Raw genomic sequence first — 104,021 nt, 5'->3', positions numbered from 1 at the left:
TCCTCCCTCCCCCCCCCCCCCCCCCCCCCCCCCCCCCCCCCCCCCCCCCCCCCCCCCCCCCCCCCCCACCCCGGGGGTGGACGGTCCCCCGACCGTCCGGTCTGCTACTCCTCGACGAGCTGCCCGAGGAGCGTGATCGCGTCGTCCCACGACTTCGCGCCGTCGGACTTGCCGGCGTCGAGCGCCTGGATGGAGGGTCCGAAGACCTGCTCCTGGATCACCGAGTCGTCCGGTCCCTTGTACTGGGCCTCGACGCCCTCGGCGCGGGCGCTGAGCATGGTGCCGAGCGGCGCGTCGTTGAAGAACGTCGTGAGCGCGCTGCTGCCGGTGACGCCCTCGGATCCCTGCGCCTCGACGGTGCTGGGGAAGGTGCCCGCGGCCTGGAACGCCACGGCCTGCTGCTCGGGCTCGGTGAGCCACGCGGCGAGCTCCGCGGCCTCGGCCGGGTGCTTCGAGGTGGTGGGCACGGTCAGGAACGAGCCGCCCCAGTTGGCGGATCCGCCGGGGAAGACGTCCGCGAAGTCCCAGCCGGTGGAGGCGTCGCCGCCTGCGGACTCGGTGCCGCCCTGGACGTTGCCGAGCATCCACGCGGGGCAGACGAACGTGGCGAAGGAGCCGTCGGTGAAGGCCTTGCCGCCGCCCCAGTCCCACGCGGTCTGCGCGTCGGAGAGGCCGGCCTCGGCGCCGTCGGCGACCTTGCCCCAGAGTGCCTCGAGGTCGGCGTTGCCCTCGACGTTGAGCTTCCCGTCCTTCGTGTAGTAGCCCTCGGGCTGCTGGTTGACCATGGCGTTCCAGATGAAGCCGGACTGGTCGTACCAGGACTTGCCCGTCGCCGCCTTGTACTGCTTCCCCACCTCGAAGTAGCGGTCCCAGGTCGCGTCCTCGCCGCCGAACAGCGTCGCGACCTCGGTGCGCTCGGTGGGCAGGCCCGCCTCGGCGAACAGCTTCGAGTTGTAGCAGAGGCCCTCGGGGCCGATGTCGGTGCCGTAGCCGATGACGCGGCCCTCGGGGTCGGTGGCCTGGTCGTACTTCCAGGGGACCCAGCGGTCCTTCACGTCCTCGATGCCGTGGTCGCGGAGGTCGGTGAACGAGTCGGAGACCTGCATCACCTTGCTGAGCCAGCCCTCCTCGACCGCCTGCACGTCGGGGAGCCCCGCCCCGGAGGCCTGCTTGGTCTGCCAGTCGATGAGGGCGTTGCCGCCCGTGTCGATGTTGGTGGCCCTGATGGTGACGCCCGGGTGCGACTCCTCGTACTGGGCGTAGAGCTCGTCGAAGCCCATCTTGTTGAAGGTGGTGACGGTGAGGGTGATGTCGCCGCCGTCCGTGCCGCCTGCGCCGCCGGAGGTGCATCCGGTAGCGAGGAGGGCGATCACCGCGGCTCCGGCGATGCCGGTGGCCACGCGCGTCCGTGCTGTGTTCGTCAAAGGTCACTCCCTTGTGCCTGTCGAGCGTCGGTGCTCTCGCTGTAAGAGCGCTCTCATGCCGTGCCGCCGACCCTAGATGGCGCTTCTCGGGACTGTCAAGGGCGGGGCGCCGATGGGTGGAAGCGCTCTCACGCCTCGGCGGCGAGCGCGTAGGCTCGGAGCATGTCGACGACGATGCCGCCCGTGCCCGCACCCGCGTCCGGATCGGAGGTCGACCGGCCCGTCCGCTGGGGCGTCGTCGGGGCCGCCGGCATCGCGACCTCCGTCGTCCCCGACATGCTGCTCGTGCCGGGCGTCGAGGTGGTCGCCGTGCACTCCCGCACGCGCGCGAGCTCCGAGGCGCTGGCCGCCGCCCAGGGCATCGCGCGCATCCACGACACCCTCGAGGAGCTCCTCGCCGACGACGGGGTCGACGCCGTCTACGTCGCCACCCCGCACACGCTGCACCGCGCGCAGGCCGAGGCCGCGCTCCGCGCCGGCAAGCACGTGCTCTGCGAGAAGCCCGCCACCACCACGGCCGCCGACACCCGCGCCCTCGTGGACCTCGCCCGCGCCGAGGGCCTGCTCTTCCTCGAGGCCGTCTGGATGGCGTTCTCGCCCGGGTACCTCGCGGTGCGCGACGCGATCGCGGAGGGCCGCATCGGGGATCCGCGCGCGGTCTCCGCGTCGTTCGGCTTCGTCACGGAGACGGGCGCGGGCCGCCTCTGGGACCCCGCGGTCGGCGGCGGCACGCTGCTCGACATGGGCGTCTACCCGCTCGCCTTCGCGCACGGCCTGTTCGGCGCGCCCTCGACGGTCGCCGCGGTCGGCACCGTGATCGACGGCGGCGTCGACACCGAGGTCGCGATCCTCCTCGGCTGGCCCGACGGCCGCCAGGCGACGCTCGCCTGCTCGCTCGTCGCCGCGCTCCCCACGGGCGCCACCGTCAGCGGCACCGCCGGCCGGATCGAGGTGGACCCGCTGTTCCTCGCCTCGATCGGGCTCGCGATCGTGCCCGCCGACGGGGAGCCCGAGCGGCGGGAGCACGAGATCGAGGGCCGCGGCTACGTGCCCATGGTCCGGGCGGCGCGCGACGCCATCCGGGCCGGGCGGGTCGAGTGCGCGGAGATGCCGCACGCCGCGTCCGTCGACCTCGCCGAGCTCATGGACCGGGTGCTCACGGATATCGGCGCCCGCTGACGGGCGACCGCGGCCCCCGCGGCACCCGGCTCGGGCCGGAGCAGGGGCACGGCACCACGCCGGGCACGACGACGGCCGCGCCCCGAGGGGACGCGGCCGGTCGATGGAGCCAGGAGGCTACGGCTTCAGCACCACCTTGATGCAGCCGTCCTCCTTCTCCTGGAAGATCCCGTACATGCGGGCGGCGTCCGCGAGCGGCGCCGTGTGGGTGACGAGGTCCATGACGCCGAGCGGGTCGGCCGGGTCCTCGACGAGGGGCAGCAGGTCGTCGATCCAGTGCTGCACGTTGCACTGGCCCATGCGGATCGCCACCTGCTTGTCGAAGAGGGACTTCATGGGCATGGGGTCGGCCTCGCCGCCGTAGACCCCGCTGATGGAGACGGTGCCGCCGCGGCGGACCGCGTCGAACGCCGTGTGCAGGGCCGCGAGGCGGTCGACGCTCGCCGTGTCCATGACCTTCTTCGCGATGCCGTCGGGCAGGATGCCCGCCGCCTTCTGCGCGAAGGAGGCGACGGGGCTGCCGTGGGCCTCCATGCCGACCGCGTCCACGACCGAGTCCGGCCCGCGCCCGTCGGTCAGCTCGCGCAGGCGGTCGACGACGTCGTCGGTGAGGTCGAGCGTCTCGATGCCGTGGCGCTCGGCCATGGCGCGGCGCTCGGGGACGGGATCCACCGCGATCACGCGGTAGCCGAGGTGCTTCCCGATGCGCGCCGCGAACTGCCCGACGGGGCCGAGGCCCATCACGCCGAGCGTTCCGCCCTCGGGGACGGCCGCGTACTGGACGCCCTGCCAGGCGGTGGGGAGGATGTCGCTGAGGAACAGGTAGCGCTCGTCCGGCAGCTCGGTGCCGACGACGATCGCGTTGGCGTCCGCGAGCGGCATGCGCAGGCGCTCCGCCTGGCCGCCGGGGATTGAGCCGTACAGCTCGCTGAACCCGTACAGGGACGCGCCGCTGCCCTGGGCCCGCACCTGCGTGGTCTCGCACTGGGTGAACAGGCCCCGGTCGCACATGAAGCAGTCGCGGCAGGCGATGACGAACGGGACGACGACGCGGTCGCCGACCTTCACGCGCGTGACGCCCGCGCCGACCTCCTCGACGACGCCCATGTTCTCGTGGCCGAGCACGTCGCCCTTGTCGAGGAACGGGCCGAAGACCTCGTAGAGGTGCAGGTCGGACCCGCAGATGGCGGTGGAGGTGATGCGGATGACCGCGTCCGTGTCGTGCTCGATGCGGGGGTCCTCGACGTCCTGGACCTCGACGTCGTGGATGCCCTGCCAGGTGAGTGCCTTCATGGTGCTCCTTCTCTCGAGCGCCGGATCCTCGTGGGACGGGCGCACGTCCCACACAACGCCTGCGGCGGCGGGACGCCAAGCGACCGGCAGGCGGCGTCCAGGCAGGGAGGCCGGCCGGGCGCGGCGGATGGCGTGCCGCGGAGGGCGATGCGCGAGGGCCGTGCGCGGGCGGCGCGGTCGCGGCGCAAGCGATCCGCCCCGGGTCTCGGTCGTCCACGACACGACCGATCCGGGGCGGATCTGGAGGGCCACGTTCGGCGGTCCGGACTGCATAGGAGGACTCTCGACAATCCTCAAGCGCCCGAGCCCGCTGCGGCCTCGTGGTCAGAGTGTGCTCTGCAGGTGGGGAAACGCACAGGGGCTTGACGTCGCTCCCGGCGGATGCACGGCGACGGGGTCAGACGTCCCAGCCGTGCGCGCGCTGGACGGTGCGCAGCGCGGCGGCCGCCTCGTCCTCGCCGAAGGGCAGCCGGTCCCAGCGGATGCCGCACGGGGAGATCCAGCCGAGCTCGGCGAGCGCGGCGGCGAGGTCCTCGATGAACAGCGCCACGGCCCCGCCGTCGACGCCCGTGCCGCGGATCGCGTCGCCCGTGATCGACCAGCCGAAGTAGCCGGCGACGAACCTGGCCTGCTCCGTGGGACTGCGGACGGGACCGAGGGGACGTGCGGGGAGCGCCTCGCTCGCGGACGACTGGACGAGGTCGCCCATGCCGTCGGCTTCCGTGTCCCGCATCGCGTACCCCATCCCCGTGGCCCGCATCCGCGGACCCGGAGCCCACGATGCCAGCCGTGACGGATCCGTCCGAATGGGAACAGGAGGGGTTGACAGCACCGCGGGAACGGGAGTAGTCGACGGCCGTGCCGACCTAGCGCGCGTCGTCCCGGGACTCGTCCTCCGGGGGCTCCCGCAGGATCAGCAGGCCGCCCGGGCTGTTGGCCGTCGTCATGAGGGCGTCCACCCACTTGCGGTTGATGGGCGGCACGCGGCTGCCGTGGTACTTGAACACCAGGGGCAGCGAGTTGTGCATCCAGATGGTGGTGCGCCCGTCGCCGACCTCCACGTCGTCGCGCCAGGAGAAGTAGAACGCCTCCCCGCGGCGCAGCTTCGCGCCGATGACGAGCTGCAGGTGCGCGAGCAGGCGGTCGTCGAACTCCGCCGTCAGCGTCGAGTCGTACTTGAACGTGCCCATGATCGATCCCGTGTCCCCCTCGTGAGCTCTCGGGCCCCGCGCCGACGGAGAGGGGGCCAGAGAGCGGCGCTGAGCTTCGGCCGTGCCCACCCACTATGCCAGCCATGCCGTCGGGATCCGGCTCGTGCGGCGGACGGATCGGCATGTGGTAGTGCAGAGGGGGCGCCGAGGGCGCGCATCGGGGGCGCGAGCGGCCGTGGGGACGCGCCCGGGGCGACGCCGGGGGACCTGTCAAGGGGGTAGGCATCGCGTCGGGGGGCGGCGAACGGTGGAGGGAGAGCGCGGTCGCTCCGGACCGCGACGCCGACGACGAGGAGAGACCCCTCCATGTTCTTCCACAAGCAGGAGCTGCAGCACAGCGCGTCCCCCGACAAGCCCGACCCCATCTACGCCCGCCACCTGCAGGAGGTGCTCGGCGGCCAGTACGGCGAGATCAGCGTCGCCATGCAGTACGGCTTCCAGTCCTGGAACTCGAAGCTCCCCGGCAAGTACCGCGACATGCTCTACGGCATCGGCGCGGAGGAGTTCGGGCACGTCGAGATGCTCGCGATCATGATCGCGAAGCTGCTCGAGACCGCGCCGGTCGAGGAGACCGAGGACGCGATGAAGGACCCGACGCTCGCCGCGGTCATCGGCGGCAGCGACATCCAGCACGCCATCGTCGCGGGCGCCGGCGCGCGCCCCGTCGACAGCAACGGCAACCCCTGGCAGGGCTCCTACGTCACCTGCAGCGGCAACCTGCTGGCCGACTTCACGGCCAACGCCAACGCCGAGATGCAGGGGCGGATCCAGGTCGCCCGGCTCTACCACATGACCGACGACCACGGCGTGAAGGACCTCCTCTCCTTCCTCCTCGCGCGCGACACCATGCACCAGAACCAGTGGACCGCCGCGATCGCCGAGCTCCGCGCCGAGGGCACCGAGGACCTGCCCGTGCCGAGCGACTTCCCCCTCGACCTCGAGGACCGCGAGGTGTCGTACCAGTACCTCAACTTCTCGAACGGCCCCGCCGCGGCGGAGGGCTCCTGGGCGTCCGGCCCCACCCCGGACGGCAAGGGCACGTTCACGTACCACGACGGCCCGACCACCACGGTCCCGATGCCCGCGCCGCCCGTCGGGAACCCGCTCCTCCACGGCACCATCCCGCCGAAGGACCCGGGCCTGCTGAAGAAGGCGGCCGGCGCCGTGAAGGACGCCGTGACGCCCGAGTGACCCGCGGCTGACCGCCGCTCGACCCGCGGCGCACGACCGGCGGCCGGCCCTCACGGGGGCCGGCCGCCCGCCCGCGTCCGCGGACCCACCTCCGAGAGGACCTCATGATCCGCACCGGCACCCCGCCCCGCCCCTCGTCCCCCGTGCTCACCCGGGACGTCGCCCCGGGGATCCACCTGCTCGCGCACGCCTACGTGAACGCTTACCTGATCGAGGACGACGACGGCGTCACCCTCGTCGACACGGCGTTCCCCGACACCTGGCCGCACCTGCTGCGCTCCCTCGCCGCGATCGGCCGGACGCCCGACGACGTGCGCGCCGTCGTGCTCACCCACGGGCACTTCGACCACGTCGGATCCGCCGCACGGGCCGCCCGCGAGCTCGGCGTGCCCGTGCACGTGCACCCGGACGACGCCGGGATCGCCCGCCACCCGTACTCCTACCGCCGCGAGCGCACGCCGTTCGCGTACCCGCTCCGCCACGGCCGCGCGATCCCCGTGATCGCGGCGATGGCCGCCGCGGGCGCCCTGCGCGTCGAGGGCGTGGACGGCACGGCCGACATCGCCGCCGGGCCGCTCGAGGTCCCCGGACGCCCGATCGCGATCCCCACCCCCGGCCACACCGACGGCCACGTCGCGCTCCACCTCCCGGACCGCGACGCGCTCCTCACCGGCGACGCCCTCGTGACGCTCGACCCGTACACCGGGCGCACCGGCTGCCGCATCGTCGCGGGCGCCGCCACCGCGGACAGCGGCCGGGCGCTCCGCTCCCTCGCGGCCCTGGAGGGCACCGACGCCCGACTCGTGCTGCCGGGGCACGGCGCGCCCTGGCGCAACGGGATCCGCTCCGCCGTCTCCGCCGCGCGCTCGGCCGGCCCGGCGTGACCGGCCTCACCGAGCTGTGGCTGGTGCGGCACGGCGAGAGCACGGCCAACGTCGCCGCGAGCCGCGCCGACCGCGACGGCGCCGAGGCGATCCAGGTCGACCACCGCGATCCGGACGTGCCGCTCTCCGACACCGGCGACGCGCAGGCGCGCGCCCTCGGGCGCTGGTTCGCGAGCCGCGCGGACGTGCCGACCGCCGTCTGGTCCTCCACCTACCTGCGGGCGCGCAGCACGGCGGCGGTCGCGCTGGCCGAGGCGGGCATCGCCGCGGAGATCCGGCCGGACGAGCGCCTGCGGGACCGCGAGCTGGGGATCCTCGACCTCCTCACCGCCCGGGGCGTCGCCGCCCGCCACCCGGAGGAGGACACGCGCCGCCGCTGGCTGGGCAAGGTCTCCTACCGGCCGCCGGGCGGGGAGTCGTGGGCCGACGTGGCGCTGCGCGTGCGGTCGTTCCTGCAGGATCCCGAGGTCGCCGCCGCCGACGGCCGCGCCCTCCTCACCACGCACGACGCCGTGGTCATGCTCTTCCTCTTCGTGTGCCTCGGGCTCACCGAGGCCGAGCTCCTGGCCTTCCAGGCGCAGCACACCGTGGCGAACGCGTCCGTCACGATCCTCGAGCGGCCGGTCCCGCACGGGCCCTGGACCCTCCGGGTCTTCTCGGCCACGGAGCACCTCGACGGGCAGGGCGCCCCCGTCACCGAGCACGGAGGGGAACCCGATGAGCCACGACGATGAGGGCCGCGCGGAGGCGCCCGCGGAGGTCGTGACCCCGGCCGGGCTGCGTGCCTGGGCGCTGCCGGAGCCCGGCGGATCCAAGTACGGACGCGGCCAGGTCGTGGTCGTCGGCGGGGCGCTCCGGTCGCCCGGCGCCGCCATGATCGCGGGGCTCGCCGCCCTGCGCGTCGGCGCCGGCCGCCTGACCCTCGCGGTCGGGGCGTCGGTCGCCACCGAGGTCGCCGTCGCCGTCCCCGAGAGCGGCGTCGTGCCGCTCGAGGAGACCGCGGCCGGGCACGTGCGGGGCGCCGGCATCCGCGCGGCGGAGGCGGACATCGCCTCCGCCGACGCGGTCCTGGCGGGTCCCGGCCTCGACGACGCCGACGAGGCCGAGCGGATGGTCCGGCTCCTCGCGACGCTCGTGCCCGACGACGCCGTCGTGGTGCTCGACGCCTACGCGCTGGGCGTCCTCCCCGCCTGCCGCGAGTCCGCGGCGCACCTCGCCGGGAGGCTCGTGCTCACGCCGAACTCGTCCGAGGCCGAGCGCCTGCTCGGGCGGGAGGCGGGCGACGACGCGGTGGCGGACGCGCGGGAGATCGCCCGCGGCTACGCCGCCGTGGTCACGATGGGCGGCGTGGTCGCCGCGCCCGACGGGCGCGCGTGGAGCATCGGCGCGGGCGGCAGCGGGCTCGGCACGTCCGGATCCGGCGACGTCCTCGGCGGCGCGGTGGCGGGCCTGTGCGCCCGCGGCGCCGATCCCGCGCAGGCCGCCGTGTGGGCGACGCACGCCCACGCGGCCGCGGGCGACCGCCTCGCGGTGGGGGTCGGACCGCTCGGCTACCTCGCGAGCGAGCTGCTCGTGGAGCTGCCGCGCGTGCTCGTGGAGCTGGAGGCCTGAGCCGGCGGGCCCGTCCCGGACACGCTCGGCCCCGGGTGCGCCGGCCTGCGGAGCCGCTGTGCGGATCCGGTCCCGCCGGTCATCGCGCGCGCACCGTCGTAGGGTCGGAGCATGACTGATCCCACGTACACCGCACAGCTGGTCGGACCGGACGGCACCGAGGAGGCCGAGGTCGAGCTCATCAACGGCGAGCCCGTGAAGAGCTTCACGCGCGCCACGTCGCTCACCGAGGAGGAGATCGTCTGGGAGCTCGACGCGGACGCCGACGGCTACGTCTACCGTCCCGCGGGCATCCCGGGCGCCGACTACTCCTGATCCGCGTCGGGCCCGCCGTCAGACGAGCAGGATCGGCAGCAGGCAGAGCACGCTGACCGCTCCCGCGCCCATCGCGGCCAGGGTCCACGGCAGGGCCGGCGGCGACAGCAGCCGTGCGTTCCCCATCCCCCGCTCGCGGGAGCTCCGCAGGGCGCCGACGCCCAGGAGGACCCCGCTGACGAGGATCGCCGCGGCGGCGACGAGCAGGAGGGCGAGCGTGGTGTCGATCATCGTGCTCACGCTAGCGGCGTCGGATCCCACGGGCGGGGTCCCGCGCGACCCCGCCCGTAGGATCGAGGTCCCGCACGACGTGAGGAATCCCGCATGAGCACCAGCCCGTCCACGCCCGCGACCGACACCGCCGCGATCGCCCGCATCATCGACCACACGCTCCTGAAGCCCGAGGCCACGCGCGACGAGGTCGCCGCGCTGGTCGCCGAGGCCGTCGAGCTCGGCACGTACTCGGTGTGCGTCTCGCCGTCGATGCTGCCGCTCGAGGTCCCCGCGGGCGCCGACCTCCGGGTCGCGGTCGTCTGCGGCTTCCCCAGCGGCAAGCACCACAGCGAGGTCAAGGCCGCCGAGGCCGCGCTCTCCGTCCGCCAGGGCGCGGACGAGGTCGACATGGTCATCGACGTGGGCGCCGCCCGCGAGGGGCGCTTCGACGAGGTGGAGGCCGACATCCGCGCCGTCCGCGCCGCCGTGCCCGCGCCCGCGGTGCTGAAGGTCATCATCGAGTCCGCCGCGCTCGACGACGACCAGATCGTCGCCGTCTGCCAGGCGGCCGTCGCCGCCGGGGCCGACTTCGTCAAGACGTCCACCGGGTTCCACCCGACCGGCGGCGCCACCGTGCACGCGGTCGAGCTCATGAGCCGCACGGTCGCGGGTCGCGCGGGCGTGAAGGCCTCCGGCGGCATCCGCACGTACGAGACCGCCGTGCAGATGATCGAGGCGGGCGCCACGCGACTCGGCGTCTCCGGCAGCGCGGTCGTGCTCGCCGGCCCCGTGCAGACGCCGGAGAACGGCGCGCTCGGATCGAGCGGGTACTGATGCCCGCGGACCGCCGCGCGCACCTCGCCGACCTCGGCCGCTACATCCAAGCCTCGCCCTCGTCGTTCCACGCGGTCGCCGAGGCCGCGCGCCGGCTCGACGCGGCGGGGTTCACGGGCCTCGACGAGCGCGACGCGTGGCCCACCGGCCCGGACCGGCGCTACGTCGTGCGCGACGGCGCGCTCCTCGCGTGGATCCAGCCCGCCGGCGCCCACGCCACCACCCCCTTCCGCGTGCTGGGCGCCCACACCGACTCCCCCGGGTTCAAGCTCAAGCCGAAGCCCACCATCGGCTCCGACGGCTGGGTGCAGGCGGGCGTCGAGGTCTACGGCGGCCCGCTCCTCAACTCCTGGCTCGACCGCGACCTGGAGCTCGCCGGCCGCCTGGTCACCCGCGACGGCCGACGCCACCTCGTGCGCACCGGTCCGCTCCTCCGATTCCCGCAGCTGGCCGTCCACCTCGACCGGGGTGTGAACACGGAGGGTCTCCGGCTGGACCCGCAGCGGCACATGTCGCCCGTCCTCGCCGTCGGCTCCCCCGCCGCCCACGACGTGCTCGGCCACCTGGCCGGTCTCGCGGGCGTCGCGGCGGACGACGTGCTCGGCTACGACGTCGGCGTCGCCGACACGCAGGCGCCCGGCCCGCTCGGGCTCGACGGCGCGCTCTTCGCCGCCGGCCGCATGGACAACCTCAGCTCCGTGCACGCGGGGCTGACCGCCCTCCTCGAGCTGGCCGCCGCCGAGGAGGACGCGGACGCGCCCATCGCCGTGCTCGCCGCCTTCGACCACGAGGAGGTCGGATCCGCGACCTCGTCGGGAGCCGCCGGCCCCGTGCTCGAGGACGTGCTCGGTCGCGTGTCCGCCGGTCTCGGCGCGGGATCGGAGGAGCGCCGCCGCGCGTTCGCCGGCTCCTGGTGCCTGTCGGCCGACGCCGGGCACGCGGTGCACCCGAACCACCCCGACCGCCACGACCCTGCCAACCGGCCCGTGCCGAACGGCGGCCCGCTGCTGAAGATCAACGCGAACCAGCGCTACGCGACCGACGGCGTCGGCGCCCGGGAGTGGGCGCTGGCCTGCGAGCGCGCCGGGGTCCCGTACCAGGAGTTCGTGTCCAGCAACGCGGTTCCGTGCGGCTCGACCATCGGCCCCATCACGGCGACGCGCCTCGGGATCCGCACGGTCGACGTCGGCATCCCGCTGCTGTCGATGCACTCGGCGCGCGAGCTGTGCGGCGCCGACGACCCCGGCCATCTGGCCGCCGCGGCCGCCGCGTTCCTCCGCCCGGCGGCCTGAGGGCCCGGCCCGACGCGACGCGCGCCGGGCCCGGCCTCACGGCAGGACGACGCCGCCGATCGACCCGAGCAGCGCCTGCATCCTGGTGAGCTGCTCGCCCTGCGCCGACGACATCGTCGCGGCCAGCTCGAGCGCCTCGGTCGAGGTGCCGAGCTGCGACTCCCCGTCGGCCAGCTCGATGGCGGCCTGGTGCCGGGCGATCATGCCCTGCAGGAACAGCCGCGCCGCGTCCACGCCGCTCGCCGCCCGCAGCGCCTCCAGCTCGGAGTCGAAGGCGGTGTCGCTCATCTCCTCGGTCTCGGCCGCGGATCCGGAGCCCTCCGTCGCGCCGCCCTCGGTCCCGCCCTCGGCGGAGACGCCGCCGGCCTCCTCGCGGTCCTCGGTGCCGTTCGCGCCCGATCCGCCCTCCTCGTCGCCCCACTCCTCCGCGAGCTGCGCGAGGGTCCGCGCCTGCGGGCCCTGCTCGTCGCGGATCTGCACGGCCAGCTCCTGCGCCTCCGGCGGCAGGTCGGTGACCTCGAGCGCCGCCTCGGCCAGCTCGACGGATCCGGCGGCGTGGTCGCCCATCTCCTCGGCGAACGAGAGGTCGGCGCGGTTCCAGCCCTGGGACTCCGTCTCCGTGGGGGCGGCCGCGTCGGCGCTCGCGCTGGCGGCGTCCTCGGGGGTGCGCGGCGGGGTCGAGCAGCCGGCGAGCCCGGCGGCGAGGACGATGGCGGTCGTGACGGCGGTGAGCCGGTAGCGGTATCCCATGCCTCGATCCTCCTCCACGGCGCGCCGGGTGACAGCCCGCCGGTAGGTTCTCCCCATGCCCGAGATCGTCGAACTGCCGCATCCCGGCGTCACCCTCGAGTTCGGCGAGCCGGGCCGCCCGGTGGTGGTCCTCGTCCACGACGACCACGGCCGCCTCCCCTGGCTCGACCAGTACGCGCTGGCGCTCGCCCGCGCGGGCTTCCACGTGCTCGTGCCCGACCTCTACGACGGCCGTGGGACCCTCGACGACGGCCTCGCCGCGGGGCTCGCCGCGCAGCTGGACGTGGGGTTCGCCCTCGGCACCATCCGCGACGGCATCGACTCGGCGCGGGCGCGCGGATCCGAGCGCGTCGGCCTCGTCGGCTTCGCGCCCGGCGGCTGGCTGGCGCTCCTCGAAGCGCAGGACGGCGGCGCGGACGCCGTGGTCGCCTACTGCGCGAGCCTCGGCCCGGAGGAGCACGGCGTGATCCCCTGCGCGGTGCTGCTGCACCTCGCCGAGCACGACGAGTGGGTGGACGACCAGCGGCCCGAGGCGTTCATGGGCCGGCTGCGCGAGCACGGCACGCCCATCACCTCGCACACCTACCCGGGCACGCTCCCCGTGTTCCCGAACGCGAGCCTCCGCGACCGGCTGGATCCCGACGCCGCGGCCCTCGCCTACCGCCGTACCGAGGCGTTCCTCGCGGAGCACCTGGGAAACGCGTGACGATCCGGTAGCTCGACCGCACCAAACCCCGCACGTAAGCGGTACGAATGTACGGAGCCTGGGAAAGCCCCGGCTCTTCCCTACCAATGGAGGCACCATCATGAGCTCGTCCCCGAACCGCCTGCTCGGCACCGTCTTCGGCGCCGTCTACGTCCTCGTCGGCCTTCTCGGCTTCCTGTTCCCGCCGCAGAGCGGAGGGTTCTTCTCCTCCGACGGCGGACTGCTGCTCGGGATCTTCATGGTGAACCCGTTCCACAACGTGGCCCACCTCCTCATCGGCGCGGCCCTGCTCATCGGCGGCCTCTCCAGCGTCGCGTCGGCCAAGGCCGTGAACTCCACCGTGGGCTTCGCGTACCTGGCGCTCGGCATCGTCGGCTTCTTCCTCGTGAACACCGACTTCAACATCCTCGCGCTCAACACCGCGGACCACTTCCTCCACCTCGGCAGCGCCGTCGTGCTGCTGATCGTGGGCCTCGGCGCCGAGAAGGGCGTCCGCAACCGCGCCACCCGCGCGGCCTAGCCGGACCGCCGCCGCGCCGCCGCACCCGGCGCGTCACGCATCACCGCACGACAGATCGACAGATCGACAGATCGACAGATCGACAGCACGCAGCACCGCACCACCGCGGCGCCCGGGACGACGAAGGGACCAGCACGTGTCACTGCTCATCCGCCACTGGCTGGCCCTCGCCGCCCTGGGCGCCGCGCTCATCCACCTGGCCGTCGGAGCGGGATCCCCGCCCGCGGCCATGGTGGCCCTCCTCGTCATCGGCGTCGCCGAGCTGGCCTGGGCCGTCGCGGTCCTCCGCTCGGACCGCCTCCCCGCGGCCGGATGGGCCGTGGTCGGCGCGCTCGTGCCGGTGGCCGGCTGGGCGCTGCTCGTGACCGCCGCAGTCGTCATGCAGGCGCCCGGCATCACGAGCGACCTCCCCGCGATCCCCATGCTCGCCGCGACCCTGCTCGACCTCCTGGTCGCCGCCGTCGTCGGCCGCCACCTCCGCTCGCGCGCCGAGACCGACGCCCAGGCGGCCTGCACCGCCGTCGAGGCGGAGTTCCCCGCCGACGCCGCGCTCATCGGATCCGGCGCCCCGCACCCCGCCGCCGCCCGCGCCGCCACGCCGTCGGCTGCCCCCGCGACCAGCGCCGCCGCCGCGACGAGCGGCACCGCCGCGGACCCCGAGCGCACCGGCGGCCGCTACCTCGTGGGCGTGCTCGTCGGCGCGTTCGTCGTCGCCGGCCTCGTCACGCCGGCCCTCTCGCTCACCCGCGCCGGCGAGTTCGCCGTGCCCCACGGCCAGCACAGCACCGTCGACCTCGACGGCATCCAGGACGAGCACTCCGACCACTGACGCGTCGTCGTCCCCCGGGACCCGACCGCCGGCTCGCCGCGTCAGCTCGCGGGCGCGACCTGCGGCGTCACGCGGATCCGCGTCGCCTCGCTCATGAAGCGCCGCACGTTCTCGTCCACGATGATGTCGCCCGGCCGCAGCGGCCGGGTGAGGAACAGGCCGTCGATGTCGGTGATCCGGCTGAGCGCCACGTAGGTCTGCCCCGGGCTGAAGACGCGCGACCCCAGGTCGACGATGGCCCGCTCGTACGTCTTGCCCTGCGACTTGTGGATGGTTACCGCCCACGCGAGCCGCAGCGGGAACTGCGTGAAGTCCGCCACGACGTCGCGCCGCAGCTGCTTCGTGGTGGGCGAGTACGAGTACTTGTGCTTCTCCCACGTGACCGGCTCGACCTCGTGCACGACCCCGTCGAGCTCGACGTACACGTTGGTGTCGATGCGCGTGACGACCCCGACGGATCCGTTCACCCACCGCTGGTCGGCGTCGTTGCGGAGGAACATGACCTGCGCGCCGATCTTCAGGTCGAGCTTCTCGTCGGCCGGGTAGGTGCGGCCGCCGAAGTCGCCCGTCACGTCCGCGGTCGCGGTGAGGGAGCGACCGGGCAGCCGCTTCAGGGCCTCGGCGTTGATGCGGTTCACGGTGTCGTTGCGCGTCGCCAGCGTGATGGCGCCGTCGGTCGGCGCCGGGCGCGCACCGGCCGCGTTGAGCACGCCGGCGATCTCGGCGGTCACCCGCCCGTGGCGCACGGCGTTCAGCATCTCCTTGAACGCCTCCTCGTGCTGGCGGTGGATCTCGGTGAGCTCGTAGATCCGCAGCTGCGCCTCCTCCCACACCTTCGCGTCGAAGAACCACATGGAGCGGTAGCGGTCGGCGAAGTACGCGCGCTCGTCGCCGTCGCCCGGAACCGGGGCCAGCTGGTACGGGTCGCCGAACAGCACCACCTGCACGCCGCCGAAGGGCACGTCCTTCTTGTGCCGGGCCTGGCGGAGGCTCCGGTCGATGGCGTCCACGAGGTCGGCGTTCACCATGGAGACCTCGTCGATGACGAGCGTGTCGATGGTGTTGAGGAGCTTCCGCAGCTCGCCCGTCTGCTCGATCTCCTCGTCGGCGATGACGCCGATGGGCAGCTTGAACAGGGAGTGGATGGTCTGCCCGCCCACGTTGAGCGCCGCGACGCCCGTGGGCGCGCAGATCACGATCTGCTTCTCGGTGTTCCAGGACAGGTGCGTGAGGAGCGTCGACTTGCCCGTGCCGGCGCGGCCCGTGACGAAGATGTGGTCGCGCGTGCCCTCGATGGCCTGGAAGACGGCGGCCTGCTCCGGGGAGAGGGGGACCGTGCTCACGCGGGGCTCCTGGCGGGTCGGGGACGGGAGGTGCGCGGATCCACGGCTGCGGGCAGCGCGCGGATGCGCACTCGAATCTACCCCGGCGTCCGCCCGGGGAGGCGTCGATCCCCCGCCCGTAGGATGATCCGCATGCCGAGCCCCGCCGTCGACGCGCGCGGGGAGCTGCGCCGGGCCGTCGTCGTGTGGTCCCTGCTCACGGCGCTCCTGGTGGGGGCGTTCCTCGGCACGGTGGCCTCGCTCAACCAGGGCACCTTCAGCGCCCACGGCTTCGTGCGCTCCTACCTCGACGCGCTCGCCCGTGGGGACAGCCGCGACGCGCTGGCGACGCCGGGCGTCGTCCTCCCGGACACGGGCAGCCGCGCGCTGCTCGACGCCCGGGCGCTGCCCGGCCTCGACGACGTCGAGCTCGTCGCGGACGAGCCCGTGGACGGCGGCGAGCGCACGGTCACGTACGCGTACACGCTGCCGTCCGGGCCCGGATCCACGACGTTCCGCGTGCGCGAGCTTCCCGCCGCCCTCGGGCTCTTCGCGCGGTGGGAGTTCGCGACGAGCCCCGTGGCCGCGATCGACCTCGAGCTCCGCCACGCGTCGACGTTCACGGCCAACGGCCTGCCCGTCCAGGCGGAGGCCGGCGGGGAGGCGGCCGCGGGCGCGGGATCCACGTACCTCGTGCTCGCCCCCGGCGCGCTCGCCCTCGACCACGCGTCCCGCTACCTCGAGGCGGAGGAGGTCGACGTCGCCGTCACGGAGCCCGGCGGCGTCGTGCCCGCGCGCGTGGACGCGGAGCCCACGGACGAGCTCGTGGAGTCGGTGCGCACCGAGGTCGAGGCGTACCTCACCGAGTGCACGACGCAGTCCGTCCTGTACCCGTCGGGCTGCCCGTTCGGGAAGTCCATCCGCGACCGGATCACCGCGCCGCCCGTGTGGAGCATGACGGCGATGCCCGAGATCGCCCTGCAGCCCGCGAGCGACGACCCGGCCGACCTCGACTGGGTCGTGCCGCCCACCGTCGGCACCGCGCACATCGACGTGCCCGTCCGCTCCCTCTACGACGGGAGCGTGGAGGACCTCGACGAGGACGTCCCGTTCAGCGTCAGCTGGCGGGTGAGCGTCGACGACGACGCGGGGATCCGGATCCAGGGCCTCTAGGCGCGGCCGCCGCACCCGCGACCCGCGGACCGTCGGCGGCACCCTCACGTCGCGTCACGGTGCGGTGCGGGGCCGGCCGGGCCAGGATCGGGTCCCACCAGGGTCCGCGCGACCGCGCGGATCCGTCACCCGAGGAGCGTCGCCATGTCCGCGATCATGAACCCCTACCTGTCCTTCCGCGACCAGGCCGCCGAGGCGCTCGGCTTCTACCAGGGGATCTTCGGGGGCGACGTGGAGACGACGACGTTCGGCGACGGCGGCATGAGCACGGACCCCGCCGAGGTCGACAAGGTCATGCACGGCCAGCTGACCTCGGGCACGGGCTTCGTGCTCATGGCGTCGGACACCCCCGCGACGATGGGCGTGCCGAGCGGATCCGCGATCACGCTCTCCCTCTCCGGCGACGACGAGCCGGTGCTGCGCGGCTGGTGGGACGCCCTGACGGCCGACGGCACGGTCGTCCTCCCGCTCGAGGTGGCGCCGTGGGGCGACCAGTTCGGAATGTGCACCGACCGCTACGGCATCGACTGGATGGTGTCGATCGCGCAGCAGGCGCCCGCGGCGGCCTGACCCCCGCGGCCATCTGCTTGCCCTGCCTCTCCGACACCCGCCAATCGAGGCCCTGATCGATGGGCCGCGGGAATCAGCGGCCGCGGCGTCTCCGCCGCTTCACCGCAGCGATGACGGCCACCGCCACCGCCGCGATGATCAGGGCGGTGACGACGAGATGCACGGGGTACATCGATTCGACCATCCACCGTGCCGCTCGGATCCGCAGCATGGGCCACTCCGATTCCACTCCCACCGATGAGTCCGTGCACACGAACGTGCTCCGTGGCCGTGATGCTCGTCACAGCTGCTGAACCAGACGCCCTCCATCGCGCCGACCGATGCCCCGTGATATCGAACGGATCGTCCGAATGGTCCATGGTCCGGGAACCGCCCACCGTGCCCGGACCACCAGCACTGGAGTCGGACCGGTGGAAGGCATTCGGGGAGGCCGGAGTCGCGATCGGCGTTCTCGCCGAGGTCGCGGCATGGGAATGATGAACGTCGGCGACATCCTGCGCCGTGTGAGCCGGCGTTGTCGAGGAGATGGGATCCGCGTACATGCGGATGAACTCCGCGTCAGAGCTCGACAGGCGCTCACCCACGCCGTACTCCGAGTCGATGACCGCTTGGCGGGACAGCACTTGCGCCTGCGAAGGCGAAGCATCTTCCGTGAACGTCGCCTGCTCAGGAGCCAGGTCGACGATCGCACGGACGTCTGTTCGCAACGGTGCGGAGGCCGCCGTGGCATCTACAGCACTTCCCGTCGGCTGCAGGGAGGAGCAGCCGGTCAGTGTCGATGCTCCGACGATCGAGGTGGCCACGATGAGAGAGGTCCTCTGCACTGCTGCACTCCTTGCACGGATGACGATGCAGACGGTCTGCTCTGACCAGAGCCCGCATCACGAAGGAAGCCAGTGCTCCTGGGCGATCCGGGGGCAGAAGGTGAACAGGAGGCCTCGGCGCCACCTCTTCTCATCCACCGTCCGGGAGCCCCCCGAAGCCGGGCTGCACTCGTCGGGGGTCAGGCCCAGCGGCCGCCGCGCGGGACGATGAGCGGCGTGTGCGAGACCGGGTCGTCGATCACGAGGCAGGGCAGCCCGAAGACCTCCTCGACCAGCTCGGCGGTCACGATGTCGCGCGGCGCCCCGGCGGCGATGACGCGGCCGTCCTTCATCACGATGAGGTGGTCGGCGTAGCGGGCGGCGTGGTTGAGGTCGTGCAGCACGGCGACGATGGTGCTGCCGTCGCGGTGCAGGTCGGCGAGGAGGTCGAGCAGCTCGATCTGGTGCGCGATGTCGAGGAACGTCGTCGGCTCGTCGAGCAGCAGCACGGGCGTCTGCTGGGCGAGCGCCATCGCGACCCAGACCCGCTGGCGCTGGCCGCCGGAGAGCTCGTCGACGTGGCGGGCCGCGAGGTCGTCGACGCCGGTGGCGGCCATCGCCTGCTGCACGGCGTCCTCGTCGGTCGCCGTCCACTGGCGGATGAGGTTCTGGTGCGGGAAGCGGCCGCGCGCCACGAGGTCGGCCACCGTGATCCCGTCCGGCGCGATGGCGCTCTGCGGGAGGAGGCCGACGATCCGCGCCGCCTCCTTTGCCCGGTACGAGGAGAGCGGCCGGTCGTCGAGGAGCACGGTGCCCGCGGTCGGCGCGAGGAGCCGCGACAGGGCGCGCAGCAGGGTCGACTTGCCGCACGCGTTCGGGCCGACGATGACGGTGAACGAGCGGTCGGGCACCGACACGTCGAGGTGCTCCGAGATCACCCGCCGGTCGTAGGAGAGCGTGACGCCGTCGGCGCGGAGGCGCGGGGCGGACGCGGTGTCGGCATCGGGTTCGGCGGTGTCCACGGCGGGACCTCCCATCGGGTCGTGCGGGGCGGAGTGCGGCAGGGGCTCAGGCACGGCGCGACGCCTCGCGGATCAGCAGCGCGATCAGGTAGACACCGCCCACGACGACCGTGACGATGCCCACGGGCACCGTCCCGGGCAGCGCGTGCTGGGCCGCGTGGTCGGCGGCGAGCAGCAGCAGCCCGCCCGTGAGCGCGGCCGGCACGAGCGGCAGGCCCGCGCTGCGGGTCAGGCGGCGGGCGATCTGCGGGGCCGCGAGCGCCACGAACGCGATGGGTCCCGCGGCCGCGGTGACCACCGCCGTGAGGGCGACGCCGAGCACCAGCAGGGCGAGGCGCGTCGGCTCGGCCCGCACCCCGTGGGCGCGCGCGGCGTCGTCACCCAGCTCGAGCTGCCGCAGCGGCGCGGACAGCAGCAGGATCGCGGGCGCGAGCACCAGGAGGGCGACGAACGCGGGGAGCGCGCGGTCCCAGCCGACGAGCGCGAGGGAGCCGGCGCCCCAGATGGACGCGGCCATCGCCACCTCGGTGCCCGCCTTCAGGAGCAGGAACGTGTTCAGGCCGTGCAGGGCCGCCGTGACCGCGATGCCCGTGATGATCAGCCGGAAGCCCTGCACGCCGCCGCGGTACGCGAGGAGGTACACGACCAGCGCGGTGCCGAGGCCGCCCGCGAGCGCCCCGATCGCCGTGGGCACGAACGCGGCGCCGGCGAGCGTCGTGACGAGGAGGGCGCCCGTGTAGGAGCCCGTCGAGAAGCCGATGACGTCGGGCGATCCGAGGGGGTTCCGCGTGAGCGACTGGAAGACGGCGCCCGCGACCCCGAGCGCCGCGCCGAACGCCACGGCCGCGAGCACGCGCGGCAGGCGCCACTCCGTCACGATCGTCGTGGCGAAGGAGCGGTCGGGGAGCACGAGGGCGCGGACGACCTCGGGCACGGTCAGGGGGAAGTCGCCGGTGCCGAGTGCCACCAGCGCGACCGCGAGGATCGCGGCGGCGAGCGCGGCACCCACCAGGGCCTCGCGCCGCCGGAGGCGCGTGCCGACCACGGGGAGGCGGAAGGTGCCCGGGATCCTCGCGGCGGGACGGCGGCCGGCGGGTGCGGGCGCGCTCACAGCCCCGACGCCCTCTGCCGGCGCACGAGCAGGATCAGCACGGGCGCCCCGAGCACCGCGGTCACGATGCCCGCGGGCAGCTCGGCCGGGCGGAGCACGATGCGGCCCACGATGTCGGCTGCCAGCAGCAGTACGGGCGCCAGGACGATCGTGTACGCGAGGATCCAGCGCTGGTCGGGCCCGACGATCCAGCGGGCGATGTGCGGGATCATCAGCCCGACGAACGCGATCGGCCCGGCCATCGCGGTCGCCCCGCCGGCGAGCAGCGTCACGGCGACCACCGCGACGGTCCGCACGACGACGACGTTCGCCCCGAGGGAGCGCGCGAGGTCGTCCCCGAGCGCGACCGCGTCGAGGCTCCGGGCGATGAGGGCGGCGAGCAGCACGCCCGCGGCGAGGAACGGCGCGACCGGCACCAGGGCATCCCAGCCCCGGTCCTGAAGGGAGCCGGACTCCCACGCCCGCATGGCGCTGAAGCCCTGCGGGTCGGCCAGCAGCATCCCGGAGGTGATGCCCGCGAGCACCGCGCCGAGGGCGACGCCGGCGAGCGTGAGGCGCACCGGGTCGCCGCCGCCCCGCCCCGCGGATCCGACCACGTAGACGACGACGGCCGCCGCGAGCGCCCCGCCGAAGGCGAACCAGAGGTAACCGCTCACGGCGGTCACGCCCAGCACGCCCGTGGCGATGGCGACCGCGAAGGCCGAGCCGGCGGTGACGCCGAGGATCCCGGGATCCGCCAGCGGGTTGCGCGTGACCGCCTGGATGAGCGCGCCCGCGACGCCGAGCGCGAGCCCCGCGGCGAGGCCGACGAGGGTGCGCGGGACGCGGAGGTCGAGGATCACGACGAGCTCGGCGGCATCGCGCGGGCGGCCGGCGAGCGCGTCGACGACGGCGCCGAGCGGGATGTCGCGCGACCCGACGGCGACGCTCGCGAGGCACGCGAGCACCAGCGCGCCGAGCGCGAGCAGGAGGCCCGCCGAGCGCGGCAGGCCGCTCCGTGCCCGGCCCTCGGGGGCGTCGGTGACGGAGGCGCGCGCAGGGACCCGGAGCGACATGGCCCGGACAGCGTACCGCGCCGTTAGGTTAGGCTGCCCTTGCCTGACGCGATCCACACCGGACCGTCACCCGGCACTGCCCGCACCCGCACGCACCCCGCACCCCCGCACCCCGCACCCCGCACCCGAGAGGCCCCGCACCATGAGGTTCCCCACCACCGGCTCCGCCGTCGCCGCGATCGCCGTCGCGACGCTCGCCCTGACCGGATGCAGCGCCTCCTCCGACCCGGCGGCGTCCGCGCCCCCCGCGTCCGGCTCCGCGACCGGCGCCTTCCCCGCCACGGTCGACACGAAGTTCGGCGAGGTCACCGTCCCGAGCGAGCCGAAGCGCGTCGTCGCCCTCGGCTGGGGCGACGCCGAGACCGCGCTCGCCCTCGGCGTCCAGCCGGTCGGCGCGTCCGACTGGCTCGGCTTCGGCGCCGACGCGGACGGCGTCGGCCCGTGGGCGCAGGACCTCTACACGGAGTCGCCCGAGCTCATCGAGACCCTCGAGCCGTCGTACGAGGCCATCGCGGCGCTCGAGCCCGACCTGATCCTCGACACCAAGGGATCCGGCGACCAGGCCCGCTACGACCGCCTGTCGCAGATCGCCCCCACCATCGGCATCCCCGAGGGCGCCGACAGCTACCTCACCGACATGGACGACCAGGTCGACATGGTCGCCGAAGCGCTCGGCCGCGAGGACCAGGGCGACGCCCTCCTGGAGGCCGTCGACGCGCGCTTCGACGAGGTCGAGGCCGCGCACCCCGAGTGGAAGGGCAGGACGGTCACCGCGGCCACGAAGACCAGCGAGGGCTGGGGCGCCTACATCGAGGGCAGCGAGCGGGTCTCGTTCCTCGAGGAGCTGGGCTTCGCGCAGAGCCCGACCATCGCGGGGCTGCCGAAGAGCGCGAGCGGCTTCACGGCCGACATCTCCTCGGAGCAGCTCGACCTGCTCGACTCCGACGTGATCGTGGCGTTCCCGATCTTCATCGACAAGTCCGTCATCACCGACGACCCGCTGTGGCAGGCGATCCCCGCGGTCGCGGCGGGCCACGCGGTCGTCATCGACGGCGACCTGTCGTCGGCGTACTCGATCGGCACCACGCTCTCCACCGGCTACGCGCTCGACCAGCTCGTGCCGCTGCTGGAGACCGCCACGTCCTGACCGCCGTCCGCCCGAGGGCCCGCCGCGCATCCCGCGCGGCGGGCCCTCGGGCGTCACGGGGAGGCCGCACGACGCCTACGCGTCGAGCATCGGCGTGTCGATGTGCGTCCCGCGGGTGATGCGAGGCATCCGGTCTCGAGGATGATCGACGCATGCCCGACTCCCGCCCGAGGAATCCGATCCGCGCACGACCGCTGATCCCCACAGCCGCCGGCGTCGCCTGGATCGCCGCCGCCGTCGTCTATGTCTCCGCGGAGGCCGTCGCCGCTTCCGTCTTCCCCGGTTACCGCTACTCCGCGAACTACATCAGCGACCTCGGCATCCCGGAGGTCACCGAGTACCAGGGCCGCGCCATCGACTCCCCGCTCGCCGCGGTGATGAACACCGGCTTCGTGCTGCAGGGCGTCCTGTACCTGCTGGCCGCCGCGCTCGCGGTCCGGGCCCTCCGCGCGGGTCCCCGCCGCACGCTCCTGGTGCTCGCCGCCGCCCACGCGGTCGGGATCACCGTGGTCGGCCTCGTCCACGGCAGCGCCTCGAGCGCGGCGAGCGGCATCGGCTGGATGCACGTCGCCGGCGCGGGCGTCGCCATCGTCGCGGGCAACGCGGCGTCCATCGTGGCCGGCGTCGGCTCCGCCCGCATCGGCGCACCCCGCGCCTTCCGCGTCGCGAGCGTCGCGCTCGGCGTCGGCGGCCTCGTCGCCCTCGCCCTCCTGGAGACCATCGGGGGCGCGGGCATCGACGGGATCTGGGAGCGCGGGTCGGTCTACGCCGTCACCGCGTGGGAGCTCCTCGCCGGCGTCGCCGTGCTCGTGGCCGCCCGCCGCCGCGCCCACGCGCCGGTCTGAGCCGGACCCGGGCGGATCAGCGCCGCTCGGCCGCCTGCAGCGCCTCGAGGTTGCGGTTGTACGCCTCGAGCTCCGCGTCGCCGTCGCGGTCGGCCTTGCGGTCGTAGCGGATCGAGTCGCGCTTGTCGCTCCGGCTCCACATGATGGCCGTCACGACCGCCAGGATCACCGTCGGGATCTCCCCGATGCTCCAGGCGATGCCGCCGCCGGCCTGCTGGTCCGCGAGCGCCGAGTCGCCCCACGGCCGGCCCATGGCGCCGAACCAGTCAGCGAGGAGCAGCCCGGTGCCGGTCATGAGCGACAGGCCGAAGAACGCGTGGAACGCCATCGTCGCGAGCAGGAGCAGCAGGCGCATCGGGTAGGCGAGGCGCACCGGCATCGGGTCGACCCCGATGAGGTTCTGCGTGAACAGGTACCCGACGATGAGGAAGTGGACGATCATCCACTGGTGCCCGATGTGGTCGGTGGTCGCCCAGCTGAACAGCGGCGAGTAGTAGAAGACGAGGAGCGAGCCCGCGAACAGCACGGCCGCCACGATGGGGTGGCCGACGAACCCGGCGAACCTCGAGTGCACGGCCAGCAGGATCCACTCACGACCGCCGCGGCTGCCGTCCTGGCGCTTCCGGATGGCGCGCATCGCGAGCGTGACCGGGGCGCCCGGCACGAGCAGCAGCGGGATGACCATGGCGAGCACCATGTGCGCCAGCATGTGCGAGCTGAAGAGGTACTTCTGGTAGACGTTCACGCCGCCGTTGGTGATGTAGAACAGGCCCACCATGCCCGCGACCCACAGGATCGAGCGGTGCACGGGCCACGCGTCGCCGCGCGTGCGGAGGCGGTGCACGCCGGCCAGGTAGAAGAAGATCCCGAAGGCGCACAGCAGCACCCAGAGCAGGTCGAAGCGCCACTCGGTGAGGTACCGCATGGGCGTCAGCTCGGGCGGCAGCGGCTCGCCCGTGAGGATCTGCGCGGGCGTCGGGTCCGGCAGCTGCGTGGCGACGACCTGGCTCACCGGCGGCGCCGTGCGAGCGAGCGCCGCGGCCACGCCCGAGGCGACGCCCATGAAGGCGAGCTCGGCGGTCACGAGCCACCAGAACGGGCCCCGTGCGGTGGATCCGCGCGCCTCGAGCCGCCCGATGAGCACCTTCCGGTACGCGGCGCCGATGAGGCCGAGCGCGAGGAGGGCGGCCACCTTCACCAGCACCAGCAGGCCGTAGGGGGTCAGCAGCCGGTCGAGGGAGCCGACGCGGATCTCGGCGCTCACGTAGCCGGACGCCGCCACCACCACGAAGCAGACGAGCGCGACCGCGGAGTAGCGCCGGAGGACGGGGACCAGCCGGTCGCCGTCGAGCTTCGAGCGCAGCAGCACCAGGGTGAGGAGCCCGCCGAGCCACACGGCGGCGAAGACCAGGTGCAGCCCGAGCGCGTTGACCGCGGCGTCGTGCCCCTCCGTGCCGCCCGCGTGCCCCTGCTGGGCCATGGGCACGAGGCCGCCGACGGCCAGCACGAGGACGAACCCGATGGCCGTGTGGTTGCGCACCGCGAAGCACAGGACCGTGACGGTCGCGGCGATCAGCGTGGTCGCGAGCCACGCCTGCCCCACGGAGATCTGCGTGAGCACGAGCCCGAGGCTGGTGCCGAACTCGGAGCTGAAGGAGAACGGCGTGCCCGAGACGCTGAGGAAGGTGAAGAACGCGGTGATGGCCGAGGCGACCGTCCAGACGGCGGCGCCCGCCGCCGCGATGTCGAGCGCGCGGCCGTACTCGTCGCGCGCGCGCGCCAGGGCGAACGCCGCCAGCAGCAGCGCGCCGATCGCGGTGGCCGCCGAGAGGTTGACCATCATCTTCGCGGCGGGGAGTCCGTAGCGGACCACGGGTCCGGCGTCCTCGAGCAGCTGCGGGGCGGCGCCTCCGCCGATGGCGAGGGCGGCCAGCAGGGAGAGGAACGCGACGATGACGAGGGCGGCGGGCCCCGCGACGCGGAGGAGTCTGGGCATCAGGGATCCAGCGTATCCCGCGTCCGCTGACGGCCGGCTGGCCGTCGACGCCCGGCCGCGGCGGTGGGGAACGCGACAGCGGGGGCGCCGACCGGAGTCGGCGCCCCCGCTGGGCGTGTGGTGAGGAGGACTACTTGACGGCGGCCTTGAGCTTGCTGCCCGCGGAGACCTTGACGCCCTTGGACGCCTTGATCTCGAGCGGCTCGCCCGTCTGCGGGTTGCGGCCGGTGCGCGCGGCGCGAGCCGTCTGCTCGAACGCGACCCAGCCCGGGATCGTGACCTTCACGCCGTCGGCGACGTTGGTCGCGACGGTGGAGAAGAGCGCGTCCAGCACGCCGTTGACGGCGGCCTGGCTCTGGCCCGACTCCGCGGCGACGGCGGCAACGAGCTCGGTGCGGTTGAGTGACTTGTCAGCCATGGGTGTCCTCCTCGGACCTGGTGCCGTTCTTCTCGAGCGGCCGTGTGGTGGATGGTGTCTGTCTACGTCAGCGGACCGTGCAGCCCGACGGGGCCATCAGCGGTCCGTTCGGCCGTACGGCCGCTTGGAACCTACCAGCTGGACTTCGTGATGCCCGGAAGCTCGCCGCGGTGGGCCATGTCCCGGAAGCGCACGCGGGAGATGCCGAACTTCGACAGGTTTCCGCGGGGGCGGCCGTCGATGCCGTCGCGCTGGCGGACGCGGACGGGCGAGGCGTCGCGCGGGAGGCGCTGGATGCCGGCGCGGGCCGCCTCGCGGCTCTCATCGGTGCCGTTCGGGTCCACGAGGGCCTTCTTCAGCTCGAGGCGCTTCGCGGCGTACCGCTCGACGATGACCTTGCGCTGCTCGTTGCGGGCGATCTTGCTCTTCTTGGCCATGGTTAGCGCTCCTCGCGGAAGTCGACGTGCTTGCGGACGACCGGGTCGTACTTCTTCAGCACGAGGCGGTCGGGGTTGTTGCGGCGGTTCTTGCGGGTCACGTACGTGTACCCGGTGCCGGCCGTCGAGCGGAGCTTGATGATCGGACGGACGTCCTGCTGCTTGGCCATTAGATCTTCACCCCACGACCGAGGAGGTCCTTGACGACGGACTCGATGCCGCGGGCGTCGATGACCTTGATGCCCTTCGCGGAGAGCGTGAGCTTGACGTTCCGACGCAGCGAGGGGACGTAGTACGTCTTCTTCTGCACGTTCGGGTCGAAGCGGCGCTTGGTGCGCCGGTGCGAGTGCGAGATGTTGTGTCCGAAGCCGGGGACGGCGCCGGTCACCTGGCAGGTTGCTGCCATGGTTTCCTCCGTAGGTACCGTAGGGCGAGACCGCCCTACCCAAGATTTCTTGTCGGCACGCCCGTCCCCGGATCTCGAGAGAGGGGATCCGCCCCTCGAGAGGGACAGCGGGCGCACGTGCGAGCGGATGAGCCGCTCGGCCAAGGATCGAGGCTACGCGACGACACGCCCGGACGCAAGCTGGAGGCCCGGGATCATGCGGATGCGGGGCTGCCCGACGCCTCAGCGGCGGCCTCGGCGGCGGCCTCCGCGGCCCGGCGCGTGCACTCCGCGCAGAGGCCGAAGACGTCGACCACGTGGCTCGGCGCCGTGAACCCGTTGCGCGCCGCGACGTCGTGGGCCCAGGACTCGACCTCGTCGGCCGCGATCTCCACGGTGCGCCCGCAGACCCGGCAGATCAGGTGGTGGTGGTGGCCGCCGGTCGCGCACGTGCGGTAGAGCGCCTCGCCGTCGGGCGACTGCAGCGAGTCGGCGTCGCCCTCCGCGGCGAGATCGCCGAGCGCACGGTAGACGGTGGCCAGGCCGATGGGGGATCCGGCGTCGTGCAGCCGGGCGTGGAGGCGCTGCGCGCTCACGAACTCGGTCGAGGCGTCCAGCGCCTGCCGGACGGCCTCGCGCTGCCACGTGTTCCGCTTCATGCCCGTGCCCTCCCGGCGGGGGTCCCTCCCCGCCCCGCCAGGGTACGCGCCCCGCCCGACGACCCGGTGCGCGTCCGGACGGCGTCGACGAGCCGGCACACCAGGTAGATCGAGAACGAGATGGTGGTGACGTAGGGGCTGATGGGGATGCTGCTCCCGAGGGCCAGGAGGATCCCCCCGACGATGCTGGTCAGCGCGAACAGGACGCTCAGCGACACGACCACCCGGGGCGTCGACGTCACGCGCATCGCGGCGGCCGCGGGCGTGACCAGCAGCGAGAGCACGAGCAGCGCGCCGACGATCTGGATGGAGACCGCCGTGGCGAGGCCCAGCAGCACCATGAACACGATGGACAGCAGCCGCACCGGGATGCCGCGGGCCGCGGCCACGTCGGGGTCGACGCTCGCGAACATGAGCGGGCGCCACACGATGGCGAGGCCCACGATCACCACGGCGCCGATCGACACGAGGTAGCCGAGCTGCGGGTTGTCGACCGACACGATCTGCCCGGTCAGAAGGCCGAACTTGTTGCTCGCGCGACCGTCGTAGAGCGCCAGGAAGAGGATCCCGAGGCCGAGGCCGAACGGCATGAGGACGGCGATGATGGAGTTGCGGTCCTTCGCGCGCGTGCCGAGCACGCCGATGGCCACGGCCGCGATGAGCGAGCCGACCAGGGATCCGCCGACGACGTTGACCCCGAGGAGCAGCGCCGCGGCCGCCCCGGCGAACGAGAGCTCGCTCACGCCGTGGACGGCGAACGCGAGGTCGCGGGTCATGACGAGCACGCCGATGAGGCCGCCCACGACGCCGAGCACGGCGCCCGCGATGATGCTGTTCCGCAGCAGCGCGACGAGCGCGCCGTAGTCGGAGAAGTCGAACAGGCGGGACCAGACCTCGCCCGCGTCGAGGAGCAGGTGGATCACGCGGCCTTCCCGTCGGACGCGACGGCGCGGTCGTGCACCCCGTGCGGCCCGTGGTCGTCGTGCTCGCCGTGCTCGCCCTCGTCGTGCGCGTGGTGCCCGTGCGGGTCGTCGGTGGCGCCGACGACCACGATGCGGCCGCGCACGCGCACCACGTCGACGGGCGTGCCGTACAGCGAGCTCAGCACCTCGGAGTCGAGGACCTCGTCGGGGGTGCCGATGCGGAACCGGCCGCCCACGAGGTAGAGGACCCGGTCGACCATCTCGAGCACCGGGTTGATGTCGTGCGTCACGAACACGACCGCGGCGTCCGTCTCGCGGCGGTGGCGGTCGATCAGCTCGCTGACCACGCGCTGGTGCCCGAGGTCGAGGCTGAGGAGCGGCTCGTCGCAGAGGAGGAGCCGCGGATCCGATGCGAGGGCCTGCGCGACGCGCAGCCGCTGCTGCTCGCCGCCCGAGAGCGTCGCGACGGGGGCGTCCGCGTAGCCCGCGGCCCCCACGGCGTCGAGCAGCTCGTCGACCCGCGCGCGCTCGGCGCGGCGGCCGATCGGGAGCCCCCACCGGTGCCCGGTGACGCCGAAGCCCACCAGGTCGCGCGCGCGGACGGGGGTGGACGCGGTGATGAGCTTCTGCTGCGGGACGTACCCGATGCGCCGCGCACCGCGCCGCACCGGCTCGTCGAGGAAGCGCATCTCCCCCGACGTGAGGCGCTGGGCGCCGAGGACGGACTTCAGGAAGCTGGTCTTGCCGGACCCGTTCGGGCCGAGCACCGCGACGAACTCGCCGGGCGCCACGTCGAGGTCGAGTCCGCTCCAGAGGGTGCGCGCGCCGAACGACAGCGTCGCGTCCCGGAGGCTCAGGACGGGTGCGCCGGTCACGATCCCCGGATCGCGGATGCCACGGCGTCGACGTTCTCGGTCATCCACTCAATGTATCCGCTGCCCGCGGGCAGGTCGGCGGGCAGCGTCTCCGTGACGGGCACGACCGGCACCCCGGCGGCCTCCGCGGCGGCGACGACCTGGTCGGTCGTGGCGCCCGTGGTCTGCGCGTTGTAGACGAGCGCGGCGACCCGCTTCTCGGAGAAGAGCGCGAGCGTCTCCCGGAGCACGTCGGCGGGGACGTCGGTGCCCTCCTCGATGGCCTCGCTGAACTCGTCCGGGGTCCGGTTCTCGAGGCCCATCGCCTCCGTGAGGTACAGGGGCACGGGCTCCGTGATGGCGACGCCCTGGCCGCTGCCGGCCGCCTTCACGTCGGCCTCGGCGGCGGCGATGCCGTCGAGCCTCTCGGCGAAGGCCCGCTCGTTGGCCGCGAAGGCGTCGGAGCCGGCGGAGTCGGCCTTCGAGAGCGCCGCGGCGATCTCGCCCGCCAGCTTCCTCATCGTGGGCACGTCGTACCACATGTGCTCGTTGAACTCGCCCTCGGCGGGGTCCTGGTCGTAGCCCGAGATGTCGGACGCGTCGAGGACGACGTGGCTGCCGGCGTCCGGCAGCGCGTCCACCATCGTGCCGATGAAGTCGTCGTAGCCGCCGCCGTTGCGGATCACGACGTCGGCGGTGGAGAGCGCCAGCTGGTCGCGCGCGGTGGCCTGGTACTCGTGCGGGTCCTTGTCCGGGCTGTCGATGATCGACGTCACCGTCACGTCGTCGCCGCCGATCTGCTGGGCGATGTCGCCGTAGACGTCGGTCGAGGCGACGACCTCGAGCGTGCCGTCGGCAGCCGAGGCGCCGTCGGACGGGGAGGCGGATCCGGAGGCGCAGCCCGCGAGCGGGACGGCGAGGAGCGAGACGGCGAGGAGCGCGGTGAGGGGTCGACGGTTCATGGCTCCGACGATACGGTATTGATAACCGTTGTCATGACCACCGGGCGTCCCGTGGGGACGGGGGACGGCTCCCTCACTCCAGGAGCAGGGCGGGCTCCTCGATGATGCTCGCCACGTCCGCCAGGAACCGGCTCGCGACGTCGCCGTCGACCACGCGGTGGTCGAAGCTCGCGCCGATGGTCGTCACGAACCGCGGGCGGACCTCGCCGTCGACGACCCACGGCTTCTGCTTGATCGTGCCGAGCGCCACGATGGCGACCTCGCCCGGGTTGAGGATCGGGGTGCCCGTGTCCATGCCGAAGACGCCGATGTTGGTCAGCGTGATGGTGCCCTGGCTCATGTCGGCCGGGCTCGTCCTGCCGTCGCGTGCCGTGAGCGTCAGCTGCTCGAGCGCGCGGGCGAGCTCGAGGAGCGACATGGCCTGCGCCTCCTTGACGTTCGGCACCACGAGACCCCGCGGCGTGGCCGCGGCCACGCCGAGGTTCACGTAGTGCCGGACGATGATCTCCTGGTCCGTCCACGACGAATTCACCGTGGGGTTGCGGCGCACGGCCCAGATCATCGCCTTCGCCATGATCAGCAGCGGCGACACCTTGACGCCCGCGAAGTCGGTGGACGCCTTCAGCCGCTTGACGAACTCCATCGTGCGGGTGGCGTCGACGTCCACGAAGAGGCTGACGTGCGGCGCCTGGAACGCGCTCTGCACCATGGCCGCGGCGATGACCTTGCGGACGCCCTTGACCGGGATGCGGTCCTCGCGCGCGTCCGGCCACTCGGGCGTCTCGATGTTCTTGAAGACGCTCGCCTGCTGCGCGGTGCGGATGACGTCCTCGCGCGTGATCTCGCCGACGAGACCCGTGGCCTCGACCTCCGCGAGGTCGACCTCGAGGTCCTTCGCGAGCTTGCGGATGGGGGGCTTCGCGATGATGGGCGACGCCGACGCGGCCGGGACCGACGCGGGACGCGGGGCGCGGGCCGCCGGAGCGCCCGTCGAGGCGCCGGTGCGCGCGGGCGTGCGGGCGGCCGGGGCCGCGGCGCCGGGCTCCGGGCGCCGCCGCCGGCTCGCGACCTTGCCGGCGGTGCCGTAGCCGACCAGGACGGCGCCCGAGGTCTCCTCGGCGGCGGGGGCGGGCCGCTCGACGGGCTCGCGGCTCTCGATGGCGGTGTCGTCCTCCACTACCGTCTCGCCGGGCAGCGCCATCTGCGCGGGCGTCTCGGCCGGCCCGGACAGCCCCGGCGAGCCCTGCGCGATCGCGATGATGGGGGTGCCGACCTCGACCGTCTGGCCCTCCTGGACGAGCAGCCCCGAGACCGTGCCCTCGAACGGGCTGGGGAGCTCGACGAGCGACTTGGCCGTCTCGATCTCCACGATCACCTGGTTGAGCGCGACCCGGTCGCCCGGCTGGACGCGCCACGAGACGATCTCGGCGTCGATGAGGCCCTCGCCGACGTCGGGCAGGGTGAACTCGGAATCAGCCATCGTGCGGTCCTCTTGTTCGTGCCGCGCGGGCGGCGGGAGTCGTGACGCGGTCGGCGTCTAGTAGGCGAGCGAGCGGTCGACGGCCTCGAGGATGCGGTCGGCATCCGGGAGGTAGAGCGTCTCGAGCTTCGCGGGCGGGAACGGGGCGTCGAATCCGGAGACGCGGATCACGGGCGCCTCGAGCGAGTAGAACGCGCGCTCCATGACGGTCGCGGCGATCTCGGAGCCGACGGACACGTGGCCCGGCGCCTCCTGCGCGACGACCAGGCGGCCGGTGCGCTGGACCGACTCGAGGATCGGGCCGTAGTCGACGGGCGACAGCGAGCGCAGGTCGACGACCTCGACGCTCGTGCCCTCCTCGGCCGCGAGCTCCGCGGCCTGGAGCAGCATCGACACCATGGCGCCGTGGCCCACGAGGGTCACGTCCGTGCCGGAGCGCACCACGCGGCTCTCGTGCAGGCCCACGCCGGGGGCGGAGAAGTCCACCTCGCCCTTCGGCCGGTAGCGCGACTTCGGCTCGAAGAACATGACCGGGTCGTCGGACCGGATGGCCTCCTGGATCATCCAGTAGGCGTCGTGCGGGGTGCTCGGGCTGACCACGCGGAGGCCGGGGGTGTGCGCGAAGTACGCCTCCGGGCTCTCCTGGTGGTGCTCGATGGCGCCGATGTGGCCGCCGTAGGGCACGCGGATGACGACGGGCATGCGGACCGCGCCCTCGTGCCGGTTCGTGATCTTCGCGAGCTGGCTCGTGATCTGGTCGAAGGCCGGGTAGATGAACCCGTCGAACTGGATCTCGCACACCGGCCGGTAGCCGCGCATCGCGAGCCCGATCGCCGTGCCGACGATGCCGGACTCGGCGAGCGGGGTGTCGATGACCCGACGCGCGCCGAAGTCGCGCTGCAGGTGCTCGGTGATGCGGAACACGCCGCCGAGCGGGCCGATGTCCTCGCCCATGAGGAGGACCTTGTCGTCCTCCTCCAGCGCGCGGCGGAGGCCGGCGTTCAGGGCCTTCGCCATGGGCATGCTCTCGATGCCGACGGGCGCTCCGTCGGCGGTCGTCGCGGCGGCGGTGTCGGATGCTGCCGCGGCGGCGGACGCGCGGTCGATGGTGTCGGTCATCGGTTCCCTCCCAGGGAGGCCTCGTAGCGCTCCAGCCACTCGCGCTGCTCCGTCGTGACGGGGTGCGGATCGGAGTAGACGTGGTCGAAGATGCCCGGCAGCGCGGGGCTCGTGAGCTCGATGGTGCGGCGGCGGACGTCGGCGGCGAGGTCCCGCGCCTCCTCGTCGATGCCGTCGAAGAGCGACTGCGGCGCGCCCTGGTTCCGCAGGAAGGCCTCGAGGCGCGCGATCGGGTCCTTCGCGACCCAGCCCTGCAGCTCCTCGTCGGTGCGGTACTTCGTGGGGTCGTCGCTCGACGTGTGGGCGCCGACGCGGTAGGTGAGCGCCTCGATGAAGGAGGGCCCGCCGCCGTTCCGCGCGTCGTCGAGGTGCTTCGCGGTCACCGCGTAGCTGGCGAAGACGTCGTTGCCGTCGACCTGCGTGCTCGGCACGCCGAAGCCGCGGGAGCGCAGGTACAGGGGCGTCCGCGACTGCGTGGCGACGGGGACCGAGATCGCCCAGTGGTTGTTCTGGAGGAAGAAGACCTGCGGGGTCTGGAAGCTCGCCGCGAAGACGAACGCCTCGCTGACGTCGCCCTGGCTGGTGGCCCCGTCGCCGTAGTAGGCGATGACGGCGGTGTCGCGGTCGGGGTCCCCGGTGGCGACGTCGCCGTCGAAGGCGACGCCCATGGCGTAGCCCGTGGCGTGCAGCGCCTGCGAGCCGATGACCAGCGTGTAGAGGTGGAAGTTGCCGACCGCCGGGTCCCAGCCGCCGTGCGTCACGCCGCGCATGAGGCGCACGATGTCGACCGGGTCGATCCCGCGGATGAGCGCCACGCCGTGCTCGCGGTACGCGGGGAACACGTGGTCCTGCGGGCGCGTGGCCCGACCCGAGCCGACCTGGGCCGCCTCCTGCCCCGTGCTCGGCGCCCAGAGTCCCAGGTGGCCCTGCCGCTGGAGGTTCGTGGCCTCGAGGTCGAACGCCCGCGTGAGGCGCATGTCGCGGAGGAAGCCGCGATGGTCGTCCTCCGTGAGTCGCTCGAAGTACGGGAGGAACTCCTCGGCGGAGTCGCTCGGCGCGAGCTCGCCCGAGGGGGTCAGGAGCTGGACCGTCACATCGCTTTCCGGCATCGTCCCAACCTACCGGCGCGCCGGGTGGCCCTCCGGCAGGCCCCGGACAATTCCCGCCGACGCGTTCAGTAGCTTCCGGACAGAGGCCGGCTCGCCGATGGTGACGCGGATCCCCTCGGACCCGAACGCGCGCACCACGAGCCCGGCCGCGGCCAGCTGCGCCTCGACGCGCGCCGTCTCGGCGCCCGTGGCCAGCCACACGAAGTTGCCGTGCGGCCGCGGGACGTCCCAGCCCTGCTCCGTGAGCGCGCGCCATGCCTCGTCGCGGTCCCGGGCGAGGATCCGGACGCGCTCCAGCAGCTCGTCCTCGTGCTCGAGGGAGGCGAGCGCGGCGTGCTGCGCGTGGCCCGTGACCGACAGCGGGATGGCCGCGGACCGCGCGGCGTCGAGGATCCGCGGGTGGCCGACGGCGTAGCCGATGCGGAGGCCCGCGAGCCCGTACGCCTTCGAGAACGTGCGCAGCACCACCAGGTTCGGGTGGTCGCCGACCAGGCGCATGCCGTCGAGGGCATGCTCCGGGTCGACGAACTCGCCGTACGCCTCGTCGAGGAGCACGAGCACGTCGCGCGGAACCGCCGCGAGGAGGCGCTCGAGGTCCTGCTCGGTCACGAGCGTGCCCGTGGGGTTGTTCGGCGTGCAGACGATCACGACGCGCGTGCGGTCCGTGATCGCGGCGATCATGCCGTCGATGTCGTGGGAGTGGTCCGGCAGGTTGGGGACGGGGACGCCCGTGGCGCCCGCGACCGTGATGAGCGTGGGATACGCCTCGAAGGAGCGCCACGCGTGCACCACCTCGTCGCCGGCCCCCGCGGCGGCGGTGATGAGCTGGGACAGGATGGCGACGGAGCCGGCGCCCGCGTGCACGTGGTCGACCGTGACGCCGAAGCGCTCGGCGAGCGCCGCGCGCAGCAGGGTCGCCCCCGCGTCCGGGTAGCGGTTGACGTCCCGCACCTGGTCGATGCGCGCGAGCACCGAGGGCAGCGGGTCGAAGGGGTTCTCGTTGCTCGACAGCTTGAAGTCGTCCTCGCCGGCGGGCTTGCCCTGCCGGTACGCGACCATGGCCGCGATGGCGGGCCGCAGGCGGACGGGAGCCGGGGCGTCGACGGGGGCCGGGGCGTCGAGGGGGGCGTCGCCCGAGGGGGACGCGTCCGCCGACGTCGCGGACGCCTCGCGGGAGGGGGACGGGGCCGTCTGCGCGGGTTCGGGGATCACCGGGCGATTCTACGGGCGGGCCGAGGCGGCGCCCATGGCCCGTCCGGCCCGGGTCTGGGAGGATCGGGGCATGTCCCGATTCCTCGTCCGCGTGGTCGTCAACGCCGTCGCGCTGTGGCTCACCACCCTCATCGTCTCCGGCACCGTCGTGACCGCCTACGAACCGGGCGACACGACGGCGACCGTCCTCACCTACCTGCTGCTCGGCGCCATCTTCGGCGTCGTGAACGGGGTGATCGGCACGGCGATCCGCATCGTGGCGTTCCCCCTCTACGTCCTGACGCTGGGGCTCATCTCGCTCGTGGTCAACGGGCTGCTCTTCCTCCTGGTCGGGGCGATCTCGGACGCGCTGGGCTTCGGCCTCACGGTCGAGGGGTTCTGGTGGGGCGTGCTCGGCGCCCTGCTGATGGCGCTCTTCAGCTGGCTCGTGGGCCTCGTCATCCGGCCGGTGACCTCCCGGGTCTGACGCGCGGGTCACATGCCGGCGCCCGACCCGGGCGCCGGCGCCCCGGACACGCGCTCGGCACGGTAGAGGTGGGAGGCCACCGGGGTCGCGCCGTCGAGGAAGCCGCGGAGCGCGTCGCGTGCCTCCGCCAGCAGCGGCGACCGCGAGGCGTCCATCTCCGCGGCGGTCGCCCGGTAGGTGTCGAGCTGATGCGCGTCGAGCACCCCGGCGTCCGCAGTAGGTCCGAAGGCACGGGACCGGACCACGACGTCGTCGCCCGCCGCGCCGTCGGAGGTGCGCGAGCCCCCGAGCGGCGGGACCGGGTCGTCCGTGTGCTCGACCGCCACGCCGTCGATCCCCGACCGCAGCGGCAGCTGTCCGACGGGGGAGCCGAAGGTGAGCTCGTGCGCCACGTGGAAGCGCGGGTCGTCGCCGACCGCGCGGGCGACGATGCCGCCCATGGAGTACCCCACGACGTAGACCTCGTCCTCGGCGGTGGCGCCCGCCTGCCGCAACGCCGCCTCGGCGGCGCGCACCGCGGATCCGCCCTCCGTCCCGAGGGCCGCGGCCGCCGACGCGGGTCCGAAGTCCTCGCGTCCGGTGCGGGGATCGAGGGTCTGCATCCCGCCGACGTAGGCGACGAGACGGCGACGGCCCCCGGGAGCCCGGTACTCCTCGACGCGCATCTGCGCGGCGCCGGCCACCGGATCCGGGATGCGGCCGGCGAGGTCGGCGAAGGTCGTCGGAGCGGCGCGGAGGGCGTCGGGCCGGGCGCGGAGGGCGGCCGGGGCATCGCGCAGGACGCCGACGACGCCCAGCGCGGCGAGCAGCCCCGCGGCCGTCTCCCGGACCCCGTCGTCGCCGGGGGGACGCGCCGGAAGGAACCGCGTCGCGGCGGCGGCCGCATCCGAGACCGCGTCGCGGAGGGCCGCCGGGAGCATCGTCCGCGCGGGCCCGTCCGGATGCGACGCGATCAGCACGCCGAGGCCCAGGAGCCGCAGCCCGTGGACCCAGGACCCGCCGACGTCGCGGACGAGGGCCATCGGGCCGGAGGCGGCACCCTCGGCCATGTGCCCGGCCCCGGGCCCCGCGGCGGCGCGGACGCACCGGTCGACGTCCCGCTCGCCGTCCGCGTACTCCGCGGCCGCCCGACGCAGGTCGACGGCGAGCGCCCGGGCGTCGTGCGCCGCGGAGGCCAGGAGGCCGCGCGGCGGGTCGAGCGCCGTGTCGTGCCGGCCCGTGACGGTGTCCACGAGCGGCGGCAGGGCGAGCGCGCGGGCGTGGGTGTCCAGGCGCTCCCCCGCGTCGTCGAGCCGCGCGGCGATCCGGACCAGGTCGTCGGTGACGACGGCGGTGCCGCCGCCCTGCGTGACGGTGAGGCCGGGCACATCGCCGCCCGTCACGCGTGCGCTCCTCGACAGGCCGGTGACGATTCCGATGCCTGCGCGTCGTGCAGGAGGGCTGCCGCACGCGCGACGCGGCCGGCGAGGTCGTCGAGGGAGCGCGTGAAGGCGTCGTGCGCGCTGCCGGACCACGACGGGTCGTCCCGGCAGCACGCGATGGCACGACGCGTCTCGGCCACCGCGTCCGCCAGGGCCGCGAGGGCGTGCGCGCGCGACCGTGCCTCGGCGACCATCTGCCCCGGGGTGGCCCCCGATCCCCGCGGATCCGCCGGGCCGCTCGCACCGCCGGCCATCGCACCCCATCCGTCTGCTCGTTCCCGCACCGCGTCGCCTCCCCGTGCCCGTCCCAGTCCCCGTCCCCACGCATCGTGCGGCCCCTCGGCTTCGAGGAGGCACGGGCGGCGCGTCCGGGGGACGGCATCGCACGCGGGGGGTGTGGGGAGGGACCGCAGCCGACAGAATGAGCGCATGGGAGCCCCCGACCCCCCGGCCCCGACGGCACCACCACCCGTCTTCCGGATCGCCTTCGTCTGCACCGGCAACATCTGCCGCTCCCCCATGGCGGAGATCGTCTTCCGGGACATGGTGCAGCGCGCGGGGCACGCGGATCGGGTATCGGTGACGAGCGCGGGGACGGGCGACTGGCACGTGGGCGAGCAGGCGGACGCGCGCACGCTCGCGGCGCTGGAGCGACGCGGCCTCTCGGGCACCGCGCATCGCGCCAAGCAGTTCGACGCGGACACGCTGCCGGACCTCGACCTGGTGGTCGTGTTCGATCGCGGGCAAGAGCGGACGCTGCGCCAGTGGGCCCGGACGGAGGCCGACCGCGCGAAGATCCACCTGCTGCTGTCGTTCGACCCTCCCCAGGCGCACCTGCGGGACGTGCCCGACCCGTACTACACGGACGCGGCGATGTTCGATCGGGTTCTTGGGATGATAGAGCGTGCCGCCCGGGCCCTCCTCACGCAGGTGGAGCCCGGGATCCGTCCCCCCAGCTAGGAGATCACCCGCATGAGCCCGTTGCCCCCGCAGGTGCTGAGCCCCCTCGACGGCCGCTACGCCCCCGTCGTCACCGAGCTCGGCGAGCACCTCTCGGAGGCGGGCCTCAACCGGGCGCGCATCCACGTCGAGATCGAGTGGCTCATCCACCTGACCGACCGCTCGCTCCTCTCCTCCACGCCTTTCACGGATGCGCAGAAGGCCGCCCTCCGCGAGGTCGTCACGGGCTTCGGGCAGGAGCAGATCGACGCGCTCGCCCGTGTGGAGGCCGTCACCCGGCACGACGTGAAGGCCGTGGAGTACTTCGTGCGCGACCGCCTCGAGGAGCTGGGGCTCGGGCACGTGGCCGAGCTCACGCACTTCGCCTGCACGAGCGAGGACATCAACAACCTCTCGTACGCGCTCGTCATCGACCGCGCGGTGCGGGAGGTCTGGCTGCCGAAGCTCGTCGCGGTCATCGGCGCCATCCGCGAGCGCGCGCTGCTCTTCCGCGACGACGCGATGCTGTCGCGCACGCACGGGCAGCCCGCGACCCCCACCACCCTCGGCAAGGAGCTCGCGGTCTTCGTGCACCGGCTGGAGCGCCTCCGCGCCGACGTGGAGGACGTGGAGGTGCTGGGCAAGTTCAGCGGCGCGACGGGCACCTTCGCGGCCCACCTCGCCGCCGACGGCTCCGTCGACTGGCCCGCCGAGTCACGCGCGTTCGTCACCGGCCTGGGGCTCGTGTGGAACCCCCTCACCACGCAGATCGAGTCGCACGACTGGCAGGCGGAGCTCTACACGCGCATCGCGCACGTGAACCGCGTCGTGCATAACCTGTGCACCGACGTGTGGACCTACATCTCGCTGGGCTACTTCCGGCAGATCCCGCAGGCGGGCGCGACCGGGTCCTCGACCATGCCCCACAAGATCAACCCCATCCGCTTCGAGAACGCGGAGGCGAACCTCGAGCTCTCCGACGCGCTCCTCGACTCGCTGGCGGCGACGCTCGTGACCTCGCGCTTGCAGCGCGACCTCACCGACTCCACGACGCAGCGCAACGTCGGCGTCGCGCTCGGTCACTCGCTGCTCGCGCTGGACAACATCGGACGAGGGCTCCAGGAGATCGACGTCGATCGCGCGCTGCTCGCCGCCGACCTCGACGCCAACTGGGAGATCCTCGGAGAGGCGATCCAGACGGTCATCCGCACGGAGATCGTGGCGGGGCGCAGCTCCATCAGCGATCCCTACGCCGTGCTCAAGGAGCTCACGCGCGGCAAGCGCGTCGGGCGCGACGAGATGCGCGCGTTCGTCTCCGGCCTGGACATCGGCGACGCGGCGAAGGCCCGACTGCTCGAGCTGACGCCGGCCGGATACGCGGGCCTGGCGTCGCAGCTGGTCGACCACATCCTCTGACCCGTCGCGATCCGGTCGTGGGCGAGGCCGCCGCGTGCGCCTCGCTCGGGCCGGATCGCATCGGGATCACGGCCCGCCCGGGCCTCGGCGCTCACGGCCCTCGGTGGGCGGGTAGGCGAAGGGGCGGGCGATGGATGCGGGCCGACCGGCGACCCGCGACCCTGCGACCTGCGCGCGCGGCTAGTGCCGGGTCGGCCGGTCGGGGTGGTCCTGCTCGTCCATGTCCTGCAGCTCGTCGCGGTTCGGCTTGAACGACAGGGCGAGCATGGCCAGCATCACGAGGGCGCCGATGAACGCGACACCCGTGAACACGACCACGACCGTCCACCCCTGACCATCGGCGGGACGGGTACTGAGCGCCACGATGACGCCCACGAACACGGCGAGCGCGGCGGCGATGCCGAGGAGCTCGGCGGGGCGCATGCGGTCCTTGCGGATGTTGGAAGTCACGGTCAGCTCGCGCTCTCGGTGGTCCGGGGGGCGTCCGCCGCGGAGGTCGCGGTGGGCGTGGAGGTGCCCCATTTCATGCTCAGGGCGGCGATGACCAGGAAGACCCCGACGATCGCCGCGTAGGCGCCCAGGAGGCCCACGGCCACCACGGGCGCGGTGAGCTGGCCCTCGCGCTGCTCGACTCCGCCGTACTGCACAACGAGATCCGGCGGCACCAGGAGGAAGGCGACGGCGAGCACGACCGTGAGCGCGCCGGTGGTGATCGCGTCGCTCGCACCGGGCACGCGGCCGCGTGAACGCAGACCGGCGACGAGCTCGAGGAAGCCGGTGATCGCGGCCCAGACGCTCACGACGTAGAGGAGCACCAGCACGCCCCCGTCCCGTGCGAGGAGCGCGGCGACCCCGGCGACCACGGTGAGCGCGCCCTGCGAGATGGCGCTGGTGCGGAGGCGGGCGGCGGGCCCGCGGAGGGCGCGCGCGCCGAGGCCCGCGGTGATGGCGCCCGAGAGGATCGCGAAGACGCCGAACGCCGTCAGGCCCAGGGCCGGCGAGTGGTCGCTGGAGAAGGTGATGAACGCGGCGAGAGCGAGGGCCGGCAGTGCGCGCAGGAGGAGCACGGGCCAGTACGCCGCCCGGAACGTCAGCTCGTCCTCGGACACGGCAGCCTCTCTCTCCATCCGGGCCAGCCTACTCGGTGGGTTCCTGGGCGGATGCTCGGGCGGACGCCCGCGGTGACGCCCGCGCGCGGCTGGCCTAGGCTCGGGACGTGACGAGTCCCCTCCCCCGTCTGGCCGCCGCGACGGCCGGTGCGGTCGCCGGGCTCGTCATCGTCTGCGCCGTGGGCGTGGCGTGCGGGATCGTCTACGCGAACCGGGCGTTCTGACGGCACGGCGGAGTCGCCGTCGCCGGACGGATGCGCGGTGCGGGTCGGCCGGTCGCGCGGATCGCGCGGGAGACGGCAGGAGAGCGCGGCACCCGCGGATCGGACCATCGCGACCGCCGCCCGCACCGGTGCCGCACCAGCACCCGCACCCGCACGACCCGTGCCCGCCGGCTCCGCCCCGGATCCGCCCGCACCGCCCCGCCCCGTAGAACCACCCCGTCCCCCGCAACCGAGAGGCCCCGCCGTGTCCCAGCCCGAGATCGCGTCGCGAACCGGAACCGCCAGCGGCCACGCGGCCAGCGGCCACGCGACCGGCGGCCGTGCGACCGGCGGCTTCATCCCGGTCGACCGCGCCGTCGTCGCCGCGCCCGAGGGGGCTGCGGCGGCCCTGGCCCGGCGCGACCGGCTCGCCCTCGGCATCGACATCGGCGGCACGACCCTCAAGGCCGGGATCGTCGACGTCACCACGGGGATCCGGCTCACGGAGCGGATGACGGTCGGGAAGCCCGTCGGCGGCGAGCCCGAGGACATCGCGGACGTGATCGCCGAGATCGTCCTCGAGCTCACCCCCGACGAGGACCTGCCCGTGGGCGTGGGGGTCCCGGGGATCGTGCGCGACGGGATCGTGCGCTCCTCCGCCCACATCTCCGACCGCTGGCTCGGCATGGACGCGCGCTCGGCCATCCGCGAGCGGAGCGGGATCGACGTGCTCACCGTCAACGACGCCGACGCCGCCGGCGTGGCCGAGCTCGAGTACGGCGTGCTGCAGGGTCGCGGCGGGCTCGTGATCCTCACCACGCTGGGCACGGGCATCGGCACGGCCCTGCTCCACGACGGCACCCTCATCCCGAACAGCGAGCTGGGGCACATCCACCTCGACGGCGGCGACTACGAGATGCAGGCGGCGTTCTCCGCCGTCCGACGCGAGGGCATCACGTTCGAGGAGTGGGCGGCGCGGCTCCAGCGCTACTACCGGCACCTCGAGTCGATCATGTCGCCCGACCTGATCGTCGTGGGCGGCGCCGCGGCCCACGAGTTCGGGCGCTTCTCCGCGTTCCTCGACCTCGACACCGAGATCATCGCGGCGAGCCGCGGGAACGACGCCGGACTCGTCGGCGCGGCGCTCCTCGCGCACCGGGCGGGCGTCGCCCCCGACTGACGGCGGGCGTCACGCCGACTGACCGGGCGGGCCTCCTGCGGCTCGGATCAGCGGCCGGCTCGGCGGAACGGCCCCGCGGCCCTGCGGCGCGGCGGCGCGGCGGCCAGCGGATCGGTGGATCAGCCCCGGCCCAGCTCCCCCGGATCAGGCCCCCGGCTCCGCGCCCCCGCGGGCGGCAGCACCCACGCCGGGACGCCGGCGCCCGCCCGCTCGCGGTCCCCGGCCGTGCCGCTCGCGCAGCAGGCGGTACTCCTCGGCGACGTCGGCCGCGGCGACGTCCCACGTGTGCCGCGCCGCATGCTCCCGGGCCGAGGCGGACAGCCGGGCGAGGGCGGCCGGGTCGGCCAGCAGCCCGCGGATCGCGCGGGCCCAGTCGTCGGGCTCGCGCGTCGGCACGAAGACGCCGCTGACCCCCTCCCGCACCGAGTCGACGAGGCCCTCGGTGCGCGACGCGACCACGGGCGTGCCGCACGCTGCGGCCTCGAGCGCCACCAGGCCGTAGGTCTCCGCCGCGGAGGGCATGAGCGCGAGGTGCGCGGCCGCGAGGGCGCTCGCGGTCGCCGCCCGGTCGAGCGCGCCGGTGAACACCACGTCGTCCTGGAGCCCGAGGGAGCGCACGAGCGCGTGCAGATCCGCCGCGTAGGCGTCCCGGCCGGGCGACACCCCGCCCGCGATCACGAGCAGGGGCCGGGTCGCGGGATCCAGCAGCGCGAGCGCCCGCACCGCGACGTCCTGCCCCTTGAGCGGCTGGATCCGGCCGAGCAGCACGATGCGCACCCTGCCGCCGCCGTCCCGGCCCGACGGCTCCTGCAGGAAGGCCGACTCCACGCCCGGCGCGACCACGTGCACGGCGGCCGGGTCGGCGTCGTACGCCTCCACGAGCAGCCGCCTCTCGGACTCGGCCGACGCGATGACGAGGTCCGACGCGCGCACGAGCCGCCCCTCGTCGGCGAGCCGCGACGCGGGCTCGGGGGTGTCGCCGGCGACGAGTCGGCGGTTCTTGCCCGCCGACACCGAGTGCAGGGTCAGGACGTGCGGGACGCCCCAGGCCCGCGCCACCGGGAGCGACGCGACCGCCGACAGCCAGTAGTGGCCGTGCACGACGTCGGCCGGCGGCAGCGCGGCGAGCGCCGCGGAGAACGCATCCGTGATCGCGGGCAGCTCCTCCTTGGCGAGCGGCCCGGCCGGACCGGCGTGCAGGGAGACCAGCTCCACGCCGGGGGCGACCGGGAGCACCGCCGGGTCGGCCGGATCGGTGGCCCGGGTGATCAGCCGCACCTCGTGCCCCTGCCGCCCGAGGCTCCGCGCGAGCTCCAGAAGGTAGACGTTGAGCCCGCCGGCGTCGCCGGTGCTGGGCTTCTGGATCGGCGACGTGTGCAGCGAGACGAACGCGATCCTCATGCGCCCGATCCTACGAGCGGCCGGCCCGCCCGCCGCGGCCGGGCTCAGCCCTCGCCGCCCAGCCGTCCCGCGAGCCGTCCGTGCATGCGGAGGCTCGCGTCGTTCATCCCGGCGATGTCGACGGTCGTGCCGCGGCGCTCGTACTTCGTGGTGATCGCGTCGAGCGCGGCGACCGTCGAGGCGTCCCAGACGTGGGAGCCGCTCATGTCGATGCGCACGCGCGCGGGGTCCTCCGCGTACCGGAACTGCGTGGTGAGGTCGTTGCTCGACGCGAAGAACAGCTCCCCGACGACGCGGTACTCGGCCGTCGGCTCGCCGTCCGCGTCCTCGACCACCGTGCGCTCCACCGTCGCGAAGCGCGCCACGCGCCGGGCGAAGACGACCATCGCCGCGATCACGCCGACGACCACGCCGATCGCGAGGTTGTGCGTCGCGACGACGACGGCGACCGTCAGCACCATGACGAGCGTCTCGCCGACCGGCATGCGCCGGAGCGTCGACGGCCGGATGCTGTGCCAGTCGAACGTGCCCACCGACACCATCACCATCACGGCGACGAGCGCGGCCATCGGGATGACGGCCACGAGGTCGCCGAGCACCACCACGAGCAGCAGCAGGAAGACGCCGGCGAGGAACGTGGAGATGCGCGTGCGCGCCCCCGAGGCCTTCACGTTGATCATCGTCTGGCCGATCATCGCGCAGCCGCCCATGCCCCCGAACAGGCCCGACAGCATGTTCGCGGCTCCCTGGCCCCAGGTCTCGCGCGTCTTGTGGGAGGGAGTGTCGGTGATGTCGTCGACGAGCTTCGCCGTCATCAGCGACTCGAGGATCCCGACGAGCGCCATCGCGAGCGCGTACGGCCCGATGATCCCCAGGGTCTCGAGCGTGAGCGGGACCTGCGGCAGGAACAGCTCCGGGAGGCTGCGCGGCAGCTCGCCCTGGTCGCCGACGGTCGGCACGGCGAGCGCGCCGAGCACGGTCGCCCCGGTGAGGAGGGCGATGGCGACCAGCGGCGCCGGCACCGCCCGGGTGACGCGCGGCAGCAGGACGAGGATCGCGATGCCCGCCGCGACCAGCGGGTAGACGAGCCACGGCACGTCGACGAGGTTCGGGATCTGCGCCGTGAAGATCAGGATCGCGAGCGCGTTGACGAAGCCCACCATCACCGAGCGGGGGATGAACCGCATGAGCCGTGCGACGCCGAGCACCGCGAGGACGACCTGCAGGACGCCCGCGAGGATCACCGTGGCGAGGAAGTAGTCCATGCCGTGCTCGCGCGCGACGGGCGCGATGACGAGGGCGACGGCCCCCGTGGCCGCGGAGATCATCGCCGGGCGGCCGCCGAGGAACGCGATCGTGACGGCCATGACGAACGACGAGAACAGGCCCACCCGCGGATCCACGCCCGCGATGATCGAGAACGAGATCGCCTCGGGGATGAGCGCCAGCGCCACCACCAGGCCGGCCAGGACCTCCCGGGTGAGGATGCGCGGCGTCCGCAGGGCCTCGAGGACGGTCGGCGACGGTGCGGGCGCCGCGGACGGGCGGCGGCCGGGACCCGGTGCGGCCGGGTCGACGGCGGAGGGGGGCGTGACGGACACGGTGCTCCGATCGGGAGGAGGACGAGGAGGACAGGGGTGCGGACCGGGCCCGGGCCGGTGACGGCGGGGCGCGCATCCCACGGCGCCACCCGGGTGCCCGCGCGGAGCGGACGCCCCCGGACGGGGCGGTGATGCGTCTCCCGGATTCGGGGAGAATGGTCGGACGTGGCCATCCGGCCGCGACCCACCCCACCCTACCCTGCCCTCACGTGAGGGGAGGGTCTGTCTGGAGGCCCGCATGACGCGCCCTGCCGGCTCCGCGACCATGCAGATCGGCGAGCTCGCCGAGCGCACCGGCCTGTCGCACCGCACGCTCCGCCACTACGACGAGACGGGCCTGCTCCGGCCGTCGGGCCGCTCCGACGGCGGGTTCCGCCTGTACACGGACGAGGACCTGGAGCGGCTCCTGCTCATCCGCCGGATGAAGCCGCTCGGCTTCTCGCTCGAGGAGATGATGCGCCTGCTCGAGGTGACCGACGCGCTCGACGCCGCCGGCCCCGACCAGGACACCGCGTCGCTCCGCGCCGACCTCGCCGCCTTCATCACCGACGCGGAGGAGCGCCGACGCCGCCTCGCGGAGCACCTCGGCATGGCCGACGAGTTCCTCGACCGCCTCCGCGCCCGCTGACGCACGGGTCCTCCCCCGCGGATGCGCGGGTCCGCGCACGTCCCGCGGACGTCCCTCCCGGAACCGCCTCGTACCATGGAGGGGTGTCGACCATCACCCCTCCCCGCGCCGCCGCCTCGGCCTCCGCCGGTCCCGTGCTGCGCGAGGCGTCCCGCCGTCGCACCTTCGCCGTCATCTCCCACCCCGACGCGGGCAAGTCCACGCTCACCGAGGCGCTGCTGCTGCACGCGCACGCCATCGGCTCCGCGGGCGCCGTGCACGGCAAGCAGGGCCGGAAGTCCACGGTGTCCGACTGGATGGACATGGAGAAGGAGCGCGGGATCTCGGTGAGCTCCGCCGCGATCCAGTTCACCCACCGCGACACCGTCATGAACGTCGTCGACACCCCCGGTCACGCCGACTTCTCCGAGGACACGTACCGCGTGCTCTCCGCGGTCGACGCCGCGATCATGCTGGTCGACGCGTCCCGCGGGCTCGAGACCCAGACCATGAAGCTGTTCGAGGTGTGCCGCCAGCGCCGCATCCCGATCATCACCGTCATCAACAAGTGGGACCGGCCCGGCCGCGAGCCGCTCGACCTCATGGACGAGATCAAGGAGCGCACGGGCCTCCTCCCCACCCCGCTCACGTGGCCGGTCGGCGAGTCCGGCGCGTTCTTCGGCGTGGTGGACCGCTCCACCGGCGAGTGCGTCCACTTCACCCGCACCGCGGGCGGCGCGAGCATCGCCCCCGAGACGCGCATGTCGCCCGAGGAGGCCCTTGCCGCCGCCGGATCCGCGTGGACCGACGCGGTCGAGGAGAGCGAGCTCCTGCACGAGGAGGGCCAGGACCACGACGAGGAGTCGTTCCTCTCCCGTCGCACCACGCCCGTGCTCTTCGCGGCGGCCGTGCTCAACTTCGGCGTGACCCACATCCTCGACGCGCTCGACTCCATCGCGCCCGCAGCGCAGCCGCGCCCCGACGAGCAGGACCGCACGCGTCCCGTCGAGGACGACTTCTCGGGCTTCGTGTTCAAGGTCCAGTCGGGCATGAACACCGCCCACCGCGACCGCCTCGCCTTCATGCGCATCTGCTCGGGCGTCTTCCACCGCGGCATGACGGTGACGCACGCCCAGACGGGCCGCCCCTTCGTCACCAAGTACGCCCAGCAGCTGTTCGGCCGCGAGCGCTCCACGGTGGAGGACGCCTACCCGGGCGACGTCGTCGGCCTCGTCAACGCGTCCAACATCCGCGTCGGCGACACCCTCTTCGACGGCGCTCCCGTCACCTTCCCGCGGCTCCCGCAGTTCGCGCCCGAGCTCTTCCGCGTCGTGCGCTCGAAGGACACGAGCACCCACAAGCAGTTCCGGAAGGGCATCGAGCAGCTGGACCACGAGGGCGTCATCCAGGTGATGCGCTCCGACCTCCGCGGCGACCAGGCGCCCGTGCTCGGTGCCGTCGGGCCGATGCAGTTCGAGGTCGTGGTCGAGCGCATGACGAACGAGTTCCGCGCGCCGCTCCGGATGGAGCCGCTCGAGTACCAGGTGGCCCGGATCACCGACGCCGCCTCCGCTCCCGCCCTCGCGAAGACCATCGGCGTGGAGGTGCTCGTGCGCTCGGACGGCACGCACATCGCCCTCATCACCACCCCGTGGCGCCTCAAGGCGATCGAGCGCGACAGCCCCGAGCTCACCCTCGTCGACGCGGCGACGGCCCTACCGGACGCGTGATCACGGGCATCCGCGCGTGACCCCCTCAGCCGGTCACGTCCCGGCCAGCCGCGTCCCCGCCGTCCTCGGGCTCACGATCGACGCCGAGACGCGCTGCGAGCACTACGGCTCGCGGCTCGACGTCGTCGCCCTGCGCGCACCCTGCTGCGATGCCTGGTACCCGTGCCACCTGTGCCACGCGGCCGTCGCCGACCATCCCCTCGAGGTGATCCCCCGGGCGGAGCACGACCTGCCCGCCGCCCTGTGCGGCGTCTGCCGCGCCACGATGACGGTTCCGCAGTACCTCGCGGCCGAGGCCTGCCCGCGGTGCGCTGCGCCGTTCAACCCCGGATGCGCGGCGCACGCCCACCTCTACTTCGCCCCGTGAACGGCGTCGTGGGCAGGCCTGGAAGGCCCGCACCCTGAGCACGGGACGCCGGTGCACCGGCTCCGGGCCCGGCGCCCCAGGCCCGCCCGCAGCAGCGGGAGCGCCCGCAGCGCCGCAGGACCGTCCGCGGCGCCCCCGGGCCCACCTGCAACGCCGCAGGACCGCCCGCAGCGCCGCCCTCGGCTAGCCGCCCGCGGGCATGTCCGCGAAGCGGGAGAAGTGCCCGTGGAAGCCCACCGTGATGGTGCCGGTCGGTCCGTTGCGGTGCTTGGCGACGATGAAGTCGGCCTCGCCCGCGCGCGGGTTGTCCTTCTCGTAGGCGCTCTCGCGGTGCAGCAGGATGACCATGTCGGCGTCCTGCTCGAGCGAGCCGGACTCGCGGAGGTCGGAGATGGCCGGCATCTTGTCCGCGCGCTGCTCCGGCCCGCGGTTCAGCTGCGACAGCGCGATGACCGGCACCTGCAGCTCCTTCGCCATGAGCTTGAGCGCACGCGAGAACTCGGAGACCTCCTGCTGACGCGACTCGACCTTCTTGCCGCTCGTCATGAGCTGCAGGTAGTCGATGACGACGAGCTTGAGGCCCACCTTCTGCTTGAGCCGTCGGCACTTCGCGCGGATCTCGACCAGCGTCATGTTGGGGCTGTCGTCGATGTAGAGCGGCGCGTCGTTGATGCGGCCGCGGGTCTGCGCGATGGTGGTCCAGTCGCGCGCGTCCACGGTGCCCTTGCGCATGCTCTGCAGCGGCACCGACGCCTCGGCGGACAGCAGGCGCATCGCGATCTCGCTGCGCCCCATCTCCAAGCTGAAGAAGATGGACGGCATGTCGAACTTGATGCTCGCGGCGCGCGCGAAGTCGAGCGCCAGGGTCGACTTCCCGAGCGCGGGGCGGGCCGCGACGATGATGAGCTGGCCCGGGTGGAGGCCGTTCGTGAGCGCGTCGAGGTCGGCGAAGCCCGTGGGCACGCCGGTCATCTGGCCGTCCTTGCCCTTGGCCGCCTCGATCTCGTCGATGGCCACCGTGACCGCGTCGGTGAGGGGCACGTAGTCCTCGGCCTCCACGCCGCCCGTGACGCCGTAGATCTCCGCCTGCGCGTTGTTGACGAGGTCGACGACCTCGCCCTCGCTCGCGTACCCCATCTGCACGATGCGGGTGCCCGCCTCGACCAGGCGGCGCAGCACCGCCTTCTCGGCGACGATGGACGCGTAGAAGCCGGCGTTGGCCGCCGTGGGCACGACGCTCGTGAGCGTGTGGAGGTAGTCGGCGCCGCCGGCGCGGCTCAGCTCGCCGAGCTTGGTGAGCTCGTCGGTGACCGCGATGACGTCCGTCGGCTCCCCATGCGAGTACAGCGACAGGATCGCGTCGAAGATGATCTCGTGCTTCGGGATGTAGAAGTCGATCGCCCGCACCTGCTCGACCGCGTCCGCCACGGCGTCCTTGCTGAGGAGCATGCCGCCGATGGCGCTCTGCTCGGCGAGGAGGTCGTGCGGCGGCGTGCGCTCGTGACCGGCGCGCTTGTCGCGCTCGTCCCGTTCGCCGGCGAGACCCAGATGGGCGATGGACACGTGCGGCTCCCCTCGGTCGGCTGGGCGGATGCGCCCGCACGACCGTTCTAGCTCGGACCTCCGACACCGCTCGGACGGCGTCGGCCGGACCCCTCTCGGGTCCTCCGGCGACCCGTTCGACGGGTGCTGCCCCACGATATGGATCGACCCCCCGCGACACCAAATGCACCTGTGGACGGGGCTGTGGAGAAAGTGGGCGAAACGCCGGGGATCGTGTGGACTACCTGGGGATGAGCCTGTGCACTACTCGCGGATCCGACCAAGGAATAACCCGCTGACCAGCACCGCGGAGTTCCACACCCAATGTGGGGAAACTAGTCTGGACCAGCGCTTGAGGGTTCTTCTGCTAGGGCCTCGCCTGTGGATGGAGCTGGGGATCGGGGCCCTCTGACCGGCTCCTTAACCGCCGATGGCGGTGGGCATCATGCCCACCGCCATCGTGCTCGTGCTGCGTTACTTCGCGGCGACGACCTGCAGGCTGATCGTGGCGACGATGTCGTCACGGAGCCGGATCGTGGCCTCGTGGTTGCCCGTGGCCTTGATGGCCGTGGGGATCTCGATCTTGCGCTTGTCGACCTGGCCGATGCCGGACTCCTCGACCGCCTTGGCGATGTCGGACGTCTTGACGGAGCCGAAGAGGCGCCCGCCCTGGCCGGCCTTGACGGTCAGCTTGACGATCTTGGCCTCGAGGCGGCTCTTGAGGTCCTGCGCCTCCTCGATGGTCGCGTGCTCGCGAGCGGCACGCGCGGCCTTGATCTGCTCGATCTGCTTCTCGCCGCCGCGGCTCCAGATGACCGCGAAGCCCTGGGGCACGAGGTAGTTGCGGGAGAACCCGTTCTTGACCTCGACGACGTCTCCGGGGGAACCGAGGCCGGAGACCTCGGTCGTCAGGATTACTTTCGACATTCCATTACCCCTTAACGTCCGGAGCCGGCGTAGGGGAGAAGTGCCATCTCGCGCGCGTTCTTGACTGCGCGCGCGATGAGGCGCTGCTCCTGCACCGAGACACCGGTGATGCGACGAGCGCGGATCTTTCCCCGCTCGGAGATGAACTTGCGGAGGGTGGCGACATCCTTGTAGTCGATGACGCCGACGCGGATGGACTTCGCCGGGGCGGCGTTCTTGCCGCCCTTGGCTCCGCGGAGAGGCTTGCGGCGGTCGCCGCTGCTCTTTCCAGCCATGATTGTTCCTGTCTTTCGTACGTAGTGCGACGAGCCCTAGAAGGGCGTCTCGTCGTTGAAGTTGCCGGGGTTGGACCAGCCGCCGTCGCCGCCGCCGGAGTTGCCTCCGGAGCTCGCGGGGGTGCCCCACGGCTCCTCGGCCACCTGCTGCTGCTGGGGCTGTCCGCCGCCGAACTGGCCACGGCCGCCGCCGCCGGAGTTGCCTCCGCCGCCGTTGCCGCCACCGCCGGCCGCGCGCGTGACCTGTGCGGTCGCGTAGCGGAGCGAGGGGCCGATCTCGTCGACCTCGAGCTCGATGGAGGTGCGCTTCTCGCCCTCCTTCGTCTCGTACGACCGCTGCTTGAGGCGGCCGGTCGCGACGACACGCGAGCCCTTGGTGAGCGAGGACGCCACGTGCTCGGCGAACTCGCGCCACACGCTCGCACGGAGGAAGAGGGCGTCGCCGTCCTTCCAGTCGTTGCTCGCGCGGTCGAAGGACCTCGGCGTGGAGGCGATGGTGAAGTTGGCTACCGCCAGCCCGTTCTGCGTGTACCGCAGCTCCGGATCACTGGTGAGGTTGCCCACGACCGTGATGATGGTTTCGCCGGCCATCGACTACTCCCCGGTCTTCTCGCTGGAAGCAGCCTGGGCTGCCGGCTTGCCGGGCGTCGCCGGAGCGGCATCCGTGGCGGGCGCCTGGGGCGCGGCGTCTGCGGCCTTGGACGTGGCGGCTGCCTTGCGGGCGGCCTTCTCGTCGGCGAGCTTCGCAGCGGAGGCGACCATGGCCATGGCCTCCTCGGCACGCAGCACCTTGGTGCGCATGACGGCCTCGGACAGACCCAGCTGGCGGTCGAGCTCCTGCGTGGCCTCGCTCGTGGCGGTGAGCTGGACGACGGCGTAGATGCCCTCGTTCTTCTTGTTGATCTCGTACGCCAGTCGACGACGGCCCCAGACGTCGACGTTGTCGACGGTGCCACCGCTGGTGCGGATGACGTTGAGGAACTTGTCGAGACTGGGAGCGACGGTGCGCTCATCGATCTCGGGATCCAGGATCACCATGAGTTCGTACTGATGCGTCACTAACCCACCTCCTTCGGACTTGAACGGTCGCAGACGATCTGCGACAGGAGGGTATGTGCATCTGTCCGCGCGGGGCAGGGGAGTCCCGTTGCCGGGCGGACAACCTCAGAAGACTACCGGATGGGGAGGGACGGCACCAGACCGCGGGGCGCGGACGTGCGGATCCGCGCCGGTCAGCCCTGCTCGGCCGCCCACCAGGCGACGAGGCGGCGCGTGGCCTCGTCCTCGGGAAGCGGCCCCTCGTCCAGCCGCAGCTCCAGGAGGAAGCGGTAGGCGCGGCCGACGACCGGGCCCGGCGGCACGTCGAGGATGCGCATGATCGCCTCGCCGTCGAGGTCGGGACGCACCGCGGCCAACTCCTCCTGCTCCGCCAGCTCGGCGATGCGCGCCTCGAGGTCGTCGTACGCGAAGCCGAGGCGGTCCGCCTTCCGGCGGTTCTGCGTCGTGACGTCCGCGCGGGTGAGCATGTGCAGCCGCTCGAGCTCGGGACCCGCGTCGCGGACGTACCGGCGCACGGCGGAGTCGGTCCAGCCGCCCTCGGTGTACCCGAAGAAGCGCAGGTGCAGCTCGATGAGCCGGGCCACCGAGGCGACCGTGTCGTTGTCGAACCGCAGCGCGCGGAGCCGCCGCTTGGCCATCTTCGCGCCGACCACGTCGTGGTGGTGGAAGGTGACGACCCCGCCCGACTCGAGCCGGCGGGTGGAGGGCTTGCCGATGTCGTGGAGGAGGGCGGCCAGGCGGAGGACGAGATCCGGCGCGGCACCCGGGTGGCGGGAGCGCTCGTGGTCGATGGCCTGGTCGAGGACCTGGAGCGAGTGCTGGTACACGTCCTTGTGCCGGTGGTGCTCGTCGGCCTCGAGCTTCATGGCCGGGAGCTCCGGCAGCACGTGCTCGGCGAGGCCCCCCTCCACCAGCAGGTCGAGCCCCGCGCGCGGCTCGGGAGTGCGGAGCAGCTTGGACAACTCGTCGCTCACGCGCTCCACGGAGATGTCGAGGATCCGCGGGGACATGCCCCGGATCGCGGCGAGCGCGGCGTCGTCGAGGTGGAAGCCCAGCTGGGAGGCGAACCGCACGGCGCGCATCATGCGCAGCGGGTCGTCGCCGAAGGAGACCTCCGGGGCGACGGGGGTGCGGAGCAACTGGGAGAGGAGGTCGTCGATGCCGCCCGAGGGGTCGACCAGCACGACCTGCGGGAGACGCACGGCGAGCGCGTTGACGGTGAAGTCGCGGCGCACGAGGTCCTCCTCCAGGGAGGAGCCGAACTCGACCTCCGGCTTCCGGGAGACGCCGTCGTACTGGTCCGTGCGGTAGGTCGTGATCTCGACCTGCTCGCCTCGCACCCGGGCGCCGATGGTGCCGAAGGCGCGCCCGATGTCCCAATGCGCGTCGGCGACCGGCTTCACGATCTCGAGGATGCGGTCGGGGCGGGCATCCGTCGTGAGGTCGAGGTCCGTGGCGTCGCGGCCGAGGAACGCGTCGCGTACCGGGCCGCCGACGAGGGCCAGCTCATGCCCGGCCTCGTGGAAGGCGCGTGCCAGCACGGCGACGGGGGGCGATGCGGCCAGCTCGCGGAGACGCTCGAGGGCCTGTGCGACGCTGTGCATGGTCGGACAGTCTACGGCGGTGCCGGGTCGCGCATCCGGCCTCCACGGCGAGCGCGCACGGGCCGCGCGGGACCCGCGCTTTAGAATCGCCAGATGCACGCCGCGCCTCGACACGACGCCGGCCCCACCCGCACGGACAGAGCCCTCCGGCTGATCCGGCGAACCGCGCGACGCACGATCTCCACCCTCGTGTGCGCCACGGTCGCCGCCGGGACGCTCGCCGCCGGGACGGTCGCGGCTCCCGCGACCCCGGCGCAGGCGGCCACCGAGGGGGTGACGCTCACCGTCACCCCGTCCTCGGAGGGGATCCTCGCGCCCGGCGAGGACCTCACGGTGACGGTCTCCGTCGTCAACGGCACGGACTCCGCGGTTCCGGCCGGACGCATCGACCTCGACCTCAACCGCACCGTGCTGGACACGCGCACGGAGCTCGACGGCTGGCTCGACACCGCGGCGACCGACGCGAACTCCCGCACCGGACCCCGCATCGGGCGGACCGACAGCCCGGAGGTGCCCGCCGGCGGCACCGTCGACGTGCCCCTCACCATCCCGTCGGGCACCGTGGCCCTGCAGGGCAGCCGCGGCGGCTTCGGCCCGCGCGGGCTCACCGCGGAGCTCGCGGCAGGCGGGGTCGACGTGGCGACCGGGCGCGGCGCACTCGTCTGGAGCCCGGGCGAGGATCCCGCACCCGTGCCCGTCGCGGCGGTCATGCCGCTGACGGTGCCGCCCAGCGCGTCCGACTTCATCGACGCCGAGGCCCTCGCGACCTACACCTCCCCCGGCGGCACCCTCGCGCGCCAGCTCGACGCCGTGTACGGCCGCCCCGTCGCGGTCGGCATCGATCCGCGCCTCCTCGCGTCCATCCGGATCCTCGGGGTCGACGCCCCGGAATCCGCCGTGGACTGGCTGCAGCGCCTCCGCGAGATGCCCAACGAGACCTTCGCCCTGGCGTGGGCGGACGCCGACGTGGCCGTCCAGTCGCAGGCCGGCGCCGCGACCCTCCTCGGGCCCACCGACGCCTCCTACGCCGTGCAGGCGCCCCGGTTCGCCGAGCCGGGGTCGACGCCCGCCCCCACGCCCACGGAGACGCCGGCGCCGGACGCGACGAGCGGATCGGCGTCCGCCGCCGTCTCGACCGAACCCGCCGAGGAGCCCACGGAGGAGCCGGAGCCGAGCCCCAGCCCCACCGCGCCCGTCCTCTCGCCCGTCCCGAGCCTCGAGGACCTCACGGCCTGGGACCACACGATCCCGGGTGTCGCCTGGCCGGCCGCCGGCACCATGACCTCCGACGACCTCGGCGTCCTCGCCGCCAGCGGCGTCACCACCGCGGTCCTCGCGAGCGGCGACGTGCAGGCGGCCGGCACCGCGGCCGTCCCCGCGCCCGTCGGCGCGACCGGCACCGTGGGCGACATGAGGATCCTCGTCACGGACAGCCGGGTCTCGGCGCTCGTCGACCAGGCGCTCTCCGCGGCGACGGACGAGTCCTTCGGGATCGCGCTCGCGCAGCTCTCGGCCACCCTCGCGGCCGACGCGCGGGAGGACGACGGCCACGTCGTCGTCGCGGGCCTCGAGCGCGGCTGGGCGGCCTCCGGAGCGCGCCTGGGCCAGCTGCTCGACGCGATCCAGGCCCTCCCCTTCAGCGACACCGCCACGGCGACCACCGCGCTCGGCAGCCCCTCGGTGCCGCTGCAGGTCGTGGACCAGCCCGAGGACGCCGGCCGCGTCCAGCGCGTCGCCGACGCGATGTCGCTCGAGGCGCAGGTGGACGCGTTCGCGAGGGCGGTGGAGCGGCCGGAGCTCATCACCGGCCAGCAGCGCATGCTCCTGCTCGTGACGCTCTCCAACCGCTGGCGGGACGACCCGGATGGGCTCGTGACCGTCCAGGACGGTTACACCGCCCAGGCGAACGGGGTGCTGGGTTCCGTGGCCATCACCACCCGCCAGAACACCGTGATCAGCGACACGACGAGCCTCCTCATCAACGTCAGCAACGAGCTCGACCAGCCCGTCACCGTGCGGCTGTCGATCATCGCCGGCAGCGGCCGGATCCGCGTCGACGACTCCGCGGTCGTCACCGTGCCCGCGCACGGCAGCGCCTCCGCCCGACCGCCGATCACCTCCATCTCCAACGGCGACGTCGTGGTCACCGCACGCCTGACCACCGAGGACGGCACGGTCCAGATCGGGGACAGCGCGCCCGTCGAGCTCTTCATCCGCGCCGGGTTCGAGGCCGTCGTCACCACGCTGTTCGTCGCGGCCGTGGCCCTCCTGTTCGGCTTCGGCCTGTTCCGCAGCATCCGCAAGCGCCGCCGCGCCCGAGCCCGGCAGCTCGCCGGCCTGCCCGAGGAGATCGATGACTGACCGGACCGCGTCGCGCACCTCCGCATCGGACCGGGCATGACCGCGGCCCCCGCCCCCCGCGGCGGCGGCATCGGCCGCGCGTCCGCACTCCTGGCGTCGGGGACGTTCGTCTCGCGCATCCTCGGCTTCGTCAAGGCCATCGTGCTGCTGCAGACCATCGGCGCGACCCTCGGCAGCTCCAACGCCTTCTCGAACGCGAACCAGCTGCCCAACAACATCTACGTGATCATCGCCGGCGGCGTCCTGAACGCCGTCCTCGTGCCGCAGGTCGTGCGGGCCGCGAAGCACGCGGACGGCGGCGCCGGCTACATCAACAAGCTCGTCACCATCGCGATCGTCGTGCTCGGCGGCGTCACGGTCCTCGCGACCGTGGGCGCTCCCGTGGTGTCCCGCCTGTACGCCGCCACCCTGCCGCCGGACGTGTTCGCGCTGGTCGTCGCGTTCGCGTACTGGTGCCTGCCGCAGATCCTCTTCTACGGCCTCTACGCGGTGCTCGGCGAGGTCCTCAACGCGCGGGGCTCGTTCGGGCCGTTCACCTGGGCGCCGGTCCTCAACAACGTCGTCGCGATCGCCGGCCTCCTCCTATTCCAGGCCATGTTCGGATCCGGGAGCCGCCCCGTCGACGACTGGAGCCTCGACAAGATCGTCGTGCTCGCGGGATCCGCGACCCTCGGCGTGGTCGCGCAGGCGCTCATCCTGTTCGTCTTCTGGCGCCGCGTCGGTCTCCGCTTCCGCTTCGACTTCGCCTGGCGGGGCGTCGGCCTCGGCACCGCGGGCCGCCTCGCGGGCTGGACCTTCGGGATGCTCGTCGTCACGCAACTCGCCGGCATCGCCCAGTCGAACGTCGCCAACATCGCGGCCACCTCGGACAGCCCGTCGAGCACCATCCTGCTGAACGCGTGGCTGTTCTTCATGCTCCCGCACTCGATCTTCGCCGTCTCCATCGCCACCGCGTACTTCACGCGCATGAGCACCCACGCGGGCGAGGGCGACCACGACAGCATGCGGGTCGACCTCTCCTCCGCGATCCGCACCGTCGCGCTCATGACGGTCCTCTCGACCGCGCTCATCGCCGTCCTCGCCGGTCCCGTCGCCCGGGTGATGGTGTCGGGCGACTCGGGCGAGGTGCGCGGGTACGGCGTGGTGCTCATCGCGTTCATCCTCGGCCTGCCGGCGTTCAGCACCCTCTTCGTCCTGCAGCGCGCCTTCTACGCGCTCTCGGACACGCGCACGCCCTTCTTCATCCAGTGCGCCCAGGTCGTGGTGTTCATCGCCGGCGCGCTGGTCATCGCGCAGCAGCCCGTCGAGCTGATCGGCGTGGGGCTCGCCGTCCTGCAGACCGTCACCGTCACCGGGCAGGCCGTGCTCGCGGCGGTCCTGCTCCGCCGCCGGATCGGGCGCATCGACGGGCACCGGATCCTCCGCAGCTCCGTCCGCTTCGCCGTCGCGGCCGTGCCGACGACCCTGGTCGGCCTGGCACTGCTCCAGCTGGTCTCGGGGGGCGCCTTCACCGGCATCGGCGTGGACTCGAAGGGCTCGGCCCTCCTGGTCGGGATCCCGATCGCCGCCGTCATGACGGCCGTCTACCTGGCCTCCCTGGCCGCGATGCGATCCTCCGAGCTGCAGCAGCTCGCCGGTCCCGTGCTGCGCCGCATCCGCCGCCGCTGACCCCTCCGACGGACGCCGGACGGGCTCCCGCGCGACGCCGCCCGCATGCGCGCCGTCGCCCGGTGGAGGCCAAGGAATAGCCGCTACCGTGGGTCTGTTGCAGAGGTGAGCGGGCGCCGGGACGGTGCCCCGCCGAGCAGTGGAGGAGAAGCCGTCGTGCGTCAGATCATCATCATCGGTTCGGGTCCCGCGGGATACACGGCCGCCATCTACGCCGCCCGCGCCAACCTCACCCCCCTCCTCATCGCGAGCTCGGTCGAGGCCGGCGGCGAGCTCATGAACACCACCGAGGTCGAGAACTACCCGGGCTTCCCCGAGGGCATCCAGGGCCCCGACCTCATGATGGCGATGCAGGCGCAGGCCGAGAGGTTCGGCACGGAGGTCGTCCTCGACGACGTGACCTCGGTCGAGCTCCAGGGCGACGTCAAGCGCGTCACGCTCGGCAACGGCGACGTGCACGAGGGCCTCGCGGTCATCGCCGCGACCGGATCCGCGTACCGCAAGCTCGGCCTCCCCTCGGAGGACCGCCTGAGCGGCCACGGCGTCTCGTGGTGCGCCACCTGCGACGGCTTCTTCTTCCGCCAGAAGACCATCGCGGTCGTCGGCGGTGGCGACAGCGCCATGGAGGAGGCCACCTTCCTCACCCGCTTCGCGGAGAAGGTCTACGTGATCCACCGCAAGGACAGCCTGCGCGCGTCGAAGATCATGCAGGACCGCGCGTTCGAGAACCCGAAGATCGAGTTCGTCTGGAACGCGCAGGTGGTCGACATCACGGGTGGCGAGAAGGTCGACGGCGTCGTGCTCGAGGACACGGTCACGGGCGAGCAGCGACCGCTGGCGCTCGACGGCCTCTTCATCGCCATCGGAAACGACCCCCGCACGCACCTGTTCCACCAGCAGCTGGAGCTGACGAGCGAGGGCACCATCGCCGTCGAGGGCCGCTCCTCCCGCACGAACCTGCCGGGCGTGTTCGCGGCCGGCGACGTGATCGACCCCACCTACCGCCAGGCCATCACGGCCGCGGCGTCGGGCACCATCGCGGCGCTGGACGCCGAGCACTTCCTCGCGTCGCTGCCCGACACCCTGCTCGACGCGGCGTCGGACGGCCCGGAGGGCCCTGCCGGCCACGGCGCCCCCGCCGCTGGCAGCGCGGTCGACCCCGACGGCGAGCTCGTCGGCGCCGATCGCCTGTAGTCCTCGCGGCGCCTCACGACGCCCGACAGCACCGAAGGACCCGGGAACCGCCCGGTTCCCCCCGAATCCCACGAAGGAGCACCCATGTCCCACTCCCGCGACGTCACCGACGCCAGCTTCCAGGCCGACGTCCTCGACGCCGAGAAGACCGTCATCGTCGACTTCTGGGCGCCCTGGTGCGGCCCGTGCAAGGCCGTCTCCCCCGTCCTCGACCAGATCGCCGCCGAGAACCCCGGCATCGAGCTCGTCAAGATCGACGTGGACGACAACCCCGAGGTCGCCATGAAGTACAAGATCACGTCCATCCCGGCGATGAAGGTCTTCCGCGGCGGCGAGGTCGTCAAGACCGTCATCGGCGCCAAGCCGAAGCCCGCGCTCGAGCAGGAGTTCGCCGAGTTCCTCAAGTAGCACTCCCCCGCGCATCACCGCGGGACGCACCATCCGGAGGGCCCGGCACCACCAGGTGCCGGGCCCTCCGTCATCCCCCGGCGCCGGGTACGGCCCTCGGTGCCGGCCGCCGCCCTCCCGCCCCGCACCGCGCCACGGACCGCGAGGGGCCGCCCATTAGGCTGGACGGCAATCGGACAGTGAGAGACGTGACGTGACACCTGCAGGCACCCCCCGCGATCCCGCGGGCACCAACCTCGACCCCTGGTTCCCCCACTACGCGGAGAGGACCTCAGGCCTCAGCGCCTCCGAGGTCCGCGCCCTCTTCGCCGTGGCCTCCCGTCCCAAGGTCGTCTCGCTGGCCGGCGGCATGCCGTTCGTCTCCGCCCTCCCGCAGGAGCTCATCGTCACGGCCATGGAGAAGGTCATGCGCGAGCGCGGACCGGTCGCCCTCCAGTACGGCGGTGGGCAGGGCACACCCGAGCTCCGCGAGGACATCCTGGAGATCATGGCGCTCGAGGGCATCCGCGGCAGCGTCGACGACATCGTCACCACCACGGGCTCCCAGCAGGCGCTCGACCTCGTCACGAAGCTGTTCATCGACCCGGGCGACGTGATCCTGGCCGAGGCGCCCAGCTACGTCGGGGCGATCGGCGTCTTCCGCAGCTACCAGGCCGTCGTGGAGCACGTGGTCATGGATGACGAGGGCCTCGTCCCCGAGGCTCTGCGTGAGGCGATCGCCCGCATCCGCGGCGAGGGGCGCACCATCAAGTTCCTCTACACGGTCCCGAACTTCCACAACCCGGCCGGGGTCACCATGTCGGCCGCGCGTCGTCCCGAGATCCTGGAGATCTGCCGGTCGAACGACATCCTCGTCCTCGAGGACAACCCCTACGGCCTCCTGTGGTTCGACCGCCCGGCACCCGACGCCCTGCGGAGCCTGGACGACGAGGGCGTCATCTACCTCGGGTCGTTCTCCAAGACGCTCGCTCCCGGGTTCCGGGTCGGCTGGGCGTTGGCGCCGCACGCCATCCGCGAGAAGCTGATCCTGGCCCAGGAGTCCGCCGTCCTCTCCCCCAGCTCCTTCAGCCAGCTGATCATCTCGGAGTACCTGCACGCCTCGGATTGGAAGGGCCAGATCGACACCTTCCGCGGCGTGTACCGCGAACGCCGCGACGCGACGCTCTCCGCGCTCCAGGAGCACCTCCCGAGCCTCAGCTGGACCGTGCCGAACGGCGGCTTCTACGTGTGGCTGAAGCTGCCCGAGCAGCTCGACTCGAAGCAGATGCTGCCCCGCGCCGTCACCGCCCTCGTGGCCTACACGCCCGGTACCGCGTTCTACGCGGACGGACGGGGGCGCGACGCCATCCGCCTGTCGTTCTGCTACCCCACCCCGGAGCGCATCCGCGAGGGGGTCCGACGCATGTCGACCGTCATCGACGACGAGCTGGACCTCCTCAGCACGTTCTCGGGCACGGGAGCGCTCGCGTCCCGCCCCACCACGTCCGTGGCCGCCCCGCCCCCGGACCTGGACTGACCCCACCACCGCACGCCCTCGGACACCGCACACGACTGGATCGAGCATCATGACCGCACACGACCCCCTCTCCGTCGTCGTCCTGGCCGGCGGCATCTCCCACGAGCGCGACGTGTCGCTCCGCAGCGGACGCCGGGTCGCCGATGCGCTGCGCAGCGCCGGGGTCGACGCCACCCTCCGCGACCCGGACGCGACCCTGCTCGACTTCCTCCGGGAGACCCCTCCCGCCGTCGTGTGGCCGGTCCTGCACGGCGCGAGCGGCGAGGACGGCGCCCTCCTCGGTCTGCTCGAGCTGGCGGGCGTCCCCTACGTCGGATCCTCCGCGCGCTCCGCCCGGCTCGCCTGGGACAAGCCGACCGCGAAGGCGCTCGCGGAGGCGGCGGGACTGCGCACCCCGCGCTCGATCACCCTGCCGAAGGACACCTTCCGCGAGCTGGGCGCCGCCGCCGTGCTGCGCCTGGTCACGGAGACCGTCCCGGCTCCGTATGCGGTCAAGCCCGCCCGTGGGGGCTCGGCCCAGGGAGTCACCATCGTCCGCGATGCCGAGGCCCTCCCCCGGGCCATGGTCGATGCCTACACCTACGGTGACGTCGCGCTCATCGAGCAGCTCGTCGAAGGCACCGAGATCGCCATCGGCGTGCTCGACACGGGCGACGGCCCGGAGGCCCTGCCCGCCACGGAGATCGTGCCCACGTCCGGCGTGTACGGGTACGAGGCGCGCTACAACGCCGGCCTGACGCGCTTCTACACCCCGGCGCGAGTCTCGCCCGAGGCAGCCGCCGCAGTGGCGGACGCCGCGGTGCGGATCCACGTCGCGCTCGGCATCGGACAGGTCTCGCGGGTCGACATCATCGTCGACGCGGACGGGGCACCCTGGTTCCTGGAGGTGAACGTCATCCCCGGCATGACGGAGACGTCCCTCCTCCCCCAGGGTCTCGCTGCCGCTGGTGTCGAGGTCGGTGAGCTGTACCGCCGCCTGGCCGAGGCGGCCCTCGGCGCCCGCTCGTCCGACTGACCCCGCCCGTCCTACTGATCCCCCTGTACGCGCCGACGCCGGTTCGTCACGCTGACGGATGCGTGGGTCCCTGACGGGTGCGTGGGTCCCTGACGGGTGCGTGGGTCCCTGACGGGTGCGTGGGTCCCTGACGGGTGCGTGGGTCCCTCACGGGCAGGTTCGTGCAAAGCCGGCGGCTGTCCGACGGTCGAGTTCCCGTGGGCCAGGGCCGACCCCAGGTGCAGATGGGCTCCGTGCTCACGCGCACATGACGCGCGGCGTCCCCGTGCGCGAGTGCGTGACATCCATCAGCCGAGAGGGCATTTCCGTGCCCCGCGTCGTCGCAGAACCCGATCAGGGACACTCCGGCAGTCGGGGTACCGGAGAGCCATGGGCCTCAGACCGGATCGCCGCCGGGGACGCCCATCTCCTGCACGATGCGCGTGAGGTCACCGAGCGTCGCGAAGTCGATGATGATCTGCCCCTTCTGCGCCGACATCGTCACGCGCGCTCTGGTGTTGAAGTGGTCGCCGATGCGCTGCGCTGCCTCGTCGAGATGCTCGGTCCGGGACGATGCGGCGCTCTTTCGCGGCGTGGTCGTGCGCTGGCCGCGCTGAGCCGCGGCCTCCGCCGCCCTCACGGAGAGGTCTTCATTGACGATCTTGTCGGCGAGGTGGCGCATGGCCTCCTCGTCCCCCGACGAGAGGATCGCCCGAGCGTGACCGGCAGAGAGCACGCCGGCAGCGACGCGGTGCTGGACCTCCTGCGGAAGGCGGAGCAGACGGATCGTGTTGGTGATCTGAGGCCGCGAGCGTCCCAGCCGCTGGGCCAGCTCGTCCTGCGTAATGGCGAAGTCCGCGAGCAGCTGCTGGTAGGCGCTGGCCTCCTCCAGAGGGTTCAGCTCCGACCGGTGGAGGTTCTCGAGGAGCGCATCTCGCAGCATCGACTCATCGGCGGTGTCCTTGATGACCGCGGGGATCGCGGCGAGCCCGAGCTCCTTGGTTGCGCGCAACCTGCGCTCGCCCATGACGAGCTCGTACTTCTCCTTGCCCTCGGCGTCCGCGCCCAGGGGCCGGACCACGATGGGCTGGAGCACTCCGTACTCCCGGATCGACACGACGAGCTCCTGGAGCTCATCCGGTCGGAAGTCCGTCCGCGGCTGCTGTGCGTTGGGCGTGATGTCCGCGGGAGCGAGGTTCGCCAGACGGGCGCCAGGCACCTCGACGAGCTCCGGATCACCGGACTTCGCTGGCGATCCCGCGGGCCCTCCGCCCTGGACGCCGCTCGGCGCGCCCGCGCCGACGCTGTCCGGGAAGAAGACATCGACGGGCCGGCTGCGCTCATCGGAAGTCGGGATGAGCGCTCCGATGCCGCGTCCCAGGCCGGTTCTCTTGGTTGCCATTACTTGTGCGCTCCTCGGTGTGCGATCTCCGCTGCCGCTTCCAGATAGGACAGGGCGCCAGGAGAGTTGGGGTCGTAGCTGATGACGCTCTGGCCGTAGCTGGGTGCCTCACTGATGCGCACCGATCGTGGGATGAGCGTCGTGAGCGTCTGCTGCGGGAAGTGCTCCCGGACTTCCGCGGCCACCTGCTGAGCGAGGTTCGTGCGGCCGTCGTACATGGTGAGGAGGATGGTGCTCATCTGCAGCTCCGGGTTCAGGTGCTGGGCGATGAGCTCGATGTTGGACAGCAGCTGACTCAGCCCCTCCAACGCGTAGTACTCGCACTGGATGGGGATGAGCACCTCCTTCGCAGCACTGAAGGCGTTGATGGTCAGGAGGCCGAGCGAGGGCGGGCAATCGATCAGGACGTAGTCGATGTCACGACCGGCCTCAGAGCCGAGGAACACGTCCAATGCCCCTCGGAGACGACGTTCGCGCTGGTCCAACGTGACCAGCTCGATCTCCGCGCCGGCGAGATGGATGGTCGCAGGAACGCAGAAGAGCGTGTCGAACTCGGGACTGCGTTGTACGGCTTCCGAGATCGGGACGTCGTTCACGAGGACGTCGTAGACGCTGGGGAGTTCCGTCGACCGATCGGCACCGAGGGCCGTGGACGCATTGCCTTGTGGATCGAGGTCGATCACCATGGTTCGCGAACCGGATTTGGCCAGCGCCGCAGCCAGGTTGACGGTGGACGTGGTCTTGCCCACACCACCCTTCTGATTGGCGATCGTCAGCACCCGAGTTGCGGGAGGTCGCGGGAGGATCAGACCGGCGAGTGCCTTGCGGCGTCGGCTGGTCTCCGAGATCTCCCGTGCGATCGGGCTGAGTTCGTCATCCACGAGGATCCCCCATTCGTTTGGACACGACCGTTCGTCGTCTTTCGCATCCGAGATGTTTCACGTGGAACATGGCCGTTCGTGGTGCAGGCAGGACAGTAAATAGCGCGCTGGTCAGGCTTTTCCATTGCCGGGCATGCTGGCGGGTCACGCGACGCGGGCCCTGATCACGCGGGTGACCTCCGAGACCTGACCCTCGCCCAACATGAGTACTTCCACGTCCTCCAAGTGGAACTTCCGGATGGCCTTGCTCGCCGCCTCGACCTCTCGCTCCGCATTGGCGCCCTTCATCAGCACGAGCTCCCCGTCAGTTCGAACCAGCGGCACGGTCAAGGGAATCAGCTTGGAGAACGCGCTGACCGCCCGCGCTGTCACCTGATCGAGTGTGTAGGCGCGCGCCACGTCCTCGGCCCTAGCGCGTCGGACGGCGACATTGGACAGGCCCAGGTGCTGCACCTGCTCCTCGAGCCACGCTACGCGGCGCTCCATGGGTTCGATGAGCACGAACTCGACGTCTGGGCGAGCGATGGCGAGAACCAGGCCCGGAAGTCCGGCACCGGAGCCGATGTCGCCGACGAGGCCGGGTCGCAGCAGCGGAGCGAGGAGGACCGAATTCAGGACATGGCGTGTCCACAAGCGAGGTGGCTCCAGCGGACCGATCAAGCCGAGCTCCTCACCCCGCTCCCCTAGCTGGCGAGTGAACTCGCGCGCCACGTCGATGCGATCTCCGAACAGCTCAGCGGAGACTGCGGGTTCCGCCTCGATCAGGACCTCATCGGGCATTCTTGATCCATCCTGTGGTCGTGCTTCGTCAATGCCCTGGGTCGAGCGTCATCCGGCCTGCCATCAGCTCGATCACGACGAGCAGAACCACGATCGTCCGAGTTTAGCGTCGATCGGTTGGGCCCCACGCACCTAGTAATGACCGATGGCCCCCACGAGCCCCTCCGATCCGATGGCGCCGGGCACCGAATGTTTCACGTGAAACCGAGCAGTCTTGCAGGCGGATAGGCGCCCCACTGCGACGCAGGGGCCTCGTGCTCAGACGACGGAAACCGCCTGCGCCTTGCGCCGCACTCCAGAGAGCTATGGAGACGACGATGCGGTGATCGCAGTGAGCTCTGGAGATTCCGCATCCGCCGTGGGCACAAGCGTGATGCCTGAGGTCTCGTCATGTTTCACGTGAAACATGACAGGTAAGTTCGTCAGTCCGCCTCCACCCAGCATCTCGGGCGGTCACGCACATGTATGGAAGCAGAACATCTCCCCTGATCCCACTCGAACGGATTCGTGTCCACACAGTACGTCGGTAGGTCAATGACTACACCTACCCGCGGAATGTGACGTGGAACGATCCTGACGCTTACCATCCGCGCGGCCACATCGACACAACGGCGGTCGGCCACGCGACGATGTCGCGAGTTTCACGTGAAACAGGACATCAGGATACGGATCCGAATCCGACGAGATCACCTGCGACTCGGCGAGGCTCTCGCACCCACCAGCGTGCGGATTTCACGGATTGAGCACGCACCGACGACCATAGTCACCGAAGCCGGCCGCCGACGGCATCCGGGCAAAGACGACCATCCAGACCGAGCGACGACCTTGGAGGTGCCAGCAGCACCGAGGGGGAGTGGAACGCATACGGCATGAAGATGTCGCATTGCGGTCGACGTCGGGCTACGCGTGGCCTGAGAACTTTGGTAATACGACCGTGCTATTCAATCACCCTGCATGAACGAAGGAGGCCCGTTCCATCAGGAACGGGCCTCTTCGAATTCTGCCGGGGGATCAGGCCTTGCTGATCACCGTGTGCCGGTCGCGGCCTTCGCCTTCGGACTCCGACGTGTAGCCCTTCTCCGCGACGATGTCATGCACCAGCTTACGCTCGTACGACGACATGGGCGGCAGCGACGCGCTTGCGGAGCCCGCCGAGATGCGCTCCACGGCCCGGTCGACGAGCTGCGCGAGCTCCACCTGGCGGGCATCACGCGAACCTCCCACGTCGAGGATCAGACGGCTGAACGCACCCGTCTTGTTCTGCACGGCGAGGCGCGTCAGCTCCTGCAACGCCGTCACTGTCTCCGGGTTGGACAGGAGACGGAGATCCTCGGAGTCGGCCGCGTCCACGGAGACGTACGCCCTGCCACCGCGCTGATCGATGTCGATGTCGCCGTCGAGGTCGCAGATGTCGAGGAGCTCCTCGATGTAGTCCGCAGCGATGTCACCCTCGTCCACCGCCCCTGCGCCGCCGCCTTCAGGAGCAGCCACGAGCTCTTCTGCAGACTGCGTGGGGGAGGCGTCGTCGGCGACGACGTCGGGGGTCGAGGCGTCGGTCGTGTCGCTCATCGGCTCTTGGATCCTGCCTGCTTCTTGGCACGGTTCTTTCCCACCGGCTGCTGACGCTGCGCCGGCTTGCGCTCCTCGACGACGATCGTCGACGGCTCCGCGGAGCCCTCCGGAGCCACGAGCTTGCCCTTCTTGGCCAGACGCGCCTCACGCGCACGTGCGGCCTCGCTGCCGGGCGTCGGCATGTTGCGGATGACGAGGAACTGCTGGCCCATGGTCCAGAAGTTCGAGACGAGCCAGTAGAACATGACGCCGAGGGGGAACGCGATGCCGGAGACGGCGAAGACCAGGGGGAGGATGTAGAGCAGGATGCGCTGCTGCTTGAACATCGGGCTGGCCTTGGTCTCCTCGGACATGTTCTTGGCCATGATCTGCAGCTGCGTGATGAACTGCGACGCGCTCATGAGGATGACCATGGTCGTCGCGATCACGATGACGGTGATGTTGCCGTTCGCCGTCGAGATCGCGGACTGGAGCGGCGCCCCGAGGAACACCGACTCGCCGAACGAACGCGAGAGCTGGGCGTTCAGCAGTCCGATGCCGGGGAGCTCCTCGACCGCCGCCCGGTGGAGCACCGAGTAGAGGGAGAAGAAGATCGGCATCTGCAGCAGCAGGGGAAGGCAGCTGCTGAGGGGATTGGTGCCCGTGTCCTTGTAGAGGGCCATGGTCTCGCGGGACATGGCTTCGCGGGAGAACTGGTCCCGCTTGCCCTTGTACTTGTCCTGGATCTTCTTCAGCTGCGGCGCGACCTCCATCATGCGGCGCTGGTTCTTGATCTGGCGGACGAAGATGGGGATGAGCGCCGCCCGCACCACGAGCACGAGGCCCACGATGGAGAGCACCCAGGTGGCGCCGTTGTCGGGGTCCAGCCCGAGGCTGGTCCAGAGCGTGTGGAAGCCGACCAGGATGAGTTCGATGACCCACTTGATCGGCCACAGGATCGTTCCGAGGAAGTCCATGAGGTGGTCGTTAGCCCTTTCCGTGGCTGGGTGCGACGACGAATCCGAGCCTCGTGCGTCGATACTGCGGGACCCGACGAGCGGGGACGTCGTCGATGCCGCCCTCCGCCCAGGGGTGGCATCGGCACACGCGCCATGCGGCCAGGAAGCCGCCGCGGAGGACGCCGTGCTCCTGCACGGCCTCGAGGCCGTATGCGGAGCAGGAGGGGTAGTACCTGCAGACATCCCCGTAGAGAGGGGAGATCGCACGCCGGTAGAGGGTGATCAGCGCGATCACCGCGTTCCGGGGCGCCAGGACGATGGAGGTCAGTACCCTCTTCATATCGTCCTCACGGCCCGCGTCACGGCTGACGCCATCTCCTCCTGCAGGGTAACCCACGGTGTCTGCTCCATGCCTGGCAGTACGCGGATCACGATGGACGTCCCCGGCGGGACGGTGGGCAGGAGTCCGGCGGAGACCGCCTTCAGGCGTCGCCGGACGAGGTTCCGCGTGACGGCGTTGCCGACCTTCTTCGAGACGATGAACCCGAACCGGGCAGGCGATCCCGCGGGTCCGGCCAGGGCCGAGACCACCGCGGTCGCCGTCGTCGAGCGGCGGCCCCGCCTGACGATGGTGCGGTAGTCCGCACCGCTCGTCACGCGGTTCCGCCGAGCGAGCACGTGCTACGCGGAGAGCTCGGTGCGTCCCTTGCCACGGCGGGCGGCGAGGATGGCACGGCCGGCACGGGTGCGCATGCGGAGGCGGAAGCCGTGCTTCTTGGCCTTCTTGCGGTTGTTCGGCTGGAAGGTGCGCTTGCTCACGGTGAGTCTCCACTCAGGTTGGTCCACGGGGCCGACGAGTGCGGCTGGGAAGATGGGGCAGCCTCGACAGGCTGGGTCAACTGCCTAAATCTACGGGGCGAGGGCCCTCCGGTCAAACCCGCGGACGGGATCGTGATTATCCACACGGGGAGCCGATCGGCCGGTATTGACATGCCGTCGTGGATAGGGTCGATTTGTCCTGATCCCCGACAGTGGCTACCGTGTGGCGTGGCCGCGACGCGTCGGGGATCGCCCGCGCGGTGCTGACGGCCCGTTCGCACACAGGGTGGATAACCCTGTGAGTAACTATGCTGTCCGCGGTCGCGGTACCCGGATGGTCCGCACCCTCGGAGCCTCCGGGGGCGGACGCCGCACGCTCGACCGCGACGCCCTTCCAGCGTCGACAGCAGCCCGCGCACCGTGTGGCGGCCCCGGCATCCGCCGCGGGACCGAGCCCGGCGACGGCAGATGGGGAAACATGTCCGACCGCTCCGACCCGACGCACGCGATCTGGCAGAAGGTGCTCGCCGCCCTCACGGCGGACGACCGGATCACCCCGCAGCTGCACGGGTTCATCAGCCTCGTGGAGCCCAAGGGCGTCATGACCGGCACCCTCTACCTCGAGGTCCCCAACGACCTCACGCGCGGCATGCTCGAGCAGCGCATCCGCGTCCCGCTCCTCAACGCCATCGGCTCCCTCGACGAGGCCGCCGGCGTGAGCAACTTCGCGATCGTGGTCAACCCCGAGATCGCACAGGACGCCTTCGCCCAGCACCCCGAGCCGACGACCGAGCAGCCGTACATCGAGACCCCGACCATCACCGCGCCGACGGACAACCCCGGGCTCCCGGCGTCGCCGTCGCGCGGCGACTCCCGCCTCAACCCGAAGTACGGCTTCGACACCTTCGTCATCGGCGGATCCAACCGCTTCGCCCACGCCGCCGCGGTCGCGGTCGCGGAGGCACCCGCGAAGGCGTACAACCCCCTCTTCATCTACGGGGACTCCGGGCTGGGCAAGACCCACCTCCTGCACGCGATCGGGCACTACGCGATCAGCCTCTACCCCGGCATCCGCGTGCGGTACGTGAGCTCCGAGGAGTTCACCAACGACTTCATCAACTCGATCGCGAACAACCGGTCGTCGCTCTTCCAGTCGCGCTACCGCGACAACGACATCCTCCTGATCGACGACATCCAGTTCCTCCAGGGCAAGGACTCCACGCAGGAGGCCTTCTTCCACACCTTCAACACCCTGCACGACCACAACAAGCAGGTGGTCATCACGAGCGACCTGCCGCCGAAGCACCTCACGGGCTTCGAGGACCGCATGCGGTCGCGCTTCGAATGGGGCCTCATCACCGACGTGCAGGCGCCCGACCTCGAGACCCGCATCGCGATCCTCCGCAAGAAGGCGCAGAGCGAGAAGCTGCAGGTGCCGGACGACATCCTCGAGTACATGGCCACCAAGGTCACGTCGAACATCCGCGAGCTCGAGGGCACCCTCATCCGGGTCACCGCGTTCGCGAGCCTGAACAAGACCCCGGTCGACCTCGCGCTCGTGCAGACGGTCCTGAAGGACCTCATCACGCTGGACGAGGACAACGTCATCGCGCCGGTCGACATCATCAACCACACCGCCAGCTACTTCAAGCTCACCGTGGACGACCTCTACGGGTCCTCGCGGTCGCAGGCGGTGGCCACCGCCCGTCAGATCGCCATGTACCTGTGCCGTGAGCTGACGAACCTGTCGCTGCCGAAGATCGGGCAGCTGTTCGGCAACCGCGACCACACGACGGTCATGTACGCGAACAAGAAGATCACCGAGCTCATGAAGGAGCGCCGTTCCATCTACAACCAGGTGACGGAGCTCACGAGCCGGATCAAGCAGAACCACCGCTACGGCAAGATGTGACGCCGGCGCCGCGCGTCGTCGACGCGTGGACGCCACGGAGCGCGCATGAGGGGTCGGACCGTCGGGTCCGGCCCCTTCGTCGTACCCGGGCCGTCCCGGAGGCTGCGTGCGCGACCCCGGCGGCCCGCACACGCAGCTGCCGTCCGTCGCATCCCCTGCGTGGTCATCGGTGGGCGCATGCGGGACGTCCGAGCCACCCGGAGAGCTGTGAGGACAGGGCCGGGAAGCAGCGCGCGAGCCTGGGGAAGACGCCCCGAAACCTTCGACCAGGCGTTCCCCACAGTGTGCACAGAGTGTGGATAACTGTGGAGAACCGCCGGAGCCGTTGTGGGTTCGAGGAGCCCGCCTGTGGAACCGGCTCCGTCGCGGCGACGTCGTTCCGCCGAGTCCCCAGCCTGTTCCACAGCCGTCCCACAACTTCCCGACGTGTAGTTCCCGCTCGATCGCCGGGGATCCGGGAGTTGTCCACAGATTCCACAGCGGTTAAGACTGTTGTCCTTAAAACCCTTAATCGGATGTCGCCCAAGAACCTCAGGGCTGTGGAGGGATCCGCGGTCCCGGCCGCCCCTCACGGCACGGCTAGCATTGACCGACAAATCTTCCGCTCATCGAGGGGTCCACAACGTGAAGTTCCAAGTCAACAGGGACGTCTTCAGCGAGGCGGTCTCGTTCGCCGTCAAGCTCCTGCCGCAGCGGACCACCCTGCCGATCCTCAGCGGCGTGCTCATCGAGGCGACGGAGGACGGGCTGACGCTGTCGTCGTTCGACTACGAGGTCTCGGCGCGCACGCAGATCCAGGCCGACATCGAGGAGGCCGGCCGCGTCCTCGTCTCCGGCCGCCTGCTGGCCGACATCGCGAACCGGCTGCCGAACGCACCCGTGCGGTTCACCACCGAGGACTCGAAGATCACCGTCTCCTGCGGATCCGCGCACTTCACGCTGCTCAGCATGCCCGTGGAGGAGTACCCGACCCTGCCGCAGATCTCCGAGCAGTCGGGCCTGCTGCCGGCGGAGCAGTTCGCCGCCGCCGTCGCCCAGGTCGCCGTCGCGGCGTCCCGCGACGACGTCACCCCCGTCATCACCGGCGTCCAGCTCGAGGTGGGGGAGACCAGCCTCGGCCTCATCGCCACCGACCGGTACCGCGTGGCGGTCCGGGAGATCGACTGGGACAGCGGCGACTCCACGACGGACGGCACCAGCCGCACCGCGCTGGTCCCGGCCCGCACGCTGCAGGAGATCGGCAAGACCTTCGGGCACAGCGGCACCATCTCCGTCGCCATCACCGACACCGACGACCGCCAGCTCATCGCCTTCAGCGCGGACCGGAAGACCGTGACGTCGCTGCTCATCCGCGGCAACTTCCCGCCGGTCAAGCGGCTCTTCCCCGAGACGGTCGACAACTACGCGGTCATCAACACGGCCGATCTCATCGAGGCCACCCGGCGTGTCCAGCTCGTCCTCGAGCGCGAGGCGGCGCTCCGCTTCACCTTCACCATCGACGGCCTCACCCTGGAGGCCATCGGCTCCGAGCACGCGCAGGCATCGGAGAGCATCGACGCCCTCCTCACCGGCGTGGACACCGTGGTCTCGCTCAAGCCGCAGTTCCTGCTGGACGGCCTCGGCGCCGTCCACTCCGAGTTCGTCCGCCTGTCGTTCACGAAGACGGACAACCCGAACAAGCCCGGTCCCGTGCTGATCACCAGTCAGTCGTCGAAGGACCAGGCTGGAGCAGACAACTACCGGTACCTGCTGCAGCCCAACCTGCTGCTGCGCTAGACCGCGATCAAGGAGAGAACATGCACATCGGACTCGTCGGACTCGGCAAGATGGGTGCCCGCATGCGCGCGCGCCTCGAGGCGAACGGCATCGAGGTGACCGGCTACGACACCAACCCCGACGTCTCCGACGTCGCGACGCTGGACGACCTGGCCGCGGCGCTCCCCGCCCCCCGCCTGGTGTGGGTCATGGTGCCGGCCGGCAAGGTCACGCAGAACGTCGTGGGCGACCTGGCCCGCATCCTGCAGCCCGGCGACCTCGTCATCGACGGCGGCAACTCCAAGTTCACCGACGACTTCGCCCACGCCGGCCTGCTGGCCGAGAAGGGCATCGACTTCGTCGACGCCGGCGTCTCCGGCGGGGTCTGGGGCCTCGAGAACGGCTACGGCCTCATGGTCGGCGGCCCGAAGGAGCAGGTCGAGCGCGCCATGCCCGTCTTCGACGCGCTGCGCCCCGAGGGCCCTCGCGAGGAGGGCTTCGTCCACGTGGGCGACTCCGGTGCCGGGCACTACGCGAAGATGGTCCACAACGGCATCGAGTACGCGATGATGCAGTCGTTCGCGGAGGGCTACGAGCTGCTCGCGGCGAGGAACGACATCATCAAGGACGTCACCGGCACGTTCGAGGCGTGGCAGCGCGGCACCGTCGTCCGCTCGTGGCTCCTCGAGCTGCTGGTCAAGGCGCTCAAGGAGGACCCGGGCTTCGAGGACATCGAGGGCTTCGTGCAGGACTCCGGCGAGGGCCGTTGGACCATCGAGGAGGCGCTCGACAACGCGGTGCCCATGCCCGCCATCAGCGCGTCGATCTTCGCGCGCTTCTCCTCCCGCCAGGAGGACTCCCCGGCCATGAAGGCCGTCGCGGCGCTGCGCAACCAGTTCGGCGGCCACTCGGTGCAGAAGAAGTCCTGACCACCGGATGATCGTCCGTCACCTCTCCCTGGGTGACTTCCGCAACTACACCCGCGCGGACGTCGAGCTCCTGCCCGGTGCCACCCTCTTCGTGGGCAGCAACGGGCAGGGCAAGACCAACCTGGTGGAGGCGCTGGGGTTCCTGAGCACGCTCGGGTCGCACCGCGTCTCCACCGATCAGGCCCTGATCCGCCAGGGGGCCGAGTCCGCCGTGATCCGCGCGCTCCTGCAGCACGCCGGCCGCGAGCTCCGCGTCGAGGTGCAGATCAACAGGGCGGCGGCGAACCGCGCGCAGGTGAACAGCACTCCCACGAAGCCACGCGAGCTCCCCCGGTACTTCTCCAGCGTGCTCTTCGCACCCGAGGACCTGGCCCTCGTGCGCGGCGATCCCTCCGGCCGTCGCCGGCTGCTCGACCAGCTCCTCGTCCTCCGGACCCCGCGGCTGGCGGGTGTCCTCTCGGACTACGACCGGGCGCTCAAGCAGCGGAACACGCTGCTGAAGTCCGCCCGCGCGCGCGGCATGAAGGCGGATCAGCTCGGCACCCTCGACATCTGGGACGAACGGCTGGTCGCGATCGGCTCGCAGATCATCGCCGCCCGCGGTGCCCTCGTGCAGGACCTCCAGCCGGAGCTCGCGCGGGCCTACCTCGCCGTCGCGGGCTCCGACCACGGCCCTTCCGCACGACCGGAGCTGAGCATCCTGGCCGACGACCCGGGGGAGGACGACGCCGTGGACGAGTCCGGTTCCCGGGACGGCGGTCGGTTCACCCGCACGGAGGACGTCGTGCCCGTGTTCACCGCGGCCATCGCCCGCATGCGTCCTCGGGAGCTCGAGCGCGGGCTCACGCTCGTGGGCCCGCACCGCGACGACGTGCTGTTCCGGCTCAACGGGTTGCCGGCGAAGGGCTACGCCAGCCACGGGGAGTCCTGGTCCTTCGCCCTGGCGATCAAGCTCGCCTCCGCCGAGCTCCTGCGACGGGACTCGCAGACGGGGGACCCGGTGCTGATCCTCGACGACGTGTTCGCGGAGCTGGACCAGGCCCGACGCGGCCGGCTGGCGGAGGCCGTCACGGGATTCGAGCAGGTCCTGATCACGGCCGCCGTGCTCGAGGACGTGCCGGAGCACCTCGCGGCGAACGCGGTCCACATCCGGGCAGGCGAGATCGTCGAGGGCCCCGCGGCACCCGTCGCCGACACGGCCGTCACCCCCGAGGGCGGGGGAGCGGAGTGATCCCCCGGGCGCCGGACGGCGGTCCGATGCCGGAGTCCGAGGCCGTCGCGGTCTACCGCCGGTTCCGCCGCGTGTTCGGCGACGCCTCCGTCAGGTCCCCGTCGGCGCGGAAGCGCCGGGAGCAGAAGGCCGGGAGCTCGCCCTTCCAGCCGGGCCGGGATCCGCACGCGCTCGGCAACGTGATGGACTCCCTCACGTCGCGCATGGGCTGGACGTCCTCGTTGTCGCAGGCCGAGCTGATGGCGGCGTGGACGACGATCGCGGGCGAGGAGACGGCCGTGCACTCCTCGCCGGTCGGCATCGAGGACGGTCTCCTCACGGTCGAGTGCGAGTCCACGGCATGGGCGACCCAGCTCCGGTTGATGCGCGTGGAGATCACGACGCGCATCGCCGAGCGCTTCCCCGATGCGGGCATCCGGTCGATCCGCTTCCAGGGGCCCAACGCCCCGTCCTGGAAACGCGGTCCCAGGTCGATCCCAGGGCGGGGTCCGCGCGATACCTACGGGTAGGGAGGCGAATCAGGTCACCCCCGCCACGAAAGCGCGTCAGACGGGCGGATAGGCGGTGCGGAGCGTACACCTGCGATAGAATGAGGGGTCGCCCGCAGTCCAGGACGACGGTCCCCGGATCACCTCGTGATCCGCGCGCGTCCGCCGTCGGGCAGGGGCGCGTCGACGCGGCAGGAGCCACCACTTCATGACATCGGATTCCTCACAGGACCTCCCCGACGACTCCACCCCGGACGAGGTGGAGGTCGAGGAGACGCACAACGACTCCGACCACATCACCCGCCAGCAGGTGAGCAACGACTACGGCGCCAACGAGATCCAGGTGCTCGAGGGCCTTGAGGCCGTCCGCAAGCGCCCTGGCATGTACATCGGTTCGACCGGCCCGCGCGGCCTGCACCACCTGGTCAGCGAGATCGTCGACAACTCGGTCGACGAGGCCCTGGCCGGCTTCGCGAGCGACATCCGGGTCACCATGCGGAAGGACGGCGGCATCCGCGTCGTCGACGACGGTCGCGGCATCCCCGTCGACATCCACCCGGTCGAGGGCATCTCCACGGTCGAGCTCGTCCTGACGAAGCTGCACGCCGGCGGCAAGTTCGGCGGCGGCGGGTACGCGGTCTCGGGCGGCCTCCACGGCGTCGGCAGCTCCGTCGTGAACGCGCTGTCGGAGCGCCTCGACGTCGAGGTCCGCCGCCAGGGTGCCGTCTGGCGCCAGAGCTTCACCATCGGCGTCCCCGACGCACCGCTCGAGAAGGGCGAGGGATCCACGGAGACGGGCACCACGATCACCTTCTGGCCGAGCCGGGAGATCTTCGAGACCGTCGAGTTCGACTACGACACGCTGCGCGCGCGGTTCCAGCAGATGGCGTTCCTCAACAAGGGCCTCGCGCTCACGCTCCACGACGAGCGCGCGGCGGATGCCGCCGAGCACCGCACGGAGAAGTTCCTCTACGAGCGCGGCCTCGTCGACTACGTCGAGCACCTGGTGAAGGCGAAGAAGACCGAGGTCGTCAACGCCGACGTCATCGCCTTCGAGTCCGAGGACACGGTCAAGAGGATCAGCCTCGAGGTCGCCATGCAGTGGACCACCTCCTACACGGAGAGCGTCCACACCTACGCCAACACCATCAACACGCACGAGGGCGGCACGCACGAGGAGGGGTTCCGCGCAGCGCTCACGACGCTCGTGAACCGCTACGCGCGCGAGAACAAGCTGCTGCGGGAGAAGGACGAGAACCTCACGGGCGACGACGTCCGCGAGGGTCTCACCGCCGTCATCTCCGTCAAGCTCGGCGAGCCGCAGTTCGAGGGCCAGACGAAGACGAAGCTGGGCAACACGGAGGCGAAGGCCTACGTGCAGCGCATCGTCGGCCAGCAGCTCGGCGACTGGTTCGAGAGGAACCCGGCGCAGGCGAAGGACATCATCCGCAAGGGCATGCAGGCATCGCAGGCCCGCCTCGCGGCCCGCAAGGCGCGCGAGCAGACCCGGCGGAAGGGCCTGCTCGAGTCGGGCGGCATGCCCGGCAAGCTGAAGGACTGCCAGAGCAAGGACCCGGCGCTCAGCGAGGTGTTCCTCGTCGAGGGCGACTCCGCCGGCGGCTCCGCGGTGCAGGGCCGCAACCCCACGACGCAGGCGATCCTGCCGCTGCGGGGCAAGATCCTCAACGTGGAGAAGGCCCGCCTCGACCGCGCGCTGCAGAACAACGAGGTGCAGTCGATGATCACCGCGTTCGGCGCGGGCATCGGCGAGGACTTCAACGCCGAGAAGGTCAGGTACCACAAGATCGTGCTGATGGCCGACGCCGACGTCGACGGCCAGCACATCACCACGCTGCTGCTCACGCTGCTGTTCCGCTACATGCGGCCGCTCATCGAGCTCGGATACGTGTACCTGGCGCAGCCGCCGCTCTACCGCCTCAAGTGGTCGAACGCCGAGCACCAGTACGTCTACACCGACGCGGAGCGGGACGCACTGCTCGCGCACGGGCAGGCGAACGGGAAGCGCATCCCGAAGGACAACGGCATCCAGCGCTACAAGGGCCTGGGCGAGATGGACTACAAGGAGCTGTGGGAGACCACCATGGATCCCGCCACGCGCACGCTCATGCAGGTGACGCTCGACGACGCGGCCGGAGCCGACGAGGTGTTCTCGACCCTGATGGGCGAGGACGTCGAGTCCCGTCGCAGCTTCATCCAGCGCAACGCCAAGGACGTCAGGTTCCTCGACATCTGATCGAACGGGTGGCGGTCCGGCACGATGCCGACCGCCGCCCGGCACCGACTCCACGATCCATCACGAGCTGAACAGGACCTCCATGGCCGACGACATCACCCCGGACGACGAGCAGGGCACGGATGCGACCCCGGACGACGAGCAGGTCTCGTCGACCGATGCCGCGCTGCCCCAGGAGGGCGTGACGCCGGCGTCATCGGCCGCCGCCGCGTCCGACTCGCTGCCCGGCGCCATCGTCGATCCCGATGCGACCGTGGTCGTCACGCACGACCGCATCGAGCAGGTCGACCTCCAGCTCGAGATGCAGCGCTCCTTCCTCGACTACGCGATGAGCGTCATCGTGCAGCGCGCGCTCCCCGAGGTGCGTGACGGGCTGAAGCCCGTGCACCGTCGCGTCATCTACGCCATGTACGACGGCGGATACCGTCCCGACCGCTCCTTCTTCAAGTCGGCGCGCGTGGTCGGCGAGGTCATGGGCCAGTTCCACCCGCACGGCGACTCCTCCATCTACGACGCGCTCGTGCGCCTCGTGCAGCCGTGGAGCCTGCGCTACCCGCTCGCGCTCGGTCAGGGCAACTTCGGCTCCGCCGGCAACGACGGCGCCGCCGCACCGCGGTACACCGAGACGAAGATGGCGCCGCTGGCCATGGAGATGGTCCGCGACATCACCGAGGACACCGTCGACTTCCAGGACAACTACGACGGCCGCACGCTCGAGCCCAAGATCCTGCCGTCGCGCTTCCCGAACCTGCTGGTGAACGGGTCCGTCGGCATCGCGGTCGGCATGGCCACCAACATCCCGCCGCACAACCTCCGCGAGGTCGCTGCGGGCGCCCAGTGGCTGCTCGCCAACCCCGACGCGAACCGGGAGGAGCTCCTCGAGGCCCTCCTGGAGCGGATCAAGGGCCCCGACTTCCCCACCGGCGCGCAGGTGCTCGGCACCAAGGGCATCATCGACGCCTACCGCACCGGGCGCGGCTCCATCACGATGCGCGCGGTCGTCGCGGTCGAGGAGATCCAGGGCCGCGTGTGCCTCGTGGTCACCGAGCTCCCGTACCAGGTCAACCCCGACAACCTCGCCATCAAGATCGCCGAGCTGGTCAAGGACGGCAAGCTCGGCGGCGTCGCCGACATCCGCGACGAGACGTCGGGCCGCACCGGCCAGCGACTCGTGATCGTGCTGAAGCGCGACGCCGTGGCCAAGGTCGTGCTGAACAACCTCTACAAGCACACGCAGCTGCAGGAGAACTTCGGCGCGAACATGCTCGCGATCGTCGACGGCATCCCGCGCACGCTGGCGCTCGACGGCTTCATCTCGGCGTGGGTCGACCACCAGATCGACGTCATCGTCCGCCGCACGCGGTTCCGACTCGCCGAGGCCGAGGCGCGCGCCCACATCCTGCGCGGGTACCTCAAGGCGCTGGACGCGCTCGACGAGGTCATCGCGCTCATCCGCCGGTCCGAGACGGTCGATGTCGCCCGGAGCGGTCTGATGAAGCTGCTCGACATCGACGAGCTGCAGGCCAACGCGATCCTCGAGATGCAGCTGCGCCGGCTCGCGGCGCTCGAGCGTCGGAAGATCCAGGACCAGGCGGCCGAGCTCGAGGAGCGCATCGCCGAGTACCAGCACATCCTGGCCACGCCCAGCGTCCAGCGCGAGATCATCAGCGCGGAGCTGCAGGAGATCACCGACAAGTACGGTGATGACCGGCGCACGGAGATCATGCTCGGCTTCGACGGCGACATGAGCATGGAGGACCTCATCCCCGAGGAGGAGATGGTGGTCACGGTCACGCGCGGCGGGTACATCAAGCGCACGCGCATCGACAACTACCGCAGCCAGCACCGCGGCGGCAAGGGCGTGCGGGGGGCGCAGCTCCGGGCCGACGACGTCGTCGAGCACTTCTTCGTCACCACGACGCACCACTGGCTCCTGTTCCTCACGGACAAGGGACGCGTGTACCGCGCGAAGGCGTACGAGCTGCAGGAGGCCGGCCGCGACGCGAAGGGCCAGCACGTGGCGAACCTGCTCGCGATGCAGCCGGACGAGGAGATCCAGCAGGTCCTCGACATCCGCGACTACCAGGTGGCGCAGTACCTCGTGCTCGCCACCCGCGACGGCCTCATGAAGAAGACGGCCCTCACCGAGTACGACACGAACCGCACGGGCGGCATCATCGCGATCAACCTGCGTGACGGGGACGCGCTCGTGTCGGCGCTCCTCGTCGACGAGGACGACGACCTGCTGCTCGTGTCGCGCAAGGGGATGTCATTGCGGTTCTCGGCCGACAACTCGGCGCTCCGTCCGATGGGCCGGTCGACCTCCGGCGTGAAGGGCATGACCTTCCGAGGGGACGACACGCTGCTGAGCGCATCCGTGGTCGGCGACAGGGGATTCGTGTTCGTGGTCACCGAGGGCGGCTTCGCGAAGCGCACCGCGGCCGACCAGTACCGCGTGCAGAACCGCGGCGGCATGGGCATCAAGGTGGCCAAGCTGCAGGACGCGCGAGGCGACCTCGCGGGCGCCCTGATCGTGGGCGAGGAGGACGAGATCCTCGTCGTGCTCGCCAGCGGCAAGGTGGTACGGTCTGTCGTGGCCGAGGTCCCGGCGAAGGGCAGAGACACCATGGGTGTCGTGTTCGCCCGGTTCGCGGACGACGACAGGATCATCTCACTGGCCAAGAACTCCGAACGCAACCTGGTGGTCCCCGAAGCTGCGCCCGAGGCGTCCGACGGTACCGCTGCTGGAAAGGGAACACCCGATGAGTAGTGTCGCCGAGAAGCTCGCGAAGAAGTCGTCGCGAGCCACCACCACCAAGCAGGTGCGTCTGAAGCTCGTGTACGTCGACTTCTGGTCGGCTCTCAAGCTCGCGTTCCTCTTCTCCGTGGTGCTCGGCATCATCACCGTGGTGGCGACGTTCCTCATCTACGTCGTCCTGCAGACCACGAACGTGTTCGGCACGGTCGACCAGCTCTTCCAGGAGGTGTCGGGGTCCGCGGACTTCTCGCTGCAGGACGTCTTCGGCCTCGGCCAGGTGCTCGGCTTCGCGATCGTCGTGGCGGTCCTCAACATCGTGGTCGGCACCGTCCTCGGTGCCGTGGCGGCGCTGCTGTACAACCTCAGCGTGCGCATCACGGGCGGCGTCCTCGTCGGCTTCACCAACGCGTAGCCGATTGGGAGAAACGGGCAGGCGTACGGTAACGTGTACCTGCCCGATGGGGATATAGCTCAGTTGGTTAGAGCGCTTCACTGATAATGAAGAGGTCCCAGGTTCAAATCCTGGTATCCCCACCAACACCCCCGGATCCGCATGGTCCGGGGGCATGGCGGGAATCGAGTCGGGAGATCGCACGGCGATCCGAGGCTCGCCGATCGGGGTCATAGCTCAATTGGTAGAGCGCCTGCTTTGCAAGCAGGAGGTCCGGGGTTCGATTCCCCGTGACTCCACATCCAGCCCGTGAAGGGCATCCCGCTGTTCGCCCTCGTGCGCGACGCACCCTCGCCACGAGGCCATGCCGCGCCGGTGGCCGAGCGGTGCATCACTGGGCCCGGTCTGCGCGTGCGCAACGTCTCCGTTGCGTCCCCGTGCGAGCGGATGACCGCATCGCGAGGCGGACGACGAGGGCCCGGACACCTCTCGGTGTCCGGGCCCTCGGGTGATCGCGGGGCGATCGAGGTGAGGTGATCAGCTCGCGGGCTGGTCCTTCGCGTCGACGGCCTCGGGCTCGTCGTCGGCGATCCACAGGTCGTCGTCCGCGCGGAACGTCTGGTACAGCGCGTAGCCGACGCCGCCGACCACGACCACGCCGAGCGCGATGAGGGCGACTCCGCCGAAGCCGAGGCCCTTCTTCGCGGGCGCGACCTGGGGGACGTAGCGACCGACGTAGGAGCGGCCGTTGTCGACGTAGTGCTTGCCGAACTCCTGCGCCTTCGAGGAGACCTTGCCGGCCTTCTTGACCGCGTCCTTGACCTGCTTGCTGTTGCGGATGCCCTCGGTGGCCGCCACCGCGGAACCGGCAGCACCGGCGACGGCGGGGAGCACCGTGTGGGTGAAGCCCTTGTAGGCCGAGTCGGCCGCCGTGCGGACGCGCTCGGCGCCGGCCTCGTAGCCCGGACGGATGTGGTCGTCGACGCCGCGCTTGACGGCCGGGACGACGTGCTGGTCGGAGAGCTTGCGGGCCGTGTGCGCGGCCTCGGCCACGACGACGTTGGCCCGGTCGAGGACCTCGCGCTGCTCCTTGAGGACGGCGGCCGCGTGGGTGCGGAGCTTCGCCAACTCCTTCTTGTTCTTGCGTGACAGACCCAAGGGGACCTCCATCGGTGTGATTTCGCCAGGAATCCCAGTCTGGCACGGGTGCCTCCGGGGTCAAACACGGTGGACGCTGTGCGTCCGCCGAGTCCCAGCTCCGCCGTGAGACCATTGCTCCATGTCTGCGCACACTCACGTCGCCACCATGGCGACCAACCACGGCACCATCGTCCTCAACCTCTTCGGGTCCCACGCGCCCCAGACCGTCGAGAACTTCGTCGGCCTCGCCACGGGCGAGAAGGAGTGGACCCACCCCCAGACGGGCAGGAAGTCGACCGACCCGCTCTACGACGGCGTCGTCTTCCACCGCATCATCAAGGACTTCATGCTCCAGGGCGGCGACCCGCTCGGCCAGGGCACCGGCGGCCCCGGCTACCAGTTCGACGACGAGATCAGCCGCGACCTCGACTTCTCGAAGCCCTACATCCTCGCCATGGCGAACGCCGGCACCCAGGGCGGCCGCGGCACGAACGGCTCGCAGTTCTTCATCACCACCGCGCCCACCACGTGGCTCCAGGGCAAGCACACGATCTTCGGCGAGGTCGCCGACGACGCGTCCAAGAAGGTCGTCGACGCGCTCAACGCGGTCCCGACCGACGGCCGCGACCGTCCCCGCGAGGACGTCGTGATCGAGAGCGTCACCGTCGAGAAGGTCTGATGACCGATTCACCCCGTACGGCGGCCGACCGCTGCTACCGGCACCCCGACCGGCAGAGCTTCGTGCTGTGCCAGCGATGCGGGCGGACCATCTGCCCCGAGTGCCAGACGCCGGCCGCCGTCGGGGTGATCTGCCCTGAGGACATGAAGGAGCAGCGCCGCACCGCTCCGAGGTCCCGGGCGTCGTTCGTCACGCGGATGACGCGGAGCTCCGCGCCCGTCGTGACCTACGGGATCATGGCCGTCTGCGCCGTGGTCTGGATCCTCCAGGTGCTGCCTGTCGCCGGCGGCTACGTCACCACGTCGCTGTGGTTCGCGCCCGTGTACGGCAGCCTCGCCTCCGGGGACTACGAGCCGTGGCGCATGCTCACGAGCGCGTTCACGCACTCCCCGGACAGCATCTTCCACATCCTGCTGAACATGCTGTCGGTCTTCGTCTTCGGACGCGTCCTCGAGCCCATGCTCGGCCGCGCCCGCTTCCTCGCCCTATTCGTGATCTCGGCGCTCGGCGGATCCCTCGGCGTCGAGGTCATCGGCGCCGCGATGGGCGACTCGCTCACCGCGGTCGTGGGCGCCTCCGGCGCCATCTTCGGGCTCATGGGCGGCTACTTCGTCCTGGCCCGCAAGCTCGGCGGCAACGTCGGGCCGCTGCTGGGGGTCATCGTGCTGAACCTCCTCCTGGGCTTCGTGGTCCAGGGGGTCAGCTGGCAGGCGCACGTGGGCGGTCTCGTGACGGGGGCCCTGGTGGCGCTCGTCCTCCTGCGCACCCGCGCGGACCGTCAGCGCGGCGTCCAGGCGGCCTCGCTCGCGGGTCTCGCCGTGGCGATCGTGGTGGCGGCCGCCGCCTTCCCCGTCGCGATCTGACGCCGTCGACGTCCGCAGCCGCTCCCGGTGGGCGGCTGCTTCGTCGTGCCCGCGGGGCGGCGGGGGCCGTCGAAGACCGCGGATCGGCGGCGGAGCCGAGTTATCCACAAGCCAGTCCACAGTGGGGATAGTTACACGCGTGTCATTAGGACCGGGGCGGCCGAGGTGCCGGAGGAGACGGTGGTGGAGGCCGGGGAGCGGGATGCCCGACATGGCGGCGTTCCGCGGGTAACCCGCCGGGCCGGCTGCGAGTCCCCGGCTCCGACTCCCGGTTCTCCACATGTGTGGAGCGTTGTGCACAGGGAGTCTGTGGAGAACGGATCGCGGGTCGTCGGGCCGCCGTCGACGGCGCCGGACGCACGAGAGCCCGTCACCTCGTGGAGGTGACGGGCTCTCGGAGGTGCGCTCGGGTCAGCGCCACCTGGTGGTCATGAGGAAGCCGACCAGGATGAGGCCGAAGCCGATGAGGATGTTGCCGACGCCGAGGTCGGGGATGGGGAACGCGTTGAGGCTGACGTAGTAGACGATGAGCCAGGCGAGGCCCACGAGCATGAAGCCGAACATGATGGGCTTGAACCACACCGGGTTCGGGGCGTCCTCGTCGCGCACGCGTTCCTGGCGGGAGGGTCTCGTCGTCTTGTCGCGGGCCATGCGGTGATTCTAGCCGTACCCTCCTCCCCGGAGCCGGGAGGATGCCCGCGTCCACGGCGTCCCCGCCGCGGCGTCCCGTCCATGCGCGCCACCTACAATCGGCACATGAGTGCTCAGGATCCCGCGCCCACCCGCCGCTCCACGCGGCGCCGCGGCCGGCGGGGCGATGCGCTGCTCGGCACGGTCGGCGTCGTCGGGGAGCTGCTCCTGACGGCGGGCGTGCTCATCATGCTGTTCCTCGGCTGGCAGCTCTGGTTCAACGACATCGTCGTGAGCAGCGGGCAGCGCGACCAGGCGCTGGAGAACAGCCGCGACTGGGCGTCGGCCACGCCGGACGCCGCGGCCTCCCCGGATCCCGCGGCCTCCCCGGCGAGCCCAGGGGAGCCGGTCATCACCGCGGCTCCCGCATCGGACGCCACCGACTTCGGCAACATCTACATCCCGCGCTTCGGACCCGACTACGTCGTGCCGGTCGCGACCGGCGTCGGCCTCGGCAACGTGCTGAACCTCGGCAAGGTCGGGCACTACCGCGAGACGCAGATGCCCGGCGAGGTCGGCAACTTCGCCGTCGCTGCGCACCGCACCACCTACGGCAAGCCCTTCAACCAGATCACCGACCTGCGCGTCGGCGACGCCATCGTGGTCGAGACGCAGGACGGCTGGTACACCTACCGCTTCCGTACACTCGAGTACGTGAAGCCCACCGGAGTCGACGTGCTCGCGGAGGTGCCCCAGGCACCCGACAGCCAGCCGGGGGACCGCATCCTCACCATGACGAGCTGCAACCCGCTGTTCTCCGCCGCCGAGCGCGTCGTCGCGTACAGCGTCTTCGAGTCGTGGCACCCGCGGTCCGACACGTCCCCCGTCGCCGCCCTGTCCGGCACGTCGTTCGCGAAGGCGGGCTGACCGTGTACGCGGCGTTCTGGCGCATCCTGCCCGGGCCGGTGTGGGTGCGCTTCCTCATCCTCCTGGTGCTGCTGGCGGCCATCCTCTTCTCGCTCGTCACCTGGGTCTTCCCCTGGGTCGACTCCATCGTCAACACCCAGGAAGTCACGGTGCATCAGTGATACGCGTCCTCGTCATCGACAACTACGACAGCTTCGTCTACACCCTCAACGGGTACCTGCAGCAGCTCGGCGCCGAGACCGTCGTCATGCGCAACGACGACCACGCCGAGGCCGACATGGCCGGCGTGATCTCGGAGTACGACGCGGTGCTGGTGTCGCCCGGGCCGGGCAAGCCGTCCGAGGCCGGCGTCTCGATCCCCACGGTCACCGCCGCCCTCGCCTCCGGCACCCCGCTGCTCGGGGTCTGCCTCGGGCACCAGGCCATCGCGGAGGCGTTCGGGGCGACGGTGACCAACGCGGAGGAGCTCATGCACGGCAAGACGTCGCTGGTCACGCACGACGACGGCGACTTCTACCTGGGCGTCCCGCAGCCGTTCACGGCCACCCGCTACCACTCGCTGGCCGTCGTCGACGGCACCGTCCCGTCGGATCTCGTGGTCACGTCGCGGACGGAGGGCGGGGTCATCATGGGCCTCCGCCACGAGGCGGCGCCCATCGTCGGCGTGCAGTTCCACCCGGAGTCCGTCCTCACGGAGGGCGGCTACCGCATGCTCGGCAACTGGCTCGAGGGTGCCGGTCTCGTGGGCGCCCGGGACACGTCGTCCCGGCTGTCGCCGCTCGTCCGCGTCGCCTGACGGCCGCGGGCGGCTCCCCGGAGATCGGTTCTCGGGGATCAGCCTCGGGCGGTCGTCGGCGTGGGGGTCGGGCTCGGCGAGGGCGCCGGGGTGCTGCGCGGAGCGCCCGTGCAGTAGGTGAGCGCGACCGTGGACCGCTGCGCCACGTCACCCGGGGGCACGGACTGCTGGCTCACCGGGGATCCGTCGGCTCGCCCGCAGGAGGGGTCCCGGCGCGTGGTGACCACCAGCTCCGACGACTCCAGCAGCTTCTGCGCGTCCGCCAGCGGCTGGCCGAGCACGTCCGGCAGGGCGACCCGGCCGTTCGAGAGGATCAGCTTGACCGCCGATCCCTCGTCGACCTGCTCGGTGCCCGCCGGCTCCGTCCGGAGGACCACGCCGTCCGGGACCGTGGGTGACGACTCGCGCACGACCTCGCCCACCGTGAGGCCCGCCGTCTCGAGGTTCGCCGTCGCCGTGCCCTCGTCCATGTTCGCGAGGTTGGGCACCTGCACCTCGGGAGGACCGGACGACACGAACACGTCGATCTCGGTCTTCGAGGCGACGTTCTCGCCCGGGTCGGGGTTCGTGCGCAGCACGAGGCCCTCCTCGACCGTGGTGCTCGCCTCGTCGCGCTGGAGGGGGACGAGGTCGGCCTCCTCGAGGGCCGCGGCGGCGCTGGCGTAGGTGGATCCGGCGACGTCCGGGACGGTGGGGCTGATGTCGGGCGGCCCGATGGCGCTGAGGTTCGTGACCCAGATGACGACGGCGATGAGGATCACGACGACGACGGTGACGCCCGCCCAGATCCACGGCACCGGCGGACGGCTCTGCGTGCGGACCGTGCGGTCGTCGTCGACGCCGAGCTGGCGGAGTGCCTGCTGCGAGGACGACGGGCCGGCGGGGGACCCGAAGAGCGTCGCGCCCACGTCGTTGGTCGGTGCCTCGCGCGGTGCGAGCGTGCCCTCGGCGGCGCGGTCGAGGTCGGTGCGGAACTCGCCGGCGGTCTGGAAGCGGGCGTACCGGTCCTTCGCCATGGCCTGCAGGACGACCTGATCGAGCTGCGGGGACACGTGCTCCTGCACGGTGCCGGGGGCGACGGGGGTCTCGCTGACGTGCTGGTAGGCGACGGCCACCGCGGTGTCCGCCCGGAAGGGCGCCTGACCGGTGAGCATCTCGAAGAGGACGACGCCCGCCGAGTACAGGTCCGTGCGCGCGTCGACCGACTCGCCCTTGGCCTGCTCGGGGGAGAAGTAGCGGGCGGTGCCGAGGATGGCGGTGGTCTGCGCGATGGTCGCGGAGGTGTCGGAGACGGCCCGCGCGATGCCGAAGTCCATGACCTTGGCCTGGCCGGCCGGGGTGATCATGATGTTCCCCGGCTTGATGTCGCGGTGCACGACGCCGGCGCGGTGCGAGTACTCCAGCGCGGTGAGGACCTGGCGCAAGATGCGGACGGCCTCGTCGGGGTCGAGTGGGCCGTCGGTGATGAGGTCCTTGAGGAGACGGCCCTCGACCCGCTCCATGACGATGAACGGCACGGTGTGGCTGCCGCCGTCCTGGTCGGTCACGACGTCCTCGCCGGCGTCGAAGACGCGGACGATGGTGGGGTGCGACATGCGCGCCGCCGCCTGCGCCTCCTGGCGGAAGCGGCTGCGGAAGGCGGGGTCCTCGGCGAGACCGCGTCGGAGCACCTTGACCGCCACGCGGCGACCGAGGCGGGAGTCGACGCCCTCGAAGACGTCCGCCATGCCCCCGCGGCCCAGCAGCGCCCCGATCTCGTAACGGCCGCCCAGAACACGCGCGTCGGTCACGGACTGCCTCTCGTCGGGATCGGGTTCAGGACGGGGATGAGCTTACCCGGGGTCCGCTGGGGATCCCGGCGGCTCCCCGCGCACGCGGGAGGGCTGCCGGCGCGCGGCCGACAGCCCGGTGCGTCGCGCGTCAGGGACGGGGGCGGGAGCTGGACACGAGCGAGCGCTCGTCGGAGCCGGGGGCCGGGCTCGGTGCCGAGCCGGTCGTGCCGCCGTCTCCGCCTCCCGTGCCGCCTCCGGTCCCGCCTCCCGTGCCGCCGGATCCGCCGGGGGCGTCCTCGACCGTGACGGTGACCGTGCTGCTGTACGGCGACTCGTTCGTGCCGCAGATGGCGAGGTACTTGACGGTGAAGGTGCCCGGGGTCGAGCCCGCCGTGATCTCGCCCGAGGTGGTCTGGGCGTTGGTCGGGTTGGTGCTGCCGCCCCACGTGCCCGTGGCACCGTTCGAGACGGAGTCGGTCTGCACCTGGTAGCCGTTGAGGGTCTGGCCCGCGGGGCACGAGTAGGCGGGCCAGGAGACGTCGACCGCCTGGCCGGCCCGGACCGTCGTGGGCTCCACGGTGGGGGTCCCGGGCGCGGCCGTGGGCAGGGTCGGCGCGCCGTATGCCGTGATCTGGATGGTGGCGCCCTTCGCGACGCTGCCGGTGGGGGTGATCGCGGTGACGCGGCCCTCCTCCTCGCCGGACGGCGCGGCGCCGCCGGTGACGACCGTCACCTTGAGGCCGAGGTCGGTGAGGTCGGCGGAGACCTCCGCCTGGTCGCGTCCGAGGTAGTCGTCGCGGTTGACCTGGACGGTGCTCGCGGTGGGCGACGGGGTGGGCGTCGGCGTCTCGGACGGGGTGGGACTCGGGCTCGCGCTGGTCTCGGCGGGTGCGGGAGCCGCGTCGTCGCGGTCCTGGCTCGCGACGTAGGCCGCGACGCCGGCGGCGATGGCGCCGAGGACGAGGAGGGCGACGACGACGAAGATCCAGATGGCGCGCTTCCGGGCCCGAGGCTGCTCGGGCTCCTCGTCGTCCTCGTCGTCGAAGACGAGGGGGGACGCGGCGCCGGCCGGCGCGGAGGACAGGATGGTGGTCGCGCCCGTGTCCGCCGCGCGGCGGCCCGACGGCATGAGCTGGGTGGCCTGCGTGGGCGTGCCCGGGTCGGCCAGCGCGGCGGCGCCGGCGACGGCCGCGACCGCGATGGTGGCGGTGGCCACGTCGCCGCGGCGGAGCGCCTGCGCGGCGCGCGCGAGGTGCGCGGCGCTCTGCGGACGGTCGGCCGGCTTCTTCGCGATGCAGGACATGACGAGGTTGCGGACGGGCTCGGCCACGGTGACCGGGAGCTCGGGCGGCTGCTCGTTGATCTGCGCCATCGCGATGGCGACCTGCGACTCGCCCGTGAAGGGACGGCGCCCGGCCAGGCACTCGTACGTGACGATGCCCATCGAGTAGACGTCCGTCGACGGCGAGGCGGGGTGCCCGCTCGCCTGCTCGGGGGACAGGTACTGCACGGTGCCCATGACCTGGCCCGTGGCGGTGAGCGGCACCTGGTCGGCGATGCGCGCGATGCCGAAGTCGGTGATCTTCACCCGGCCGTCGGGCGTGATGAGCAGGTTCCCCGGCTTGATGTCGCGGTGCACGAGACCGGCCTGATGGGCCGCGTGGAGCGCCAGCGCGGTCTGGGCGATGATGTCGAGGACCTTGTCGGTCGAGAGCACGCGCTCCCGCTCGAGGATGGTCGAGAGGGCCTCCCCGGGGACCAGCTCCATCACGAGGAACGCGCTGCCGTCCTCCTCGCCGTAGTCGAAGACGTTCGCGATGCCCTCGTGGTTCACGAGCGCGGCGTGCCGGGCCTCGGCGCGGAAGCGCTCGAGGAAGCCGGGGTCGCCGAGGTACTCGTCCTTGAGGATCTTGATGGCGACCTTGCGCCCGATGACGAGGTCGGTGGCCTCCCACACCTCGCCCATGCCGCCGATGGCGATGCGATCGCCCAGCTGGTAACGCCCTCCGAAGGTCAGTCCGCTCGTGGGTCTCATCTGTCCAGCACCGCCTCAATCACTCTCTTCGCCACCGGCGCGGCGAGGGTGTTCCCCGAGCCCGATCGTCCTCGTCCGCCGCCGTCCTCCACCAGGACCGCGACCGCCACCTGCGGCGACTCCGCCGGCGCGAAGCCGGTGAACCACAGCGTGTAGGGGTCGTCCGCGCCGTTCTGGGCGGTGCCCGTCTTGCCGGCCACGTCGACGCCCCCGATTCTCGCATTCGTGGCGACGCCGCTCTCGACGTTGTCGATCATCATCCGGGTCATCGTGTCGGCGGTCTCCTTCGAGATCGGATCGGCGAAGCGGCGGGGGGTGAAGCCGGAGAGCTCGCTGAGGTCGGGGTTGAGGACGCTGTCGACGACGCTCGGCTGCATGACGTCGCCGCCGTTCGCGATGCCCGCGGTGACCATGGCGGTCTGGAGCGGCGTGGCGCGGACGTCGAGCTGGCCGAAGGCCGACTGCGCGGTCTGCGCGTCGTCGAGGTCGGGGGAGAAGACGCTCTTCGCGCTGGCCATGGGGACCTCGATCGACCGCCCGTAGCCGAACGCGTCGGCCATGTCGGCGATCCGCTCCGATCCGAGCGCGATGCCGAGCTGCGCAAACGGGATGTTGCAGCTGAGGCGCAGCGCGGTCGCGAGGCTCACCTCCGGCTCGCTGCCGCAGGCGCCCTCGCCCGCGTTGGTGATGACCGTGCCGGTGCCCGGCAGCGTGAACGTGGCCGGGTTGGGGAGCAGGGAGTCGGGCGTGTAATCGCCGGACTCGATCGCGGCCGCGGTCACGACCAGCTTGAACGTCGACCCGGGCGGGTTGAGGCTGTCGACCGCCCGGTCGATGAGGGGATCCGCGGGGTCGGCCAGCAGCGACGCGTAGCTCTGCTTCACGGCGTCCCGGTCGTGCGACGCGAGCGCGTTCGGGTCGTACCCGGGGGTGGAGACCATCGCGAGGATGCGGCCGGTGGAGGGCTCGATGGCGACGACGGATCCCTGCAACCCGCCGAGCGCGTCGTAGGCCGCCTGCTGCACCACCGGGTCGAGGGTGAGCTCGACCGACGCGCCCTTCGGGGACTGGCCCGTGAACGTGCGGGTGAGGCTGTCGAAGAACTGCGTGCCGCTCGTGCCGCTCAGGACGTCGTTCATCGAGGCCTCGATGCCCGTGGAGCCCTGGCCGAGCGTGTAGTACCCGGTGACCGCGCTGTAGAGGTCGGGCTGCGCGTACGTGCGGAGGAACTCGTACTGGTCGTCCACCGGGACCGAGGAGGCGATGGGGGTGCCGTCGACGAGGATGGCGCCGCGCTCCGCGGAGTAGCTGGCGAGGATGGTGCGGGAGTTCCGGGGATCCGCCTGCAGGGCGGGCGCCGAGACCACCTGGATGATCGACGCCGCGACGAAGAGGGCCACGAACATGGCCAGGACGAACACGGAGACGCGCTTCAGCTCGCGGTTCACGACTCGACCACCAATCGGGGCTGGTTGCGGACGGTGTCGGACAGGCGCAGCAGCAGCGCCGCGATGATCCAGTTGGCGAGCAGCGACGACCCGCCCGCCGCCATGAACGGCGTGGTGAGGCCCGTGAGCGGGATGACCCGCGTGACGCCGCCGATGACGATGAAGACCTGCAGCGCGATGACGAACGACAGGCCGATGCCGAGCAGCTTGCCGAAGTCGTCCTGGCCGGCGAACCCGATGCGGAAGCCGCGCGAGACGAGCAGGAGGTAGAGGGCGAGGATCGCGAAGACGCCCGTGAGGCCCAGCTCCTCGCCGAGGCTCGCGAGGATGAAGTCGCTGTTGGCGAGCGGCGTGAGCTGGGGGCTGCCGCTGCCGAGCCCCTGCCCGAACAGCCCGCCGTCGGCCATGCCGAACAGGCCCGTGACCAGCTGGTAGCTGCCGCCCTGCGCGTCGTAGACGGCCGGGTCGAACGGGTTCAGCCACGCGTCGACGCGGCCCCCGACGTAGCCGAGCGTGCTCGCGCCGTACGCGCCGCCGAGGAAGAGCACGGCGCCGAGCACGACCCAGCCGATGCGTCCGGTGCTGACGTACGTCATGACGATGAAGAGGCCGAAGTAGAGCAGCGACGTGCCGAGGTCGCGCTGGAAGACGAGGACGCTCATCGAGACCGCCCACACCAGGAGGATCGGACCGAGGTCGCGGATGCGCGGGAACCGCATCCCGAGCACCTTGACGCCCACCATCGAGAGGCTGTCGCGCGCGGTGACGAGGTAGCCGGCGAAGAAGACGGCGAGGCAGATCTTCGCGATCTCTCCGGGCTGGAACGAGAACCCGCCGATGTGGATCCACACGCGGGCGCCGTTGATGTTCTGGCCGATGACCGGGAGCATCGGCAGGAGCAGCAGCACGAGGCCCGTGAACATGGCGATGTAGCGGTAGCGCTGCAGGACGCGGTGGTTCTTCAGCAGCACGATGACCGCGAGCGCGCACACGATCGCGAGGCCGGACCAGACGATCTGGCGCACGGCCACGCTGTCCCAGCCGGAGTAGCCGCCCGCGAGGTCGAGGCGGTAGATGGCCGCGAGGCCGAGGCCGTTGAGCACCGTCGCGATGGGCAGGATGAAGGGATCCGCGTCCGGCGCGAGCCAGCGCAGGGCCATGTGCATGCCGAGGACGAGCACCGCGAGGCCCGTGGCGGGCAGGAAGAAGCTCTGGTCGAAGGCGCCGAGCGCGCCGAGCTGCACGAGGTAGAGGGCGCCGCCGTTGATGACGGACGCCAGCACGACCAGCGCGAGCTCGAGGTTGCGGAGGCGGCGCGGCACCCGGATGCGCGGGACCTTGGCGGCGCGCTCGCGGCCGCGTGCGGGCGCGTCCGCCACGCCGGCCCTAGCCACCCGCGGCCTCCTGCAGCCGGTTGACGATCTCCTGCGCGCCCGCGAGCGAGTCGGCGTTGATGGTCTGCTCGACCTGCTGGCGGTAGAACGGCTGGAGGTCGTCGACCCGCACCTCGGTGCGGGCGTAGACGTGGGAGAGCTCGATCGGGCCGATGGTCTGCTGCACGCCGTTGTAGACCGCGACCGTGCCGTCGGCCTCGCCCACGTAGTAGCGCGACTGGGTCCAGCGGTAGCCGAGGACGCAGGCCAGCACGAGGCCCGCGAGGATCAGCGCGACGCCGACGAGCCACGTGACCCGGCGCCGGAGCGCCCGGCGCCGGTCCTCGGCGATGAGGGCCTCGAGGTACTGGTCCGACTCGGGCTCGAACTGCGCGTCGCGAGCGGCCGTGGTGGCGCGCAGCGGGTGCAGGAGGAGCGAGGGGATGCGCACGGCGCGCTTCGACGGCTCGTCGCCGAACGCGATGGGCTGCGACGCGGATCCGACGAGCACGGGCACGGGATCGGGGCGGGACGCGGCGGCGGCGTCGTCCTCGTCGAGGACGTCGACCACCACGACGGTGACGTTGTCGGGGGCGCCGTGGTCGAGCGACTCCTTCACCAGAGCGTCGGCGACGGTCTCGGGCGTGCCCGCGGCCGCGAGGATCTCGGTGATCCGCTCCTCGGTGACGTAGCTGCTGAGGCCGTCGGAGCAGAGGAGCCACCGGTCGCCCGTGTGCGTGTCGAGGACCTGGGTGTCGACCTCCGGAGCCGCGTCGACGTCGCCGAGCACGCGCATGAGGACCGAGCGGCGCGGGTGGACCAGCGCCTCCTCGGGGGTGATGCGCCCGCTGTCGACGAGGCGCTGCACGAAGGTGTGGTCGGCGGACACCTGGCTGAGCTCGCCGCGGCGGAAGAGGTAGATGCGCGAGTCGCCGATGTGGGCGATCGCGACATGGCGGTCGACGCGCGCGAGCGCGCTGACGGTGGTGCCCATGCCCGTGAGCTCGGAGTGCTCGAACACGGTCTCGGCGAGGAGCTGGTTGGCCGCGACGAGGCCCGCCTGGAGGGCGAACTCCGCGTCGTGCGCGGAGGCGTAGGCCTTGTCGGCCTCGACGATGCGGGTGAGGGCCACCGCGGAGGCGACGTCGCCGCCCGCGTGCCCGCCCATCCCGTCGGCGACGACGAAGAGGTTCCGCCCCGCGTAGCCCGAGTCCTGGTTGTTCGACCGGACCTTGCCCACGTGGGAGACGGCAGCGGCCTGCGTCACTGTCGCCACGCCGCTACCGCCTGAGCTCGAAGCTGGTCGCGCCGATGCGGATCGGCGTGTCGAGCGGCACCTGCGTCGGCACGCTCACGCGCTTGCCGTCCAGGAAGGTGCCGTTGGTCGAGTCGAGGTCCTGGATCATCCACTCGTCGTTCCAGAGCAGCAGGCGCGCGTGGTGGGTGGACGTGTAGTCGTCCCGGATCATGAGCCCCGACTCGCTCGAGCGCCCGATGGTGAGCGGCTCCGTGCCGAGGGGGATCTCGGTGCCCGCCTTCGCGCCCGAGGTGATGACCAGGTGCCGCGCGGTGGACGTGGTGGCCTTCGCCCGCGACGGGACGGCACCCGAGTTGGCGCCGGACGGCATGGTCGAGATGGGCGGGGGCTGCTGCGCGGGCTGCGCCGCGCGGGGAGGCGCGGCGGACGCGGACGCCGCGTACGGGGATTGCGGGAACGGGGATCCGCCCGCCGGGCCCGACTCCTCGCGGAGCTTCCGCACGCGTTGGCCGAACAGGTCGGAGCGGAGGGCGTACACGATCCCGAAGACGAAGAGCCACAGCACCGCGAGGAACGCGAGGCGGAGGACGAGGAGGGTCAGCTCGGTCATGACGCTCCCCAGAACCCGTCGTCCCGGCGGGGACGGCCGGCGTCGCGCCCGCGCTCCTCGGCCGCCTGGGGCACGACGCGGAAGGTGATGGCGGTGCGGCCGATGCGGATGACGGACTCCGGCGGGAGGGGCGCCTTCGTGACCGGCGCGCCGTTCAGCTCGGAGCCGTTCGTGGAGCCGAGGTCGCGCACCTGGGCACGGCTCCCGTCCCACGCGATCTCGACGTGGCGGCGCGAGGTGCCCGGGTCGTCGACCGTGATGTCCGCGTCGCTGCCGCGCCCGATGACCGTCCGGCCGACCGCGAGGGGGTGGCGGACGCCGGCGACGTCGACGACGGGCGTCCACGTGACGTTGCCCTCGACGGTGCGGGTGTCGATCTCGAGCACGCCCTCCGAGAGCTGGTCGTCCCGGCGGAAGGCGACCTGCACGACGCCCGCGAACTGGTAGCCCTGGGTGGAGGCGTGGCGCTCGACGGCCTGGCGCAGCTCGTCGGTGAGCGTCGAGCCGATGGACTCCATGCGCTCGTGGTCGGCGCGGGAGACGCGGAGGGTGAACGAGTTCGGGACGAGGATGAGGTCGCGGTCGACGATGGCGGCGTGCGTGTCGAGCTCGCGCCGCAGCTGCGCGACGATCTCCACGGGCTGCAGGCCGGACTTGAAGGTCTTCACGAAGGCGCCGTTGACGGCGCGCTCGAGGCCCTTCTCGAAGTTGTCCAGGATTCCCACGTGTGATCCGTCCTCGCGCGGTCCTTCCGCGGATGAATAGACAGATCGTAGCCAACTCGGGCGACCGGGCCCTGGACACCGGCCCGAGGACGGGTGCGGATCGCCCGCCCCGGACGCGCCCCGGCGGGCACCGCGCCGCCCGTCGCGACCGCGGGGCGTCGCGAGGACGGGCCCCGGTCGTGATAATGTCGTCCGGTTGGCGCGAGTGGCGGAATTGGTAGACGCGCACGGTTCAGGTCCGTGTGTCCGTGAGGACGTGGGGGTTCAAGTCCCCCCTCGCGCACCAGCAGAGCAGAAGGCCCCCGGTTCCCCCGGGGGCCTTCTCGCATGTCCGGGGTCCCCTCGCGGGTCCGGACCGCTCCCGTCAGAGGATCGGCACCCCTCCCGTCACGGGCACGCGTGCTCCGGAGACGTAGCTCGCCTCGTCGCTCGCCAGCATCACGAACACGGGCGCGACCTCGGCCGGCTGACCGGGGCGCCCGATCGGCACCTGCTGGCCGAAGGACGCGACGTCCTCCGCCGGCATGGTGGAGGGGATCAGCGGCGTCCAGATGGGCCCGGGCGCGACGCTGTTCGCGCGGATCCCCTGACCCGCGAGCATCTGCGACAGGGCGCCCACCATGTTCGCGATGCCGGCCTTGGTCGCGCTGTACGCGAGGAGCGACGGCGGCGGGGAGTCGGAGTTCACGGACGTGGTGCCGATGATGGAGGAGCCGGGCCGCATGTGGGGCACGGCGGCCTTCGTCAGGTGGAAGAAGGCGCTGAGGTTCGTCGCGACCGTGCGGTCCCACTCCTCGTCGGGGGTGTCGACGATCGAGTCGCGCGACATCTGGAACGCGGCGTTGCTGACGAGGACGTCCACGCGGCCGAACGCCTCCACCGCCTGCGCGATGACGGCGCGGCAGTGCGCCGGGTCCTGCAGGTCGCCGCGCACGACGACCGCGGTGCGGCCCGCCTCCTCGACCAGGCGCCGGGTGTCGGCCGCGTCCTCGTCCTCCTGTGCGGACAGGTGGTGGATGAGGACGTCGGCGCCCTCGCGGGCGTACGCCAGCGCGACGGCCTTGCCGATGCCGCTGTCGGCCCCGGTGATGACGGCGGCCTTGCCCGCCAGTCGGCCGGAACCGCGGTAGGTCCCCTCGCCGTGGTCGGCCTGCGGGGTGAGGTCGCCCTCGGTGCCGGGGACGTCCTGCTGCTGCTCGGGCTGTGTCATTCCTGCTCCTCTGGTCTCGGTGCCTTCGCGTCCCATCCGACCCGGGGACCGCGGCATCGCCTGGGGGATTGACAGGCGTGCGCGGATCCGCTGCCACGGATCGCGGCCGGAGTGCAAGCCCCGGGACGCGCGGGGAGCCCGCGCGTTGGATGGCGCCATGACGGACAGCCACGAGACCGGGACGACCGCGGACCGCGGGTCGTCGTCGCCCGTGGGCGCGCCGCTCGCGTCGCTCTGGACGCGGGGGAGGCGCCCGCCGCTGCTGCCGCTCGAGGACCAGGTCGTGGTGATCACGGGCGCCTCGAGCGGGATCGGTCTCGTGACCGCGCGCATGGCGGCGGCCCGCGGAGCCGCGGTCGTGCTGGCGGCGCGGGACGGCGCGGCGCTGGACGAGGCGGTGGCGGGCATCGTCGCCGACGGCGGCCGCGCGACCGCGGTCGTGGCCGACGTGGGCGACCCGGCGGACGTCGAGCGCATCGCCGCGACGGCGCTCGCCGAGCACCATCGCTTCGACACGTGGATCAACGACGCGGGCGTCTCCGTGTTCGGGCTCGCCGACCGGGTGCCGCTCGAGGACATGCGCCGGCAGATGGACACCGACTACTGGGGCGTCGTCCACGGCTCGCTGGCGGCCGTCGCGCACCTGCGGTCGCGCAGGGGCTACGGCGGCGCGATCATCACCGTGGGGAGCGTGTTCGGCGACCGGGCCGCACCGCTCCAGTCCACGTACTCCAGCGTCAAGCACGCCGTGCACGGCTGGACCGACGGGCTCCGCATGGACCTGGAGGCGCAGGGCCTGCCCATCTCCGTGACGCTCCTGCACCCAGGCCGCATCGACACGCCCTACGACCTCCACGCGCAGAGCCACGCGGAGCGCCGACCTGCGCACCGCGGCATGATCTACCCGCCCGAGGCCGTCGCGGAGGCCGCCCTGTGGGCAGCGGAGCACCCCACGCGCGACCTGCACATCGGCCTGCAGGCCCGGCTCGGGGCCGTCGCGGGAGGCGTGGCCCCGCGGCTCACGGACCTCGTCATGGAGCGCTGGATGCTGTGGTCGCAGCGGTCCCGACGGCCCGCCCGCCCGCCCGGTGACAGCGGCCTGCACCAGCCGGCACCGCGGCCGGGGGAGCGCGGCCCGCACGAGGGCTGGGTGCGGCGCCGCTCCTACTACCTGCCGGTGCAGGAGCACCGGCGCGGGATCGCCCTGGGCGTCGCCGCCCTCGCGGCCGCGGTCGCCGCATCCCGCACCCTGCCCGCGCGATCCGCGCGGGTCGCCGCCCGCACCACGACCCCGAGGAGATGAGCATGAGGTCCGTCGCCGACCAGACCACCCGCGAGCTGGGGGGCGCTCTCAGCGTCCTCGCCCGCCAGAGGAGCGACCACGTGGAGCTCGACGCGCTGCTCCGGGAGCTGCGCGGCGCGGAGGGCGACCACGAGGCGCTCGTGCTGATGCGCATCCACCGCCTCGTCTTCCCGCACGCCTTCGCCGAGGAGTCCGTCCTGTGGCCGCTCATGCGCCGGGTCCTCGACGACGGGCAGGAGCTGACCCTCGAGGTCGAGCGCGAGCACCAGGAGGTGAACGAGATCGTCACGACGCTGGAGACCCTGCCGTCCGGAGATCCCGGACGCGCACCGCTGCTCGACCGGCTCGTCGAGGTGCTGCAGGAGGACGTGCGCGACGAGGAGGACGAGCTGTTCCCGCGCCTGCAGGAGCGGGTGCGGGTGCGCGACCTCCGCCTGCTCGGCATCGCGTGGGAGGTGGTGCGCCGGACCGCGCCGACGCGCGCGCATCCCGTCGTGTCGCGGCGTCCGCCGGGCAACGCGCTCGCCGCGGTGCCGCTCTCGGTGATCGACCGGACGCGCGACGCCGTCGACCTCCTGCGGCTCCGCGGGCCGGTCGCCTGGCGGCCGGCCCTGGGCACTGCGGGCGACGCTCTCCGACGGGCTGCGCACCGGGTCGAGCACCTGCCGCTGCTCCGCCGAGGGGAGGACGCGTCGACGCGCTTCACGGCCGCAGGCGGCGGCGCCGCCGTGGGCACCTGCGGGGCGGCCGCGGCGACGGCCTGACCGCGCCCCGCGGGGATCCGCGACCGCGGGCGGTCGCCCCGGAGCGCCCGCGGGGACGCGCGGCGGGAGCACGCAGCCGATCGGCGGTCGTGCCCCGCCGATGGGCTGGCGGGTTCGGTCCGGCGGCCGATGACCGGGAGGGCACCCGCTCCGCACACTGGATCGGTGCCGCACCCGACGCTCCCCCCTGCCCTCCGCCCGTCCGCCGTCGACCCCGCGACGCGACCCCCGACTCCTCCCGCTCCGCCGTCGCGGCCGTCCGTCGACCCCGCGGCGGCGGCACCGAGCGCGACGCGCGTCATCCGCCGAGCCCTCGCCCGACACCCGCTGACGGTGCTCGCGGTGCCGGCCGGCAGCCTGTGGATGGGCGTCACGGCCGGCCTCGGCGAGCTGGCGCACCCGGTGGCCACGGCCGTGGCGGTGGCCGTCACGGTGATGGTGCTCGCCTGGTCGGAGAGCCGCATCGGCGTCCTCCGCACCGCGCTCGCGGCGGGCCTCGGATCGCTGGCGCCCGTCGCCGTGGCGTCCCTCCTCCTCGCCGTCGGCGTCGCGCTCGGCGACTGGTACTCCCAGCTGGACGCGGCCGACCGGCTGTGGGCGCCGTCCGTGGTGCTCGTCGCGGTCGTCGCCACCGCCAGCCGCGGGCTCGCGCCCGCCCACCGGGAGGGCCTCCGCGCCGCCGTCCTCGCGGCCGTGCTCGCGGGGCTCCTCGCGGGCGGCCACGGGATCGACCTCACGCGCGGCGTCGCGCTGCTCATCGGCCTCGGGCTCGGGCGGATCCTGGTGCCCCTTTCGGACCGCCCCGCCTGGCACGATCCCGCGGCGTCGAGCGCCCGCGTGGTCGCCGCGACCGTGCTCGGCACGGTCACGCTCAGCTGGTGGATCGCCGCGGTGTCGGGCGACGGGATCGGGGTGCTGTCGTCCATGGGGGCGCTGCTCGACCCCGGCAGCACGGTCGCGGTGCTCTCCGTCCTCATCGTCGCCGTCGCGCTCCTCCTCCGCGGGAGGCGCCTGGGGCTGGTGCTCGGGATCGCGGCGCTGCTCCTCATCACGGGCCTCCTCGCCTGGTACTACACGGTCATCCCGATCGCCGAGGGCTGGTTCGACCTCCCGGCCGCCTCCTGGTCCGACATGGAGATCCCGCTCCTGGTGCTGACCACCTGGCTCGCCCCCGCGGCCGCGCTGGTCGTGCTCGTCGCCCGGCGCCGGTCGTTCCGCGCGCGCGCCGACGTCGCCGACCGGGCCGCCGACCGCGAGCGGGTGCTCGCCCAGCTGGTGGCCTCGGACGCCGGATCCCTCGGCTTCATGGGCACCTGGTCCGGCAGCAGCCACTGGTTCGCGGCGGACGAGCCCGGGTCGGACGCCCGGGGCGCGGTCGCGTACCGCGCCGCGCACGGCGTGGCCATCACGGTGTCGGACCCCCTGGCCACCGCGGCGGACGCGCCCGCCACCATCCGCGCCTTCGCCCGCCACTGCTCCGCGCGCGGGCTCGTCCCGGCCTTCTACAGCATCCACTCGGACCACCTGCCGGTCTTCGCCGAGCTCGGCTGGAGCGTCACGCCGGTCGCCGAGGAGGCCGTCATCGACCTCGCCGGCTTCTCGACCTCCGGCAAGCGGCGGCAGGACCTGCGCACGGCCGTGAACCGGGCCGCGCGGGACGGCGTCGAGGCCGTGTGGGGCAGCTACCGGACGCTCCCCGAGGCCCTCCGCCGCGCGGTCGACGCCCTGAGCGGCCACTGGGCCGACGCGAAGGCGCTGCCGGAGATGGGGTTCACGCTCGGCGGGCTCCGCGAGCTCGACGACCCGGAGGTCCGGGTCCTGCTCGCGGTCGACGCGTCCGGCCGCGTGCACGGCGTCACCAGCTGGCTGCCCGAGCACCGGGACGGGGTCCTCGTCGGCCGCACCCTCGACGTGATGCGCCGCGGCGCCGACCCGATGCCGGGCGTGATGGAGTTCCTCATCACCACCGCCGCGCGCGCCTTCCAGGAGGAGGGGCTCGCGACGCTGAGCCTGTCCGGCACGCCGCTCGCGGGCGTGGGGACGACGTGCGGGCGCGGCCCCGCGGACCGCCTCGTCGCCCGCCTGCTGACGGCGACCGGCCGGGTCCTCGAGCCCTCCTACGGCTTCACCTCGCTGCTCCGCTTCAAGGCCAAGTTCGACCCGCGCTACGAGACGCTCTGGCTCGCCTGCCCCACGGCGGCGGACCTCGCGCCGATCGGGCGCGCGCTCACGGCCGCCTACGTCCCGACCCTCCGGATCCGCCACCTCGCGGGCGCGGTCCGGGCCGCGCTGGCCGAGGGACGCGCCGTCCGCCGGGCGACGCGGTCGGCGGCCCGCGGGGCCCGGCGCGCTAGCCTCGGCCTCGCGGGCGACCGCGGCGTCGCGACCGGCGCCGCTGCCGGATCCGCCGGCGGGAGGCGCGACGCGTGAGCACGGGATCGGGAGCGGGGCTCGACCCCGCCGCCGCGACGGGATCCGTCGTGAGCGTCGTCGTGGTCGACGACGAGTCGCTCGTCCGCTCCGGCATCGCGATGGTCCTGGGAGCGTCCCCCCGCATCGCGGTGCGCGCGGCCGTCTCGAGCGGCACCGCGGTCGCGACCGTGCGGGAGCACGCGCCGGACGTCGTCCTCCTCGACATCCGCATGCCCGCTCCCGACGGCCTCACGATCCTCGCGGAGCTCATGGCCGAGCCCCGCCCGCCCGTCGTGGCCATGCTCACCACGTTCGACACCGACGACCAGGTGCTGGAGGCGCTGCACCGGGGGGCGTCCGGCTTCCTGCTGAAGGACACGGATCCGGAGCAGCTCGCCCGGCACGTGCTCACGCTCGCGGCCGGCGGCATCGTGCTCGCGCCCGGCCTCCGGCCCGGCCGCCTCTTCCGCTCCGTCGAGGACGAGGCCGAGCGGGCGCGCGTCGCCCGGCTCGGCGACCGCGAGGTGACGGTCCTGCGGGCGCTCGCCCGCGGCCTGTCCAACGCCGAGATCGGCGCCGAGTGCGGGCTCACGCTCGGCACGGTGAAGGAGACGGTCAGCTCGATCGTCCAGGCGCTCGGCGTCGGATCGCGCGTCGAGGCGGCCGTGGTCGCCGACCGCGCCGGCCTCGTGCCCCGGCGGTGACCACCCGATGCGCGTGAGGGCGGGCGCGGACGGTGCCGACGCCGACGCCGGCCCCGACGCCTCCGCGGACGACGACGGGACGGCTCGTCGCGCCACGGCGACCGAGCGCCTCCGGGCGTTCCTCGTCGACCTGCTGCTCGCGGGCATCGCCGCCGGCGCCTCGCTGACGTTCCTCGCCGATCCCGAGACGCCGTGGGACGCCGTCGCCGGTGCGGTCGCCTGCTTCGGCCTGCTCCTGCGCCGCCGATGGCCGTGGCTCAGCGTCCTGCTCGCGGTCCCGGCCGTCTACATCGGCATCGCCTACGTGCCCGTGCTGGTCGGCCTCTTCGACCTGGGCCTCGCGCGGACGCCGCGCTGGCGCGTCGTCGCCCTGACCGCGCTCGTCATCGCCGCGGACCTGCTGCCCTTCGGGACGCCGGCGGACCTGCAGGCGGTGGTGGAGCCGCTGGTCGACGCGACCATCTACACGATCGGACCGCTGCTCCTCGGCGCGTTCCTGCGGCAGCGGCGGGATGCGGCGGCGCAGCTCGCGGAGCTGCGGGAGGCCCACACCCTCGGCCAGCGTCAGGCCGCGCAGGTCGCGCTGGCCCGGGAGCGCGCGGTGCTGGCGCGGGAGATGCACGACGTCGTGTCGCACCAGGTGAGCCTCATCGCCGTGCAGGCCGGAGCGCTGCAGGTGGGCGCCGCCGACGAGCGCTCCCGCGGGGTCGCGCGCACCATCCGCGCCCTCAGTGCTGTCACGCTGGAGGAGCTGCGCGGCATGGTGGAGCTGCTCCGGGCCGCGGGCGGGGACCGGCGCGAGCTCGCGCCGCAGCCGACGCTCGACGACGTCCCGGCGCTCGTGGCGGCGAGCGGCATGCGGGTGGACGTCGACCTCGACCTCCCCGCCGACCTGCCCGCCGCCGGCCAGCGCGCGGTCTACCGCACGGTGCAGGAGGGCCTGACGAACGCGCGGAAGCACGCGACCGGCGCGGCGGTGCGCGTCACGGGACGGCTCGAGGCCGGATCCGTGGTGGTGGAGGTGGAGGCCGGGCGCGCGACGATGCCGCTCCTCGACCTGCCCAGCGGGCGCCACGGACTGACCGGCCTGCGCGAGCGCGCGCAGCTGCTCGGCGGGGGGCTCACGGCCGAGCTGCGCCCCGACGGATCGCACCTGCTGCGGCTGCGCTTCCCGCTCTGACGCCCGAGGTCGTGGTGGCGGGTGGCGCGGCTCAGCCCTGCCGGGCCTTGTTGCGCGGGGTCAGCTTGTTGATGACGAAGACGCGGCCGCGGCGGCGCACGACCTGCGCGCCGGGGAGCTTCTTGAGGGCCTTGAGCGAGTTGCGCACCTTCATGGTGGTCCTTTCCTGAGAACAGTTCTCAATAGAATAGCGCCATGCCCGCTCCTCGCCGACCCCTGCCCGTGCACGCACCGCCGCCGTCGGGCGTCGTGCTGGTGGTGGGGGAGGGATCCGGCCTCCGCTCCGTGCTGCGGGACGCGGTCGACGACGCGTCGGCGTCGCTGCTCGTGCTGCCGCCCGAGGAGGCGGATCCGGTCGAGCCGATCGCGCGCTTCCTCGACGGCCTCGCCGAGCGCGGCCCGGGCGCCGAGGCCGTGGTCGGGATCCCCGCGACCGCCGACGCGCGCGCGACCGGCATGGGGCTCGACCAGCTGCTCCGCCGCGAGCACGGGCTGCGACGCGCCCTCGGCGGGCCGGGATCCGGCTTCGGGCTCCGTCACATCGTCTCGGTCGTGCCCGCCGACCGGCTGCACGCGACGGCGTCCGGCCGCGTCGACGACGCGTTCGAGGAGGCGGAGACGCTCGTGGACCTCGTGGAGTACGCCACCGTCGTGGTGCTGACCGGGATGGCGCGGGTGCCCGTCGAGGCCCGCGGGACCCTGCTCGCGCTCGTCCGCCGGCTCGCCCCCCGCGCCGCCGTGCTGGATGCGCGCCGGCCCCTCGCGCTCGGGCGGCTGCCGCGCTGGGGCGACGTCGCGGGGCTCGCGGCGTCGGCCGGGTGGATGCGCGAGCTCACGGCCGCGGACCGTGCCCTCCGCCCCGCCGACGTCGATCGGCGGGACGGGCCCGTCGGATCCGTCGTCGTCGGCGATCCGCGGCCGCTGCACCCCGGGCGGCTCGCCCGGGCGGTGGAGGAGGAGCTGCGGCCCGACCGCGCGGGGCTGGTGCTCCGCTCGAAGGGGTTCGTGGCGCTGGCGTCACGGCCGGGCGAGGTGGGGGGCTGGTCGAGCGTGGGGTCGATGCTGACGCTCCAGCCGACCGGGATCGACCCGTGGCAGGAGCACGCGCCGCGCGGCACCGGGATCGCGTTCTTCGGGGTGGGGCTCCGACCCGACGTCCTGCGGCGGGCGATCGGGCGGGCGGTGCTCACGGGGGAGGAGCTGGCGGCGGGGCCGGCGGAGTGGTCCGGGTACGCGGATCCGTTCCCCCGGGTGGACGCGGACTGAGCGCGGCGCGCCCGGACGCCGGGGAGCGTGACGGTCCGCCGAGAGGGGCGTCGAGGCCCTGGGCACTGCTCGGCACCCGGCGTTCAGTGGGGAGGTGAAGCAGAACCGCACCGCAGAGGGCACCACCCGCACGACCGCCACGACCACCGCCGAGGCCCCGGACGACGAGGCGGCGGTCGCCGAGGATCCCGCCATCGTCCCGCCGCCGGAGCCCGGTCCCTACCCCGAGGACGCGCTCCGCGTCGCCCGCGATGCCTTCGGCTGGGACGCGCTGCACGACGGACAGGTGCGCACCATCGGACCGCTCGTGCGCGGCCGCGACGCGCTCGTCGTGATGCCCACGGGCTACGGCAAGTCCGCCATCTACCAGGTCGCCACCGTGCTCATGGACGGCCTCACGGTCGTCGTCTCGCCCCTCATCGCGCTGCAGGCCGACCAGGTGCAGAACCTCGAGGAGGCGCCCGCCGCGCCGCCCGCGCGCGTGATCAACGGCACCGTCCGCGGGAAGGCCCTCGACGAGGCGTGGGCGACCGTGGAGGAGCCCGGCGCCCGGATCGTGTTCCTCACCCCCGAGCAGCTGGCCCGCGACGAGGTCGTGGAGCGGCTGGTGCGGCGCGGGGTGTCGCTCGTGGTCATCGACGAGGCGCACTGCGTGGCGTCCTGGGGCCACGACTTCCGTCCCGACTACCTGGGGCTCGGCGGCGTGATCGACGCGCTCGGGCACCCGCCGACCGTCGCGATGACCGCGACCGGGTCGACGCCCGTGCGCACCGAGATCGAGGAGCGCCTGGGCCTCCGGGACCCGTTCGTGCTGTCGTCGGGCTTCGACCGCCCGAACATCCGGCTCGAGGTCCGGCGGCACACGGAGGAGTCCGAGAAGCGCCGCGCGATCGTCGAGCACGTGCGGGAGCAGACCCAGCCGGGCCTCGTCTACGTGGCCACGCGCAAGGACGCGGAGCAGTACGCCGAGGAGATCCGGGCGAAGGGCCTGCGCACCGACGCGTACCACGCGGGCCTGCCGGCCGCCGAGCGCGAGCGGGTGCAGACCGCCTTCCACGAGGACGACGTCGACGTCGTGGTGGCCACGAGCGCGTTCGGCATGGGCATCGACAAGCCGACCGTCCGGTACGTGGTGCACGCGGCGCCGCCCGAGTCGGTGGACGCGTACTACCAGGAGGTCGGACGCGCGGGGCGCGACGGGGAGCCCGCCGTGGGGATCCTCCACTACCGCGCCGAGGACCTCGGCCTCCGCCGCTTCTTCGCGGCACGCACGCCCCGGCCCGCGAGCCTCCGCGACGTCTACGCGGCGGTCGCGGTGGCCGGCGCCGACGGTCCGGTGCGCCCGGCCGCGGTCGCGGAGCGCGCCGGCATGTCACCGCGGACGGTCGGCGGCGTGCTCAACCTGCTCGTGGACGCGGGGGTCCTCGGATCCGACCGGGAGGGCGCGGTCGTGACGGAGGAGCTCGACCCCCGCGAGGCCGCCGCGCGTGCGAAGGAGGTCGCGGAGGAGCGCGAGCGCATCGAGGTCTCGCGCCTGGAGATGATGCGCGGCTACGCGGAGACGCAGCAGTGCCGCCGCCAGTACCTGCTCGGCTACTTCGGCGAGGAGTCCCCGGAGCGCTGCGGCAACTGCGACGCGTGCGACCGGCTCGCGGACGACGACGCGCACGACGCGGCGATGGAGGCGGCCGAGGGCGCCGCTCCCGGCGCCGACGCCGCGGATCCCGCCGGGGACGGACCGTCCGACGACCCGTTCCCCGCGCAGTCGGCCGTGACCCACGCGGAGTGGGGCCCCGGCACCGTCATGAGCACCGAGGACGACCGGATCACCGTGTTCTTCGAGAAGGAGGGCTACCGCGTGCTGTCGCTCAGGCTCGTGCGGGACGGGGATCTCCTGCAGCCGGCGTGACGCGCGACCGCTCGGCCGCGCCGACGGCCGCGCCCGCCCCGGCGGCGGCCCGCTCGGCCGCGTCG

103 protein-coding genes, 3 tRNA genes and 1 pseudogene (1 of these 107 cut by a window edge) are annotated in these 104,021 nt (G+C 72.4%); 51 read left to right on the top strand and 56 right to left on the bottom strand.

Features of this window, described 5'->3' with window-relative positions; translation table 11 throughout:
• Positions 1-104: 104 nt before the first annotated feature.
• Positions 105-1,424 (bottom strand): ABC transporter substrate-binding protein, encoded by a 1,320-nt coding sequence (locus AC07VC_RS01945; protein ID WP_494674622.1) that lies wholly within the window; start codon positions 1,422-1,424, stop codon positions 105-107.
• 162 nt (positions 1,425-1,586) lie between these two features.
• Here AC07VC_RS01945 and AC07VC_RS01940 point away from each other — a divergent pair, with 162 nt between their 5' ends.
• A complete protein-coding gene (locus AC07VC_RS01940; protein WP_494674623.1) occupies positions 1,587-2,603 on the top strand; it encodes a Gfo/Idh/MocA family protein in 1,017 nt (338 codons plus the stop codon).
• 117 nt (positions 2,604-2,720) lie between these two features.
• Here the strand turns inward: AC07VC_RS01940 and AC07VC_RS01935 are convergent, their stop codons facing one another.
• The 3 genes from AC07VC_RS01935 to AC07VC_RS01925 form a co-directional block, all read right to left on the bottom strand.
• Positions 2,721-3,896 carry a zinc-dependent alcohol dehydrogenase gene (locus AC07VC_RS01935; RefSeq protein WP_317230292.1) on the bottom strand — a complete coding sequence of 392 codons (1,176 nt, stop codon included), beginning with the start codon at positions 3,894-3,896 and terminating at the stop codon, positions 2,721-2,723.
• A 397-nt stretch (positions 3,897-4,293) separates the two neighbouring features.
• Entirely contained in the window at positions 4,294-4,629 is a 336-nt protein-coding gene (locus AC07VC_RS01930; protein ID WP_317230291.1) for a hypothetical protein, read from the bottom strand.
• A 133-nt stretch (positions 4,630-4,762) separates the two neighbouring features.
• Positions 4,763-5,086 carry a DUF7882 family protein gene (locus tag AC07VC_RS01925; protein WP_494674624.1) on the bottom strand — a complete coding sequence of 108 codons (324 nt, stop codon included), beginning with the start codon at positions 5,084-5,086 and terminating at the stop codon, positions 4,763-4,765.
• 327 nt (positions 5,087-5,413) lie between these two features.
• Here AC07VC_RS01925 and AC07VC_RS01920 point away from each other — a divergent pair, with 327 nt between their 5' ends.
• From AC07VC_RS01920 to AC07VC_RS01900, 5 genes are all read left to right on the top strand, one after another.
• Positions 5,414-6,298, top strand: a complete 885-nt coding sequence (locus tag AC07VC_RS01920; protein WP_494674625.1) for a manganese catalase — start codon at positions 5,414-5,416, stop codon at positions 6,296-6,298.
• A 104-nt stretch (positions 6,299-6,402) separates the two neighbouring features.
• Positions 6,403-7,182, top strand: a complete 780-nt coding sequence (locus AC07VC_RS01915; protein WP_317230289.1) for an MBL fold metallo-hydrolase — start codon at positions 6,403-6,405, stop codon at positions 7,180-7,182.
• Positions 7,179-7,916, top strand: a complete 738-nt coding sequence (locus AC07VC_RS01910; RefSeq protein ID WP_494674626.1) for a histidine phosphatase family protein — start codon at positions 7,179-7,181, stop codon at positions 7,914-7,916. Before AC07VC_RS01915 ends, AC07VC_RS01910 begins: the two co-directional genes overlap by 4 nt.
• Positions 7,900-8,793: an NAD(P)H-hydrate dehydratase gene (locus AC07VC_RS01905; protein ID WP_494674627.1), complete on the top strand. Its 894-nt coding sequence runs from the start codon at positions 7,900-7,902 to the stop codon at positions 8,791-8,793. Before AC07VC_RS01910 ends, AC07VC_RS01905 begins: the two co-directional genes overlap by 17 nt.
• 111 nt (positions 8,794-8,904) lie before the next feature.
• On the top strand, positions 8,905-9,108 hold the full coding sequence (locus tag AC07VC_RS01900; protein WP_317230682.1) for a hypothetical protein: 204 nt from the start codon (positions 8,905-8,907) through the stop codon (positions 9,106-9,108).
• 18 nt (positions 9,109-9,126) lie between these two features.
• Here the strand turns inward: AC07VC_RS01900 and AC07VC_RS01895 are convergent, their stop codons facing one another.
• A complete protein-coding gene (locus AC07VC_RS01895; RefSeq protein ID WP_494674628.1) occupies positions 9,127-9,339 on the bottom strand; it encodes a hypothetical protein in 213 nt (70 codons plus the stop codon).
• A 93-nt stretch (positions 9,340-9,432) separates the two neighbouring features.
• Between AC07VC_RS01895 and deoC the strand changes: the two genes are divergently transcribed.
• Together deoC and AC07VC_RS01885 are read left to right on the top strand one after the other, a co-directional pair.
• Positions 9,433-10,155 carry a deoxyribose-phosphate aldolase gene (gene deoC, locus AC07VC_RS01890; protein ID WP_494674629.1) on the top strand — a complete coding sequence of 241 codons (723 nt, stop codon included), beginning with the start codon at positions 9,433-9,435 and terminating at the stop codon, positions 10,153-10,155.
• Positions 10,155-11,447 (top strand): M18 family aminopeptidase, encoded by a 1,293-nt coding sequence (locus AC07VC_RS01885; protein WP_494674630.1) that lies wholly within the window; start codon positions 10,155-10,157, stop codon positions 11,445-11,447. The genes deoC and AC07VC_RS01885 overlap by 1 nt, the downstream gene beginning before the upstream one ends.
• 36 nt (positions 11,448-11,483) lie before the next feature.
• Here the strand turns inward: AC07VC_RS01885 and AC07VC_RS01880 are convergent, their stop codons facing one another.
• A complete protein-coding gene (locus AC07VC_RS01880) occupies positions 11,484-12,197 on the bottom strand; it encodes a DUF305 domain-containing protein (RefSeq protein ID WP_317230686.1) in 714 nt (237 codons plus the stop codon).
• A gap of 55 nt (positions 12,198-12,252) precedes the next feature.
• Between AC07VC_RS01880 and AC07VC_RS01875 the strand changes: the two genes are divergently transcribed.
• The 3 genes from AC07VC_RS01875 to AC07VC_RS01865 all read left to right on the top strand — a co-directional run bounded on the left by AC07VC_RS01875 (position 12,253) and on the right by AC07VC_RS01865 (position 14,252).
• The gene (locus tag AC07VC_RS01875) at positions 12,253-12,903 is read left to right on the top strand and encodes a dienelactone hydrolase family protein (protein WP_494674631.1); all 651 of its coding nucleotides are present in this window, start codon (positions 12,253-12,255) and stop codon (positions 12,901-12,903) included.
• 100 nt (positions 12,904-13,003) lie between these two features.
• Positions 13,004-13,423: a DUF4383 domain-containing protein gene (locus AC07VC_RS01870; RefSeq protein WP_094116808.1), complete on the top strand. Its 420-nt coding sequence runs from the start codon at positions 13,004-13,006 to the stop codon at positions 13,421-13,423.
• A 136-nt stretch (positions 13,424-13,559) separates the two neighbouring features.
• Positions 13,560-14,252: a hypothetical protein gene (locus AC07VC_RS01865; protein WP_494674632.1), complete on the top strand. Its 693-nt coding sequence runs from the start codon at positions 13,560-13,562 to the stop codon at positions 14,250-14,252.
• 41 nt (positions 14,253-14,293) lie between these two features.
• Here AC07VC_RS01865 and AC07VC_RS01860 read toward each other — a convergent pair whose 3' ends face one another.
• Positions 14,294-15,595, bottom strand: a complete 1,302-nt coding sequence (locus AC07VC_RS01860; protein ID WP_094116810.1) for an ATP-dependent DNA helicase — start codon at positions 15,593-15,595, stop codon at positions 14,294-14,296.
• 132 nt (positions 15,596-15,727) lie between these two features.
• Between AC07VC_RS01860 and AC07VC_RS01855 the strand changes: the two genes are divergently transcribed.
• Both AC07VC_RS01855 and AC07VC_RS01850 read left to right on the top strand, forming a co-directional pair.
• Positions 15,728-16,747 (top strand): hypothetical protein, encoded by a 1,020-nt coding sequence (locus AC07VC_RS01855; RefSeq protein ID WP_494674633.1) that lies wholly within the window; start codon positions 15,728-15,730, stop codon positions 16,745-16,747.
• Positions 16,748-16,891: 144 nt separating this feature from the next.
• Entirely contained in the window at positions 16,892-17,317 is a 426-nt protein-coding gene (locus tag AC07VC_RS01850; protein WP_494674634.1) for a VOC family protein, read from the top strand.
• Between the two features lie 73 nt (positions 17,318-17,390).
• Here the strand turns inward: AC07VC_RS01850 and AC07VC_RS01845 are convergent, their stop codons facing one another.
• The 4 genes from AC07VC_RS01845 to AC07VC_RS01830 all read right to left on the bottom strand — a co-directional run bounded on the left by AC07VC_RS01845 (position 17,391) and on the right by AC07VC_RS01830 (position 21,308).
• On the bottom strand, positions 17,391-17,528 hold the full coding sequence (locus AC07VC_RS01845) for a hypothetical protein (RefSeq protein ID WP_494674635.1): 138 nt from the start codon (positions 17,526-17,528) through the stop codon (positions 17,391-17,393).
• A gap of 792 nt (positions 17,529-18,320) precedes the next feature.
• A complete protein-coding gene (locus AC07VC_RS01840; RefSeq protein WP_494676534.1) occupies positions 18,321-19,157 on the bottom strand; it encodes an ABC transporter ATP-binding protein in 837 nt (278 codons plus the stop codon).
• 31 nt (positions 19,158-19,188) lie between these two features.
• Positions 19,189-20,253 carry a FecCD family ABC transporter permease gene (locus tag AC07VC_RS01835; protein ID WP_494674636.1) on the bottom strand — a complete coding sequence of 355 codons (1,065 nt, stop codon included), beginning with the start codon at positions 20,251-20,253 and terminating at the stop codon, positions 19,189-19,191.
• Positions 20,250-21,308 (bottom strand): FecCD family ABC transporter permease, encoded by a 1,059-nt coding sequence (locus AC07VC_RS01830; RefSeq protein ID WP_494674637.1) that lies wholly within the window; start codon positions 21,306-21,308, stop codon positions 20,250-20,252. Before AC07VC_RS01830 ends, AC07VC_RS01835 begins: the two co-directional genes overlap by 4 nt.
• A gap of 142 nt (positions 21,309-21,450) precedes the next feature.
• Between AC07VC_RS01830 and AC07VC_RS01825 the strand changes: the two genes are divergently transcribed.
• Together AC07VC_RS01825 and AC07VC_RS01820 are read left to right on the top strand one after the other, a co-directional pair.
• Complete coding sequence (locus tag AC07VC_RS01825) at positions 21,451-22,455, top strand: iron-siderophore ABC transporter substrate-binding protein (protein ID WP_494674638.1); 1,005 nt, start codon at positions 21,451-21,453, stop codon at positions 22,453-22,455.
• A gap of 152 nt (positions 22,456-22,607) precedes the next feature.
• Entirely contained in the window at positions 22,608-23,300 is a 693-nt protein-coding gene (locus AC07VC_RS01820; protein ID WP_494674639.1) for a DUF998 domain-containing protein, read from the top strand.
• Between the two features lie 16 nt (positions 23,301-23,316).
• On the opposite strand, the gene AC07VC_RS01815 is transcribed toward AC07VC_RS01820, so the two are convergent.
• From AC07VC_RS01815 to AC07VC_RS01755, 13 genes are all read right to left on the bottom strand, one after another.
• Positions 23,317-25,296: a bifunctional copper resistance protein CopD/cytochrome c oxidase assembly protein gene (locus AC07VC_RS01815; RefSeq protein ID WP_494674640.1), complete on the bottom strand. Its 1,980-nt coding sequence runs from the start codon at positions 25,294-25,296 to the stop codon at positions 23,317-23,319.
• A gap of 130 nt (positions 25,297-25,426) precedes the next feature.
• Complete coding sequence (locus AC07VC_RS01810) at positions 25,427-25,714, bottom strand: HU family DNA-binding protein (protein WP_012039622.1); 288 nt, start codon at positions 25,712-25,714, stop codon at positions 25,427-25,429.
• 131 nt (positions 25,715-25,845) lie between these two features.
• Entirely contained in the window at positions 25,846-26,151 is a 306-nt protein-coding gene (rpsN, locus tag AC07VC_RS01805; protein ID WP_015491493.1) for a 30S ribosomal protein S14, read from the bottom strand.
• A gap of 2 nt (positions 26,152-26,153) precedes the next feature.
• A complete protein-coding gene (rpmG, locus tag AC07VC_RS01800) occupies positions 26,154-26,321 on the bottom strand; it encodes a 50S ribosomal protein L33 (protein WP_011187086.1) in 168 nt (55 codons plus the stop codon).
• Positions 26,321-26,557 (bottom strand): 50S ribosomal protein L28, encoded by a 237-nt coding sequence (gene rpmB / locus AC07VC_RS01795; RefSeq protein WP_015491494.1) that lies wholly within the window; start codon positions 26,555-26,557, stop codon positions 26,321-26,323. Before rpmB ends, rpmG begins: the two co-directional genes overlap by 1 nt.
• 194 nt (positions 26,558-26,751) lie before the next feature.
• The gene (locus AC07VC_RS01790; RefSeq protein WP_317230394.1) at positions 26,752-27,195 is read right to left on the bottom strand and encodes a Fur family transcriptional regulator; all 444 of its coding nucleotides are present in this window, start codon (positions 27,193-27,195) and stop codon (positions 26,752-26,754) included.
• Positions 27,192-28,118 carry a metal ABC transporter permease gene (locus AC07VC_RS01785; protein WP_494674641.1) on the bottom strand — a complete coding sequence of 309 codons (927 nt, stop codon included), beginning with the start codon at positions 28,116-28,118 and terminating at the stop codon, positions 27,192-27,194. Before AC07VC_RS01785 ends, AC07VC_RS01790 begins: the two co-directional genes overlap by 4 nt.
• A complete protein-coding gene (locus AC07VC_RS01780; protein ID WP_494674642.1) occupies positions 28,115-28,993 on the bottom strand; it encodes a metal ABC transporter ATP-binding protein in 879 nt (292 codons plus the stop codon). The genes AC07VC_RS01785 and AC07VC_RS01780 overlap by 4 nt, the downstream gene beginning before the upstream one ends.
• Positions 28,990-29,934 (bottom strand): metal ABC transporter substrate-binding protein, encoded by a 945-nt coding sequence (locus AC07VC_RS01775; protein ID WP_494674643.1) that lies wholly within the window; start codon positions 29,932-29,934, stop codon positions 28,990-28,992. Before AC07VC_RS01775 ends, AC07VC_RS01780 begins: the two co-directional genes overlap by 4 nt.
• 73 nt (positions 29,935-30,007) lie before the next feature.
• Positions 30,008-31,414 carry a dihydrolipoamide acetyltransferase family protein gene (locus AC07VC_RS01770; RefSeq protein WP_494674644.1) on the bottom strand — a complete coding sequence of 469 codons (1,407 nt, stop codon included), beginning with the start codon at positions 31,412-31,414 and terminating at the stop codon, positions 30,008-30,010.
• A gap of 57 nt (positions 31,415-31,471) precedes the next feature.
• Positions 31,472-32,437 (bottom strand): alpha-ketoacid dehydrogenase subunit beta, encoded by a 966-nt coding sequence (locus AC07VC_RS01765; protein WP_494676535.1) that lies wholly within the window; start codon positions 32,435-32,437, stop codon positions 31,472-31,474.
• A gap of 92 nt (positions 32,438-32,529) precedes the next feature.
• The gene (locus AC07VC_RS01760; RefSeq protein ID WP_494674645.1) at positions 32,530-33,642 is read right to left on the bottom strand and encodes a thiamine pyrophosphate-dependent dehydrogenase E1 component subunit alpha; all 1,113 of its coding nucleotides are present in this window, start codon (positions 33,640-33,642) and stop codon (positions 32,530-32,532) included.
• A 9-nt stretch (positions 33,643-33,651) separates the two neighbouring features.
• Positions 33,652-34,722, bottom strand: a complete 1,071-nt coding sequence (locus AC07VC_RS01755; RefSeq protein WP_494676536.1) for a pyridoxal phosphate-dependent aminotransferase — start codon at positions 34,720-34,722, stop codon at positions 33,652-33,654.
• A 202-nt stretch (positions 34,723-34,924) separates the two neighbouring features.
• Between AC07VC_RS01755 and AC07VC_RS01750 the strand changes: the two genes are divergently transcribed.
• Positions 34,925-35,320, top strand: a complete 396-nt coding sequence (locus AC07VC_RS01750) for a phage holin family protein (RefSeq protein WP_317230005.1) — start codon at positions 34,925-34,927, stop codon at positions 35,318-35,320.
• A gap of 8 nt (positions 35,321-35,328) precedes the next feature.
• Here the strand turns inward: AC07VC_RS01750 and AC07VC_RS01745 are convergent, their stop codons facing one another.
• Both AC07VC_RS01745 and AC07VC_RS01740 read right to left on the bottom strand, forming a co-directional pair.
• Complete coding sequence (locus AC07VC_RS01745; protein WP_494674646.1) at positions 35,329-36,702, bottom strand: serine/threonine-protein kinase; 1,374 nt, start codon at positions 36,700-36,702, stop codon at positions 35,329-35,331.
• Complete coding sequence (locus tag AC07VC_RS01740) at positions 36,699-36,935, bottom strand: hypothetical protein (protein ID WP_494674647.1); 237 nt, start codon at positions 36,933-36,935, stop codon at positions 36,699-36,701. Before AC07VC_RS01740 ends, AC07VC_RS01745 begins: the two co-directional genes overlap by 4 nt.
• A 235-nt stretch (positions 36,936-37,170) precedes the next feature.
• Between AC07VC_RS01740 and AC07VC_RS01735 the strand changes: the two genes are divergently transcribed.
• Both AC07VC_RS01735 and purB read left to right on the top strand, forming a co-directional pair.
• Positions 37,171-37,701, top strand: coding sequence for a low molecular weight protein-tyrosine-phosphatase (locus tag AC07VC_RS01735; protein ID WP_494674648.1), 531 nt, complete (start codon positions 37,171-37,173; stop codon positions 37,699-37,701).
• Positions 37,702-37,713: 12 nt separating this feature from the next.
• On the top strand, positions 37,714-39,096 hold the full coding sequence (purB, locus tag AC07VC_RS01730; protein WP_494674649.1) for an adenylosuccinate lyase: 1,383 nt from the start codon (positions 37,714-37,716) through the stop codon (positions 39,094-39,096).
• Between the two features lie 180 nt (positions 39,097-39,276).
• Here purB and AC07VC_RS01725 read toward each other — a convergent pair whose 3' ends face one another.
• Entirely contained in the window at positions 39,277-39,546 is a 270-nt protein-coding gene (locus AC07VC_RS01725) for a hypothetical protein (RefSeq protein WP_317230010.1), read from the bottom strand.
• A 2-nt stretch (positions 39,547-39,548) separates the two neighbouring features.
• Positions 39,549-40,223 (bottom strand): DUF308 domain-containing protein, encoded by a 675-nt coding sequence (locus tag AC07VC_RS01720; RefSeq protein WP_494674650.1) that lies wholly within the window; start codon positions 40,221-40,223, stop codon positions 39,549-39,551.
• 450 nt (positions 40,224-40,673) lie between these two features.
• On the opposite strand from AC07VC_RS01720, the gene ppgK reads away from it, so the two are divergent.
• Complete coding sequence (gene ppgK / locus AC07VC_RS01715; protein WP_494674651.1) at positions 40,674-41,588, top strand: polyphosphate--glucose phosphotransferase; 915 nt, start codon at positions 40,674-40,676, stop codon at positions 41,586-41,588.
• Between the two features lie 144 nt (positions 41,589-41,732).
• Here ppgK and AC07VC_RS01710 read toward each other — a convergent pair whose 3' ends face one another.
• Together AC07VC_RS01710 and AC07VC_RS01705 are read right to left on the bottom strand one after the other, a co-directional pair.
• On the bottom strand, positions 41,733-42,989 hold the full coding sequence (locus tag AC07VC_RS01710; protein ID WP_494674652.1) for a glycosyltransferase: 1,257 nt from the start codon (positions 42,987-42,989) through the stop codon (positions 41,733-41,735).
• 44 nt (positions 42,990-43,033) lie between these two features.
• The gene (locus AC07VC_RS01705; RefSeq protein ID WP_494676537.1) at positions 43,034-44,491 is read right to left on the bottom strand and encodes a SulP family inorganic anion transporter; all 1,458 of its coding nucleotides are present in this window, start codon (positions 44,489-44,491) and stop codon (positions 43,034-43,036) included.
• Positions 44,492-44,828: 337 nt separating this feature from the next.
• Between AC07VC_RS01705 and AC07VC_RS01700 the strand changes: the two genes are divergently transcribed.
• The 3 genes from AC07VC_RS01700 (at position 44,829) to AC07VC_RS01690 (ending at position 47,294) form a co-directional block, all read left to right on the top strand.
• Positions 44,829-45,218 carry a MerR family transcriptional regulator gene (locus tag AC07VC_RS01700; protein WP_317228896.1) on the top strand — a complete coding sequence of 130 codons (390 nt, stop codon included), beginning with the start codon at positions 44,829-44,831 and terminating at the stop codon, positions 45,216-45,218.
• Between the two features lie 83 nt (positions 45,219-45,301).
• Positions 45,302-46,927 (top strand): peptide chain release factor 3, encoded by a 1,626-nt coding sequence (locus AC07VC_RS01695; protein WP_494674653.1) that lies wholly within the window; start codon positions 45,302-45,304, stop codon positions 46,925-46,927.
• A gap of 16 nt (positions 46,928-46,943) precedes the next feature.
• Positions 46,944-47,294 (top strand): CHY zinc finger protein, encoded by a 351-nt coding sequence (locus tag AC07VC_RS01690; protein ID WP_494674654.1) that lies wholly within the window; start codon positions 46,944-46,946, stop codon positions 47,292-47,294.
• Between the two features lie 183 nt (positions 47,295-47,477).
• Here the strand turns inward: AC07VC_RS01690 and dnaB are convergent, their stop codons facing one another.
• The 6 genes and pseudogenes from dnaB to AC07VC_RS01660 all read right to left on the bottom strand — a co-directional run bounded on the left by dnaB (position 47,478) and on the right by AC07VC_RS01660 (position 52,701).
• Positions 47,478-48,857, bottom strand: a complete 1,380-nt coding sequence (dnaB, locus tag AC07VC_RS01685; RefSeq protein WP_086518435.1) for a replicative DNA helicase — start codon at positions 48,855-48,857, stop codon at positions 47,478-47,480.
• 453 nt (positions 48,858-49,310) lie between these two features.
• On the bottom strand, positions 49,311-49,763 hold the full coding sequence (gene rplI, locus AC07VC_RS01680; protein ID WP_094116830.1) for a 50S ribosomal protein L9: 453 nt from the start codon (positions 49,761-49,763) through the stop codon (positions 49,311-49,313).
• 11 nt (positions 49,764-49,774) lie between these two features.
• Entirely contained in the window at positions 49,775-50,038 is a 264-nt protein-coding gene (gene rpsR, locus AC07VC_RS01675) for a 30S ribosomal protein S18 (RefSeq protein WP_012039648.1), read from the bottom strand.
• A 36-nt stretch (positions 50,039-50,074) separates the two neighbouring features.
• Positions 50,075-50,629 carry a single-stranded DNA-binding protein gene (locus AC07VC_RS01670; protein WP_043583663.1) on the bottom strand — a complete coding sequence of 185 codons (555 nt, stop codon included), beginning with the start codon at positions 50,627-50,629 and terminating at the stop codon, positions 50,075-50,077.
• 102 nt (positions 50,630-50,731) lie between these two features.
• A pseudogene (gene rpsF, locus AC07VC_RS01665) lies at positions 50,732-51,076 on the bottom strand (30S ribosomal protein S6); the annotation flags it as partial.
• A 194-nt stretch (positions 51,077-51,270) separates the two neighbouring features.
• Positions 51,271-52,701 carry a CCA tRNA nucleotidyltransferase gene (locus tag AC07VC_RS01660; protein WP_494674655.1) on the bottom strand — a complete coding sequence of 477 codons (1,431 nt, stop codon included), beginning with the start codon at positions 52,699-52,701 and terminating at the stop codon, positions 51,271-51,273.
• 93 nt (positions 52,702-52,794) lie between these two features.
• Between AC07VC_RS01660 and AC07VC_RS01655 the strand changes: the two genes are divergently transcribed.
• The 6 genes from AC07VC_RS01655 to AC07VC_RS01630 all read left to right on the top strand — a co-directional run bounded on the left by AC07VC_RS01655 (position 52,795) and on the right by AC07VC_RS01630 (position 60,863).
• Entirely contained in the window at positions 52,795-55,062 is a 2,268-nt protein-coding gene (locus AC07VC_RS01655; RefSeq protein ID WP_494674656.1) for a DUF6049 family protein, read from the top strand.
• A 36-nt stretch (positions 55,063-55,098) separates the two neighbouring features.
• The gene (gene murJ / locus AC07VC_RS01650; RefSeq protein WP_494674657.1) at positions 55,099-56,730 is read left to right on the top strand and encodes a murein biosynthesis integral membrane protein MurJ; all 1,632 of its coding nucleotides are present in this window, start codon (positions 55,099-55,101) and stop codon (positions 56,728-56,730) included.
• 156 nt (positions 56,731-56,886) lie between these two features.
• Positions 56,887-57,924 carry a thioredoxin-disulfide reductase gene (gene trxB, locus AC07VC_RS01645; protein WP_317228902.1) on the top strand — a complete coding sequence of 346 codons (1,038 nt, stop codon included), beginning with the start codon at positions 56,887-56,889 and terminating at the stop codon, positions 57,922-57,924.
• An 84-nt stretch (positions 57,925-58,008) separates the two neighbouring features.
• The gene (gene trxA / locus AC07VC_RS01640) at positions 58,009-58,332 is read left to right on the top strand and encodes a thioredoxin (RefSeq protein ID WP_094116833.1); all 324 of its coding nucleotides are present in this window, start codon (positions 58,009-58,011) and stop codon (positions 58,330-58,332) included.
• 193 nt (positions 58,333-58,525) lie between these two features.
• Positions 58,526-59,848 (top strand): aminotransferase-like domain-containing protein, encoded by a 1,323-nt coding sequence (locus tag AC07VC_RS01635; protein ID WP_494674658.1) that lies wholly within the window; start codon positions 58,526-58,528, stop codon positions 59,846-59,848.
• Between the two features lie 49 nt (positions 59,849-59,897).
• Positions 59,898-60,863, top strand: a complete 966-nt coding sequence (locus AC07VC_RS01630; RefSeq protein WP_494674659.1) for a D-alanine--D-alanine ligase family protein — start codon at positions 59,898-59,900, stop codon at positions 60,861-60,863.
• A 376-nt stretch (positions 60,864-61,239) separates the two neighbouring features.
• On the opposite strand, the gene AC07VC_RS01625 is transcribed toward AC07VC_RS01630, so the two are convergent.
• From AC07VC_RS01625 to rpmH, 8 genes are all read right to left on the bottom strand, one after another.
• Positions 61,240-62,244, bottom strand: coding sequence for a ParB/RepB/Spo0J family partition protein (locus tag AC07VC_RS01625; RefSeq protein WP_494674660.1), 1,005 nt, complete (start codon positions 62,242-62,244; stop codon positions 61,240-61,242).
• A complete protein-coding gene (locus tag AC07VC_RS01620; RefSeq protein WP_317228906.1) occupies positions 62,244-63,125 on the bottom strand; it encodes a ParA family protein in 882 nt (293 codons plus the stop codon). Before AC07VC_RS01620 ends, AC07VC_RS01625 begins: the two co-directional genes overlap by 1 nt.
• A gap of 144 nt (positions 63,126-63,269) precedes the next feature.
• The gene (rsmG, locus tag AC07VC_RS01615) at positions 63,270-63,905 is read right to left on the bottom strand and encodes a 16S rRNA (guanine(527)-N(7))-methyltransferase RsmG (protein WP_494674661.1); all 636 of its coding nucleotides are present in this window, start codon (positions 63,903-63,905) and stop codon (positions 63,270-63,272) included.
• A gap of 1,011 nt (positions 63,906-64,916) precedes the next feature.
• Positions 64,917-65,474: a Jag family protein gene (locus tag AC07VC_RS01610; protein ID WP_494674662.1), complete on the bottom strand. Its 558-nt coding sequence runs from the start codon at positions 65,472-65,474 to the stop codon at positions 64,917-64,919.
• The gene (gene yidC, locus AC07VC_RS01605; protein ID WP_494674663.1) at positions 65,471-66,433 is read right to left on the bottom strand and encodes a membrane protein insertase YidC; all 963 of its coding nucleotides are present in this window, start codon (positions 66,431-66,433) and stop codon (positions 65,471-65,473) included. The genes AC07VC_RS01610 and yidC overlap by 4 nt, the downstream gene beginning before the upstream one ends.
• Positions 66,434-66,443: 10 nt before the next feature.
• A complete protein-coding gene (gene yidD / locus AC07VC_RS01600) occupies positions 66,444-66,755 on the bottom strand; it encodes a membrane protein insertion efficiency factor YidD (protein WP_317228910.1) in 312 nt (103 codons plus the stop codon).
• Complete coding sequence (gene rnpA, locus AC07VC_RS01595; RefSeq protein WP_317228911.1) at positions 66,752-67,093, bottom strand: ribonuclease P protein component; 342 nt, start codon at positions 67,091-67,093, stop codon at positions 66,752-66,754. Before rnpA ends, yidD begins: the two co-directional genes overlap by 4 nt.
• A gap of 3 nt (positions 67,094-67,096) precedes the next feature.
• The gene (gene rpmH, locus AC07VC_RS01590; RefSeq protein ID WP_012039665.1) at positions 67,097-67,234 is read right to left on the bottom strand and encodes a 50S ribosomal protein L34; all 138 of its coding nucleotides are present in this window, start codon (positions 67,232-67,234) and stop codon (positions 67,097-67,099) included.
• 478 nt (positions 67,235-67,712) lie between these two features.
• On the opposite strand from rpmH, the gene dnaA reads away from it, so the two are divergent.
• The 10 genes from dnaA to AC07VC_RS01540 all read left to right on the top strand — a co-directional run bounded on the left by dnaA (position 67,713) and on the right by AC07VC_RS01540 (position 79,251).
• Positions 67,713-69,146 (top strand): chromosomal replication initiator protein DnaA, encoded by a 1,434-nt coding sequence (gene dnaA / locus AC07VC_RS01585; RefSeq protein WP_494674664.1) that lies wholly within the window; start codon positions 67,713-67,715, stop codon positions 69,144-69,146.
• Positions 69,147-69,770: 624 nt separating this feature from the next.
• Positions 69,771-70,922: a DNA polymerase III subunit beta gene (gene dnaN, locus AC07VC_RS01580; protein ID WP_494674665.1), complete on the top strand. Its 1,152-nt coding sequence runs from the start codon at positions 69,771-69,773 to the stop codon at positions 70,920-70,922.
• 20 nt (positions 70,923-70,942) lie between these two features.
• On the top strand, positions 70,943-71,830 hold the full coding sequence (gene gnd / locus AC07VC_RS01575; protein WP_104289495.1) for a phosphogluconate dehydrogenase (NAD(+)-dependent, decarboxylating): 888 nt from the start codon (positions 70,943-70,945) through the stop codon (positions 71,828-71,830).
• Between the two features lie 7 nt (positions 71,831-71,837).
• Entirely contained in the window at positions 71,838-73,061 is a 1,224-nt protein-coding gene (recF, locus tag AC07VC_RS01570; protein ID WP_317228914.1) for a DNA replication/repair protein RecF, read from the top strand.
• The gene (locus AC07VC_RS01565) at positions 73,058-73,570 is read left to right on the top strand and encodes a DciA family protein (protein WP_094114640.1); all 513 of its coding nucleotides are present in this window, start codon (positions 73,058-73,060) and stop codon (positions 73,568-73,570) included. Before recF ends, AC07VC_RS01565 begins: the two co-directional genes overlap by 4 nt.
• 187 nt (positions 73,571-73,757) lie before the next feature.
• Positions 73,758-75,803 (top strand): DNA topoisomerase (ATP-hydrolyzing) subunit B, encoded by a 2,046-nt coding sequence (gene gyrB / locus AC07VC_RS01560; RefSeq protein ID WP_494674666.1) that lies wholly within the window; start codon positions 73,758-73,760, stop codon positions 75,801-75,803.
• 82 nt (positions 75,804-75,885) lie between these two features.
• Positions 75,886-78,573: a DNA gyrase subunit A gene (gyrA, locus tag AC07VC_RS01555; RefSeq protein WP_494674667.1), complete on the top strand. Its 2,688-nt coding sequence runs from the start codon at positions 75,886-75,888 to the stop codon at positions 78,571-78,573.
• Positions 78,566-78,973 carry a DUF3566 domain-containing protein gene (locus tag AC07VC_RS01550; RefSeq protein WP_011931227.1) on the top strand — a complete coding sequence of 136 codons (408 nt, stop codon included), beginning with the start codon at positions 78,566-78,568 and terminating at the stop codon, positions 78,971-78,973. The genes gyrA and AC07VC_RS01550 overlap by 8 nt, the downstream gene beginning before the upstream one ends.
• Before the next feature lie 48 nt (positions 78,974-79,021).
• A tRNA-Ile gene (locus tag AC07VC_RS01545) sits at positions 79,022-79,098 on the top strand.
• Positions 79,099-79,178: 80 nt separating this feature from the next.
• A tRNA-Ala gene (locus AC07VC_RS01540) sits at positions 79,179-79,251 on the top strand.
• Between the two features lie 238 nt (positions 79,252-79,489).
• Here the strand turns inward: AC07VC_RS01540 and AC07VC_RS01535 are convergent.
• On the bottom strand, positions 79,490-80,110 hold the full coding sequence (locus AC07VC_RS01535; RefSeq protein WP_239544805.1) for a hypothetical protein: 621 nt from the start codon (positions 80,108-80,110) through the stop codon (positions 79,490-79,492).
• Between the two features lie 121 nt (positions 80,111-80,231).
• Between AC07VC_RS01535 and AC07VC_RS01530 the strand changes: the two genes are divergently transcribed.
• On the top strand, positions 80,232-80,771 hold the full coding sequence (locus tag AC07VC_RS01530) for a peptidylprolyl isomerase (RefSeq protein ID WP_494674668.1): 540 nt from the start codon (positions 80,232-80,234) through the stop codon (positions 80,769-80,771).
• Complete coding sequence (locus AC07VC_RS01525) at positions 80,771-81,634, top strand: rhomboid family intramembrane serine protease (protein WP_494674669.1); 864 nt, start codon at positions 80,771-80,773, stop codon at positions 81,632-81,634. Before AC07VC_RS01530 ends, AC07VC_RS01525 begins: the two co-directional genes overlap by 1 nt.
• A gap of 411 nt (positions 81,635-82,045) precedes the next feature.
• Here the strand turns inward: AC07VC_RS01525 and AC07VC_RS01520 are convergent, their stop codons facing one another.
• Positions 82,046-82,285 (bottom strand): cell division protein CrgA, encoded by a 240-nt coding sequence (locus AC07VC_RS01520; RefSeq protein ID WP_015488825.1) that lies wholly within the window; start codon positions 82,283-82,285, stop codon positions 82,046-82,048.
• Between the two features lie 105 nt (positions 82,286-82,390).
• Between AC07VC_RS01520 and AC07VC_RS01515 the strand changes: the two genes are divergently transcribed.
• From AC07VC_RS01515 to AC07VC_RS01505, 3 genes are read left to right on the top strand one after another with little or no spacing between them, the layout of a single operon-like run.
• The gene (locus AC07VC_RS01515; protein ID WP_494674670.1) at positions 82,391-83,191 is read left to right on the top strand and encodes a class E sortase; all 801 of its coding nucleotides are present in this window, start codon (positions 82,391-82,393) and stop codon (positions 83,189-83,191) included.
• Between the two features lie 2 nt (positions 83,192-83,193).
• A complete protein-coding gene (locus AC07VC_RS01510; protein ID WP_494674671.1) occupies positions 83,194-83,352 on the top strand; it encodes a hypothetical protein in 159 nt (52 codons plus the stop codon).
• Positions 83,349-83,987: an anthranilate synthase component II gene (locus AC07VC_RS01505; RefSeq protein WP_494674672.1), complete on the top strand. Its 639-nt coding sequence runs from the start codon at positions 83,349-83,351 to the stop codon at positions 83,985-83,987. Before AC07VC_RS01510 ends, AC07VC_RS01505 begins: the two co-directional genes overlap by 4 nt.
• A 38-nt stretch (positions 83,988-84,025) precedes the next feature.
• Here the strand turns inward: AC07VC_RS01505 and pknB are convergent, their stop codons facing one another.
• The 7 genes from pknB to AC07VC_RS01470 all read right to left on the bottom strand — a co-directional run bounded on the left by pknB (position 84,026) and on the right by AC07VC_RS01470 (position 93,208).
• On the bottom strand, positions 84,026-85,777 hold the full coding sequence (pknB, locus tag AC07VC_RS01500; RefSeq protein WP_317228922.1) for a Stk1 family PASTA domain-containing Ser/Thr kinase: 1,752 nt from the start codon (positions 85,775-85,777) through the stop codon (positions 84,026-84,028).
• Positions 85,778-85,907: 130 nt separating this feature from the next.
• On the bottom strand, positions 85,908-87,794 hold the full coding sequence (locus AC07VC_RS01495; protein ID WP_494674673.1) for a protein kinase domain-containing protein: 1,887 nt from the start codon (positions 87,792-87,794) through the stop codon (positions 85,908-85,910).
• Positions 87,791-89,242: a peptidoglycan D,D-transpeptidase FtsI family protein gene (locus tag AC07VC_RS01490; protein ID WP_494674674.1), complete on the bottom strand. Its 1,452-nt coding sequence runs from the start codon at positions 89,240-89,242 to the stop codon at positions 87,791-87,793. The genes AC07VC_RS01495 and AC07VC_RS01490 overlap by 4 nt, the downstream gene beginning before the upstream one ends.
• Positions 89,239-90,636, bottom strand: coding sequence for an FtsW/RodA/SpoVE family cell cycle protein (locus AC07VC_RS01485; RefSeq protein ID WP_494674675.1), 1,398 nt, complete (start codon positions 90,634-90,636; stop codon positions 89,239-89,241). Before AC07VC_RS01485 ends, AC07VC_RS01490 begins: the two co-directional genes overlap by 4 nt.
• Complete coding sequence (locus AC07VC_RS01480) at positions 90,629-91,891, bottom strand: PP2C family protein-serine/threonine phosphatase (RefSeq protein WP_494674676.1); 1,263 nt, start codon at positions 91,889-91,891, stop codon at positions 90,629-90,631. The genes AC07VC_RS01485 and AC07VC_RS01480 overlap by 8 nt, the downstream gene beginning before the upstream one ends.
• 4 nt (positions 91,892-91,895) lie before the next feature.
• A complete protein-coding gene (locus tag AC07VC_RS01475; RefSeq protein ID WP_494674677.1) occupies positions 91,896-92,483 on the bottom strand; it encodes an FHA domain-containing protein FhaB/FipA in 588 nt (195 codons plus the stop codon).
• Complete coding sequence (locus AC07VC_RS01470) at positions 92,480-93,208, bottom strand: FHA domain-containing protein (protein WP_494674678.1); 729 nt, start codon at positions 93,206-93,208, stop codon at positions 92,480-92,482. The genes AC07VC_RS01475 and AC07VC_RS01470 overlap by 4 nt, the downstream gene beginning before the upstream one ends.
• Before the next feature lie 199 nt (positions 93,209-93,407).
• On the opposite strand from AC07VC_RS01470, the gene AC07VC_RS01465 reads away from it, so the two are divergent.
• Positions 93,408-93,494: transfer RNA gene (locus tag AC07VC_RS01465), tRNA-Leu, on the top strand.
• Between the two features lie 78 nt (positions 93,495-93,572).
• Here AC07VC_RS01465 and AC07VC_RS01460 read toward each other — a convergent pair.
• Positions 93,573-94,418 carry an SDR family oxidoreductase gene (locus AC07VC_RS01460; protein ID WP_317230182.1) on the bottom strand — a complete coding sequence of 282 codons (846 nt, stop codon included), beginning with the start codon at positions 94,416-94,418 and terminating at the stop codon, positions 93,573-93,575.
• Between the two features lie 157 nt (positions 94,419-94,575).
• Between AC07VC_RS01460 and AC07VC_RS01455 the strand changes: the two genes are divergently transcribed.
• From AC07VC_RS01455 to AC07VC_RS01435, 5 genes are all read left to right on the top strand, one after another.
• On the top strand, positions 94,576-95,721 hold the full coding sequence (locus tag AC07VC_RS01455) for an SDR family oxidoreductase (RefSeq protein WP_494674679.1): 1,146 nt from the start codon (positions 94,576-94,578) through the stop codon (positions 95,719-95,721).
• Between the two features lie 2 nt (positions 95,722-95,723).
• Positions 95,724-96,485 (top strand): hemerythrin domain-containing protein, encoded by a 762-nt coding sequence (locus tag AC07VC_RS01450; protein WP_494674680.1) that lies wholly within the window; start codon positions 95,724-95,726, stop codon positions 96,483-96,485.
• A 342-nt stretch (positions 96,486-96,827) separates the two neighbouring features.
• A complete protein-coding gene (locus AC07VC_RS01445) occupies positions 96,828-98,915 on the top strand; it encodes a bifunctional lysylphosphatidylglycerol flippase/synthetase MprF (RefSeq protein ID WP_494674681.1) in 2,088 nt (695 codons plus the stop codon).
• Positions 98,912-99,601: a response regulator gene (locus tag AC07VC_RS01440; protein ID WP_494674682.1), complete on the top strand. Its 690-nt coding sequence runs from the start codon at positions 98,912-98,914 to the stop codon at positions 99,599-99,601. Before AC07VC_RS01445 ends, AC07VC_RS01440 begins: the two co-directional genes overlap by 4 nt.
• Positions 99,602-99,608: 7 nt before the next feature.
• On the top strand, positions 99,609-100,781 hold the full coding sequence (locus AC07VC_RS01435) for a sensor histidine kinase (RefSeq protein ID WP_494674683.1): 1,173 nt from the start codon (positions 99,609-99,611) through the stop codon (positions 100,779-100,781).
• A 31-nt stretch (positions 100,782-100,812) separates the two neighbouring features.
• Here AC07VC_RS01435 and ykgO read toward each other — a convergent pair whose 3' ends face one another.
• Positions 100,813-100,935, bottom strand: coding sequence for a type B 50S ribosomal protein L36 (gene ykgO, locus AC07VC_RS01430; RefSeq protein ID WP_094114654.1), 123 nt, complete (start codon positions 100,933-100,935; stop codon positions 100,813-100,815).
• A 41-nt stretch (positions 100,936-100,976) separates the two neighbouring features.
• Here ykgO and AC07VC_RS01425 point away from each other — a divergent pair, with 41 nt between their 5' ends.
• Positions 100,977-102,047 carry a GTP-binding protein gene (locus AC07VC_RS01425; protein WP_494674684.1) on the top strand — a complete coding sequence of 357 codons (1,071 nt, stop codon included), beginning with the start codon at positions 100,977-100,979 and terminating at the stop codon, positions 102,045-102,047.
• 94 nt (positions 102,048-102,141) lie between these two features.
• Positions 102,142-103,956 carry a RecQ family ATP-dependent DNA helicase gene (locus AC07VC_RS01420; RefSeq protein ID WP_494674685.1) on the top strand — a complete coding sequence of 605 codons (1,815 nt, stop codon included), beginning with the start codon at positions 102,142-102,144 and terminating at the stop codon, positions 103,954-103,956.
• Here the strand turns inward: AC07VC_RS01420 and AC07VC_RS01415 are convergent.
• Positions 103,916-104,021, bottom strand: the final stretch of a protein-coding gene (locus AC07VC_RS01415; RefSeq protein WP_494674686.1) for a Gfo/Idh/MocA family protein. 1,061 nt of this gene lie beyond the right edge of the window; 106 of the gene's 1,167 nt are visible here — the last part of the coding sequence; its start codon lies off the right edge, out of view; it ends in the stop codon at positions 103,916-103,918. The genes AC07VC_RS01420 and AC07VC_RS01415 overlap by 41 nt on opposite strands.

It is taken from the genome of Clavibacter sp. GW821-FHT01D01 (assembly GCF_059422605.1).
Note: the sequence above shows the minus strand (reverse complement) of the source record. Positions and strands in the feature narration are given on the sequence as shown.

What these genes read in the sequence shown, in the direction of transcription:
- AC07VC_RS01760 (WP_494674645.1), bottom strand. Translation starts at nt 33,642, where the DNA reads ATGCCGGAAAGCGATGTGACGGTCCAGCTCCTGACCCCCTCGGGCGAG.
- rplI (WP_094116830.1), bottom strand. Translation starts at nt 49,763, where the DNA reads ATGTCGAAAGTAATCCTGACGACCGAGGTCTCCGGCCTCGGTTCCCCC.
- AC07VC_RS01935 (WP_317230292.1), bottom strand. Translation starts at nt 3,896, where the DNA reads ATGAAGGCACTCACCTGGCAGGGCATCCACGACGTCGAGGTCCAGGAC.
- AC07VC_RS01875 (WP_494674631.1), top strand. Translation starts at nt 12,253, where the DNA reads ATGCCCGAGATCGTCGAACTGCCGCATCCCGGCGTCACCCTCGAGTTC.
- rsmG (WP_494674661.1), bottom strand. Translation starts at nt 63,905, where the DNA reads ATGCCCGATGAGGTCCTGATCGAGGCGGAACCCGCAGTCTCCGCTGAG.
- AC07VC_RS01660 (WP_494674655.1), bottom strand. Translation starts at nt 52,701, where the DNA reads ATGCACAGCGTCGCACAGGCCCTCGAGCGTCTCCGCGAGCTGGCCGCA.
- AC07VC_RS01455 (WP_494674679.1), top strand. Translation starts at nt 94,576, where the DNA reads ATGACGGACAGCCACGAGACCGGGACGACCGCGGACCGCGGGTCGTCG.
- AC07VC_RS01425 (WP_494674684.1), top strand. Translation starts at nt 100,977, where the DNA reads ATGCCCGCTCCTCGCCGACCCCTGCCCGTGCACGCACCGCCGCCGTCG.
- gyrA (WP_494674667.1), top strand. Translation starts at nt 75,886, where the DNA reads ATGGCCGACGACATCACCCCGGACGACGAGCAGGGCACGGATGCGACC.
- AC07VC_RS01700 (WP_317228896.1), top strand. Translation starts at nt 44,829, where the DNA reads ATGACGCGCCCTGCCGGCTCCGCGACCATGCAGATCGGCGAGCTCGCC.
- rpmG (WP_011187086.1), bottom strand. Translation starts at nt 26,321, where the DNA reads ATGGCCAAGCAGCAGGACGTCCGTCCGATCATCAAGCTCCGCTCGACG.
- AC07VC_RS01450 (WP_494674680.1), top strand. Translation starts at nt 95,724, where the DNA reads ATGAGGTCCGTCGCCGACCAGACCACCCGCGAGCTGGGGGGCGCTCTC.
- AC07VC_RS01740 (WP_494674647.1), bottom strand. Translation starts at nt 36,935, where the DNA reads ATGGTCGCCGAGGCACGGTCGCGCGCGCACGCCCTCGCGGCCCTGGCG.
- AC07VC_RS01855 (WP_494674633.1), top strand. Translation starts at nt 15,728, where the DNA reads ATGCCGAGCCCCGCCGTCGACGCGCGCGGGGAGCTGCGCCGGGCCGTC.
- AC07VC_RS01765 (WP_494676535.1), bottom strand. Translation starts at nt 32,437, where the DNA reads ATGCCCATGGCGAAGGCCCTGAACGCCGGCCTCCGCCGCGCGCTGGAG.
- AC07VC_RS01885 (WP_494674630.1), top strand. Translation starts at nt 10,155, where the DNA reads ATGCCCGCGGACCGCCGCGCGCACCTCGCCGACCTCGGCCGCTACATC.
- AC07VC_RS01550 (WP_011931227.1), top strand. Translation starts at nt 78,566, where the DNA reads ATGAGTAGTGTCGCCGAGAAGCTCGCGAAGAAGTCGTCGCGAGCCACC.
- AC07VC_RS01870 (WP_094116808.1), top strand. Translation starts at nt 13,004, where the DNA reads ATGAGCTCGTCCCCGAACCGCCTGCTCGGCACCGTCTTCGGCGCCGTC.
- AC07VC_RS01735 (WP_494674648.1), top strand. Translation starts at nt 37,171, where the DNA reads ATGGGAGCCCCCGACCCCCCGGCCCCGACGGCACCACCACCCGTCTTC.
- AC07VC_RS01845 (WP_494674635.1), bottom strand. Translation starts at nt 17,528, where the DNA reads ATGCTGCGGATCCGAGCGGCACGGTGGATGGTCGAATCGATGTACCCC.
- AC07VC_RS01475 (WP_494674677.1), bottom strand. Translation starts at nt 92,483, where the DNA reads ATGACCGAGCTGACCCTCCTCGTCCTCCGCCTCGCGTTCCTCGCGGTG.
- AC07VC_RS01520 (WP_015488825.1), bottom strand. Translation starts at nt 82,285, where the DNA reads ATGGCCCGCGACAAGACGACGAGACCCTCCCGCCAGGAACGCGTGCGC.
- rpsN (WP_015491493.1), bottom strand. Translation starts at nt 26,151, where the DNA reads ATGGCCAAGAAGAGCAAGATCGCCCGCAACGAGCAGCGCAAGGTCATC.
- yidD (WP_317228910.1), bottom strand. Translation starts at nt 66,755, where the DNA reads ATGAAGAGGGTACTGACCTCCATCGTCCTGGCGCCCCGGAACGCGGTG.
- AC07VC_RS01655 (WP_494674656.1), top strand. Translation starts at nt 52,795, where the DNA reads ATGCACGCCGCGCCTCGACACGACGCCGGCCCCACCCGCACGGACAGA.
- AC07VC_RS01920 (WP_494674625.1), top strand. Translation starts at nt 5,414, where the DNA reads ATGTTCTTCCACAAGCAGGAGCTGCAGCACAGCGCGTCCCCCGACAAG.
- AC07VC_RS01880 (WP_317230686.1), bottom strand. Translation starts at nt 12,197, where the DNA reads ATGGGATACCGCTACCGGCTCACCGCCGTCACGACCGCCATCGTCCTC.
- AC07VC_RS01630 (WP_494674659.1), top strand. Translation starts at nt 59,898, where the DNA reads ATGACCGCACACGACCCCCTCTCCGTCGTCGTCCTGGCCGGCGGCATC.
- AC07VC_RS01720 (WP_494674650.1), bottom strand. Translation starts at nt 40,223, where the DNA reads ATGGAGAGAGAGGCTGCCGTGTCCGAGGACGAGCTGACGTTCCGGGCG.
- AC07VC_RS01825 (WP_494674638.1), top strand. Translation starts at nt 21,451, where the DNA reads ATGAGGTTCCCCACCACCGGCTCCGCCGTCGCCGCGATCGCCGTCGCG.
- AC07VC_RS01895 (WP_494674628.1), bottom strand. Translation starts at nt 9,339, where the DNA reads ATGATCGACACCACGCTCGCCCTCCTGCTCGTCGCCGCCGCGGCGATC.
- AC07VC_RS01905 (WP_494674627.1), top strand. Translation starts at nt 7,900, where the DNA reads ATGAGCCACGACGATGAGGGCCGCGCGGAGGCGCCCGCGGAGGTCGTG.
- AC07VC_RS01770 (WP_494674644.1), bottom strand. Translation starts at nt 31,414, where the DNA reads ATGGCTGATTCCGAGTTCACCCTGCCCGACGTCGGCGAGGGCCTCATC.
- AC07VC_RS01840 (WP_494676534.1), bottom strand. Translation starts at nt 19,157, where the DNA reads ATGGGAGGTCCCGCCGTGGACACCGCCGAACCCGATGCCGACACCGCG.
- AC07VC_RS01850 (WP_494674634.1), top strand. Translation starts at nt 16,892, where the DNA reads ATGTCCGCGATCATGAACCCCTACCTGTCCTTCCGCGACCAGGCCGCC.
- AC07VC_RS01710 (WP_494674652.1), bottom strand. Translation starts at nt 42,989, where the DNA reads ATGAGGATCGCGTTCGTCTCGCTGCACACGTCGCCGATCCAGAAGCCC.
- AC07VC_RS01775 (WP_494674643.1), bottom strand. Translation starts at nt 29,934, where the DNA reads ATGAACCGTCGACCCCTCACCGCGCTCCTCGCCGTCTCGCTCCTCGCC.
- AC07VC_RS01515 (WP_494674670.1), top strand. Translation starts at nt 82,391, where the DNA reads ATGAGTGCTCAGGATCCCGCGCCCACCCGCCGCTCCACGCGGCGCCGC.
- purB (WP_494674649.1), top strand. Translation starts at nt 37,714, where the DNA reads ATGAGCCCGTTGCCCCCGCAGGTGCTGAGCCCCCTCGACGGCCGCTAC.
- murJ (WP_494674657.1), top strand. Translation starts at nt 55,099, where the DNA reads ATGACCGCGGCCCCCGCCCCCCGCGGCGGCGGCATCGGCCGCGCGTCC.
- gyrB (WP_494674666.1), top strand. Translation starts at nt 73,758, where the DNA reads ATGACATCGGATTCCTCACAGGACCTCCCCGACGACTCCACCCCGGAC.
- AC07VC_RS01530 (WP_494674668.1), top strand. Translation starts at nt 80,232, where the DNA reads ATGTCTGCGCACACTCACGTCGCCACCATGGCGACCAACCACGGCACC.
- AC07VC_RS01525 (WP_494674669.1), top strand. Translation starts at nt 80,771, where the DNA reads ATGACCGATTCACCCCGTACGGCGGCCGACCGCTGCTACCGGCACCCC.
- AC07VC_RS01900 (WP_317230682.1), top strand. Translation starts at nt 8,905, where the DNA reads ATGACTGATCCCACGTACACCGCACAGCTGGTCGGACCGGACGGCACC.
- recF (WP_317228914.1), top strand. Translation starts at nt 71,838, where the DNA reads ATGATCGTCCGTCACCTCTCCCTGGGTGACTTCCGCAACTACACCCGC.
- AC07VC_RS01820 (WP_494674639.1), top strand. Translation starts at nt 22,608, where the DNA reads ATGCCCGACTCCCGCCCGAGGAATCCGATCCGCGCACGACCGCTGATC.
- AC07VC_RS01940 (WP_494674623.1), top strand. Translation starts at nt 1,587, where the DNA reads ATGTCGACGACGATGCCGCCCGTGCCCGCACCCGCGTCCGGATCGGAG.
- rpsR (WP_012039648.1), bottom strand. Translation starts at nt 50,038, where the DNA reads ATGGCTGGAAAGAGCAGCGGCGACCGCCGCAAGCCTCTCCGCGGAGCC.
- AC07VC_RS01670 (WP_043583663.1), bottom strand. Translation starts at nt 50,629, where the DNA reads ATGGCCGGCGAAACCATCATCACGGTCGTGGGCAACCTCACCAGTGAT.
- AC07VC_RS01930 (WP_317230291.1), bottom strand. Translation starts at nt 4,629, where the DNA reads ATGCGGGACACGGAAGCCGACGGCATGGGCGACCTCGTCCAGTCGTCC.
- AC07VC_RS01495 (WP_494674673.1), bottom strand. Translation starts at nt 87,794, where the DNA reads ATGAGACCCACGAGCGGACTGACCTTCGGAGGGCGTTACCAGCTGGGC.
- deoC (WP_494674629.1), top strand. Translation starts at nt 9,433, where the DNA reads ATGAGCACCAGCCCGTCCACGCCCGCGACCGACACCGCCGCGATCGCC.
- AC07VC_RS01610 (WP_494674662.1), bottom strand. Translation starts at nt 65,474, where the DNA reads ATGAGCGACACGACCGACGCCTCGACCCCCGACGTCGTCGCCGACGAC.
- trxA (WP_094116833.1), top strand. Translation starts at nt 58,009, where the DNA reads ATGTCCCACTCCCGCGACGTCACCGACGCCAGCTTCCAGGCCGACGTC.
- gnd (WP_104289495.1), top strand. Translation starts at nt 70,943, where the DNA reads ATGCACATCGGACTCGTCGGACTCGGCAAGATGGGTGCCCGCATGCGC.
- AC07VC_RS01625 (WP_494674660.1), bottom strand. Translation starts at nt 62,244, where the DNA reads ATGGCAACCAAGAGAACCGGCCTGGGACGCGGCATCGGAGCGCTCATC.
- AC07VC_RS01815 (WP_494674640.1), bottom strand. Translation starts at nt 25,296, where the DNA reads ATGCCCAGACTCCTCCGCGTCGCGGGGCCCGCCGCCCTCGTCATCGTC.
- ykgO (WP_094114654.1), bottom strand. Translation starts at nt 100,935, where the DNA reads ATGAAGGTGCGCAACTCGCTCAAGGCCCTCAAGAAGCTCCCCGGCGCG.
- AC07VC_RS01435 (WP_494674683.1), top strand. Translation starts at nt 99,609, where the DNA reads ATGCGCGTGAGGGCGGGCGCGGACGGTGCCGACGCCGACGCCGGCCCC.
- yidC (WP_494674663.1), bottom strand. Translation starts at nt 66,433, where the DNA reads ATGGACTTCCTCGGAACGATCCTGTGGCCGATCAAGTGGGTCATCGAA.
- dnaA (WP_494674664.1), top strand. Translation starts at nt 67,713, where the DNA reads ATGTCCGACCGCTCCGACCCGACGCACGCGATCTGGCAGAAGGTGCTC.
- rpmB (WP_015491494.1), bottom strand. Translation starts at nt 26,557, where the DNA reads ATGGCAGCAACCTGCCAGGTGACCGGCGCCGTCCCCGGCTTCGGACAC.
- AC07VC_RS01830 (WP_494674637.1), bottom strand. Translation starts at nt 21,308, where the DNA reads ATGTCGCTCCGGGTCCCTGCGCGCGCCTCCGTCACCGACGCCCCCGAG.
- AC07VC_RS01460 (WP_317230182.1), bottom strand. Translation starts at nt 94,418, where the DNA reads ATGACACAGCCCGAGCAGCAGCAGGACGTCCCCGGCACCGAGGGCGAC.
- AC07VC_RS01750 (WP_317230005.1), top strand. Translation starts at nt 34,925, where the DNA reads ATGTCCCGATTCCTCGTCCGCGTGGTCGTCAACGCCGTCGCGCTGTGG.
- AC07VC_RS01925 (WP_494674624.1), bottom strand. Translation starts at nt 5,086, where the DNA reads ATGGGCACGTTCAAGTACGACTCGACGCTGACGGCGGAGTTCGACGAC.
- AC07VC_RS01790 (WP_317230394.1), bottom strand. Translation starts at nt 27,195, where the DNA reads ATGAAGCGGAACACGTGGCAGCGCGAGGCCGTCCGGCAGGCGCTGGAC.
- AC07VC_RS01915 (WP_317230289.1), top strand. Translation starts at nt 6,403, where the DNA reads ATGATCCGCACCGGCACCCCGCCCCGCCCCTCGTCCCCCGTGCTCACC.
- AC07VC_RS01810 (WP_012039622.1), bottom strand. Translation starts at nt 25,714, where the DNA reads ATGGCTGACAAGTCACTCAACCGCACCGAGCTCGTTGCCGCCGTCGCC.